The sequence below is a fragment of the Sulfitobacter sp. AS59 genome (assembly GCF_038899995.1).
GTDB lineage: Bacteria > Pseudomonadota > Alphaproteobacteria > Rhodobacterales > Rhodobacteraceae > Sulfitobacter.
The window spans coordinates 1-115020 of sequence record NZ_JBBMQK010000002.1 but is presented as its reverse complement, the minus strand read 5'-3'; the positions used below and the strand labels follow the sequence as shown (position 1 = coordinate 115020).

Below are 115020 nucleotides of genomic sequence, written 5' to 3'. Positions count from 1 at the left end.
CCGGGCAATCCGGTTTCCGCGTCATTGGTGCTGCAACAACCCGTTCGCGCGGTGTGCGCTTTGGCGAAATCTGTGCGATGCAGGAAACCGAACGTGCCGTGCGCACCGCGCTTCAGGCCGCGCAAAAGATGGCGAACATCCGTGTGGATCATGTGATCGCCTGTTTCTCGGGGGCCGAGCCGCGCAGCTATGGCTTGGATGCGCAGATCGATCTGGAGGGGCAGGTCGTGTCCGAGCAGGACGTGGCACAGGTTCTGGCCAGTTGCGATGTCCCCGAATACGGTGAAAACCGCGAAGTGCTGCACGCGCAGCCCGTCAACTTTGCCATTGATAACCGGTCGGGTCTGTCTGACCCGCGCGGGCAGCTAGGCAACGCGCTGTCGGTCGATATGCACATGCTGACCGTTGACGCGGCCGCCGTGCAACATCTGGCGCATTGCATCAAACGTTGTGACCTCGAACTGGCGGGGATCGCGTCCTCGGCCTATGTGTCGGGCATCTCGTCGCTGGTGGAAGACGAACAGGAACTGGGCGCTGCCTGTATCGATCTGGGGGGCGGGTCCACGTCGGTGTCGATCTTTATCCGCAAGCACATGATCTATGCCGATAGCGTTCGGATGGGCGGGGATCACATCACATCGGATATTTCGATGGGGTTGCAGGTGCCGACCAACAACGCGGAGCGGATCAAGACATTCTATGGCGGGGTTCATGCCACGGGGATGGACGACCGCGAGATGATCGATATCGGCGGCGACACGGGCGATTATGAACATGACCGCCGCACCGTGAGCCGCGCCGAACTGATCGGCATTATGCGCCCTCGCGTTGAAGAGATATTGGAGGAAGTACGCGCCCGTTTGGACGCGGCAGGGTTCGATCATCTACCCAGCCAGCAGATCGTTTTGACCGGTGGCGGCAGCCAGATCCCCGGCCTTGACGGGCTGGCAAGCAAGATTTTGGGGCATCAGGTACGCCTTGGCCGTCCGTTGCGTGTGCACGGGCTGCCGCAGGCGGCAACGGGGCCGGGGTTCGCCTCGGCTGTGGGGTTGGCGCTGTTCGCAGCGCACCCCCAAGACGAATGGTGGGATTTTGACATTCCCGCCGACCGCTATCCGGCGCGGTCGCTAAAGCGCGCCGTCAAGTGGTTTAGAGACAACTGGTGATCGCAAGATGCAGTGCATCGGGCAAAATCCGGTAAGAATAGGCAAAAAAACGCCCAGATAGTGTGTCAAAACTGTGTTTTTTGGGTGACGCATGGCGTTAACCTCTATACGTTAGGGGCAAATTGAACGAATTAAATGCCCCGTAAGCGGGCAAACAATACAGGCGGATGGCACAATGACATTGAATCTTTCCATGCCCGGACAGGGTGACCTGAAACCCCGGATCACCGTTTTCGGTGTGGGTGGCGCAGGTGGTAACGCCGTGAACAACATGATCGAGAAGAACCTCGATGGTGTTGATTTCGTAGTTGCGAACACGGACGCGCAAGCGTTGCAACAAGCCAAGGCCGAACATCGCGTTCAGCTGGGCATCAAGGTTACCGAAGGTTTGGGTGCCGGGGCACGGGCGTCTGTTGGGGCCGCCGCTGCCGAAGAAAGCATCGAACAGATCGTTGACCATCTGGCCGGCGCGCACATGTGCTTTATCACGGCTGGTATGGGCGGGGGCACCGGGACAGGTGCCGCACCGATCATCGCACAAGCCGCACGCGAGCTGGGCGTTCTGACCGTTGGTGTTGTGACCAAACCGTTCCAGTTTGAGGGCAACAAACGCATGCGTCAGGCCGAAGAGGGTGTCGAAGCCCTGCAAAAGGTCGTTGATACGCTGATCATCATTCCGAACCAGAACCTGTTCCGTCTGGCGAATGAAAAAACCACATTCACCGAAGCGTTCTCCATGGCGGATGACGTTTTGTACCAAGGTGTTAAAGGCGTGACCGATCTGATGGTTCGCCCCGGTCTGATCAACCTCGACTTTGCTGACGTTCGCGCCGTAATGGACGAAATGGGCAAAGCGATGATGGGCACGGGCGAGGCCGAAGGCGAAGATCGCGCGATCCAAGCCGCCGAGAAAGCCATCGCCAACCCGCTGCTGGACGAAATCAGCCTGCGCGGTGCCAAGGGTGTTCTGATCAACATCACCGGTGGCCACGATCTGACCCTGTTCGAACTGGACGAAGCGGCCAACCGCATTCGCGAAGAAGTCGACCCAGATGCAAACATCATCGTCGGTTCCACACTGGACACCGAACTGGGCGGCATCATGCGCGTCAGCGTTGTTGCAACCGGTATCGATGCGGTTGACGTGAACACGGAAATGCCCGTGCCGCGCCGGTCCATGTCGCAGCCCTTGCAGCAAAAGGTAGCCGCACCTGCAGCCGAGGAAGCCCCTCAGCCCGTTGCGGCGCAAGAAGAGTATGAAGACGAGCAGCCACAGCTTTTTAAAGAGGCCGCGTCGGCTGACATGAACGATCAAGGCAACGATATCTTTGCCGAAGACGCAGGCGAAGCAGATGATCTGCCGCCTCCTGCCTACCGCCCCGAGGTTGCATCCTTTCAGCCGCGCCGCGACGATGTCCGTCACGAGCCGGAGCAAGAAGCGTTTGTGGCACCTCGTGCACCGGCCCCCGGCACACCATCGCCAGAAGCCCTCGCGCGTTTGCGTGCAGCTGCTCAGAAAACACCTCCGGCACCGACCCAGCAGCGTCCACAAGAGCAGCGCCCACAAGCGGCACCCGAGCAGAGCGAAAAGCGTTTCGGGATCAATTCGCTGATCAACCGCATGACAGGCCACAGCGAGCCAGAGGCGCAACAGCGTCCGGCACGCCACCAGCCACAAGTGCAAACACGGGCCTCGTCGGCTGCACCACAGCCACGCGATTCCCACGATGAAGATCAAGAACGCATCGAGATCCCTGCGTTCCTGCGCCGTCAGGCGAACTAAGACCACCAAGACGACCTTGTAACCGATCGGAAAGGCCACCCTTTGGGGTGGTCTTTTCGCGTTTTCAGCTGCGAATCCAAGGAATCAACGGGCCTGCACGGGACCGGATTCCTGTAACGTTTTACGAAAACCTGTGAGGATTTTTGATTAAAACCGATCACAGTTTAATTGGCCGGCGGCGATTGCAGACCCGTATTCAGTCAATAAAATAAGGGCTTGCCGCATTGTGGGCGCAATTGCGCCGAATTGTAACATTCATGTTTCAGACCGTAGCAATGATTGAATTGAGCATCCGGAACCCCGCCGATAGGAGATTGTTCACCTTACACAGACGATTTTTTTGACCACTGGGGTTTCATTGTGCAGACAACAATAAAGACGGCAATCAGCTTTACCGGAAAGGGCCTTCACTCGGGCCTTCCCGCGACTGTGACGATCCGTCCGGCTGGCGCACATCATGGTATCTGGTTTTCCCGGTCCGATCTTGAGGTTGGTGATCGTCTTATTCCCGCACGTTGGGACGCCGTAAACCGGTCCCCCTTGTGTACCAAGCTTGAGAACGCATCGGGTTTGCAGGTGTCGACTGTCGAGCATTTGATGGCGGCGATTGCAGGCTGCGGTATTCACAACGCCCTGATCGAGATTGACGGCCCCGAAGTGCCGATCCTTGACGGGTCGGCGGCCCCGTTTGTGCGCGGCATCATGCAACGTGGTGTGCGTGTGCTGTCTGCACCTGTCATGGCGTTCGAAGTGTTGAAACCGGTCACTGTGACCGACGGCGACGCATCGGCAACGATTGCGCCGAGTGATACACTGCGGATCGACTTTGAGATTGATTTCGTCGACGCGGCGATTGGTCACCAGCAAAAGTCGCTGGTGATGAACAACGGGTCATTCGCGCGCGAACTTTGCGACAGCCGCACGTTCTGCCGTCAGGCCGATGTTGATGCGATGCAGGCCAACGGTCTGGCTCTTGGTGGGAATTCCGGCGAAAACGCTGTCGTGTTTGACGGTGACAAGGTTGTCAGCCCGGGCGGTCTGCGCCATGCGGATGAACCCGTGCGCCACAAGATGCTAGATGCTTTGGGCGACCTCGCGCTGGCAGGGGCCCCGTTGATCGGCCACTATACCGGCGTGCGCGCTGGCCATTCGTTGACCAACACGCTTTTGCGGGCGTTGTTCGCAACCCCCGATGCCGTCCGCCTGGTTGAATGCGATACCGAGATGACGCAGCAATTGCCGGGCCATGGCCTTGTTTGGGATGAAATTCCCGCGGTTGCCTGACCCCGACCTGTTGAAGAGTTGAAACTCCTCTTCAGCTTAGTTAATCCTATCTTTGAAAATCAGGTTGGCGACGGTAAGACTTTGTCTTGTGGGTTTAATCATCGTTTTGTTGCGTGATCTATTGTGGTAGTCACATGCAAAGTCGTATCACAATGCGTGGCTTGAAAAATGAAGCGAGGGTGTAGGGCATGACAATTGCAAAGTCGCGCAAGCGGTTGATTGGTGCGGTGGTTGTGATTGCTGTGTTGGGTGCATGCGGCAACCAAAACACCGGTCGTTTGACGAACAGCTTTTTCAATCCCCAAGAAATTCCGCTGGAAACCTATAGCGCCGAACAGATTTACGAGCGTGGCGAGTTCGAACTGAACCGCAAACGCCCGGCCGAAGCGGCCGAATATTTCTCTGAGATCGAGCGGCTGTACCCCTACTCCGAATGGGCCAAGCGCGCCTTGATCATGCAGGCCTTTGCCTTTCACCAGGATCAGGATTACCCCAACAGCCGGTCCGCCGCGCAGCGGTTCATCGACTTTTTCCCCGATGATGATGATGCGGCCTATGCCAGCTATCTTCTTGCGCTCAGCTATTATGACCAGATCGACGAAGTTGGCCGTGATCAGGGCCTGACCTTTCAGGCGTTGCAAGCATTGCGTCAGGTGATCGAGGTTTATCCTGACAGTGAATATGCACGCGCTGCCGTGTTGAAATTCGATCTGGCGTTTGACCATCTGGCGGGCAAGGAAATGGAAGTCGGGCGCTATTATCTGCGCCGCAATCACTACACCGCTGCCATCAACCGGTTCCGCGTCGTTGTCGAAGATTTCCAGACGACAAGCCACACCGCAGAGGCGCTGCACCGCTTGGTCGAGGCATACCTGTCACTGGGTCTGACGAACGAGGCACAGACGGCAGGCGCGATCTTGGGCCATAACTACCAGTCTACGGAGTGGTACGAGGCCAGCTATAAGCTGCTCACCGGCAAAAGCCTGCAAATGCGGTCGTTCGGGGACAACTGGCTGACCGCTATTTATCGCCAAACGATCAAGGGCGAATGGATCTGACGGACGCAATCCTAGCGTCCCATACGGAAGTGGACCCATGTTACGCGGCCTAGACATCTCGAATATGTTGATCATCGACCGGCTGGAGCTTGCGTTCCAGCCGGGTTTGAATGTTCTGACGGGTGAAACCGGGGCCGGTAAATCGATCTTGCTCGATAGCTTGGGATTTGTATTGGGCTGGCGCGGACGTGCCGATCTGGTGCGCCAAGGGGCAGATCAGGGCGAGGTTACGGCGTGGTTTGACCTGGGTGAAGACCACCCCGCCCATGCTGTGCTAGAGGAGGCAGGCTTGCCCGGCGGCCTCGAACTGATCCTGCGCCGGATCAACGGGTCTGATGGCCGCAAAACCGCATGGGTCAACGATCGTCGCTGTTCTGGTGAAGTATTACGGGCGCTGTCTGAAACATTGGTCGAGCTGCACGGCCAGCATGACGACCGTGGCTTGTTGGACCCCAAAGGCCACCGCGCAATTCTGGACGATTTCGCCAAGACATCTGGCTTGCGCGACAAGGTACGACAGGCTTGGTCTGCCCTTGCTGCCGCGCGCAAGGCAGCGGCCAAGGCCGCACAAGAACGCGACGCCATTGCCGCCGAAGAGGAATTCTTGCGCCATGCCGTGGCTGAGCTGGACAAGCTGAACCCGCAAGAGGGCGAAGAGGCACAGTTGGATGTCCGCCGTCGCTCGATGCAGGGTGCCGAGAAAATCCGCGCCGACGTGGTGAACGCCTACGAGATGCTGGGGCAGGGCGGTGCCGAAACCCAGCTGGGCGATGCGTTGCGTTGGCTGGATGGTGTCGCTGATCGCGCTGATGGCACGCTTGAGGCCCCGATGGCCGCGCTGTCGCGGGCCATGGTCGAACTGGACGAGGCCATGGAAGGTGTCGTCGCTGCGATTGATACGATGTCGTTTAACCCGCTCGAGCTAGAAGAAACCGAAGAGCGCCTGTTCGCCATCCGCGGCTTGGCCCGCAAGCACGATGTCCAACCAGACGATCTCGCGGGCTTTGCCGATACATTGCGTGGCAAACTGAATGCGCTGGATGCGGGTGAAGCCGCACAGGCCGAGCTGGAAAAGGCCGTGCGCGATGCCCAAAGCGCCTATGACGCGGCGGCTGATGCGTTGTCAGCGGCCCGGTCCAAGGCGGCTGGCAAGCTCGACAAGGCTGTCGGCGCAGAGCTGGCACCGCTTAAGATGGAACGTGCCGTGTTCCAGACCCAGATTACCCCCGAGGCCGCAGGCCCAGAGGGCCGTGATGCGGTGTCATTCACCGTGGCGACCAACCCCGGTGCCCCCGCCGGCCCCTTGGGCAAGATCGCATCAGGCGGGGAGCTGAGCCGCTTTTTGCTGGCGCTTAAGGTCGTCCTGACCAAGGGCCAAAGCGGGCTAACGATGATCTTTGACGAAATCGACCGGGGCGTTGGCGGCGCGACTGCGGATGCGGTCGGGCGCAGGCTGGCCGCGCTGTCGCAAGGTGGGCAGGTGTTGGTGGTGACCCATTCGCCCCAAGTTGCTGCCCTTGGCGCGCATCACTGGCGGGTGTCCAAGGCCGTTTCAAAGGGTATGACCCTTTCCACCGTCACGCCCTTGTCGGATGGCGAACGGGTGGACGAAGTCGCGCGTATGCTGTCCGGCGATACGATTACAGAAGCGGCACGCGCCGCCGCACGGGTGCTCTTGGGCGATCAATTCGCAGCCTAAAACGCCAAGACAGGATGCAGGGGTTTTCCTAACGGCATCTGTGTCTTAGACAGGGTATAGCCTTTATCAAAAGTAGCCATGCCCGTGAACCCGCGCCCCTATCTGACCCAGCAATATGACGTCGCATGTATCAAGGCGCGATCTGGCTGGGACGTGTTGCGCGAAAAGGGCCCCGGCAAGATCACATTCTGGTTTATCGCCTTGGTCGTGGGCATCGCGGCAGGGTTTGCAGCGCTGTTTTTCCGCAAGGGAATCAACCTGATACAGGCGTTTCTTTACGGAACCGAAGACGTCGAACACCTGCACAGCTTTATTGGCAGTCTTGATTGGTATTGGGTCGTTCTGATCCCGACCATCGGGGGGCTAACCGTCGGGGTGATCTTGCACATTTTTACCCGCGATGCCCGTGTGCGCAGTGTCGGCGACGTCATCTTGGGGGCCGCCATGCACGACGGCAGGGTGGAAACCCGCGCCGGTCTTGCCTCGGCCCTCGCGTCGCTGATCACGCTCAGCACGGGCGGGTCCTCGGGGCGCGAGGGGCCTGTTGTTCACCTTGCGGGGGTGATCTCGACCCTGATCAGCCGCCGGATCAATGCCAGCGGCATCACCGGGCGTGATCTGTTGGGCTGCGCTGTGGCGGCGGGCGTGTCGGCCAGCTTTAACGCCCCCATCGCGGGCGCGCTTTTCGCGCTTGAGGTCGTGCTGCGGCATTTCGCGGTGCATGCCTTTGCGCCCATCGTCATCGCCTCGGCTGCGGGGACGGTCATCAACCGGATTGAGTTTGGTGGCCTGACCGAATTTGCGCTGCCCACGGTTGGCGACGTAGCGTTTTACGCGGAATTACCGGCATTTTTGCTGTTGGGTCTGACCTGCGGGATGGTGGCTGTGATCTTGATGCGCAGCATTTTCTGGGCCGAGGATATCGGGAACTTTATCCAAGAAAAATCCAAATTACCGCGCTATCTGCGCCCGGCTGTTGCGGGGGCGCTGCTGGGGTGTATTGCCCTTTGGTATCCGCATATTATCGGGGTCGGGTATGAAACCACGACCCGTGCCCTAGCGGGCAATATGGTGTTGAACGAAGCGCTGGTTTTTGTCGTGCTCAAGATCGCCGCGGTGTCGATCACCTTGGGGGGCCGGATGGGCGGTGGGGTGTTTTCGCCGTCGCTGATGTTGGGCGCGCTGACGGGGCTGGCCTTTGGTTTGATCGCAACCAGTGTCTTTCCCAACGTGTCCGGTGTTACGTCGCTCTATGCCTTGGCCGGCATGGGGGCCGTGGCGGCCGCCGTCTTGGGCGCGCCTATTTCCACCACGCTAATCGTGTTCGAACTAACAGGCGATTGGCAAACCGGTTTGGCGGTGATGATCGCGGTCAGCATGTCCACGGCCTTTGCCTCGCGCATCGTCGACCGCAGTTTTTTCCTGACCCAGATGGAACGGCGCGGGGTGCATCTTGCAGCAGGGCCGCAAGCCTATCTGCTGGCAATGTTCATGGCTGCGCGGATCATGCGCAGCCGTGATGATCCGGGTGCGGCAAATGATGATGTCTGCTGGGAGCTGATCGGCGAGGGCACATATATCGACGGCACCGCCACGCTTGAAGCCGCGATGCCGATCTTTGAACAGTCCGGCAGGCCCTTTATTCCCGTCGTTACGCTGAAGGCTGATTCCCCGCCGGAACTGCTGGGCGCATTGTTCCATGTGGATGCGTTAAAGGCCTATAACCGCGCGCTGGCCGAGACTGCCGCAGAAGAACACTCCTAAGAAGCCGAATTAGGGTAACCCCTTAAACTGTACCCATTTTGGATACAGTGCTTTGCCCTGCATTCTATTATCCGCAGAAGCGCCGCAATGCCGAAATATGGCGAGAATAAGGCTTAACAGATGGTTAATAACCACGTAGCTTTGAGCCAAGGTTTTTCAGTGGAGATATTTTGATGCTTAGCTTGCTTTTATTACCTGCACTCGCCCTTTTTGGCGTGTCAGGCCTCGTTGATACGACTGAGGCAGAAGACGAGGATTTCGATCCTGCCGATCTGGATTTTGAAACGCAGACGGGCACTGGCGGTGGTGACCTTTTGAACGGCACCGGTGGCCTTGACCTTTTGGATGGGCTTGCGGGCGATGATACGCTGAACGGCTATGGCGATGACGACCTGCTGCTTGGCGGCACCGGCAATGACAGCCTTTCGCTGGGGGGCGGGGATAACCTGGCTTACGGCGATGACGGCGACGACACGATCAACGGTGGCCCCGGCGTCGATATTATGGCCGGTGGCAACGGTGCCGATGTCCTGACCGGTTATGGCAATAATGATGGCTTGGCGGGCGGAGAAGGCGACGATCTGCTGCGCGGCAGTGCTGGCAACGATACCCTGCTGGGCAACAACGGTGCCGACACATTGGATGGCGGTTCGGGGGATGATGTTCTGCAAGGCAACTATGGCGACGATAGCATCGGCGGTTTTGGCGGCAACGATTCACTGACAGGTGGCCGGGGCGTTGACAGTCTCGATGGCGGCAGCGGCGACGACACGTTGTTCGGAAATCTTGGGGAGGACACGTTGCTTGGCGGCAAGGGCAATGATGTTCTGCGTGCCGGGCCTGACGACGATCTGGCGAATGGCGGTTCGGGTATCGACGATATCCAAGGCAACGCTGGCGATGATACTGTCTTTGGTGGTCGCGGTGACGACACGCTGTCAGGGGGTATCGGCGCTGACTATGTTGCCGGGAATGACGGCAACGATGCGATTTATGGCAACGATGGAAACGACGGGCTGAACGGCGGCTCTGGCAACGACAGTTTGTGGGGTGGCATTGGCGATGACACCCTCAGCGGCATGAAGGGCGATGATCAACTGGACGGTCAGGGGGGCAATGATTTGCTCAACGGCAATGTCGGGAATGATACGTTGCTGGGTGGCGGGTTGAATGACACGTTGAACGGCGGTGGCGGCAATGACGTGCTGGACGGCGGCACGCAAAACGACCTGCTCAGCGGTGGCGGCGGTAACGACAACATGACGGGTGGCAGCGGTGCAGATACGCTGAACGCCGGGCCGGGCAATGACACGCTTGCTGGCGGCGACGGCCCTGACAAGTTGGCAGGCAACAAAGGGGACGATCTCATTGCCGGCGGATCGGGCAATGACGCGATCTTTGGCGGGCCGGGCAATGACACCATGTTCGGCAACGATGACAACGATTTTATTCTGGGGGGCACCGGCGCTGACAGCATTGATGGCGGTGCTGGAAATGACGTCATCCGCGGCTACGACTTTAACTTTGCCGGTGATGTCACGGGCGCATCCGATACGCTGGCTGATACGATTATGGCGGGTGACGGCAATGACACGGTTAGCGCCAATAACGGCGACATTGTTACCGGCGGCGAAGGCGCAGACGTCATCAACGCCATCGGCTATGATCAGGTGGGCACAGAACCCGTGATCGTGACTGATTTCGATCAGGCCGAGGACGGGTTATACCTGCAAGAAACCCAAAGCTCCCCCGCCAAGTTCGCCCCCGGCGATGGCTCGTTCGAAATCCGCGCCGCGTCAAACGGCACGGATAGTGAGATCGTCGTTGAAGGGAATGTGGTGGTGATCTTGCAAAACACCGATGCCGCCGCCCTAAGCGCCGACACCAGTTGGTTGCTGAACGTCTAAGCGATTAAATCTGCTCGACGGTGACTTCGGGCAGGTTGTAAAAGGCAAGATGCCCTTTGATCTCAGCGACTTGGTCGCTGGGGTCTTCGTATGACCACGCAACATTTTGCAACGTGCGGCTTTTGGTGACGACGGAATAATAGGTCGCATCGCCTTTGTGCGGGCAATGGGTCGTCTTGTCGGTCTTGTCCAGAAAGGCCATCGCGATGTCACTGCGCGGAATATAGATCACCGCATTCATATCGCCTTCACGCAGTTCCAGCGCATTCTTTGTTTCGGCCAGCACGGCACCTCCGGCGCGGACTGTCCATGTGCCATTGGCTTTCAAGATTTTGATATGGTCTGACATTCTCGGACCGGCCTCCCTAAAGTTACAGCATTATGCGGCGCTCAGATCGGCGCAGTTGCAGCATCCAACCATAATTTTGCCTCAGGCGATAGGCGCGGCCCGATCTTTTCCGCGACGTCGCGGTGATAGGCATTCAGCCAGTCGCGCGCGGCACTGTCCAACATATCCGCGATAACCAACCGTGTGTCGATGGGCGCAAAACTGAGGGTTTCCCAATGCAGCATCTTGCGATGCGCGTCGCCGCCGGGCAGATCGGGGGCAGGGCGCACCACCAGCAGGTTTTCCAACCGGATGCCAAAGGCTCCCTCGCGGTAATATCCCGGCTCGTTGCTCAGGATCATACCGGGCATGAGCGGCACTGTGCTGATCTTGCTCAGCCGCTGCGGCCCTTCATGCACGCTTAGATACGCGCCAACGCCGTGGCCCAGACCGTGGTCGAAATCCTGTCCCGCCATCCACAGGGGCAGGCGGCCAATCGCCTCGATATCGCGCCCGGCAAGGCCCTGCGGCCAGCGCAGGCGGCTCATCGCGATCATGCCAGCCAGCACACGGGTGAACGCTTGTTTCGCGTCCAACGGGGCGGCACCGATGGGGATGGTGCGGGTGATGTCGGTGGTGCCGTCCAGATATTGCCCACCGGAATCCAGCACCAGCAGGTGACCGTCCTCAAGCGTGCTATCGGTTTCCTCGGTCACGCGGTAATGCATGATCGCGCCGTTGGGGCCGGTGCCCGCGATGGTCTCAAAGCTGATGTCCTGCAACGCATTGTCGCGGCGGCGGCAGGCCTCTAGCTGCGCGACGACTTGCGTCTCGGTCACGCTGCCGGGCGCTTGGGCATCCAGCCAGGCCAGCAATTCGACCAGCGCCGCGCCATCGCGCAAATGCGCCGCCGCTGATCCTGCTACTTCAGCCTCGTTCTTGCAGGCTTTGGGCAGGGCGCAAGGATCATCACCCCATGATGCACGATCGCCAACCGCATCAGCCACAGCCACAGGCGCGGTGGTTTTGTCCAACCGGATCGGCCCTGCGAGGGTTTCAAGATAGCCAAGCAAGGTATCAGGTTCACACACCGTGACGCTATCGCCTAGATGATCGGTCAGATCGGCAACTTTCTCGGGCGCAACAAACAGATCAACGGCGCCGCTTTCGTGCAAAACAACAAATCCATGGACAACCGGATTACGCGCGATGTCAGCGCCGCGGATGTTCAACAACCAACACAGGCTGTCGGGCAGGGTGATCACAGCCGCCGCTTCACCTTTATTACGCAGCTCTTCAGCCAGACGCGCACATTTGTCGGCGTGGGATTCGCCCGCGAATTCCAGCGGGTGCACTTTGGCGGGGAACATCGGCGGCGCGGGCTGGTCCGTCCAAATTCGGTCCACCAGATTGGAACAGCGTCGCATCTCGATCCCGCTGCCGGTCAGCGCCGCCTCCAATTGCTCAATCTGCCCCACGGCATGCAACCAAGGGTCAAACCCAACGATCCCGCCGTTTGGCAGCTCAGCGCGCAACCATTCGGCCAAGGACACCTCGGGCCAGGCCACGGGGGTATAGACATCCGCCACCTGCGCCTTGACCTGCGTCCGATACCGCCCGTCGATAAACACGCCCGCCACATCCAGCAGCGCGGCACAAAACCCCGCCGATCCGGTGAATCCCGTCAACCAGCTTAGCCGTTCATCATAGGGGGCAACATATTCACCCTGATGCGCATCGGCGCGCGGCACCAGAAAGCCGTCAAGCCCTTCGGCTTTTAATTCAGTCCGCAACGCTGCCAAACGTGATGGCCCCTGTTCAGGCCTCGATGTCACCTCAAACGATTGAAACATGACGCAAGTCCTTCTTCATTTTGCCAAATAAACTCCCCGCGGAGCGTCCCGCCGCCTCAGCTTGCGCGGCGCATGCCCATGACGCGAGCCCGTGCGCGGGGATCGGTATCAAACAGTGCTGCCAGCTGTTCGGTCATGGCTCCGGCCAGTTGATCAACATCCGTAATCGTGACCGCGCGGTCGTAATAGCGGGTCACGTCATGGCCGATCCCGATCGCCAGCAGTTCAACCGCTTTGCGTTTTTCAACCATGGCAATCACATCGCGCAGGTGTTTTTCCAGATAGTTTGCGGGGTTCACCGACAGGGTGCTGTCATCCACGGGCGCGCCATCACTGATCACCATCAAAATCTTGCGCGACTCGTGGCGGGCGATCATCCGGCGGTGCGCCCATTCCAGCGCCTCACCGTCGATGTTTTCCTTGAGCAATCCTTCCTTCATCATCAGACCCAGATTGGGCCGCGTCCGCCGCCATGGGGCGTCGGCGGATTTATAGATGATGTGGCGCAGATCGTTCAGACGGCCGGGCTGCACAGGGCGGCCTTCGTTCAGCCATGCCTCGCGGGCTTGGCCACCTTTCCACGCGCGGGTGGTAAAGCCCAAAATCTCGACCTTGACGTTGCAGCGTTCCAACGTGCGCGCCAGAACATCGGCGCAAATCGCCGCGATGGAAATCGGCCGCCCGCGCATAGAGCCAGAGTTATCCAGCAACAACGTCACGCAGGTATCACGGAATTCGGTGTCTTTTTCCATCTTGAACGATAAAGGCGTTGTCGGGTTCGCCACGATCCGCGCCAGACGGCCTGCGTCCAGTGTGCCTTCCTCCAGATCAAACTCCCACGACCGGTTTTGCTGTGCCTGAAGACGGCGTTGCAGCTTGTTGGCAAGGCGGCTCACGGCACCTTTCAACGGTTCAAGCTGCTGATCCAGATAGGCGCGCAGGCGTTCCAGCTCGGCGGGCTCGGCCAGGTCTTCTGCGCCGATAACCTCGTCATTCTCGGTGTTATAGACCAGATAGTTCGGGTCCGCGTCTGACGCTTGCGGCGGGGCAGGTGGCTCCATCGGGGCGTCGCCATCGGGCATTTCAGCTTCGTCGCCCAGCTCTTGATCGGCCATGTCGTCCATCGACACTTGCGCTTGGGATTCGTCTTGCTGTTGTTCCTGCGACTGCTCGGGCGAGGCTTCGGCCTGCTCGTCGTCGTCCTCATCCTGACCGGTGCTATCTGGGTCTTGCTCTTCTTCGGTGCCTTCTTCTTCGGCGCTGTCTTGGTCGTCGTCCGACTGATCCGGGTCGTCGCCCAGCTGATCGCCATAGCCCAGATCAACGATCATCTTGCGCGCAAACCGTGCGAAGGCGGCTTGATCGTCTAGTGTGTCGTTCAGGGTCTCAAGCGTACCGCCTGCCTGATCCTCGATATAGCCGCGCCACAACTCCATCGCCTCGGAGGCACCGGGGGGCAGATCGCGGCCCGTGGCCAGATGGCGCACAAGGTACCCGGCGGCGGTGGCCAGTGGCACATCGCTGGGCTGTTTGGCCTGATCATAGCCCTTGCGCAGGGCGTCGTATTTAATTTTGGCGTCGATATTGCCTGCGGTGCCGGGCATGTCGCGCGCGCCCACGGCCTCGCAACGGGCGGTTTCCATGGCCTCGTACAGATCGCGGGCCATGTCGCCATTGGGCAGGTATTTCGAATGGGTCTGGCCGTTGTGATAGCGTCGGTTCAACGCCAGCGCGTCAGCGGTGCCACGGGCCAGCAACACCTCGTCACGGGTCATGCGGCGGCTGACCTGCGGCAAACGCATCGCGTCGCCGGACATGCCCGAAGGATCAACGGAATAGGTGACCGTTACGTCCGGATCATGGGACATGACCTTGGTCGCTTCGGCCAGCGCCTTTTTGAAAGCGTCGGCGGGGTTGTCGGAAGGTTTAGACATCTGGTTTCCCCATGGCCTGTTCTAAAGTGATATGCCCTGTTGCCAGTCGCGCTAGAATATCCACGTGAACATCTAACGCATCAATCACGGTATAATCGGTGGCGCGCCCGTCAAAGGCAAGGTTCAGGTCGGTGCCTGCCAAGATAACGGCATCTGCACCGCGATCAGACACCAGCCGTGCGCCTGCGTCCATAAACAACGCGCGTTGTTCATCGGTACAATGGCCCGCGACGGCAAGATCCTGATAGCTTTGCGCCAAATGTTCAATCTCGTCTTCTAGGGTCACTGCTTTGGTCTGGTGCAATTGACCGTAAAGGCCCGTTTTCATCACAACCTTAGTCCCAAGAATACCCACCGTGCCGATGCCGCGCTTTTGGAAATAAGCGTCTAAAGGTGCCACCCCAGAGATCAGAGGTAATGCCGAGAGCGCTTGGGTTTCTTCAAAGCAAAAATGCCCCCCAAGCGAGGTAATCGCCACACAATCCGCACCTGCGGCTGCAAGTTGGTCAATCGCCTTGGCGTAAACCTTGGCTTGGGCGTCCCTATTATCCGCAAGATTGTTACGGATCAGCGTTCGGACGTCGCCATGCGAGATGGTCAGTTGCAACGGGCCGCCCAAGGCTTGGGCCGCCGCAGTGAGCCGCTGGTAATAAACAACTGTTGCTGCAACTCCGATGCCGCCGATCAATCCGATGTGCATGGGGGCTCCTTTTGGGGTCACCCCAAGCTCACGCTGGCCGCTGACTCAGGCAGTTCTTCGTCGAACAGACGCTGATAGAACTCGGCAACCGTCTGGCGCTCAAGCTCGTCGCATTTGTTGAGGAAGGACAGGCGGAAGGCATAGCCGACGTTGCGGAAAATCTCGGCGTTTTGGGCCCATGCGATGACGGTACGTGGCGACATAACAGTGGACAGATCGCCGTTCATGAACGCCGTGCGCGTCAGGTCGGCAACGGTGACCATTTGCTTGATCGTCTTGCGGCCCTTGTCGGTGTTGTAATGTGGGTTCTTGGACAGAACGATCTGGGTTTCGGCCTCGATCGACAGATAGTTCAGCGTGGCGACCAGCGACCAACGGTCCATCTGACCTTGGTTGATCTGCTGGGTGCCGTGGTAGAGGCCCGTGGTATCGCCCAGACCAACGGTGTTGGCGGTGGCGAAAATGCGGAAATAGGGGTGCGGTTCGATGACTTGGTTCTGGTCGAGCAGGGTCAGCTTGCCGTCGACCTCGAGAACGCGCTGGATCACGAACATCACGTCGGCGCGGCCTGCATCATATTCGTCGAACACGATTGCGGTCGGGTTGCGCAGCGCCCAAGGCAGGATGCCTTCTTGGAACGTGGTGACCTGTTTGCCGTCCACCAGTTTGATCGCGTCTTTACCGATCAGGTCGATCCGGCTGATGTGGCTATCAAGGTTGACGCGCACACAGGGCCAGTTCAGCAGGCTTGCTACTTGTTCGATGTGGGTGGATTTACCGGTGCCGTGATAGCCCTGAACCATAACGCGGCGGTTGTGGTTAAAGCCGGCAAGAATGGCCATCGTGGTGTCGGGATCAAACTTATAGGTGCTGTCCAGATCGGGCACGCGGGATGTGCGTTCCTCGAACCCGTGAACGACCATGTCTGTGTCGATGCCAAAGACTTCGCGAACGGAGATCTCTTTGGTGGGTTTCGCGTTAAGATCCAATGAGGTCTCGGCCATGCTGTGTCGTCCTTCATAATCATACGCGCCTGCGGGTCAGGGCGGTTTCGTTAGGCAACATATCTTTCTTAAGCCTGAGGGAAAGGCCCAATTCGCATCTGCGGCAATGACGGCACGCTGCATCTGCGCAGATAAGGGGATTTGGGGGCACATCGTGCAAGCCGCGCGCCGGTGGTTCATGCCAGACCACGGGCGCGCGGGGATAGGTTTATTTGTCTTTAAAGTTGCGGCTGACTTTGATTTGGTCCCAAGCCCAGACGACCTCTTGCAGCTGTTCTTCCTGGCTGCGGTCGCCACCGTTCATGTCAGGGTGCAAGACCTTGATCAGCGCCTTATAGGCTTTGCGCACCTCGGGCTTGGTCCAGTTGTCCTTGGCCTCGAGAATCTCGATGGCGCGGCGTTCTGTCGGGGGCAAACGGCGGCCTGCGGCGGGGCCTTTGCCCGGGTTTTGCGTCGCGTTCTTGCCCAGCACCTGATGGGGGTCTTCGATACCCAAACGGGCCCAGGCGCGTGCCTCGGGATCGCCAAGCGGCTTGGTTGTGCGTTCCCACACTTTATCTTTGGATTGCTGCGCGTTCAGTTCTGCCTCGGTGGTGCCGTCAAAGAAGTTCCACTTGAGGTTATATTCGCGCACGTGCTGCTGGCAGAACCAGAAATAGTCGTCCAGCACATCCGGGGCCTTGGGCGCGCGGTATTTACCGGGCTCTTGGCATCCCTCGTGGGAACACAGCCGCTGTGATGTCTCGGATGCACCGGACATACCCCTGCGGCCACGGGGGTTTTTCTTTTTGGAGGACGACACGGACATGTCGAATCCAAAGGGATCAGGCTTGGGCATGATATGGACCTTTCCGACTCAGGACGATCACTCTAAAGATTGCAGCGCCAGATTGAAGGGGGCTTTGCGAAAAAATGTCAGTAACACAAGAAATTGCCGACCGTTTAGAAGCCGCCTTTGCGCCAACTGAATTGAATGTGGTGGATGATAGCGAAAGCCATCGCGGACATGCGGGCTTTCAAGAGGGGGGCGAAAGTCACTTTAACGTAAAAATCAGGTCCGCAAAATTCAAGGGGTTGAGCCGGATTGCCCGCCACCGCGCCGTGCACGACGCTTTGGGGGCCGAGCTGATCGGCCGCATTCATGCGCTGGCGCTGGATCTCGACGTTTAGCCTATTTTAGGCTGGGGTGCGGTGGGGGATGGCGCAGTGGTTTTCTTTGCGTCGTCCGCTTTCTCACCGTTCCCACCATCGGCGTTGCTGTTTTGCGGGGCGGCTTTGGCTTCAGCTTTATCTTGCACCGGTGCTTCGTCTTGCGGTGCGGGCAGCAGTTCAGGCTGAAATGCGTCTACATCGCTTGCGTGCGGGCGGCGGAACACCAGCACATTGCGCCATTCATTTTTGGTTCCGGTCAGGCCAGCACGTTCCGTGGATGGCAATGTTTCCGCGCGCTGATATTCCCATCCCTCGCTTGAAAGACTGTTCATAAGCTCTTCTAATGCATGGGAAAAGCGGGCTTCTGCCCCTTTGACGTCTTTGCCCTTCAGGCCCTTTTTTGGCGCGGGAACGACTTTGTATTCGTAGCGGGGCATGACCGTCCTTTGGCGTTGTTTGAAGCGTCTTAGCCTATCAATTACTGCCGCACAACGTGTCGTGCAGGTTGAATTTACAACTTATCAGGCTGTGCTGGCGATCGTGTTACTTCTTCAACCCGATTTTACGTCCGGCACGTTCAGGATAGGGCAGGCTGCTGTGGGCTTGCTTCATCGCGCCAAGCTTGGACAGGATCGGTTGCGGCATCGGCGCGACGCGGGGGCCAGATTGATCAACGTGCAGGGTCAATGCCTCGCCCGTGGCGGCAAGCCAGCCGTCTTCGTGCCGAAGCTCGGTAAAGCTGTGGAACCGCTTTTCGTCGTAATCCAGCAGTTGGAAGGTGCAATAGGTCCGGGCACATTCGTGCAATTCGCGCACATAGCAGATGTGGAATTCGGCGACATAGGTGGTGCAGCCCTGTTTTTGATACTCGGGGCCAAAACCGATCTGCCCATAGGCATCATCGACGGCGTTATCCATGAGGACGGAATAATAGGCCATGTTCAGATGGCCGTTAAAATCAATCCATTCAGGTTTCACCACCCGCAGCGATGACCGAAAAGGGGTATCCATGAGAAAGCCTTTCAAAATATGGGGCTATGGGGGCGGAACGCGCCGTTTTCTTTCAAAGAAAACGGGCCGGAATTTTTGAAAAATTCCGCGCGCGCCGTCAGCCCTGCAGCTTTTTCGCTACGATTTGGTTTACCGCTTTCGGATTGGCTTTGCCGCCGGTTGCTTTCATGGTCTGACCTACAAACCATCCGGCAAGTTTGGGGTTCTCGCGGGCCTTGGCAACCTGATCGGGGTTGGCGGCAATAATCTCGTCCACTGCGGCCTCGATGGCTGCGGTGTCTGTGACCTGCTTCATGCCACGCTCTTCGACGATCACGGCAGGGTCACCGCCTTCGGTATACACGATCTCGAACAGGTCCTTGGCGATCTTGCCGTTAATGGCGTCAGACGCGATCAGGTCGACCACAGCGCCCAGCTGCGCCGGGGTGACGGGGCTGTCGTTGATCGTCTTTTCATCCTTTTTCAGGCGGCCGAACAATTCGTTGATCACCCAGTTCGCGGCCATCTTGCCGTCGCGGCCTTTGGCCGTTTCCTCAAAATAACGCGCGCTATCCAGATCAGCCGTCAAAACCGATGCGTCATAATCACTGAGGCCAAAGTCGTTGATAAAGCGCGCTTTCTTGGCATCTGGTAGTTCTGGCAAGTTCGCACCAATGTCATCGACCCACGCCTGTTCAATGACCAAGGGCAACAGATCAGGATCAGGGAAATAGCGGTAATCATGCGCTTCTTCCTTGGACCGCATGGAGCGGGTTTCCATCTTGTCGGGGTCAAACAGCCGTGTTTCTTGCATGACTTCACCGCCACCTTCAACGATGGCGATTTGGCGCTTGGCTTCGACTTCGATTGCTTGCTGGATGAACCGCATGGAGTTCATGTTCTTGATCTCGCAACGGGTGCCCAGATGGCTGAAATCTTGGGTCGCTTGGTATTTTTCGTATTGGCCGGGCAGGCAGATCGACACGTTCACGTCGGCACGCATGGCGCCAGATTGCATGTCGCCGTTGCATGTCCCCAGATAGCGCAGGATCTGGCGCAGTTTGGTCAGATAGGCGGCGGCCTCTTCCGGGCCACGGATGTCGGGCTTGCTGACGATCTCCATCAGGGCGACGCCCGTGCGGTTCAGGTCGACGAATGACATGTTCGGGTCCATGTCGTGGATGGATTTACCGGCGTCTTGTTCAAGGTGAATACGTTCAACCCGGACCAGACGTGCCGTGTTGTCACCCATTTCAACCAACACTTCACCTTCGCCCACGATGGGGTGGTAAAGCTGGGAAATCTGATAGCCTTGCGGCAAGTCGGGGTAGAAATAGTTTTTGCGGTCGAACGCGCTTTCCAAGTTGATCTGTGCCTTTAGGCCCAGCCCCGTGCGCACGGCTTGTTCGACGCAGAATTCGTTGAGTGTCGGCAGCATGCCCGGCATCGCCGCATCGACGAACGACACGTTGCTGTTCGGCTCGGCCCCGAATTTGGTAGAGGCAGCCGAGAACAGCTTGGCGTTTGACAACACCTGAGCGTGGACTTCCATCCCGATCACCAGCTCCCAGTCATGTTTGGCACCGGCAATTGTGCGGACTTTGGGGGTGTCATAGGTCAGGTCAAGCATCAGGGCACCTTTGGCATCTTGGGTAACATCGCTTGGTCATAAGACAGGGGGCGGGGTGCTGCAAGAGGGGGCTTGGCCATGGCCCGTCAATCACAGCGGATCGGACGGGCCGGGGCAGGTTGGGCGCGGCGATTGGTTGTTATGCGACTTAGACCCCTGCAAGCCCTATACGGCGTTTGCTTGCGGCCCGTTTTCAGTGAACACAATACGCTTGCCCGCGGCGATTTCGGATTTGAACAGACCTGCCATAATGCGCATGGCATCATCGCGACCGGCCGCTGCAAATTTACGAGGGGAGCTGATGCGCAGGTTGTTGTCGAACCCATGCGCCGCATGGGCCCAGACCATCGGGTGCAATTCTGTCAGATGTTCGCGCACGATCCATTCGGTGCAGTCTGCAATCTGGGCCCGCACGCTGTCAGCCTTGTCGTTTCCGGTAAAGCCCTGACCAATGGTATTGGCGCAATAGGCGGCAAGAAGGTTGGCGGTATAGGCATCCGAATTGCGGCTTAGGATGTCGCGCAACCCTTCGATGAAAAACGGCAGGTCAAGGTTTGCGCAGGCTTCGTCATCGCAGGAAATGGCGTCAAACTGGACCCAAGTATAACCGCCGGCCCCCCAAATATGTTCGGTGCGTGCCGCGGTGCGCCGCGCCTCAAGCTCTAGCTGGGCATAGCTGCCAAACCAACGTGGCAACAGATGATTGCCCATGGCGCGCATCGGGCCGGGGTTCAGCGGGTTGAGGTTGATTAGATGCTCGTATTTGTCGGCCACTTGTTCCTTGCGGTTGGCGGGGCCGTTGACTTGGGCGCAATGGGTGGCGGCAAGCAGGGGGCTGTTGGCATGGCGCGCCAGAAACGGTTCGATAATATCGTCGGCGCGGGCAAGATGCGCCTCAAAAGCGTCGCGGTTGCGCTTGGGTACATCCTTGTCCCAGCCGTTGCCACGCCACGCCCAGCCGATATCGATATGGGCCTGGGCGACGATGCAGGCGACGATATAATCATCTGGATATTCTTCGAGCACATGTTCAAAAGCTTCGATGCCGGTCAGCACTTCCTTGGCGACGCGGCGGTCGCTTTCGCGGATTGCATGTTCTGCGGCCAGAACCACATCGGCGCGCGCGCCAAAGGCGATCAGATCTGCGACCGGCATTGACCCCGTGGTCAAGGTGCCAGCAAGGTCGTATTTACGGATGGCTTCACTCAGCGCGGGCCAGTTTTCCTGACGTACCAGACGTTGCCCGGTTTGTTGAAAGCCATCGCGCGCGCTTTCCTCCGCGGTGGGGTTGGGACAGTCGATTTTCAGCATATCCTTGAACGCGTCATGGTTGACTGTGCTGGGGGACTGACGGGCGCTGCGGGGCCGCCTTGGTGCGGGCGTTGCTTTTTCAGCAAAACCCGACTCCGAAAAGCCCGCCGCGGAAGGCATAGCGGCACTGTCTGCAGTGTCTTGCGACGTAAACGACGTGTTCTTGCGTTTAAAGAAGTTCTTGATCTGCAGCATTTATTGTCCAATTTCCCGTTCGCCAAGCTTTGTTGGTCGCTTTGTATTGGAACAATCTGGTCTGAGATTCGGGCGCAAACATGGCTTTGCCAAGGTTCATCTGAGATTTATTTACATCTAGAACGTGTGATTTTGACTTATTTCGGGCAAGGTTTGAAACGGCCGAAAACGCAGAAAAACACATGGCTGGAGTGGCCGGACGGATGAAACGCAGGCCTTTGCTATGGGTGCAGCTGCGGGATGCCTTCGGCGAGGATATTTAGGAGCCAGAGAAGCGAGGGGTCATTGCCTGAGGCTGAAGTGATGGCGTTCGGTTTTAATGTCGCGGGCGTTCAGCGCGTGCTCAAAGGCCTTGTGCGGTGGTGTTGCCTCGAACGGGATACGGAGTTTCCGGCCCGAGTTGAGGATCACCGTCGCACGGACTGAAAAATCGAGCCGGGTATCAAGGCGGATATGGTTGATTTCTGACAGGCTGATCTGTGCGGTGCGGCGACCGCTATACCAGTCGAGGCTTGTTTCGCTAAGGCTGAGGCCTGCCGCGGGATTAACGATCACATCATAGAAGGCGGGTAGGGAGCAGGCCCCGATAATACCGATGATCAACAGTGCCGCGTCAAGCATCACCCAAGCGTAGAGCAGCGCGGCCCAGATAATCACAAGAACGGCGACCGCAGGGGCGCTGCGCCCCTGCCGTTGGTATGTATAGCTCTCGGCCACTAGGTGCTGCCGCCAGATGCACGTGTTCTATGGCGGGCAGTGTACATCTGTTACGCGCCCCGTATACGGGTCAGCATTTCAGTGGTGTCGCGCGAAAGATCTGGTTGCGCGAGAATACGGTCGAGTTCGGTTTTGATCATGGCTTGGCGGTCCGCGTCATAGCGTTTCCATGTCTGGAAGGCAGAACACATGCGCGCCGTGGTTTGCGGGTTCACCGGATCAAGCTTGATCAGCCAATCGGCCAGCAAGCGATATCCTGCGCCCGACGCATGGTGGAACCCAGCGTGATGCGCGGCAAAGGCACCCAGTACCGACCGGAAGCGGTTGGGGTTCTTCCAGTTGAAATCGGCATGTTTGGTCAGGGTCTCCACAACCTCGTGCGCATCTTCGGGGTCGGCTTCCATGACTTGCAGGCCGAACCATTTATCCATCACCAGACGGTCTTTTCGCCATTGCGCTTCAAACACTTGCAGGGCGGTGCTGCCTTTGCCCGCGCGGATAAGATTGGCCAAGGCGTTAAGCTGCTGGGTCATGTTATCGGCGGCGTCATATTGCTTTTGCGCCATGGCACCGTCGTCGGTGCGGGTCAGCAGGGACAGGGCCGCATTGGCAAGCGACCGTTTGCCAGATTGTGCGGCGTTTGGTTCGTAAGCATCCGTCACTGTGTGGCGCATATAGAGGGTCGGCACCAGATTGGCATAGGATTTCGCCATTGCGTCGCGGGTTGCCTCGACCGCCCCATAGATGATGTCGGGGTCGGGGGTATGGCCGTCTTCGGCCAAGGCGCGCGCCAGATCGGATTGCGAGGGCAGGCCCAGCATCAGCGCGCGGTAGGCGGGATCAAGATGTTCGTCACTGATGACGGCACGGATACCTTTCAGCCAATCCTTGTTGGGTTTCTTGCCCTCAAGGATCATCGCGATCAGCGACTTGCGGGCCAAGATGCGGCCCTGTTCCCAGCGGTTAAACGGATCGGTGTCATAGGCCAGCAGATGCGCACGGTCGGCATCGCTTAGGTCTTGGGTCAGGACAACGGGTGCGGAAAAGCCGCGCAGCACGGATGTGATGGGGCGGGTGCCGAGGTTGTCAAAGACAAAGCTTTGTTCGGCTTGGGTCATTTCCAGCACCACAGTCGGTTCCACCTCGTCGCCGTCTTGGTCGATCAACCCAACGGCGATGGGCAACACGTGCGGCTGCGGGTCTGGCGTGGCAGCACTAGGCGGGGTGTGTTGTTTAAAGTTCAACGTCAGTTTGCCGTGATCCCAGTCTTCGGACACCGAAAGACGCGGGGTGCCAGCTTGGGAATACCAGCGTTTGAACTGCGTGAGGTCGCGGCCTGTGGTGTCTTCGAACACTTTCAGCCAATCCTCGATCGTGCAGGCCTGACCGTCGTGGCGGTCAAAGTAGAGATCAAGCGCGTCTGAATAGGCCTGATCGCCGACCAACGTTTTCAGCATGCTAATGACTTCGGCCCCTTTTTCATAGACCGTGGCGGTGTAGAAGTTGTTGATTTCCTGAAAGCTTGCCGGGCGCACGGGGTGGGCCAGCGGGCCTTGGTCTTCGGAAAACTGGCGGGCGCGCAGATCGATCACATCACCGATGCGTTTCACGGGGGCCGAGCGCATGTCGGACGTGAACTGGCTGTCGCGGAAAACGGTCAGCCCTTCTTTGAGGCACAGTTGGAACCAGTCACGGCAGGTGATGCGGTTGCCGGTCCAGTTGTGGAAATACTCATGGGCGATGATCGCCTCGATCCGTTCGAAATTCATATCGGTCGAGGTTTCAGGCGAGGCCAGCACGGCAGAGGAGTTGAAGACGTTCAGCCCCTTGTTTTCCATCGCACCCATGTTGAAATCATCCACGGCGACGATGTTGAACAGATCAAGGTCGTATTCACGGCCATAGACCTCTTCGTCCCATTTCATCGAATCCTTCAACGCTTGCATGCCAAAGGCGCATTTGTCTTCGTCACCGGGGCGGACATAGAGGTTAAGTGCTACATCGCGGCCGGATTTGGTGGTGAAACTGCCCGGATGCGCCACCAGATCGCCGGCAACAAGGGCGAACAGATACGCGGGCTTGGGCCATGGGTCGTGCCACTGGGCGCTGTGGGTGTCTGTGCTGACCGGGTTGCCATTGGACAGCAGTACCGGATGCGGGCCGTTAACGGTGACGGTGAACACGGCCATCACATCGGGGCGGTCGGGATAATAGGTGATCTTGCGAAACCCTTCCGCCTCGCATTGCGTGCAATACATGCCGTTCGACATATAAAGCCCCTCAAGCGCGGTGTTGCCGGTCGGGTCGATCTCGACCTCGGCTTCCCATAGAAACGGCCCATCAGGTACGTCGCAGGTCAGACCCTCTGCGGTGAATTTGGGGGTGACAGGCTTGCCATCGATTTTTGCGCTGATCAGTTTCAGATTTTCCCCGTTCAGCAAGAAGCTGCGGTCTGTGGCATCGGGGTTGGGGCGAAAGGCGATGGCGCTTTTGACCCGGGTGATGTGCGGGTCAAGGTCAAATTGCAGCGAGACACTGTCGATAACAAAGCCGTAAGGCGTGTAATCGGCTAGGTATATCGTCTGAGGGGCGTCATCGCGCATGCTTTTTCCTTTGTGTCGGAACTTAGTGTTCGGGTGGGACGTTAATCCTGCAGCCACCCACCCGCAAGGCGGGAATGTGAAGCATTAACCGGAGAATGATCATGTCAGCACCCGACACAAATATCGACAAGCAAGAAAAGCAACATAAGCCAGCCTTGCTGGGGATCAGAGGGGCCATGATATTTGGCGTCCTGATGGTGCTGTTGCTGCTGTTCTTTGTTGTGGACAACGGGCGCGAGGATATGGCGACCGAGGATACAGCGGTTGAACAAGACGCAAGTGCCGCGAGCGTGGATGCAACCGCCTATCCGGTGGGGACGACCGCGACCGACAGCAACTAAAACGCCTTAGTTTTAGGTGCCAATTTGAGGGCAGGTTCTGGGGACAGCGCCTGCCCTTTTCTATGCCTGATCCGAACTGTTTTAGGGATCGCGTCGGCTCGGTGGGCAGGATTGGTAATATAATTTTACCAATACAGCTTGCCCAAGGGGGTGTTACCTCTTAAGAATTTGCAAAAGCGATTGCAGACGAAACCCAAGGAGCATTCAATGACCCAACGCACAGATAAGAACGGCTTGCAGGTCGCGGACGAATTGGTCCGCTTTATCGAGACCCAAGCATTGCCCGGAACGGGTGTGAGTGCCGATACATTTTGGGCGGGTTTTTCTGATCTGGTGCACGGGCTAGGCCCCAAGAACCGCGATCTGCTGCAGGTACGAGAAGATATGCAGGCCAAGATCGACGCGTGGCACAAAGAACGGGCAGGGCAGGATCACGACGCTGAAAGCTATACCGCGTTTCTGCGTGACATCGGGTATCTGGTGCCGGAGGGGCCCGCGTTCTCAATCGATACCACTGGCGTTGATCCTGAAATCGCGTCGGTACCCGGCCCGCAGTTGGTGGTGCCGATCACCAATGCCCGCTTTGCCCTGAATGCCGCGAATGCTCGCTGGGGCAGCTTGTATGATGCGTTTTACGGTACCGATGCCTTGGGCGATCTGCCTCAGGGCAAAGGCTATGACGCGGCGCGCGGCGCACGGGTTGTGGCCAAGGCCAAGGCGTTTCTGGACGAGGCAGCGCCGCTGGCGTCGGGCTCTTGGGTGGATGTTTCAGGGATCACGGTTTCGGACGGTGCTTTGGCCTTGTCTGGTGCAGGCACCCTTGAAGACGCGGCGCAATTTGCGGGCTACCGTGGTGCGGCGGATGCGCCGACAGCGATTTTGTTGAAACACAACGGGCTTCATATCGAGGTCCAGATCGACGCGGATCACGCGATTGGCAATACTGACCCTGCCCATGTGTCGGACGTGCTGATGGAATCCGCGCTGTCCACGATCATGGATTGTGAAGACAGCGTTGCCGCCGTGGATGCCGAGGACAAGGTCGTTGCCTATGGCAATTGGCTGGGCCTGATGAAGGGCGATCTGTCAGAGACCTTTGAAAAGGGTGGCCAACAGGTCACCCGCGCCATGAACGCCGACCGCGAATACACCGCGCCGGATGGTTCGACGCTGACCCTCAAAGGGCGGTCGCTGATGTTGATCCGCAATGTGGGCCATCTGATGACCAACCCCGCCGTGCTGGACCGTGATGGTCTGGAAGTGGGCGAGGGGCTGATGGATGCGATGATCACCACATTGATTGCGATGCATGATCTGCAAAAGACCGGCGGAATGCGCAATTCGGTCGCGGGATCGGTCTATGTGGTCAAACCCAAGATGCACGGCCCTGCCGAGGTCGCCTTTGCCGACGAGATTTTCACCCATGTGGAAAACACGCTGGGTCTGCCCGCCAACACCGTCAAGCTGGGCATCATGGATGAGGAACGCCGCACCTCGGCCAACTTGGCCGAATGTATCCGCGCCGCGAAATCGCGGGTGGCGTTTATCAACACCGGTTTCCTGGACCGGACCGGCGATGAAATCCACACCTCGATGGAGGCAGGTCCAATGGTGCCCAAAGGTGAGATGAAGAACGCAGAATGGATCGCCGCCTATGAGGACCGCAATGTTGATATCGGGCTGGCCTGCGGCTTGCAGGGCCGGGCGCAGATCGGCAAGGGCATGTGGGCCATGCCCGACATGATGGCAGCCATGATGGAGGCCAAGATCGGCCACCCCAAAGCCGGTGCAAACTGTGCTTGGGTGCCATCGCCCACCGCCGCGACCTTGCACGCGATGCATTACCATCAGGTCGACGTGCTGGCGCGCCAAGAAGAGATCAAAGCGGGCAGTCCTCGTGCGACGCTGGACTCGCTACTGCACATTCCGGTTTTGACGGGGCGCAACCTGTCAGATGCCGAGATCAACCAAGAGATTGAAAACAACGCCCAAGGTATCCTTGGCTATGTGGTGCGCTGGGTCGATCAGGGGGTTGGCTGTTCCAAAGTGCCCGACATCCATGATGTGGGTCTGATGGAAGACCGCGCGACCTGCCGGATTTCCGCACAGGCGCTTGCGAACTGGCTGCATCACGGGGTGATTTCCGAAGATCAGGTGATGGCAGGGCTGAAAAAGATGGCGGCCGTTGTGGACGGGCAAAATGCGGGTGATCCGCTGTACCGCCCTATGGCACCCGGGTTTGACGGGATTGCGTTTAAAGCGGCCTGTGATCTGGTGATGAAGGGACGTGTGCAGCCGTCGGGCTATACCGAGCCTGTGCTGCACGCGCGGCGGCTTGAATTGAAGGCCGCACAAGGTTGACGGGACGGGAGCGAGGGGCCAGCCCCTCGCGCTCCCCGGAGTTTAATTGGCAAAATGAAAAGGGTTTAGGATGATGGTTTCCTTGGAGCAGGCGCGGATTATCATCGCGCAGACGTTTAAAAAGGGCCGCGAGATGGGATTCAAACCCTTGTCGGTCGTTGTTTTGGACGCCGGAGGCCATGTGCAGGCGTTCGAGCGCGAGGACGGGGCCGCGCCGGGGCGCTTTGCGATTGCCCATGGCAAGGCTTACGGCGCGGTGATGTTGGGCATGGCGGGGCGTGCGCAGATGGCGCGGGCCGAGGCGCAGGCCTATTTCATGTCAGCGGTGAATGGTGTTTTCGGTGGCGCGGTTGTTCCGGTGCCGGGCGGGATTTTGTTGCGCGATGAAAGCGGTGTCGTGATTGGCGCGGTTGGTATCACGGGCGACACATCAGATAATGATGTCGAGGCCGGATTGGCCGGAATTGACGCCGCGGGGTTGATGGGGGAAGCCTAAAAATAGGGCTTTAAGGGGTGTTGAGGTCGTTCAAAGGACGCGCTAAGCTTTACGCTATTCGCTAGTTTGAGGCTGTAGCTGTATATGTCACGTCCTGTCGTCGGTATCATTGGCAATACAAGCCTTTTGAACGATCAGTACCCAATCCATGCCGCTGGCACGATGAACACTGTCGCGGTGGCGCAGGTGTCGGGCTGTATGCCCTTGATTATCCCCAGTGATCCCGCGTTGGTGTCCGTGGATGAATTGTTGGAAACCTGCGACGGATTTCTGTTCACCGGCGGTCGCCCGAATGTCCATCCTGAGGAATACGGAGAGGCCGAGACCGAGGCGCATGGCACCTTTGACCGGGCGCGCGATGCGATTGCATTGGGCCTGATCCGCAGATGTGTGGACCGGGGGCAGCCGTTTTTCGGCGTGTGCCGCGGTTTTCAAGAGGTGAATGTCGCGATGGGCGGGTCGTTATACCCCGAGATTCGTGATTTGCCGGGGCGCATGAACCACAGGATGCCCCCTGATGGCACGATCGAAGAGAAATTCGAGCTGCGCCATGATGTGACCTTTACCCATGGCGGTATTTTCCACGATGTTTTGGGCGCGACTAAGGTGCGGACCAACACATTGCATGGGCAGGGGATCAAGGAACCGGGCGCACGGATCGTTATCGACGGTTTCGCTGATGATGGGACGCCTGAGGCGATTTATGTCAGGGGGGCTGCCGGCTTTACCCTTGCTGTGCAGTGGCATCCTGAATGGGACGCCGCCAATGATCCGGTTTCGCGCCCATTGTTCGAGCGCTTTGGCGCGGCGGCGCAGGCGTGGGCCGAGGGCAGACGGCAGGGATTGTTGCAGTCAGCCTAAGGCTTGGCGCATGCGCTGGCCAAAACTGAAATCAAATGTATGACGGGGCGCGGGGGCGGCCGATGTGCGCCGTGAGCGCCAGACAAACCCGGGCGGGTTTCGATGGGGCCGCTGTAGCGGCGGGAACGCTGCGCCACGGCTGCCCGATTTGGCGGATTTGCGGCGGCTTTTGAAGCAAAGCGTCATCTTGCGCACGCCCCGTTTAAATAACAGGGTGCACGCAGGAGACAGGCGGGGAGCGCGGAGTAATTAACCATGTCCAAAACGTAGCAGGATAATGGTTAACGAATCCTGAATCCCTTTTACATATGACCGCCGGTGATCTGGATGCATTGACCGTTGATGCTTTGCGATCCGGGACCGGTCAGCCATGCCGCAGCGGCGGACACTTCGGACACATCGATCAAACGCTTGTGCGGGTTTGAGTTCACCATGATCGCGCGAGCTTTTTCCTCGGAAATTCCAGCGCGTTCCGAGATTGAGGCCGTGTTGCGGGTGATGATCGGTGTGTCCACATATCCGGGGCAAATCGCGTTGAATGTATAGGGTTGGCCCATGTAATCCTCGGCCAGCGACCGTACCAGCCCGATCATGCCGTGCTTGGACGCAGAATAGGCGGCCGCCCCGGGCAACCCGCGCAAGCCTGCCATCGAGGATATTGCGATCACGCGGCCCCAACCGGTTTCGCGCATGGATTTCAACGATTCGCGGATGGTTAGGAACGCGCCGTCCAGATTGGTCGACATCATATTGCGCCAGAATTCCATATCGGTCTTATGCACGGCTTTGCCTTCGGCGATGCCTGCGTTGGGAATACAAATCTGGATCGGGCCATGGGCTGCAACGGCGGCTGAGATCTTGGCGACCACGTCTTCTTCGTTGCGCACGTCCATTGCCATGCCGGTCATGTTCGGGCCTGCGACCGCGTCCAGTACCTCTTGGCGGCGGCCGGTGATGGTGACATGCGCGCCCTTGGCGGCAAGGTCTTGGGCAATCGCCAGACCGATGCCTGTGCCGCCGCCTGTGATAAATGCGTGTTTTCCGTTTAGGTTCATGGTGTCCTCCCTTTGAATTTCGACCATGCTGGCGGCAGGGTGGGGCAGGCGCAAGCCATGGCGCTTTGTCACGCAACGTCGCGGGCCCAGAAAACGGGCTTTTAGCGCTAGCGGGGCGCAGAATGGGCCTTCTATCCGGGGCCACATCTTGTACTATTGGAACCCAAGCGGTACTGCTCAGCGTAATAATGTTGCGCCACGGTGGACGCAACACGGCAACACGGGGGATTCTGGATTGAAGATCGGGACGCCAAAGGAAGTATTTGAAGGGGAACGCCGCGTTGCGATGACCCCTGAGTCAGCGCTTCAGCTGCAAAAACTGGGTCATGAGTGCATGATCGAAACGGGTGCTGGTCTGGCATCAGGTTTCGACGATGCGGCCTATACCGCAGCAGGTGTAAAGGTCGTCAAAACGGCAACGGCACTTTGGAAAGCTGCCGATGTGGTTGCCAAGGTGCGCGTACCCGATGACGCAGAGATGAAGAAACTGCGCAGCGGTCAAACGCTGATCTCGTTCTTTAGCCCTGTCGCGGACGAAGCCAAGATGCAGGCGGCGGCCGAAAAAGGGGCCACCGTTGTCGCGATGGAAATGATCCCCCGGATCAGCCGCGCGCAAAAGATGGATGCATTGTCGTCCATGGCCAACATCGCGGGCTACCGTGCGGTGATCGAGGCGGGCAATAACTTTGGTCGCTTCTTTACCGGTCAGATCACGGCGGCGGGCAAAGTGCCCCCAGCCAAGGTTCTGGTGGTTGGTGCCGGTGTTGCCGGTCTTGCCGCGATTGGGACTGCGACCAGCTTGGGCGCGATCACCTATGCGTTTGATGTGCGGCCCGAAGTGGCCGAGCAGGTCGAATCCATGGGGGCCGAATTCGTCTACCTTGATTTCGAAGAAGAACAGCAAGACGGGTCCGCCTCTGGCGGCTATGCGTCTGTGTCTTCGCCGGAGTTCCGCGAGGCACAGTTGGCCAAGTTCCGCGAATTGGCGCCAGAAGTTGACATCGTGATCACCACCGCGTTGATCCCCAACCGCGAAGCGCCAGAGCTGTGGACCGAAGACATGGTCGCCGCGATGAAGCCGGGTTCGGTGATTGTCGATCTGGCGGCGGAGAAGGGCGGCAACTGTAAGCTGACCAAGATGGACGAAAAGTTTGTCACGGATAACGGCGTGACCATCATCGGGTACACCGATTTCCCAAGCCGGATGGGGACGCAGGCGTCCACGCTGTATGCGACCAACATCCGTCACCTGTTGACCGATCTGACGCCGGAAAAAGACGGCGTGATCAATCACAACATGGAAGACGACGTGATCCGTGGTGCGACCATTGCCCACGCAAGCGAAGTGACCTTCCCGCCGCCACCACCGAAAGTGGCAGCGATTGCGGCTGCCCCGAAAAAGGCACCGGTAAAGGAACTGACACCGGAAGAAAAGCGCGCGGCTGAAACCGCAGCGTTTAAAAAGCAGACCAAATCGCAGGTCACGTTGCTGGCCATTGGCGGCGCGTTGCTGCTGGCGGTTGGTCTGGTGGCCCCGGCCAGCTTTATGCAGCACTTTATCGTGTTTGTTCTGTCGGTGTTTATCGGTTTCCAAGTTATCTGGGGCGTGGCGCACAGCTTGCACACACCTTTGATGGCGGTGACGAATGCGATCTCGTCGATCATCATTCTGGGCGCGCTGATGCAAATCGGATCCGGGTCTTTCTTGGTGATTATTTTGGCGGCTTTGTCGGTCTTCATGTGTGGGATCAACATATTCGGCGGCTTCCTCGTGACACGGCGCATGCTCGCCATGTTCCAGAAATCTTAAGGGGGCAGGGATCATGGATTTTGGTTTCACAACAGCGGCTTATGTTGTCGCAGCAATCCTGTTTATCTTGTCGCTTGGCGGGCTAAGCGGGCAGGAAAGCGCAAAGCGCGCGGTGTGGTACGGTATTGTAGGTATGGCTTTGGCCGTGGCTGCAACGCTGATCGGGCCGGGCTCTGGCTATTGGCTTTTGTCGATCATCCTGATCGCAGGGGGCGGTGCCATCGGGTATCAACTGGCCACCAAGGTGCAGATGACACAAATGCCCGAACTGGTTGCCGCGATGCACAGCCTTGTGGGTCTGGCAGCGGTTTTCGTCGGTCTGATAGCACATTTCGAAATTGGCCGCGTCGGTGGTTTTATCGCGGATGGTGGTGACGTCAAAGAACTGGGTACTTTCGCGGCGTTGATCGCCAAGAAGTCCGGGGTCGAGCTTAGCATTCTGCGGGTCGAACTGTTCTTGGGCGTATTCATCGGTGCGGTGACCTTCACCGGTTCTGTCATTGCCTATGGCAAGCTGGCGGGCCGCGTGTCTTCCACTGCGGAAAAGCTGCCCGGTGGTCACATGCTCAACATCGCGGCGGCGGCTGTCGCTGTGCTGACGTTGATCTGGTACTTTAACACAGGTGGCTTCCTGCCGCTGTTCCTGATGACGCTGGCCGCCTTGTTCATTGGCTACCATCTGATCATGGGCATCGGCGGTGCGGACATGCCGGTGGTTGTGTCCATGCTGAACAGCTACTCCGGCTGGGCCGCGGCGGCGATCGGCTTTAGCCTTGGCAATGATCTGTTGATCGTTGTGGGCGCGCTGGTGGGTTCGTCGGGTGCGATCCTGTCTTACATTATGTGTAAGGCGATGAACCGGTCTTTTGTCAGCGTGATCTTGGGCGGCTTTGGTGGCCCAGCAGGCGAGCAGATGGCCGTTGAAGGTGAACAGGTCGCGATCGAGGCTGACGGCGTTGCCACGATGCTGAACGAAGCGGACAGCGTCATCATCATCCCCGGTTACGGGATGGCGGTTGCCCAAGCACAGCAAGCGGTCAGCGAGCTGGTCAAAAAGCTGCGCGCCCAAGGCAAGAACGTGCGTTTCGCCATTCACCCCGTTGCGGGGCGTTTGCCGGGTCACATGAATGTGCTGCTGGCCGAGGCCAAAGTGCCCTATGACATCGTGATGGAGATGGACGAGATCAATGACGACTTCCCCAACACGGATGTTGCCATCGTGATCGGGTCCAACGACATCGTGAACCCTGCGGCACAAGACGATCCAAACAGCCCCATCGCCGGTATGCCGGTTCTGGAATGCTGGAAGGCCAAGAACGTGATCGTGTCCAAGCGCGGACAGGGCACGGGCTACTCCGGTATCGAAAATCCGCTGTTCTTCAAGGACAACACGCGGATGCTCTATGGTGATGCCAAGGCCAGCTTGGACAAGCTGCTGCCGATGATCGACTGATGCTTTAGGCAGGGTTGCGACCCTGCTGATACCGATCTGAAACGCCCCGTCAGAAATGACGGGGCGTTTCGCGTTTGACCGCTGCGCCTCCTTCGGTGGGACGCAGTTCTTCGCGCTTCGTGAATGACACGCGCAGAAATTGACGAAGCCAACGGGCCGTTCGCGCAACATGGCTGGAAATGACAGGGCAAGCTGTCAGGTGTTCTTAACATCAACCAGTCGTGAAAGGACTTTCGACATGACCCGCCTGATTACTGATGCCCCGCTGTGGGTTTGGCCCCTTTTTGTGTTGCTCTTGCTTGTCGGATTACGGGCGCGGCGTGACCGGGAGGTTCCGGTCTTTATGATCTATGCCTTACCCCTGTTGAGCATTCTTTCCCTCCGCTCGATCTATGTGACGGGGGCAAACGGCTGGGTATGGGGTATATTCATTGCGGCATCCGTTTTGGGGGCCATGGCGGGCCATAGGATGCAAGAAGGGTGGGTGCTGGCGCGCACAGGCCGCACGGTCCACCTTGCAGGAGAGAGCGTGACCCTGCTGGTGATCATGACGCTTTATTGGTCGAACTTCGCAGGGGGCGTTTTGCGTGATCTCGCGCCCGAAGTATACGCCAATGCGGGGTTCCACGCGGCGCTTTCAGTGGTGCTGGGGCTGTTCTCGGGCAGCTTTCTGGGGCGTGCTCTGCGGGTTTGGCGCATGCCCTAGGCGCGCCAGCTTTCGGTAAACCTTGGCGCTGCAAATCAACCACTGCCCGCCCCTCGTATCTGTCCATAGGACTGGCGAGGGGCAGGTTTTCGCGGTCACTTTGCCGGTAAGCTTACGGGCGGCGGCGTAAGTGGATGGTGGAAAAGCCATGCGAAGGACCGCTTGGTATTCCATCGTACACCGTAAGGCGCTGGAACCATTCAATGTTTTTCTGTCTTTTGCCGCTGATTGTTGTATCTTGGCCCCAATTACCGTTTTGACGGACAAGGACATGGAATGGCTGCGATCAAGGATCATCCCCTGCGCTATGCGCTCAACAGCGAATTACACGCACGCCCGTTCCCGTCGCTCAGCGCGCCGCAAGTCGCGGCCTATATCGCGCTGCGGCCCCCCGGTGATGCAGCGACCCGCGACCGGTCCGTTGATCTTGAGCATCTCACGGCGCTGCTGAAACACTACGGCGCGCCGCTGCCTGCGGAACACGCCACCCATTACTATGGCCCGATGGGGAAATATGCGCTGAAGTGGGAACAGCACACCGAATTTGTCACCTACACCGTGTTCTCCGACCAGATCGGGGATCGCCCCTTTGACCCCGTTGAATTCGATGTCTTTCCCGCTGAATGGCGCAGGGGCCTGAATGCTGAACGTATCACCTCGATCCTGCTGCGGTTGGTGGATCGGCCTGAAACCGACGATCAGGTCGCCGACGCCCTGCGCGACTGGTTCGTCCCGGAAAGCCTTGCTGTCGCCAATGTGCTGGACGATGCCGCCGTCGTCGCCAGCGATTTCCGCATCGATTCAGCCGGTCACATGCGCATGGCTGTCTTTGCCGCGCCCGAAACCGGGGAACGGCGTCTGGGTCGCATTGTCCAGCGGATGTGCGAGATTGAAACCTATAAATCCATGTCGATGCTCGGCTTTGCCAAGGTGCGTGATTTTGGTGGCCAGTTGAATGATCTGGATACGCAGTTGAACAACCTGATGGCGGGGATGCGGGCGTCGGATGCGATGGCCGAAGACACCTTGCACAAACTACTGGACATCTCGGTGCAGCTTGAAACCCTGTCTGCTGAAACCTCCTACCGTCTTGGCGCGACCGAGGCCTATCAGGCCATCGTCAACCAACGCATTTCTGCCCTGCGCGAGACGCGATTCATTTCGCGGCAAGGGTTTGATGAGTTTATGATGCGCCGCTACGAGCCCGCAATGCGCACGGTCAAATCATCCGAGACGCGGCTGCAATCCATGGCGGCCCGGGCCATCCGCGCGTCAGAACTGCTGCGTACACGGGTTGATGTGGAGCGATCTGCCCAGAACCAAGAGATATTGGCGAGCATGGACAAACGGTCTGACCTGCAACTGCGCTTGCAGCACACGGTCGAGGGGCTATCTGTGGTCGCGATCAGCTATTACGCCGTGTCGCTGGCCAGCTATATGCTCTATCCGCTGGCCGAACCCTTTGGCATCAGCAAGGGCATTTTAACGGCCCTCGCTGTGCCAGTTGTGGTCGTGTTGGTGTGGGGAATGTTGCGACGCTTGCGCCGCAAAATCCAATAGACGGTTAGCCGTGGGCCACACGGCCAGCAGGAGCCGAACGCAGGACGGCGTTCATGGCCAAGACGCCAACGCCGATCATCACGATCGCAAGAATGGCGGCCAGCGATAGCGTAGGGACACCAGACAGGCCCGCGCCCAAGGTACAGCCACCCGCAAGCACACCGCCGACGCCCATCAGCGCGGCACCCGCCATATAGCGGCCGGTCTGGGCGGGGCTTTCAAAGCTCTGCCAGCCGAACCCGCCAAAGCTCAGGCTTGCGATCAGCGCCCCAATCAAAACGCCCCCCACAAGGCCGACACCAAAACCGGCCGGTATCGCGCTGCTTGCAACGACCCAAAACAGGCCCTCGGCAGCGGGAGATGTGAAAGACAGGCTTTCCATCGCAATAGGGTCGAATTCGTCGAACAGGATAAACCCGGTCCCGACCCACGCCAGTGGCGCAAGCAGACCGATGATGGCGGCCATGATCAAAGTGCCAACACCATTGCCCGACCGCAGCGCATAGATCAGCGCAGGCACGGCAATCACAGCGGTCCACAGCCACGCACCACCGGGCAGGGCGGCAAGGCTGATGTTCTCCCCCATGTCGACGGTCATACGGCCCAAGGCAACGCGCATAGGGGCCAACACGCCTTTCAGCGTGGCATGGGCAACAATGGCAAAGACAACGACGACCAGCGCGGCACGCAGGTTACCTGAACCGGCCAGAATGGTCAGACGGGACACACAGCCACGGGTTAACACCATGCCCGCGCCAAAAATCAAACCACCAATTACAATGGCGGCAATCGGCAGCTCTGCGATCATAAAGCGATGCTCGGCGAAACTGATCCAACCCATCGAGACAGCTGTCTGCGTTCCAACAACGGCAAAGGCGAGGGCGGTCAACCAGACGCCCGCCGCTGAAACGCGGTCGTCGCCAATCAGGGAGCGGCGGAAGCAGAACTTGGTGATCTGGCCAAAGATGCCAAATAGCACACCGATGATGATGGCAAGCAGAACAGATGCCTGCTGTGGCGTGGTATTTTCAAAACCGAATGACTCAAACATCGCCTGTTCCTCTTGGAAATAGAATAATTTCCCAATTGGCGCGAAAAAACTTTAATATCAAGCAATTCATATATGTAATATCGCAGTGCAATCGGAATATTGTTCTACAAGTGACGCGATAAGTGGTCGTAATTCCCGAGCTGCAAGCAACTTGGACACCTACATTCCAGCAAACCGGCACCTCAGCCTGATACCATCCTTATTCACCAAAGGAAAAAGGGAGGACCAACATCCCCCCTTCACCCTTTCTTAAATACTCAAATCCACCATCAGCCCAGCAGACCCACGCGTGCCTCGGCTCACCGCCCCCGCAAACGCGGATCCAACGCGTCGCGCAAACCGTCGCCGAGATAGTTCACACTCAGCACCGTCAGCGAAATCGCGATGCCCGGCAACAAGACCCGCTCGGGGAATTCCTGCATCCGGCTGACCGCATCCGACAATAGCTTACCCCACGTGGGGAAGTCCGACGGGAAGCCCACACCCAGAAAGCTTAGCGCGCTTTCGGTGATGATCGCGGTGGCAAGACCCAAGGTCGCGGAGACCATGATGGGCGAGATGACGTTGGGCAGCAGGTGCCGGCGGATGATCTTGCCCGACCGTGTCCCGATGGATCGGGCGGCCAGAATGAATTCACGCTCTTTCAGTGCCAGAATATCGCCGCGTACGATCCGTGCGGTTTGCATCCACGACGTCAGGCCGATGATGCCCACGATCAGAATGAACATGCCACCTTCGGGGCCGAAACGGGAATTCAACGGCTGGCGGAACAGTGTCACGGCCAGCAATGTCAGCGGCAGGATCGGCAAGGACAGCACCAGATCGGTAAAACGCATCAGCCAGAAATCAAGCTTTTTGAAATAGCCCGAGATGACGCCAATTGCTGAACCGATGACCAGTGCCAGCGCCATCGCCAACCAGCCCACGGCCATCGACACCTGACCGCCTGCAATCATTTGCGCCATGATATCGCGGCCCAATTGGTCAGTGCCAAAGGGATGCGCCCAGCCGGCCTTGGCCTCGCTATCAAACAGCAGCTGATAGATGGGCCGCCAGTTCTTGTTGCGGATGTCCAGCGCCTTGGGGTCCACGTCCCACAGGAAGGGGCCGAAAATCACGGCCAGCGTAATGAACAGCAAAAAGCCGCCACCGAACACAGCGCCTTTGTGTTTGCGGAACTGCTGCCAGACGTCGATCCACTGGCTGCGCGGTGGTTTGGACGGTTCTTTGTCAACCAGCGCACCAAAGGTTTCGATGTCAGCCTCAACGGGGCTTGCGGGAATGGCTTGCTCAGTCATAGCGGATCCTTGGGTCAAGCAGGCCGTATAGAACATCGGCAATCAGGTTAAACAGAACGATGAGGATGGCGAAGATAAAGGTTAGGGTCATCACCATCGGCAGGTCATTGGCGAACAGGGCGGTCAGCAGCAGCTGGCCGATGCCGTTCACCTTGAACACGTTTTCGGTGATGATCGCGCCGCCGAAAATCGCGGGCATGCCAAGGGCAATCACGGTCACAACGGGGATCATCGAATTGCGCAGCACATGTACCAGCACGACCGAGGATTCTTTGAGCCCCTTTGCCCGCGCTGTACGCACGTAATCTTGGTTCAGGTTATCCAGCATGGCCCCGCGCATATAGCGGCTGATCTGGGCCGTGGTTTGCAGTGCCAGCACCATGACGGGCATGATCATCTGCATGAACTGCACCTTAAAGCTGGCCCAATCGGTAACCACATGGGTCGTGTCATAGATCGATGGCAACCAGCCCAGCGTCACCGAGAACACAACAATCAGCAGCGGGCCGGTAAAGAAGGGCGGGATCGAAAAGCCGACCATGGTGATGAATGTACCTGCCTGATCAAACAGCGAATAATGCCGGTAGGCGGAATAGATGCCGATCGGAATGGCGATCAGAATACCCACGATATAGCTTAGGCCCACAACCCACAGGGTCTGCGGCATCCGCTGGATTACGATATCCATGATCGGGCTGCGGGTCTGCCAGCTGATCGTGCGCTGCACAGGGCGCACGGCACCGCTGTCAGGGTCAATAAAGGTCGAGAAATTCGTATCCGGCAACCAGCCAAGCAGGAACGTTTCGCGCGTCGCCCAGTCAAGGAACACCTGCGGTTCAACCCAGAAGAACTGGATCAGCCACTTGTAGTATTGCACGTAGATCGGCTGACCAAGGCCAAGCGCCTCGCGCATCTTTTGTTTGACTTCGGGGGGCACGGTCAGCGGCACCTGCGCCATAGGGTCGCCAGGGGCCAGTTGGAGCAGCAGGAAGATAACCATACTGATGAACAAAAGCGTCGGGATCGACAATAGCAGTCGTCGAATGGTGAAAGTCAGCATGCGCGGCGCCTTTGCAGGTCAGTCTGTTGTAGATGTAGTCTTGGTTTTTTGGTCGGCACGAGAGAGGGGAGCGTAATACACGCTCCCCTCCAGAAGGAAAGTATTAATCCTTCATGCGGTACCAATCTGCGGCATTCCAAAGCTCGGAATCCCAAGTATTAAGCACAACGCCGCCCAAAGTGGTGGAGGCAGCGGATACACGGCCACGGTCAACCAGTGGAACGATTGTCATGGTTTCTTTGGTGATGATGTCGTTCAGGCGCTTGGCGATTTCGCCACGCTTGGACAATTCACCTGTGCGGGACAACTCGTCCAGCAGTGCATCATACTCTTCGTTACAGAAGCGGTTGATGTTCTCACCCTGCCATTGGCTGGATGGTTTTGGTTCGCCGCCACAACGGTAGGCCGACAGATATGACTGTGGGTCTGTGCCGTCAAAGTTGTTGGCGTACATTTCAACGTCCGCATAGAACTTTTGGAACGTGTCAGGCGAACCTGGGTCACCGCCAAAGAAGACCGACGCGTCAAGGTTGCGCAGTTCGACTTCGACACCGATTTGGTTCCACCAGTCTTTGATCAAAGCTTGGAAATCCTGACGGACAGCATTGGTCGAGGTTTGGTACAGAACCGACAGCTTAACGCCGTCTTTTTCACGGACACCGTCGCCATCGCTATCGGTGTAGCCTGCTTCGTCCAGCAGGGCCTTGGCACCTTCTAGGTCTTGCGTCAGGCATTCGGTGTTGTCGGATGCATAAAGCGCAGGAGCAGGAACAAGGTTACAGGTCGGACGACCCGCTTGGCCATAACCAACTTCAACCAGAAGTGGGCGGTCGATTGCCATGGAAAGCGCCTTGCGGACTTTGAAATCCGACAAGAACGGATGCGGGTGCATCACAGTCGAACGCTCGCCTTCGGGCAGGTCTGCCGACGGGTTGGTCATGTTCATCTCAAGACGCTCAACCAAGGTGCCGAATGCAGAGATAGGTACACCTTTGCCGCCTTCGGCCATTTTCGCCAGCACGTCAGGTGCCAGTTGCATGTTCCAAGCGTAATCGTATTCACCGGTTTCCATAACCGCACGACCCGCCGCTGTTGCGTCGCCGCCACCTTTGAAGGTCAGGGATGCAAATGCAGGTTTGTTAGGATCACGGTAGTTCGGGTTCGCAACCATCTGGATAACGTCGTTTGGACGGAAATCCGTAACCATGAACGGGCCAGTGCCGATCGGGTTAAAGTTGGCGTCGGTACATTCAGGTGCTTTTGCGCCCAAGCATTCTGCGAATTGTGCCGCTTGAATGATCGGGGATTGCGCACCCATGAATGGGCCGTATGGGTTTGGTTTGGCGTCGGTGAAGTTCACGGTCAGCGACAGTTCGTCGATGATGTCGATGCTTTCCACGCCGTCAAATTTGGATGCCTGTGCGCAGCCGCCTTCGGGGTGCATACAGTATTCAGCAGTGAACTTGACGTCCGCTGTTGTCACAGGTGTGCCATCGGACCACAGCAGGCCCTCTTGCAGCTTCCATGTGATGGATTTCAGGTCTGCCGAAACACCACCGTTTTCAACGGTCGGGATTTCAGTCGCCAGATATGGAACCAACGCGCCGTTTTCGTCGTACCGGCCCAAAGGTTCAATCACGAGGCTCGCGGCCTCGAGGTCCTTGGTACCGCCCGACAGATATGGCGTCATGATCGAAGGCGCTTGCCAATAGATGATCTTGACCTCGCCGTCGCGTCCGCGCTCGCCTTCGTGGGCGGCTGCGAATGCAGCGGGGGCAAGAGCCGTAAAGGCAACTGCACCCATCAAAAGGGTTTTCAACTTCATAACTTACTCCTTGTTGGGCACCGGTGATATCTTTGTTGGTGCCAGTCTTTTTGTTCGTCGGATGCCATTTTTTGACATGGCCGCGACTTTCTTATGATCGCGAAGGAAAGGTCAAGGGGACGAAACACAACTGTTCAATTAAATGTTCGTTACGGTTCGTCACATTGCGTTTCCTGTCGCGGGTGCCGCTATCGAAGCAGAATTTGCGCAAAATGCAAGCACTGAGAAAGCGCAAGCACGTGCGGGTCCTGTCCCGTTTGACACTGGGGGAAGAATGGTCTTAGCGTCTGCAGAACAATTACATCACCAGCGCTGGATACCCGAATGCTTGACGACAGCACATCTACACCAATTGCACAAATACAAGGGCTTAGGGTCGAATTTCAAACCCAAGACGGCCCTGTTTTGGGGGTCGAGAATGTCAGTTTTGACATCAATTCGGGTGAAACCGTTTGTGTGGTCGGCGAATCTGGTTCCGGAAAATCGGTATCGTCGCTGTCTTTGATGCGTTTGGTCGAATTTGGCGGCGGAAAAATTGCTGGTGGGCGCCTATTATTTGAGCGCAAGGACAAGCCGGCCGTCGACCTTGCGCAGACCGATCAGGACCTGATGCGTGAAATTCGCGGCAATGAAATCGGGATGATCTTTCAAGAGCCGATGACGGCGCTGAATCCCGTCTTTACCGTGGGCCGTCAACTGACCGAAGGCTTGCGTTTGCACAAGGGCATGACAAAGGCCGAGGCCGAAGCCCGCGCATTGGAACTGCTGACCCAGGTGCGCATTCCCCAGCCCGACCAGCGGCTTAAGCAATATCCCCATGAATTGTCCGGCGGCATGCGTCAGCGTGTCGTGATTGCGATGGCCTTGGCCTGTTCGCCGCGTTTGCTGATCGCTGATGAACCCACGACCGCGCTGGACGTGACCATTCAGGCCGAGATTTTGGCGCTGATCGACCGGCTGAAACGGGAGACTGGCACCGCCGTGATGTTCATCACCCACGACATGGCCGTTGTGGCGCAAATGGCCGACCGCGTGGTCGTGATGTTCCGCGGCAACAAGGTCGAAGAGGGCACCGTCGAGGAAATATTCGAGAACCCGCAGCACCCCTATACCAAGGCGTTGTTGGCCGCGGTTCCAAAGCTGGGTGAAATGACCGGCAAAGCCTATCCGGAGCCGATGAAGCTGTTGGGCAGCAAGGATAAAGAGATCAAGCCGATCAAAGGCACGACCGAAACCTTGCTGACCGTAAAAAACCTGACCACGCGCTTTCCGGTCAAGGGCGGATTTTTCCGCCGTACCATCGCCAATGTCCACGCTGTCGAAGACCTGTCATTCACCATCAACAAAGGCCAGACGCTAAGCCTTGTTGGCGAATCCGGTTGCGGTAAGTCCACTGCCGGCCGGTCGATCCTGCGTCTCGTTGAACCGCTCTCGGGCGAGATTGATATCGGCGGCAAGGATATCATGGCGCTCAATGCCCATGACCTGCGCGAAGCGCGGCTAGATATGCAGATGATCTTTCAAGATCCGTTTGCCTCGCTCAACCCGCAAATGCAGCTGTCCGATCAGGTCGCTGAACCGATCCACAACTACGGCACACTTAAAGGTGCAGACCTGACCAAACGGATCGAAATGCTGTTTGACCGGGTCGAATTGCCCCGCAGCTTTATGCGCCGTTTCCCCCATGAATTGTCTGGCGGCCAACGCCAGCGCGTGGCCATTGCCCGTGCTTTGGCCCTGAACCCCAAGCTGATTATCGCGGACGAGGCCGTATCCGCGCTGGATGTGTCTGTGCAGGCACAGGTCGTGAACCTGATGCTTGAACTGCAACAAGAACTGGAGCTGTCGTTCCTCTTTATCAGTCATGACATGGCCGTGGTGGAACGGGTCAGCCATCAGGTCGGTGTCATGTATTTGGGCCGCATTGTCGAGTTGGGGTCGCGTCAGCAGGTGTTTGAGAACCCGCAGCACCCCTATACCCAAGCGTTGATGAAGGCCGTGCCCATCGCCGACCCACGCAAGCGCAAAAAGGAAAGCGAGCTGAACTTCAAGCCGATCCCGTCGCCGATCCATCCGGTCAGCTACACGCCCGAACCCTCCGTCTACAAAACCGTATCCCCCGGCCATCAGGTGCTTTTGACTGATAGCGGATACTAAAGGATCGCCCCATGGCTGAACGTATGACCCCCTTTGCGCTGATGGAAAAGCTGATCAGCTTTCCTACGGTGTCCCGCGATACCAATATCCCGCTGATCGATTGGGTGGCCGATTATCTGGCCAGCCACGGCATCGAAAGCCACCGCTATATCGACCCCGATCAACCCAAACACGCGCTGTTTGCCCATGTCGGCCCTTGGGTCGAAGGGGCGGTGGTCTTGTCGGGCCACACCGACGTGGTGCCGGTCGATGGCCAGCCGTGGGACACAGACCCGTTTACCGTCGTTGAACGCGATGGCCGCTACTACGGGCGCGGTACTTGCGACATGAAAGGCTTTGACGCTCAGGCCATCTGGGCACTGGTCGAGGCTAAATACGCCGATATCAAACGCCCGCTCCAGATCGCGCTCAGCTTTGACGAAGAAATCGGCTGCACCGGCGCGCCCCCGATGATCCAAGCCATGCAACCCGTGCTGCCCAAGGGCGGCCTGGTGATCGTGGGCGAGCCGTCGATGATGCAGGCGGTCACAGGTCACAAGGGCGGCAGCGGCTTCAACACCCATGTGGTCGGGTTCGAGGTGCATTCATCGCTGATGCACACCGGCGTGAATGCGATCATGGCCGGGGCCAAGCTGATCGAATGGGCCAATGAAATGAACACCGAAAACTTCGCGCGCAAACCGTCCGAGCTTGCTGCGATGTTTGATCCGCCCTTTACCACTTGCCACGTAGGCCAGATTTCCGGCGGCACTGCCCATAATATCACGGCCAAGGATTGCTACTTTGCGATGGATTTCCGCGTCGTCCCGGGCGAGGATAAAGACGCGTGGGGCACCGCCTATCTGAAAAAGGTGCGTCAGGTCGAAAAGCAGATGCAAGAAGTCGTGCCCGAAACCTATATCGAAGTCACGCCGCGCTTTGACGTTCCCGCATTGCAGCCCGAAAAAGACGGGCTTGCCGAAACCTTCGTGCGCCAGATTACCGGTGACAATGCCAGTCACAAGGTCAGCTACGGCACGGAGGCCGGCCAATTCCAAGAAGCATGCTACAGCGCTGTGATTTGCGGTCCGGGCGACATCGCGCAGGCCCATCAACCAAATGAATATATCGAAGTCTCACAATTCGAGGCGGGGCATAAATTCATGCGAGACTTAATCGAACGTTTGAAATGACACAAAACGCCCCTCCCAAACCTTCCATTCCAAAAGGAAATAAACCCCGGGGGAGGGGCCGCAGCGCGGCACCGGGGGCTGGCCCCCAACCCGGCTCCCAAATTGGCCCCGTCACATATAGAACGCGCGCATGATGCACTTCCCCATCAATACTACGACCCCGATCACTTATCCCGGCCCGCACAGCACCCAAGCCGATTTTGTCGTTATCGGTGGCGGCGTGATTGGTGTCTGCACCGCCCTGTTTTTAGCGCGGGACGGCGGCAAAGTCATCCTGCTGGAAAAGGGCCGTATCGCGGGCGAACAATCCAGCCGCAACTGGGGCTGGATCAGGCAACAGGGCCGTGACCCGGACGAGATGCCAATTATGGCCGAGGCACAGCACCTCTGGCGCGAATTGGCAGGGCAAACCAACCTCGACATCGGTCTGCGCCAAGGTGGGATAACCTATTTTGCGGACAAACCCAGCCATGTCGCCGATTACGAAGAATGGCTGCCCCATGCGCGGGCCAATAACGTAGACAGCAAAATCCTGTCCTCTGCTCAGGTCAAGACCATGTTCCCCGGCATGTCGAAACCCGCGTTGGCCGCCCTGGTCACGCCGTCGGATATGCGTGCAGAACCATGGGTCGCCGTGCCCGCCTTGGCTGCCATTGCGGCGCGTGACGGGGTCGAGATCGTTGAAAACTGCGCCGTGCGCGCGCTCGATATCGCTGGCGGTCGTGTTGCTGGCGTGATCACAGAAACTGGCCGGATCAGCGCCCCACAGGTGGTGCTGGCTGGGGGCGCGTGGTCCTCAATGTTTTTGCGCAATCATGGGGTCAGCATCCCGCAGCTGTCGGTGCGTGAAAACGTGGCAGCCACTGAACCTTTGCCCGAAATTTATGCAGGTGCCGCCGCCACACGAAAAGTTGCGTTCAGACGGCGCGAGGATGGCGGCTATACGCTGGCCCCGCCCGGCGCGCCGGATCTGTTTATTGGCCCAGATGCCTTTCGCAGTTTCCCCCATTACCTGACCCAGCTTCGCGCTAATCCGTTTGGCCAAGTGTTGTACCCTTACGGACCCAAAGGTTTCCCAGACGCATGGGGTACCAAACGCCGTTGGCGCGGCGATGAAACCACCCCGTTCGAGGCCATGCGCATCCTGAACCCGGCCCCCAATATGCGCAAAATCAACCGTCTTTTGCGTAATTTCTCAGCACTCTTCCCCGATCTGCCGCCAGTTCGGCTCAAGGCTGCTTGGGCGGGTATGATTGATACAATGCCCGATATCGTGCCAGTCGTGGATCATGTGGCTAGTTTGCCCGGGTTAACCGTTGGCACGGGCATGTCAGGCCATGGGTTTGGCATCGGTCCGGGCATGGGGCGCGTCTTGGCTGCACTGGCCATGGGGCGCGATGTGGGGCATGATCTCACACGGTTCCGCCTGTCGCGCTTTAGCGATGGCAGCCCAATAGTTTTGGGCCCAAACGTTTAATTTTAGTACCGGAGTAACCATGCCGATCAAGAACCGCTTTGCCGAAACCCATGCCGATATCACCGCATGGCGCCGCCACCTGCACACGATCCCAGAGCTGCAGTTCGACCTGCCCAAGACCGCGGCCTTCGTGGCTGATAAACTGCGCAGCTTTGGCATCACCGACATCACCACAGGCATCGCGCAAACCGGTATCGTTGCGGTGATCGAAGGGAAAACAAACACGTCTGGCCGCACCATCGGGTTGCGCGCCGACATGGATGCGCTGCCTATATCCGAGGCAACGGGCCTTGAATACGCATCGACCCATCCGGGCAAGATGCATGCCTGTGGCCATGACGGCCACACGGCGATCCTGCTGGGCGCGGCGCAATATCTGGCTGAAACCCGCAATTTCGATGGCCGCGCGGTGCTGATCTTTCAACCCGCCGAAGAAGGCGGCGGTGGCGGCAATATCATGGTCCAAGAAGGCCTGATGGACCGCTGGTCGATTGACGAGGTATATGGCTTGCACAATATGCCCGACTATCCGGTCGGCGAATTTGCGATCCGCAGCGGTGCCTTGCTGGCCTCGGCGGATGAATTTGACATCACCGTCACAGGGCAGGGCGGTCACGCCGCCGCCCCGCACGAGGCGATTGATACCAACCTTGCCGCTGCTCATATCGTGGTGGCCCTGCAATCCATCGCCAGCCGCAATGTTGACCCGATGAAACAGGTGGTGGTGTCGGTGTGCACCCTGCGGTCCGACACCGACAGCCATAACGTTTTGCCGCAAACCGTACGGTTGCGCGGCACGGTGCGCACGCTGGATGCGGGCATTCGTGATCTGGCCCAAGAACGCCTAGAGGCGATTGTAACCCACACCGCCGCCGCCTATCAATGCAGCGCCGACATCACCTATGAACGCGGCTATCCCGTGACCGTCAATGCCGAAGATAACACCCATTTCGCCGCGGAAGCTGCCGAAAAAGTGACCCCTGGCGTGGACCGTGACACCCCGCCGATCATGGCGGGCGAGGATTTTTCCTATATGCTGAACCAGCGGCCGGGGGCCTATATCATGCTGGGCAATGGCGATGGTCCGACGGTCCATCACCCGATGTATAACTTTAACGACGATGCCATCCCCGCCGGTTGCAGCTGGTTTGCCGAGATGGTTGAAACACGATTGCCCAGCGTGGGCTGAACAGCCCCCGCATCACAGATAAAACCTCCCAAAAAGGACCTACAATGCCTGTTAAAAACCGCTTTGCGGAACTTCACGATGATATCACTGCGTGGCGACGTGATTTACACGAACATCCTGAGATTTTGTTTGAAACCCACCGCACATCCGCCACCGTCGCCGAAAAACTGCGTGCCTTTGGCTGTGATGAGGTCGTCGAGGGTATTGGCCGCACGGGCGTGGTTGGCGTGATCAAGGGCAATGTAACCAAGTCGGGCAAGGTGATTGGCCTGCGCGCCGATATGGACGCGCTGCCCATTCATGAACAAACCGGCGTTGAATATGCGTCGAAAACGCCGAACGCGATGCATGCCTGTGGCCATGATGGTCACACTGCGATGTTGCTGGGGGCCGCGCAATATCTGGCCGAAACCCGTAATTTTGACGGCACCGTCGTGGTGATTTTCCAACCTGCCGAAGAAGGCGGCGGCGGTGGGCGCGAGATGTGCAAAGACGGCATGATGGACCGTTGGGGCATCCAAGAAGTTTATGGCATGCACAACTGGCCGGGCATGCCAGCGGGCAGCTTCGCCATCCGTCCCGGCCCGTTTTTTGCCGCAACCGATCTGCTTGAGATCGAAGTCGAAGGTTTGGGCGGTCACGCTGCCAAGCCGCACGAGACCATTGATACCATGGTGGTTACCGCGCAAATGATCACCGCGCTGCAAACCATCGTCAGCCGTAATGCTGATCCGATTGGCAATATCGTGGTGTCGATCACCTCGATTGAATCGTCGTCCAAGGCGTTCAACGTGATCCCGCAGCGGGTTAATCTGCTGGGCACTGTCCGGACGTTGTCGAACGATCTGCGCGATCTGGCGGAAAAGCGTGTAAGCGAGATTTGCGAAGGCATCGCTGCGACATTCGGGGCGACGGCCAAGGTGAACTATATCCGCAACTATCCGGTGATGGTGAACCATGACGAACAAACCGAATTCGCCGCCGATGTGGCGCGCGGTATTTCCGGCCAATGTGACGAGGCCCCATTGGTGATGGGCGGCGAAGACTTTGCCTTTATGCTCGAAGAGCGTCCCGGCGCCTATATTCTGGTCGGCAATGGCGACACGGCGATGGTGCACCATCCGATGTATAACTTTAACGATGACGTTATTCCGGTCGGATGCAGCTGGTGGGCAGGTCTTGCTGAACAGCGGATGCCAATGAGCTAAATCAATCTTTGGGCGCGGGGGTTATCCTTGCGCCCAAATCATCTGATAGACCGCGTCGATCCCGTCAGCCTCGGCCTTGGCGCTGAAGTTTTCGATCACATGCGCGCGGGCAATATCGCCCATCGCGTCAACCTTGCCATCAAGAATAGTACGTGCGGCAGTTGCAGCGGCTTTCGGGGTGTCGACGATCATACCTGCGCGGCCTTCGTCACTAAAGCTGCGGTAATACCCTGCGTCATAGCCAATGAAGGGCACACCAGTCGCCATCGCCTCAAGCGGGACCATGCCATAACCCTCATATTGCGGTAGTTGTACGACCAGCGATAGGCCCCGCATCAGCGCGGGCAGGTCTTGGGCAGGGATTTCGCCGGGGAACAGGATGCGGTCGGTCAGACCAGCGGCATTCACCTGATCCTTGAGGGTTGCAAGAAACGCGCGATGTTCGCGGGTCGCTTTGCCTAAAACCAATGCAACCGCGCCGGGGTGGTCTGGCAGCAGATCAATCATCGCTTTAACAAAATGATCGGTGCCTTTTTCCGGGCGGATGCGGCCAATGGTGGCGATGCCAGTGGTGCCGCCGTACCCCAAGGTTTGCCACGCCTCTGCGCGATCTGGGGCAGGGTGAAACAGCGCGGTATCCACGCCGTGCGGCACCACGGCGCGGACATGGGGCACGAAATCAGCGGCTTTCTCAGTGGTCGCGATCACAGCATCCATGCGGCTGATCAACCAGCGGGGATAGGCAGAATGCCGGCGCTGCGCTGCCGAGGTGAAAACGATTTTGATCGGCAGGCGCAGAACGTCCCGCGCCCAAAGGGCGGCGCGCATCTCCGTGTTGCGCCGCACATGCCAAATTGCGCCGCCGGTGGATGCGGCGCGGGCTTGTTTCACGGTGATCGGATCAGGGCACCCGGGCAAGGGGCGGCCCACAAGCGCCAGATCATAACGATCCATCTGCGCGCGGATGACATTGGCTGCCGTTGCCGAAACGCCGGTGAAGTTCTTGTTAAAGTTGGTGACGAACAGCTTTCTTTTCATCCCGCGTCCAGCCCCAGAACAGACACAAGCCGCGCGGCGATCCCATCAAGCTGATCATCTTGCGCCGCGACAAAGCGTTTGGCGGCACCGGTCATCTTGGCTAAATCTTCAGGAGTCGACAGCAGCTTGGAAAGCGTTGCGGTCAGATCATCGCCATCTTCAACGAATTGCGCCGCCCCTTCGGTCTCAAGCTGGGCATAGGTTTCCGCAAAGGCCGAAACATGTGTGCCTGACAGAACCGCGGCACCTGCTTGGGCGACCTCGAACGGGTTATGCCCGCCGATGGGCAGCAGCGAGCCGCCCAAAAATACAATATCCGACATCGCATACCACAGGCCCAATTCGCCCAGCGTATCGGCTAAATAGACCTGCTCGCCGGGTGCGTCGCCGCGGCTGCGCCGGTTGCAGGTCAGGCCCGCCGCCGTCACCAACGCCTCTACAGCGTCGCCGCGTTCGGGGTGGCGCGGGGCAAGGATCAGACACAGGTCGGGGATTTCCTCTAACAACGCTTTATGCGCCTGCAAAACGGCGTCTTCTTCGCCGTCGTGTGTCGAGGACGCAACCCAGACCGGGCGATTCCCCAGTGCTGCGCGGGCGTCAAACAGCGCGTCTTCGTCCACGGGCAGGGGGCCCGCCATTGATTTCAGATTGATGCCCCGCGCAACACGGTCTGATGGGGCGTGCATGCTGACCATTTTATGGGCCATCGCATCGTTCTGGGTCAGGATCAGGTCGAAGACACCAAACAGATAGCGTGCCATCTTCGGATGCTTGCGCCATGTCTCGACCGATTTGTCGGACAGGCGCGCGTTGACCAGCGCCATTTTCGCGCCCGTCCCATGGGTCCGGCGCAGCATCTGTGGCCACAGTTCGCTTTCGACAAAGATCGCCGCATCAGGCTGCCAGTGACGCAAAAAACGCTTCAGCGGCCCGGGGGCATCAAGCGGGGCGAACTGGTGCTGGGTGCGCGGCGGCATGCGTTGGGCGACCAGCGTGGCAGAGGTGGCAGTGCCTGAGGTGATCAGAAACTGCGCGCGAGGCAAGATCAGCCCCATGCGTGTGATCAGCGCGAGCACCGACAGGCTTTCGCCCACGGATGCGGCGTGCAGCCAGATCAGCGGGCCTGATCCCTGACGGTCTTGGGTGGCATGGCCCAGCTTTTCATGGGCGCGGCGCACCGGCACGCCTTGCGCGCGCAGCTTGGCGGTTTGTGACCGCGCAAAGAACGGGACCAACCCCATGCTGGCGACGACCCATGCACGATAGAGAAAGGGGACGGACATGAGCCTGTCAGCCGCCTGTGTGGCTCATGTGGCGGGGCATTTGCCCGTCGAGCTTTTGGCGGGAATAATCGAAATCGTGGCCCTTGGGTTTCAGATTGATCGCCGCGCGAATGGCGTCTTTAAGCGGCGCGTCATCCTCAGGGTTATTGCGCAAGGGCGCGCGCAGATCGGCCACGTCTTCTTGACCCAGACACATGTATATCTCTCCGGTGCAGGTAATACGCACGCGGTTGCAGCTTTCGCAGAAATTATGGCTAAGCGGGGTGATGAAACCGATTTTCTGGCCCGTTTCCTCAAGCCGCACATAGCGGGCGGGGCCACCAGTGTTTTCCAGCAAATCTGTTACCGTATAGTTGTCTTCATAGGCGCTGCGCACATCTTTGAGCGACCAATACTGGCCCAGACGATCCTCGTTGCCCAAGTCGCCCATGGGCATGACTTCGATCCAGGTCAGGTCAATGCCGCGATCCGCACACCATGCGGTCATGCTGGGCAGTTCGGATTCGTTAAACCCTTTGAGCGCCACGGCGTTGATTTTGACGCGCAAACCCGCGGCCTGCGCCGCGTCAATGCCACGCAACACTTGGGGAAGACGACCCCATCGGGTGATGTCGGCGAATTTCTGATCATCCAGTGTATCAAGCGACACATTCACGCGCCGCACGCCCGCGGCATAGAGATCGGTCGCAAAGCGCTCCAGCTGACTGCCATTGGTGGTCAGGGTCAATTCCTTGAGCGTACCGGCGTCCAGATGACGGGTCATGCTGTCAAAGAAGGTCATGATGCCCTTGCGGACCAAAGGCTCACCGCCCGTGATACGTAGTTTTTGAACGCCGAGGTCAATGAAATTGGTGCACAGCCGGTCCAGTTCCTCAAGCGTGAGGAGTTCTTTCTTAGGCAGGAAATTCATATTCTCTGACATGCAATAGACGCAGCGAAAATCGCAGCGGTCCGTCACAGAGACACGCAGATAGGTGATCGCGCGGGCAAATGGGTCAATTAAAGGTGCATTCATACCCAATAGGTAAACATCGGCTCATCGCGGGGCAAGGGACAATAAGGTGATTGAAGCAGCACCAGTGGGCGGCTATCCAGCACCCTATGAAACATTGTCTTATTCTTTGTACGATTTGCCTGGGGCTTTCTGCCTGTGGAGCGACGACAGAACGGCTGGGTCTTGGATGGCCCCAGTCGGATAATACGGCTGCTTTGCCGGAGCCTTCGGAGGTGGATCAAGCAACGTATGATCCCGTAACATCCGCGCCGCGCCCCCCCGCAGCGGCCCGCACAGCCGAGACATTGGACACCACAACCGCCGAACAACGCGCCGCGGCTGTGGCTCCTGCGGCGGCTGGGGCGCGTGTGTTGGGAACAACCGTTGCGTCGCTGGGCAGTGCGACGGAGCCGGGGCTGTGGATCAAGACCCCCTTGGTTCAAAGCGAAATGCAGGGCCGGGTGACGAACCCCGCAACGGGTAAATCATCCACCGTGATGCTGATCCCGATCGAAGGGCCTGCCACGGCAGGAAGTCGCATGTCCCTTGCCGCATTGCGTTTGATTGGGGCGTCTTTGACGGATTTGACCAGCGTCGAGATCTCTACGTCAAATTAAGTGCGGCCGGAGCATGATTTCCGCGAGGGGCGGGGGGCCAGCCCCCCGGACCCCCCGGGATATTTATGAGCCAGAGAATGCGGGTTAGGCGTCGGGCGTGGTTTCAGTGTTTTCTGGTACAGCGGGCAGATAGCGCGAGGCTTCCTTGACCGCGTAGGGTTTCATGTGGTGGCTGTTTTCATCAATGAAGAGTTGTGCGCGGGCGGGGTCATGGCGGCTGAGGTCGCGCACCCACCAGGCGATGGCCTTTTGCATGATGCCGTTTTTGACGGGGAGATACCCTGCGGCCCAGCCCAAAATGTGGTCGCGCGCGGCCAGTTCCTCGGGCTTTGGATTGTTTTGCTTGGTCCAGGGCAGGGTCGCCACAAGGGCGGCGCGTTTGGTCCAGAGGTGATCCGACGTTGTCCAGTTCTCGACGGTGTCGAGACGGGAGGGATCGGCGATCAGACGTTTTTGGATCGCCATGCAAACGTGATCGGCTATGGCCCAGCTGTCAAAATCGGGCACCCAGCTTTGCAGCATTTTCCATGCGGCTTCGTCGTCGGGACGCAGCCGTGCTTGGGTCAGCAGTTTCGCGGCGGCGACGCGGGCCTCGAATATATCGGTTTGCCAAAGCGCATCGGCAAGGTTGATGCGATCCGCCAGCTCCAGCTCTGCCCGCCATGTTTTGGTCAGCTCGTTAATGTCCGGGTTGGTCACGCCCAGATAGGGGCGGTCAATCTTGTGATAGGCGTGCATCTGTTCAATGCGCGCCGGATCGGCAAGTGCGCTGAGTTGCGCCAGATAGGGCTCATGCATCGGGTGTGTCCTGAGTGATATATGTGGGCAAGCCGTCAATCGTGGTGTGATTGCGTTCGCCCCAATAGGTTTCAATCGCGCTTGCGCCTTTGTCGTCGGCCCATTTCTTGAGAACGTCGCGGTCGCCTGCGTGGTCGTAAAACGGCACGGCATAGCCGCAGCTTGTCTGAAGCATATCGACGTTCATGTCATAGATCTGCCGGGTGCCAAGGGCCGCTGGAAACAGATCTTGCAGGGATGCAAAATCAGCGTCGCGGGGGTGCAGGGCCCGTGCGGTGCCATAGGCGCGCATGATCATCGGGCGGGTCTCGAACCCGCACCACATCAATGTCATGCGGTTGACACGCGACAGATGTCCGGCGGTTTCATTTCCCGATCCCGTCATATTGCGCCAAATGATACGGTTCGGCCCCACCACGCGCAGGCTGTCCATCCCCTTGGGCGAGATGTTGACCCGCCCATCCCCGGCCGCCGTTCCGCAAAAGAACATGTGCTGCGCCTTGATGAAGTCGCGTTGATCATCGCTGATGTGGTCGAACTGCTTGGCCATTATTCGACTGTCACGGATTTTGCCAGGTTGCGTGGTTGGTCAACATCCGTGCCTTTGGCGATTGCCGTGTGATAGGCCAGCAATTGCGCGGGGATGGCATAAAGGATCGGTGCCAGCGCATCGGCGACGGGGGGCATTTCAATCTGCGCCCATGTGCCTTCGGCGGCCTCATCCAGCCCCTTGCGGTCAGAGATCAGAATGACCTTACCCTTGCGCGCCATGACCTCTTGCATGTTGCTGACGGTCTTGTCGAACAGGGTGTCCTTTGGGGCCATGACGACCACCGGGACGTTTTCATCAATAAGCGCGATGGGTCCGTGTTTAAGTTCACCTGATGCATAAGCTTCGGCGTGTATATAGCTAATTTCTTTTAGCTTTAATGCACCTTCTAGGGCGAGTGGGAACATCGCGCCGCGCCCCAAAAACAGCACGTCGCGGGCGGATGAGAGTTTTTGTGCAGCATCGCGGATCGTGTCGTTTTGTTCAAGCGCTGTGTTGATCAGCGAGGGCATCGAGCGCAGCGCGGACATGTGATCTGCCAACTGCTCTTGGGTTATGGTACCACGATCAAATGCCGCTTTTAGGGTCATCAAAAAGAGCACCGTAAGCTGACAGGTAAAGGCCTTGGTCGATGCCACGCCAACCTCGACCCCCGCGTGGATTGGCAAGGCCAGATCGCTTTCGCGTGCAATCGAGGATTCAGTGACATTGACGACCGACGCAATTTTATCTGCCTTGCCCTCACAATAGCGCAGGGCGGCGAGGGTATCGGCGGTTTCACCGGATTGGCTGACGAACATGGCCAGTGTGCGGCCCGGAATGGGGGGTTCGCGGTAGCGGAATTCAGAGGCGAAATCGACCTCGACCGGCAGGCGCGCGATTTGTTCGAACCAGTATTTCGCTGTCAGACAAGCGTAGTAGGCCGTGCCGCAGGCGACCATGGTGATGCGGTCAAACTTTGTGAAATCCAGACCGGGGTCGGGCAGCGAAATGGTGTTATCGGCACTTACATAGTGGCTCAGAGCTTCGCCAATAACGCTTGGCTGCTCCGCGATTTCCTTGGCCATAAAGTGTTTATGCCCAGCCTTGTCGACGCGGGTGCTGTCCAGGCTGATGGTTTTGACGGCGCGGTTTGCACGCGATCCATTTGCATCGAAAATCTCGACCGAGCTGCGCGTGAGGATCACGCGGTCGCCTTCCTCGAGATAAGTGATGCGGTTGGTCATCGGGGATAGGGCAATTGCATCGCTGCCCAAGAACATTTCGTTGTCGCCATGCCCGACAGCCAGCGGCGCACCTTTGCGCGCGCCGATCATCAGGTCTTCTTCGCCATCGAACAGGAACGCCAAGGCAAAGGCCCCTTGCAGGCGGCTTAGCGTCTTGGTTGCCGCGTCAACGGGGCTTAGCCCTTGGGACATGTGGTGTTGGGTCAGCAGGGCGACAGTTTCGGTGTCTGTTTCGGTGACGAATTTGGCACCAAGCTCGGACAGCTCGGCACGCAGTTCGCGGAAGTTTTCAATGATACCGTTGTGCACGACTGCGACCGGGCCAGCCTGATGCGGGTGGGCATTAGTGACAGAGGGCGCGCCGTGTGTGGCCCAGCGGGTGTGGCCAATGCCAGATTTGCCAGCCAGCGGTTCATGCACCAACAAATCCGAAAGGTTTACCAGCTTGCCCACCGCGCGGCGGCGGTCAAGGTGACCGTCATTAATCGTGGCAATACCGGCGCTGTCATAGCCGCGATATTCCAGACGTTTTAACGCTTCAACAAGGATGGGCGCAGCTTCATGCTGACCGAGGACCCCTACAATACCGCACATAATTAGCTGCCTCTCTGCTGTTTTGCCTTTTTGGCTTTTAACATTTCGAACAATTTCCGCGCCATGCCCGGTTTTTCAACCTGCGGCGCGCGTGACAGGGCCAAAGCGTCGGCTTCGACGTCGGATGTAATAACAGACCCGGACCCGGTCATTGCCCCGTCGCCAATATGGACGGGGGCCACCAGCATGGTGTTGGACCCGATAAAGGCATTTGCGCCGATATGGGTGTGGTGCTTCATCACGCCATCATAATTGCAGGTGATTGTCCCCGCGCCGATGTTGGATTTCTTACCAATGGTGGCGTCGCCGATATAGCTCAGGTGGTTGACCTTGGCCCCTTCGTCGATCTGGGCATTCTTAACCTCGACGAAATTACCGATCCGCACGTCTTCGGCCAGTTCGGTGCCGGGGCGCAGGCGGGCGTAGGGGCCGATGATGCCGCCGCGCGACACATGGCAGCCCTCAAGATGGCTGAACGCGCGGATGGTGGCACCGTTTTCGATGGTCACGCCGGGGCCGAATACGACATTAGGTTCGATCACCGTGTCACCGCCAATATACGTATCGCGTGCGAAATAGACGGTTTCAGGGGCCACCAAGGTGACGCCGCTTTCTAGCATGGCGGCGCGGGTGCGCGCCTGAAACGCGGCATCTGCAAAAGCAAGGTCAGCGCGGGAGTTCACGCCCATCGTCTCGGCCTCGGCGCAGGTCACTGCGGTGGCCTTTAGGCCCCGCGCGCGGGCGATGCCGATGATGTCGGTCAGATAGTATTCTTTGGAGGCGTTGTCGTTTTCAACCGCATCAATCAGGTCAAACAACAGCTCGGATTTACAGGCAACAACGCCGCTATTACATAGGGTTATGGCGCGTTCTTGATCTGTGGCATCTTTGAATTCGACAATCCGGTCCAGACTGTCACCTTGCATCACCAAACGGCCATAGCGCGCAGGGTCAGCGGCCTCGAACCCTAAAACAACCACGTCATTTTGCTGCAGCGCATCGCACATCGCCTCGAGCGTTTCGGGCTGAACAAAGGGGGTGTCGCCGTATAGGATAATCGCTGTGCCTTCAAAACCCGCTAGCGCCTCGCGGGCCTGTCCAACGGCATGAGCAGTTCCCAACTGTTCCTCTTGCACAACGACTTGCGCATCTTCGTCAAACGCTTGGGCGGCAGCGCGCACCTGATCGGCCCCGTGTCCGGCAACGACAACCGTGCGGGCCGGCGATAGCGCGGCCCCGGAAGCCATGGCATGTTCCAGCAACGGCGCTTGGGCAACGGGGTGCAGCACCTTTGGTAGATCGGATTGCATCCGCGTGCCTTTACCAGCGGCCAATAGGATGAGTGCGACTTCCATATAAATCTCTTTAATAAATTGACTGAGGGTCTCTTTACCTTGTTGGCGTTTATGCGCAAGGCTAGCGCCGATCAAAGATGATTTCGGCCTGCAACATGACTAAGCGAAGGAGCGCCGATGAAAACGGTTGTATTCGACCTGGACGGCACATTGGCAGACACCAGCGGTGATCTGATTGCAGCGGCCAACGCCTGTTTTCGCGACATGGGGGCGGGCGATCTGCTGGATCCGTTTCAGGATGCGGGCACCGCCTTGAAAGGCGGGCGTGCGATGCTGCGATTGGGGATGGACCGGCTTGAGCACGCAGACGGTGCCGCAATGATAGATCGGTATTATCCATTTCTCATTAAGGCTTATGGTGAAGACATCGACACGCATACGGTGCTGTATCCCGGCGCGATGGACGCGGTCGAAGCATTGAAAACTGCGGGCTACCGCGTGGCGATCTGCACCAACAAACCCGAAGGGTTGGCGCATACATTGTTGACCCGTCTGGGCGTGCGCGATGCATTCGGGGCGATGTTGGGGGCCGATAGCTTGGCGGTGCGCAAACCTGATCCGGAACATCTGTTTGAAACGGCGCGGCGCGCGGGGGGGGACCCTGCGCAATGTTGTTTAGTCGGTGATACGGCCACAGACCGTGATACCGCCGCCGCGGCCGGTGTGCCCAGTATTTTGGTCACCTTTGGCCCCTCGGGCGAGGATATGGCCGCCCTCAAACCCGAAGCATTGCTGCACGATTACGCGCATCTGCCCGCCTTGGTGCCCAGCCTGATCGGGGAAATCTGAGCGCATGGAGGTGTTCAAAGGCAGCTTTACCCAGCAGGAACCCATTCCAGAAGACGCAATCGAGGCAGCCATCGCGGTGATGCGCCATGGTCGGTTGCACCGCTATAACACCGCCGGTGACGAAATCGCAGAAACGGCCCTGCTAGAGCAGGAATTCGCGGCGCTGGTGGGGGCTAAATACTGCGTGGCTGTAGCATCGGGCGGGTATGCGATGGCAACGGCATTGCGCGCGGTGGGCGTGAAGCCGGGCGACCTTGTGCTGTCAAACGCCTTTACGCTGGCCCCTGTGCCGGGCGCGATTGCCGCTGTCGGGGCCGAGCCTGTGTTTGTGGATGTGACCGAGGGGCTGGTCATTGATCTGGCTGATCTGGCCGGCAAGGTGGACCAAGCGGATGTTTTACTGCTGAGCCATATGCGCGGCCATATCTGTGACATGGACGCGTTGATGGCGCTGTGTGATGCGGTGGGTGTGACGGTGATTGAGGACTGCGCCCATACCATGGGGGCCGCGTGGGGCGGTGTCGCGTCGGGGCGTCATGGCACGGTTGGGTGTTATTCCTGCCAGACCTACAAGCACATCAATTCGGGCGAGGGCGGTTTGCTGGTCACCGATGATGCGGACGTGGCGGCGCGTGCGATCATGCTGTCGGGGTCGTATATGCTGTATGAAAAACATCTCGCAGCCCCTCCGCCAGAGGCATTCGCGCAGATCAAATACGAGACGCCGAATATTTCGGGCCGTATGGATAATCTGCGCGCCGCGTTGCTGCGGCCACAACTGCGCGACCTGAATACGCAGGTGGCCCGCTGGAACGAGCGTTATTTTGCGGTCGAGGCCGGATTACGCAACACGCCCGGATTGACTGTGATCGAACGGGCGGCAAAGGAAAGCATCGTGGGATCGTCGATCCAGTTTCTGTTGCAGGGCTGGCTGCCTGAGAAGGTGCAGGAGGTCTTGAACCGTTGCTTGGCCCGCGGGGTCGAGCTGAAATGGTTCGGCGCGGCAGAGCCGTTGGGCTTTACCAGCCGCTATGACAGTTGGAGATATGTGCCCGTCGCGCCCCTGCCCAAAAGCGACGCCGTGCTGGCCGGACTGATCGACATGCGTGTGCCGCTGACCTTTAGCATCGAAGATTGCACGTTGATTGCACGTATCATTCGCGAAGAGGTCAGCACGGTATTCCAGCAGGCGTGAGACGGAAAAAGGGCGCTCGAAAGCGCCCTGATTTCATTGTGTTTGCTGTAACCGCTTAGAACCGGACCGTGCCATGCTGGCCCATATCGGGTTTTTCGTCGGTGATCTGTGCCTTAGCGATCTCGTACAGAAACGACAGGCTGCCCCCGGTGGCCCAAACTTCGGCCTGCGACAGGTCAAAGCGCACCAGCTGCACATCATCGTCTTGACGCCCATCCTCGAACCATGCGCCTGCAACGGCTGACCACAATTCATCCAGCTTGGCAGGGTCGGTCACTGCTTGCACCTTGCCATCGATGCGCGCGTACAGGTGTTCGTCATTGCTTATCACGACATATTCAGCCGACGCGCCCGTTTGTGCGGCTTTGGACAGATCAGTGCCGTTTGCCGTGATGAACCACAACACGTTTGCGTCCTTGTCGACATAATGGGTCATGGGAACAGCGCGTGCGCCGTCGGTGCCCAACATCCCGGTGCGGATGTCTTTGATACGGTCCCAGAATTCTTCCTTCAACGTGTCGGCCATGGTAAATATTCCTTTATATTTGCTTTCCATGTCCAACGATCAAAGCGGCTTGGGGGTTCCCGCCAGCTTTAGATTTGCTTGACTGAATCATCTGGGGGTGTAAAGTAATGAACAACTGTTCAATAAGCTCTGGGAGGGGTCCATGTTCAACGCCAGCATGAAATTTGATTTGGGCGACGATGTGAATGATCTGCGCGATATGGTGCATCGTTGGGCGCAAGAGCGGGTCAAGCCTATGGCCGCCAGCATTGACCAGAAAAACGAGTTCCCGCCCGAGCTTTGGGAAGAGATGGGCAGCCTTGGCCTTCTGGGCATGACCGTGAACGAGGAATTCGGCGGCACCGGCATGGGCTATGTCGCACATACCGTCGCGGTCGAGGAAATCGCGCGGGCGTCGGCCTCCGTCTCCCTATCCTATGGGGCGCATTCTAACCTTTGCGTTAACCAGATCAGCCTGAACGGCACGGCCGAGCAAAAGGCGAAATTCCTGCCCGGTCTGTGTTCCGGTGCCCATGTGGGCGCGCTGGCCATGTCAGAACCGTCTGCGGGCAGCGATGTCGTATCGATGAAGCTGCGCGCTGAAAAGCGTAACGATCATTATCGCCTGTCGGGTAACAAATACTGGATCACCAACGGCCCTGATGCCGATACGCTTGTGGTATATGCCAAGACCGACCCGGATGCGGGGTCCAAGGGGATCACGGCATTCCTGATTGAGAAATCGATGAAGGGGTTCACCACCAGCCCGCATTTTGACAAGCTGGGGATGCGCGGGTCAAACACCGCCGAGCTGATCTTTGACGATGTCGAGGTTCCGTTCGAGAATGTGCTGGGCGAAGAGGGGCGCGGCGTGCGGGTTCTGATGTCGGGCCTTGATTATGAACGCGTCGTTTTGGCGGGTATCGGGTTGGGGATCATGGCGGCGTGCTTGGATGAAATCATGCCCTATATGGCGCAGCGCAAGCAGTTTGGTCAGCCCATCGGGAGCTTTCAACTGATGCAGGGTAAGATGGCGGATATGTACACCGCGATGAATTCCGCCCGCGCCTATGTCTACGAGGTCGCCAAGGCTTGCGACCGTGGTGATGTGACCCGCGCAGATGCTGCGGCCTGCTGTCTTTATGCAAGTGAAGAGGCCATGAAACAGGCGCACCAAGCGGTGCAAGCCATGGGCGGTGCCGGCTATCTGTCCGACAATCCCGTGGGCCGTATTTTCCGCGATGCCAAGCTGATGGAAATCGGCGCAGGGACATCAGAAATCCGGCGCATGCTGGTGGGCCGCGAGATGATGGGATCGATGGGATGATCCGGCTGGCTGCCGTCTTGGCGCTGGTGGCATCACCTGCTGTTGCGCAGGATCTGAAGTATTCGGATGCAAGTACGCAATCCTGTCTGGAAGAGGCCGAAAGCTATGGCGCAAAGATTGATTGCGCCGGTGCATCGGCTGGGCAGTGCATGGAGGACACCCCCGGCGGCCATAGCACCGTTGGAATGGGCGGCTGTCTGGATCGCGAACTGGCGTATTGGGATGGCCTGCTGAACAGCCATTACAAGGCGGCAATGACGCAGGCCAAAAACCTTGATGCCGACCGCCCCGCATCGATGAAAGATGTACCGGGTGCGGCGACCGCCTTGCGCGAGATGCAACGCGCGTGGATACCGTTCCGTGACAAGGCCTGCGGATACGAGGCGTCGCTTTGGGCGGGCGGCACGGGGCAGGGACCTGCGACACTGAGCTGTCTGATGCAGCAAACCGCCAAACAGGCCCTGACGCTTGAGCCTTGGGGCTAGATGGTGGTTGGCTCTTTACCCGGTCTGGATGCGGATGGCGCGTGGGATATTCCTGCGCGGCTGAATATGGCGGCGCAATGTCTGGACCATGATGCGGGGCAAACTGCAATCATCGATCTGACGGGCGGCGCGCGCCGTGATGTGACCTATGGCGAGCTGTCCGAAATGGCCGATGGTTTGGCGCGGTTTCTGCTTCCTCGTGTTCAGGCGGGTGCCCGTGTCGGCGTCTTGCTAAGCCAAAGCCCGTGGTGCGCGGCGGCCCATCTGGCGATCTGGAAAATAGGCGCGATTTCAGTGCCTTTGTTTAAGCTCTTCAAGTATGACGCGCTAAAGTCACGGGTGCTGGATGCGGGCATTAACCTTGTCCTCACCGATCCCGAAGGGCGCGATCTGCTGGGCGATCTGGCCGAGGCCTGGATGGCTGACAGCGTGGGCATTGCGGGTGACCCCATTCCCTATGCCGATACCGAAGCGGATGATCCGGCGGTGCTTATCTATACGTCTGGCACCACCGGCAGCCCCAAGGGCGCGGTGCATGGGCATCGCGTGCTGACCGGTCATTTGCCCGGCGTGTCGCTAAGCCATGATATTTTGGGCAAGGCTGACGATTGCCTTTGGACCCCCGCGGATTGGGCGTGGATCGGCGGTTTGTTTGATGTGTTGATGCCGGGGCTGGCCTTGGGCGTGCCGGTTGTTGCTGCGCGAATGGCCAAGTTCTCGGCCCAAGACTGCGCGCGCATTATCGCCGACGGTGCCGTGCGCAATGTGTTCTTCCCGCCGACAGCGCTGCGTATGCTCAAGGCGGCTGGGGTGGATCTGCCCGGTTTGCGGTCCGTCGCATCGGGTGGCGAACCGCTTGGCGCGGAAATGCTGGCATGGGGGCAGGGTGCCTTCGGCCTCGCGATTAACGAATTTTACGGCCAGACCGAATGCAATATGGTGGCGTCCAGCTGTGGCAGCCTGTTCCCCGCGCGCCCCGGATGTATCGGCAAGCCCGTACCGGGCCATGATGTGGCCGTGATCGACGACGCGGGCATGACGACGTCCGAAGAGGGCGACGTCGCGATCCGCCGTGGATCGGCGGCGATGATGCTGGGCTATTGGCATCGCCCCGATGCCACCGCAGAGAAATTTCGCGGCGACTGGATGGTCACCGGTGATCGCGGCATCTGGGAGGGCGAGTATCTGCGCTTTGTCGGCCGCGAGGATGACGTGATTACCTCAAGCGGGTATCGCGTTGGCCCGGCCGAGATCGAAGATTGTCTGCTGACCCATCCGGGCGTCGCGACCTGCGGCGTTGTGGGCAAACCTGATGCCCTGCGCACCGAAATCGTCAAGGCCTATGTCGTGCGCAAACCGGGCAGCGACGTGACGGGTGACGCCTTGCAAACATGGTGCAAAACCCGTTTGACCAGCTATTCTTACCCGCGCGAGATTACATTTCTGGACGCGCTGCCCATGACCGTGACGGGCAAGGTGATCCGCAAAGACCTCAAAGCGCTTGCCATAGGCGAGCTGACCCCATGACTGCCGCCCCCTTTAGCCACCCAAGGAGACCGACATGAAGTTGACCTCGCAGGCGTTGCCCTCATCCGAAGGCTTCAAAGCCAATGAAGCCGCCCATCTTGAAGCGTTGCAAACCGTGCGCGACGCGTCTGACGCTGCCGCGTTCGGGGGCGGAGAGAAATCCCGCGCCCGCCATGAAAGCCGCGGCAAGATGCTGCCGCGCGAACGGGTGGCGAATTTGCTTGATCCCGGATCGCCTTTCCTTGAGGTCGGCGGGCTGGCGGCGCATGGGCTCTATGGTGGCGCTGCCCCTTGTGCGGGCGTGATCGCGGGTGTGGGTCAGGTGCATGGCATCGATTGCATGATCGTGTGCAATGATGCGACGGTTAAGGGCGGCACGTACTTCCCAATGAGCGTGAAAAAACACCTGCGCGCCCAAGAGATCGCCGAGGAAAACCATCTGCCTTGCATCTATCTGGTCGATAGTGGCGGCGCGAACCTGCCCAACCAAGACGAGGTGTTCCCCGACCGCGATCACTTTGGCCGGATTTTCTATAATCAGGCCCGAATGAGCGGTAAGGGCATCCCCCAGATCGCCGTCGTTATGGGGTCGTGCACGGCGGGCGGTGCCTATGTGCCTGCGATGTCCGACGTGTCGATCATCGTCAAAGAACAGGGCACGATCTTTCTGGCGGGACCGCCGCTGGTCAAGGCCGCGACCGGAGAGGTCGTAACCGCCGAGGATCTGGGCGGCGGCGACGTGCACACCCGGCTCTCCGGTGTGGCTGATTATCTGGCCGAGGATGACGCACATGCCTTGGCCCTTGCCCGCCGTGCCGTTGCGGGGCTGAACCGCGCTAAGCCCGCGAATGTGCAGTGGCAGCCAAGCGAAGAACCCGCTTATGACCCTGCTGAAATGCTGGGTGTTGTGCCTGCCGATCTGCGCACGCCTTACGACATTCGCGAGGTCATCATGCGGCTGGTCGATGGCAGCCGTTTTGATGAATTCAAAGCGCGCTATGGCGAAACGCTGGTCTGTGGCTTTGCCCATGTCAAAGGCTGCCCCGTGGGGATCATCGCCAACAACGGTGTGTTGTTTTCGGAATCTGCCCAAAAAGGCGCGCATTTCGTCGAGCTGTGTTCGCAACGCAAAATCCCGCTGGTGTTCTTGCAAAATATCACCGGTTTCATGGTGGGCCGCAAATACGAGAACGAAGGTATTGCGCGGCACGGGGCCAAGATGGTGACCGCCGTGGCATCGACCAATGTGCCGAAAATCACCATGCTGGTGGGCGGATCATTCGGCGCGGGCAACTATGGCATGGCGGGGCGAGCCTATTCCCCGCGCTTTATGTGGACATGGCCCAATTCGCGGATTTCCGTCATGGGCGGCGCGCAGGCGGCAGGGGTTCTGGCCACGGTCAAGCGCGACGCGATTGAACGCGCTGGCGACAGCTGGAGCGCCGAGGACGAGGCCAAGTTCAAGCAGCCCACCATTGATATGTTCGAGGAACAGTCGCATCCGCTTTATGCTTCGGCACGGCTATGGGATGACGGCGTGATCGACCCGCGCAAAAGCCGCGATGTGCTGTCGCTGTCTCTGCGGGCCAGTCTGAATGCACCGATTGAGGATACACGCTTTGGCGTGTTCCGGATGTGAGGGGATCGCTATGACAAAAACACTGCAAGAGATCGTCGATGCCAACCCGGACGCGGAAACATTCCGCTTTGGCGACAACCCGAAACTCTGCGCGGATATTATCGCGCTGGTGCGGGCTGGTAAAAAGACCGCCACCTGTGAGGCCGCATCCGCCTATGGCGCGGGCGGTGATGCCTACCCCGAGGTCGGTCGCCGCGACATTGCGCTGAACTGGGACGGCACGCCCGCCTTTATGATTGAGACGGTCGAGGTCTCCACCCGGCGTTTCAGCGAAATGGACGCCGAATTTGTCGCCGCACAGGGGGAATTCCGCGATCTGAACGATTGGCGCGCCAGTTACGAGGCGTATTTCCATCGCACCTGCGGGTTCAAACCGGATATGAAACTGATGTGCGAACGCTTCACTTTGATCGAGGATTACGCCTGATGTTTGATACAATTTTGATTGCGAACCGGGGCGAGATTGCCTGCCGTGTGATGGAAACGGCCCAAACGATGGGCGTGCGTTGTGTGGCGGTGTATTCTGACGCCGACCGCGCCGCGAAACATGTCGCAATGGCGGATGCGGCGGTACATATTGGCGGGTCCGCCCCGGCGGAGAGTTATTTGCGCGGGGATGTGATCATTCAGGCGGCGCTAGACACAGGCGCACAGGCGATCCACCCGGGCTATGGCTTTCTGTCAGAGAACCCCGATTTTGTCGACGCGGTCGAGGCAGCAGGGTTGGTGTTTATCGGACCCTCCGCAAAAGCGATCCGTGCAATGGGATTAAAGGACGCCGCTAAGGCCTTGATGGTAAAAGCAGGTGTTCCCGTTGTGCCGGGCTATCACGGGGCGGATCAGGACGATGTGTTACTGGCAGCCGAGGCGGATAAAATCGGCTATCCGGTATTGATCAAGGCCGTCGCGGGCGGCGGCGGCAAGGGCATGCGGCTGGTCGAAGCGGCGGGCGGTTTTCAAGCAGCGCTGGATAGCGCGCGGTCCGAGGCCAAAACCGCCTTTGGCAATGCCGATGTGCTGGTCGAGAAATTCGTGACCAAGCCGCGCCATATCGAAGTGCAGGTGTTTGGCGATGGCACCCATGCGGTGCATCTGTTCGAACGCGATTGTTCGCTGCAACGCCGCCACCAAAAGGTGATCGAGGAAGCCCCAGCCCCCGGCATGACGCCTGAAATGCGCGAGGCCATGGGGCAGGCGGCCGTGACGGCAGCCGAGGCGATCGGCTATGCCGGGGCGGGCACCATCGAATTTATCGTGGACGGGTCCGATGGTCTGCGCCCCGACGGGTTTTTCTTTATGGAGATGAACACGCGGTTGCAGGTCGAACATCCCGTAACCGAGGCGATCACTGGCGTTGATCTGGTCGAATGGCAATTGCGCGTGGCGGCGGGAGAAAGCCTGCCAATGCGTCAGGATGAGTTGCGCATTCAAGGTCACGCCTTCGAGGCGCGGCTGTATGCGGAAGACGTGCCAAAAGGGTTCCTGCCCGCGACGGGGACATTGTCGCATCTGGCATTTGAAAAAGGCTGCCGTGCCGATAGCGGCGTGCGGGCGGGCGATACAATCAGTCCGTTTTATGACCCGATGATTGCCAAGATCATTGTCCATGGACCGACGCGGGAAATTGCCCTGTCCAAGCTGCGATCGGCTTTGAAACATTGCGAAGTTGGCGGCACCGTCACAAACCTTGCATTTCTGGGCGCGCTTGCTGGGCATGACGGCTTTGGTGCGGGCGATGTGGATACCGGGCTGATCGGTCGCGAGATCGACAGCCTGACCGTCGCGCCTGATGTGCAACCGCGTCACGCGGCACTGGCGGGGATGGCGGCGTTGGGTTTGCTGGATCCGGCGGAGGATGCCGGTTTTACCTTGTGGCAACCTTTGCTGCGTCAGGTCGGTTTGACTTGGGGCGGCGAGGATCATCTGTTGAAGGTGCAGGTCATGTCGCCGCGTGAACAGATTTGGCAGGTGGATGGCACTGAGGTGACTGCGCAGCGCGTCGGCGCTGGCTGGCAAGTTGGCGGGCAGACCGCAGCGTCAGTCGCGGTGAATGCAGGGCAGGTCACTGTCTTTGATGGCTACGGGCTGGTGTTTGATGTGATCGACCCGCTGGCGCGCGCCGCTGGTGGCCACGGCGACGGTAATCTGGTCGAGGCACCGATGCCGGGGTTGGTGCGCAGTGTCGATGCCGTTGTCGGGCAATCTGTTGCCAAGGGGGACCGTTTGGCCGTGCTTGAGGCGATGAAGATGGAACACAGCCTGCTGGCCGCGCGCGATGGTGTGGTGGCCGAGGTGCTCGCCGTTGCGGGCGATCAGGTCGAAGCGGGGGCGGCGCTGGTCCGGCTAGAGGCCGAAACCGAGGAAGGCACCGCATGATCACGCTGCATCACGCGGAACAGACCCGTTCCATGCGCACCCTATGGCTGCTGAACGAGCTGGACGTGCCGTTTGAAGTGGTCGTGCACCCGTTCGACAAATCCCTGCGCGATCCTGCCTATCTGGCGATCTCGCCCGCGGGGCGGGTGCCCTCGCTGGAGATTGACGGACAAACCATGTTCGAGACCGGGGCCATTGGCGAATACCTGTGTGAACGGTTCAGCCCCGACGATCTGGGCCGTATGCCCGGATCAGAGGACCGGATGGCGTGGCTAACATGGATGCATTTCGCCGAAACCCTGTCGCAACATTGCGCAGCACTGACCCAGCAACACATCGCCCTGCGCGATGACAGCATGCGCAGCCCGATTGTAATGAAGCTGGAAGCCGCTAGGGTGGTGAAATGTTATGATGCAATTGAGGCGCGGCTGGAGGGGCGCGATCATTTGCTAAGCAGTGGCTTTACGGCGGCGGATATCGGGGTGGGGCAGGCGGTCTATATGGCGCAACATTTCGCCAAGCTGGACGCGCATCCACGGGTGGCGGACTGGTACCAGCGCATTTCAGAGCGCGAGGGGTTCCAGAAATCACTGCCCCAAGGGGCACCTTTGTTTGCGCAGTCGTTCTTTGAACCTTGGCCGATCGTGTGAGGCCAATGGCGTTACTTTGAGTTTATTTGGCAAAATGAAGGGGAGGGACGGAGATGAACAAAGGCGTTTGTGAGATATTCGAGGTGGGGCCACGCGATGGGCTTCAGAACGAAGCGCGCGAAATTCCGGTGGCCGAGAAGATTGCCTTGGTTGATCTGCTAAGTCGGGCGGGATTTTCGCGGATTGAAATCGCCAGCTTTGTCAGCCCCAAATGGGTGCCGCAGATGGCCGGATCGGGCGAGGTGTTGGCCGGTATCAAACGGGCCGAGGGCGTCCGCTATGCGGCGTTGACGCCGAACATGCGCGGCTATGAGGACGCGGTGGCGGCAAAGGCGGACGAGATCGCGATCTTTGCCTCGGCCAGCGAAGGGTTCAGCCAGAAGAATATCAACGCCAGCATTGATGAAGCGTTCGAGCGCTTTGCCCCCATTCTGGAAGAGGCGCGGCATGTGGATATGCCTGTGAGGGGCTATGTGTCTTGCGTGATTGAATGCCCCTATGACGGGGCCATCGCCCCTGCGCAGGTTGCGGCGGTGGCCGACAGGTTGTTCGCCATGGGCTGTTATGAGGTGTCGCTGGGCGATACCATCGGGGCAGGGACGCCAGACACGATTGCAAAGATGTTGCTGGCGGTGCGCGATGTTGTACCGGTCGGGCGGCTTGCAGGGCATTTTCACGACACCAACGGGCGGGCGATTGATAACATCGATGCGTCGCTGTCCATGGGGGTGCGTGTGTTTGATGCGGCCGTGGGCGGGCTTGGCGGCTGTCCCTTTGCACCCGGTGCTGCGGGCAATGTGGCGACCGAAGCGGTGAATGCGCATCTGACGGCATTGGGATATGAAACGGGGCTGGATCAAGCATTGATCGAAGAAGCCGCGGCCATGGCACGGCAGATGAGGAACGGTTGATGTTCGAGACGATCACGATTGAGACGGACCCGCGCGGGGTCTCCACGCTGACCCTTGCGAGGGAGGAAAAGCACAACGCCATGTCGGCGGCCATGATCGCGGAACTGACACAGGCGGCGGCGCAGCTGGGCGCTGACGATGCGGTGCGGGTTGTTGTGTTGACTGGTGCGGGCAAAAGCTTTTGCGCAGGCGGCGATCTGGGGTGGATGCAGGCGCAGCGCGATATGGGTGCCGCCACGCGGTCGGCCGAGGCGGGCAAGCTGGCCACGATGCTGGGCGCGCTGAACGCGCTGCCAAAGCCGTTGATCGGGCGGGTGCAGGGCAATGCCTTTGGCGGCGGGGTTGGCATGGCGTCGGTCTGTGACGTGGCGATTGGTGTCGATACCCTCAAGATGGGGTTCACCGAGACACGGCTGGGCATTATTCCCGCCACCATCGGGCCCTATGTGCTGGCGCGGATGGGCGAAGGGCGCGCGCGGCGTGTGTTCATGTCGGCGCGGCTGTTTGATGCGCAAGAGGCCGTCGATCTGGGGCTGTTGGCGCGGATCGTTCCGGCAAGTGACCTTGATGCTGCTATCGAGGCTGAAGTCGTGCCGTATCTGTCTTGCGCCCCCGGCGCTGTCGCCGCAGCAAAGCAATTGGCCCGCGATCTGGGCCCCCGCATTGATGCCGATGTGGTCGCGCACACGATCGCAGCATTAGCCGCAAGATGGGAGACCGAGGAAGCCGCCGAAGGCATCGGTGCGTTTTTCGACAAGCGCAAGCCAGCTTGGGCCTCGGGTTGATTTAATCTTGCACTAAGTTACGTCGCCCTTGAGCGGGATTATTGAGGGAAATATCATGCGGATTTTGTTTACAGGCGGCAGCGGCAAAGCGGGGCGGCATGTGGTGCCCTATCTGATGGACCAAGGGCATCAGGTGTTGAATGTCGACCTTGAACCACTGGATCATCCCGGCGTCGATAACCGCATTGCAGACATCACCGATGCAGGGCAGATGTTTGACGTGATGCAAAGCTATGCCAATCTGGCCGAGCTGGAACCGGGCAAGGGTATGCCTGCGTTTGATGCCGTCGTACATTTTGCAGCGATCCCGCGCATTTTGATCCGGTCTGACAACGAGACATTCCGCGTCAACACGATGGGCACCTATAATGTCATTGATGCGGCGCTCAAGGCAGGGGTGCGCAAGGTGATCTTTGCCTCCTCCGAGACGGCTTATGGCATCTGTTTCGCGGATGGAGAGATGAAGCCCCAGTATATTCCCATAGATGAGGAACACCTGACCGTTCCCCATGACAGCTATGCCATGTCCAAGGTCTGTAACGAGGCGACGGCGCGCAGTTTTCAGGCGCGGACGGGGGCCGATATCTATGGGCTTCGAATCAACAACGTGATCGAGCCTGATGAATATGCGCGTATTTTTCCCGATTTTATCGACGACCCCGACCAGCGTCGCCGCAATATATTCGCCTATATCGATGCCCGTGATCTGGGGCAGATGGTGGCGCGGTGTTTGGCGACTGATGGCTTGGGCTATGAGGTGTTTAATGTTGCCAATGGCGACCATTCGGTGGACCGCACAACGGATGAGCTGATCCAGCGCTACTATAAGGATGTGCCGAAAACCCGCGAGATGGGCCAAAACGAGACATTTTTCACCAATAAAAAGGCCCGCGACATGCTGGGCTTTGCCCCGGAGCACAGCTGGCGCGACTATGTCGAACCGCCCGGAAAATAACACGCTGCACGTTTATTGATCTGACCTTGATCCCACCATAATCGCGTCTGGAAATGGATGCTTCAAATGTGGCGGGTTCTGTTGACCCGGACGTAGCAGGGGGGTAAACCCCAATCAGTTGGGTTTGCCGCCTGACAGGTAAGGCGCATTGTCGCCCCCCATACGCAAAGGAGCTTCCCCTTGGACGAGATGATGCGGGAATACCTGCCAATCCTTATTTTCTTGGCTGTGGCCATTGGTCTTGGCCTTGTTTTAATGTTGGCAGCCGTGGTGATCGCGGTGCGCAATCCAGACCCTGAAAAAGTGTCGGCGTATGAATGTGGCTTTAACGCATTTGACGATGCGCGGATGAAATTTGATGTGCGGTTCTACCTCGTGTCGATTCTTTTCATCATTTTCGATCTCGAAATTGCATTTCTCTTTCCCTGGGCGGTCGCCTTTCAGGATGTGAGTATGGCAGGTTTCTGGTCGATGATGGTGTTCCTGGCCGTGCTTACCGCCGGCTTTGCATATGAGTGGAAAAAGGGAGCTTTGGAATGGCAGTAGCAGCCGCGGGGGCCAATACGGCCGGGATGGACCGTGACGTGGCCACCCAAAACCTGAACAAGGAATTGCAGGACAAGGGTTTTCTGCTGACCTCGACCGAGGATCTGATTAACTGGGCGCGTACCGGTTCGCTGCACTGGATGACGTTCGGTCTGGCCTGCTGCGCGGTCGAGATGATGCACACCTCTATGCCGCGCTATGACCTTGAACGCTTTGGCACCGCGCCGCGCGCCTCCCCGCGTCAGTCGGATCTGATGATCGTTGCAGGGACCTTGACCAACAAGATGGCACCGGCCCTGCGCAAGGTCTACGACCAGATGCCCGAACCACGCTATGTGATCTCGATGGGGTCCTGCGCCAATGGCGGCGGCTATTACCACTACAGCTATTCTGTGGTGCGCGGCTGTGACCGGATCGTGCCGGTTGACATCTACGTACCCGGCTGCCCCCCAACGGCAGAGGCGCTGTTGTACGGCATCATGCAATTGCAGCGCAAAATGCGCCGCACCGGCACAATTGTTCGCTAAGGGGCTGATATGTCAGAACAACTGAACGAACTTGGCGCGTATATCGAGGCAAAACGCCCCGATTGCATCTTGGGCTGGGAAATCGCCCATGGTGAGTTGAACATGGACGTGACACAGGCAAATCTGCCGGGTCTGGTGGAGTTTATCAAAAGCGATGCAACCTGCCGTCTGACGTCTTTGGTCGACATCACGGCTGTCGATTATCCCGGTCGGGCAAAACGCTTCGACGTTATCTATCACTTCCTGTCGATGTTCCAGAACCACCGCATTCGCCTGCGCGTCGCCGCGCGCGAAGAAGACATGGTGCCGTCGATCGTTGCCATCCACCCGTCGGCCAACTGGTTCGAACGTGAAGTGTTCGACATGTTCGGCATCCTGTTTGCAGGCCACCCCGATTTGCGCCGTTTGCTGACCGACTATGGCTTCCGCGGCCATCCGCTGCGCAAGGATTTCCCGACCACCGGCTATACCGAAGTTCGCTATGACGAGGTTGAAAAGCGCGTGGTTTATGAACCCGTGTCCTTGGTTCAGGAATATCGCCAGTTTGATTTCATGTCCCCATGGGAAGGCGCAGAATACATCCTTCCGGGTGACGAAAAGCCGGAGGCCAAGTAATGGGAGGCCTCTGGTGGTTCATTCTTTCGGCCCTGACGATCATCCCGATGGTGAAGATTTTGCCGTTTTTCGGCATCAATAAATATTGGTCCGTGGCCTGCGTGGTCCCCTTTGGCACGATTGCGTTGCTGTGGTGGGTTGGCCTGAAACTGACCGAGTTGGAGCGTAAATGATGGACGGCACCAAAGGTTTCGAAGATGCCCTGACCGGCGAACAGAAAATCCGCAATTTCAACATCAACTTTGGTCCGCAACACCCTGCGGCCCACGGCGTTTTGCGTCTGGTGCTCGAGCTGGACGGCGAGATTGTCGAACGGTGCGATCCACATATCGGCCTGCTGCACCGTGGCACCGAAAAGCTGATGGAAAGCCGGACCTATCTGCAAAATCTGCCGTATTTCGACCGGCTGGATTATGTGGCCCCGATGAACCAAGAACATGCCTGGTGTCTGGCCATTGAAAAGCTGACCGGCGTTGTTGTGCCACGCCGCGCGTCGCTGATCCGCGTGCTTTATTCCGAGATTGGCCGCATTCTGTCGCACCTGCTGAACGTGACCACGCAGGCGATGGACGTTGGCGCGCTGACCCCGCCGCTGTGGGGCTTTGAAGAACGCGAAGATCTGATGATCTTTTATGAACGGGCCTGTGGTGCGCGTCTGCACGCGGCCTATTTCCGTCCCGGCGGTGTTCACCAAGATCTGCCGCCAGCCTTGCTGGACGATATCGAAACATGGTCGCACAAATTCCTGTCAGGTTTCATGGTCGACATCGACGAATTGCTGACCGAAAACCGCATCTTCAAACAACGCAATGTCGATATCGGTGTTGTCAGTGCCCAAGACATCCAAGACTGGGGTTTCTCGGGCGTGATGGTACGCGGGTCCGGCATGGCATGGGATTTGCGTCGCGCAGAACCCTATGAATGCTATGATGAATTTGAATTCCAAATCCCGACTGGTGTGAATGGCGATTGCTATGACCGCTATCTGGTCCGGATGGAAGAAATGCGCCAATCCACTTACATCATCCAGCAGGCGATCGCGAAATTGCGCGAACCCGAAGGGCAGGGCGATGTGTTGGCACGTGGCAAGATCACACCACCCAGCCGGTCCGCGATGAAGACCGATATGGAAAGCCTGATCCACCACTTCAAACTGTATACCGAAGGGTTCCACGTCCCCGCCGGCGAAGTCTATTGCGCGGTCGAAGCGCCCAAAGGCGAATTCGGCGTGTATCTTGTCGCGGATGGCACCAACAAACCTTACCGCGCAAAACTGCGCGCGCCGGGTTATTTGCACCTGCAAGCGATGGATTATCTGGCCAAAGGCCACCAGCTGGCGGATGTCGCGGCGATCATCGGTACCATGGATATCGTCTTTGGCGAGGTTGACCGTTGATCGGACCTGCCATTTTCATTTTGCCAAATAAACTCCCGCCGGAGGCACCTGCCGTCTCTGCCAGAACGAAAGCCTGATCTGATGCTGCGCCGTCTACACCCTGACCAACCGACAAGCTTTGCCTTTACCCCTGACAATCAGGTATGGGCCGAAGCGCAGATCACCAAATACCCCGAAGGCCGTCAGGCGTCGGCGATCATTCCGCTGCTCTGGCGCGCGCAAGAGCAAGAGGGCTGGCTGAGCCGTCCTGCGATTGAACATGTGTCTGAAATGCTGGGGCTGGCCTATATCCGTGGCCTCGAAGTTGCGACATTCTATTTCATGTTCCAGTTGCAGCCCGTGGGCGAGGTGGCGCATTTCCAGATTTGTGGCACGACGTCCTGTATGATTTGCGGTGCCGAAGACCTGATCAAAGTCTGCAAAGACAAGATCGCAGCGCAACCGCATCAAATCAGCGCAGATGGCAAATTCTCGTGGGAAGAAGTTGAATGTCTGGGTGCGTGTTCAAACGCGCCAATGGCCCAGATCGGCAAAGACTATTACGAAGACCTGACCACCGAAGGCTTCGCTGCGATGATCGACGAGATGGCAGAGGGGAAAGTTCCTGTTCCCGGCCCTCAGAACGGTCGCTACGCGTCCGAGCCCTTGTCGGGTTTGACCAGCCTCACAGACCACGACAGCGGCAAAACCCAATATAACGCAAGCGTTCAGCTAGCTGTTGATATTGGCGATACAATCAAACGGATTGACGGCACCGAGGTGCCATTTACAGCACCATGGCAGGGCAAAGCCGCTGGTAAGACCACCAAAAAAGCGGCAGCACGCGATGATCAGATGCCCCCAAGCGGCCCCGATGGCGCGCAAGGCGGACGCACAGCGGCAGAGAAATCTGCGCCGCGCAATGTTGGCGACAGCTCTGACCAAAAGTCAGAGGCACCGGGCGAAGCCAAGGGCGATAAGGCCATCGCCAAGCCCGCCCAAGGTAGCGTCGCACCCGCGCCCAAGACACCTGCGTCCAAGCCCGGCATTGCCGTATCGGCAGAAAAGAATGCTGATGCGATGGGCACCAAACCTGCAACTCTGGACGCCCCGCGCGGCGGTGCTGCGGATAACCTCAAGCTGATCAGGGGCGTCGGCCCTAAGCTTGAAAAACTGGTGAATGACCTTGGTTTCTTCCACTTTGACCAGGTCGCAAGCTGGACAGCGGATGAGCTGGCTTGGGTCGATCAGCACCTTGCGGGGTTCAAAGGACGCGCGAGCCGCGATGGCTGGATTGACCAAGCTAAAAAGCTGGCCGCAGGCGAGGAAACAGAATTCTCGTCCCGCGCCAAAAAAGATGATATCTATAAAGGATAATTAATCATCTTGAATGGTATGAAGGGACGAACATGACAAGTTTAACGGAAAAAGAAGAGTGTAAACGTGGGTGCACGCGGTGGGGGGCTGGTATTGGCCTTGTTGCCGCTCTTTTGTTTTGGTTGGTTTTCGGCTGGGGCTTCTTCATGTCGTTGATCTTGGGCATCGTCCTGGGTCTTGTCGCATATTTCGTGCTTGTGACTATGTGGTGTAACAAGGTCGTTGATGCACCTGCTCAAGCGGCGGCACCAGCGCCTGCGCCGACGCCCGCACCTGCAGCGCCAGTGTCTGCGGCACCTGCATCCGGGTCTGACGCCACTGCATCTGCCGATGTTGGCGGTGCCGCGTCCGAGGCAACAGCCGGTACATCTGCTGCCGCAGTGACAGAAAAGGCAGCGTTTTCAGGTGTTAAACCTAGCAAACCCTTGAAGGGTCAGGAAGAACTGGCCGCGCGCAAGGGGAGCTATAAATACGAGGCCCCTAAAGCCGAGAAAGCAGCGCCCAAAAAAGCAGCGACCAAAAAAGCACCTGCTAAAAAGGCCGCTGCGCCTAAAAAAGCCGCGCCAGTCGCGTCGGCGGATATTCCTGCCGCAGCCGTTGAAAGCCAGCCTGAGACGTTGACGCAGCCACGGGCAGGTGGGGCGGATGACCTCAAGCTGATCAGCGGCGTTGGACCCAAGCTGGAACAGACCTTGAACGAACTTGGCTTCTATCACTTTGATCAGATTGCCAAGTGGGGACCCGATGAAATTACTTGGGTCGATGCACGGGTACGTTTCAAGGGTCGTATTCAGCGGGACAATTGGATGGCGCAGGCGGCAACCTTGGCCGCTGGCGGGGAAACCGAATTCTCTGCCCGTAAAAAGAAAAGCTAAAGCCTGATATGGTGCCTGACAGATGACCGAAGAAGAAAACATCGCACTTGCCCGCAAGGGTCGGATGGTGGCGTTGGTCATTGCAGTCACCATGTTGCTTTGGATCGCATTGCAATGGGCCGCGCCGTATTTCGGTTTGCCGGGGCGCTATGCATTGTTGTTTGATTTTGCGGCTCTAGCTGCCCTGATCTGGGCGATGGTGAATATCTACCAGATGCGCAAGGCACGATCGGCCAGCCGCAACGGTTAAAAGAAAACGCGGTACGCCGCACAGGAATAGAACAGTAAGCGCAGCACGGCTGCGAGACATAAAGGCAAGCAATATGCTCCAGGATCAAGACCGCATCTTTACCAATATCTATGGTATGCACGACCGGACGCTGAAAGGCGCGCAGGCGCGTGGCCATTGGGATGGCACTGCGAATATCCTGAAGAATGGCCGCGAATGGATCATTGACCAGATGAAGGCGTCTGGCCTGCGTGGTCGTGGTGGTGCGGGCTTCCCGACCGGTCTGAAATGGTCTTTCATGCCCAAGGAAAGCGACGGCCGCCCCAGCTATCTGGTGGTGAATGCGGACGAATCCGAACCCGGCACCTGTAAAGACCGCGAAATTATGCGTCATGATCCGCACACGCTGATCGAAGGGTGTCTGATCGCCAGCTTCGCGATGCAGGCCAACGCGTGCTACATCTATATCCGTGGCGAATATATCCGCGAGCGCGAGGCGCTTCAGGCCGCGATCGACGAAGCCTATGACGCGGGTCTGGTCGGCAAGAACGCCTGCAAATCCGGTTATAATTTCGACATTTACCTGCACCACGGGGCGGGGGCCTATATCTGCGGCGAAGAGACCGCATTGCTGGAAAGCCTTGAAGGTAAAAAAGGCATGCCACGCATGAAACCGCCGTTCCCTGCGGGGGCTGGCCTTTATGGCTGCCCGACCACAGTGAACAACGTGGAATCGATTGCCGTTGTGCCAACCATCCTGCGCCGCGGGCCCGAGTGGTTCTCGAGCTTTGGACGCCCGAACAATGCGGGCACCAAATTGTTTGCGATCTCGGGGCACGTCAACAACCCTTGCGTCGTCGAAGAAGCGATGAGCATCGGTTTTGAAGAGCTGATCGAAAAGCATTGCGGCGGTATTCGCGGCGGCTGGGACAACCTCAAGGCGGTTATTCCGGGTGGCTCGTCCGTTCCGATGATCCCCGGCGCACAGATGCGCGACGCGATCATGGATTTCGATTACCTGCGCGAGCAACGCTCCGGTCTGGGCACGGCAGCGGTGATTGTCATGGATAACTCCACCGACGTGATCAAAGCGATCTGGCGTTTGGCCAAGTTCTACAAGCACGAAAGCTGCGGCCAATGCACGCCCTGCCGCGAAGGGACCGGCTGGATGATGCGCGTGATGGACCGTCTGGTGACTGGTGATGCCGAACCGGCTGAAATCGATATGCTATTGGACGTCACCAAGCAGGTTGAAGGTCACACGATCTGTGCCCTTGGCGATGCGGCGGCCTGGCCAATTCAGGGTCTGATCCGCCACTTCCGCGACGAAATCGAAGACCGTATCAAGCACAAGCGAACCGGCCGCGTCAGCGCCGTCGCAGCGGAGTAAAATCACTATGGAAGCCTTCGCCACCTATAGCCACGCCATCACATCGCTTGCCCTTTGGGCACTGATCGTCAACGTCTTGGGTATGATATCAATCCGGGGCCGAACGCCCGAGGGGCGCTGCGACTGTGGCAAGCCCAAACGGAACTATGACGACCCCGTCTACCGCAGTGAACGCGCATTCATGAACGCCGTTGAAAACAGTGGCCCGTTCATCGCGGCGACGGTTGCGGCTATTTTGATCGGTGCATCGCCGTTCTGGGTGAACCTGCTGGCGTCAATCTTTATCGTGGCACGTATCGGGATGGCGTTTGTCCATATACGCACAACAAATCAACCCGCGCGGTCGGCATGTTTTGCGACAGGGATGTTTTGCATTTTCGGGTTGGTGATTATGACGATCGTGGCGGCATTCTAGGCAGGGGTCGCGGGGTTTTATCCCTAGGCCATCATGTATCGTCCGGGCAAACGTTGGATGATGTGGTGCCCCTCGCAAGATAGGAGACGGTGATGAAAGACATGCATCTGGCAGAACTGAACGTAGGTCGGCTTTTGGCCCCCACGGATGATCCGCGTGTTGCTGAATTCATGGACAACCTTGACCGGATCAACAGTTTGGGCAAACGGATGCCCGGTTTTGTGTGGATGATGGAAGGGTCGGGCGAGCCGGGCACCGGCAACACCGAGGCCAAGATCGGCGACGATCCCCAGCATGTGTCGAACCTGACCGTTTGGGAAAATGTCGAAACCCTTGAACAATTTGTCTGGGGGACGATCCATAAACAGTTCTATGCCCGTCGCGCTGAATGGTTCGAGGTTTTGGGCAAGATGCATTTCGTGATGTGGTGGGTGCCAAAGGGCCACCAACCTACCCTAGAAGAAGCGTTGGCGCGTTTGGATCATCTGCGCGAACACGGCGACAGCGACCATGCTTTTGGCTGGGCGCATCTGAAACAGGCAACCCGTTGGCGCACCGACGGATGCCAGGCCATTGCGGCGGAGTAATATGATGAGATTTTTTGTAATTGCTTTGACAATTGTTGCTGCTGTGGCTGGGTGCTCTTCCCGAGAGGACCGGATCGCGTTTGACGGCATATATTTCAATACCAAGCTAAGCAAAGTTGACGGTCAACGCGATGTATTCACGCTGTTGGTCAAGAACGCATCGCAGTCTATCGATGGTGCCCGAGAGGCGGCCCGCTATGACGCGACATCCTATTGTGTGAACACCTATGGCAGTTCTGACATCGCTTGGGTCGTTGGCCCCGACAGCCCTGCAGATGATCTTGTCCTTGTTGATGATAGTTTGACCTTTTCTGGGTCTTGCCCTTCTTGATGGATTGCGCGACACACCGCATGCAAATGGCTGATTTCGGGATGTTATTGTATAGCAACGGCGTCAGTTCCCATATGCAGAAGGGGCATTCTGCCCCCCTGCATGAGGAGAGTAAAATGCGTAACGTTTTAACTGCTGTATTATCTGTGGCGCTGCTGGCCAGCCCGGCTGCTGCCAAGCCGGCTTTGCGTGATGTACCCGCCGTGGATGACGCGCTGCTGGATTTGGGCCTGGCCGACCAGATTCGCAAAGAGTGCCCTGATATTTCCGCCCGCTTTCTGCGCGCTATCAGCTATTTGAATAATATTCACCAAACAGCGAGAACCTTGGGCTATACAGAAGCCGAAATTGATGCATACCGGAAAAGCCCGGCGGAAAAAGCGCGTATGAAAGCCCGTGGCGCTGCATATTTAGAGGCAAATGGGGTCGATACTTCGGACCCACAAAGCTATTGTACGCTTGGGCGTGCAGAAATCCAAAAATCGAGCCGTATCGGTTCGTTACTGAGAGCGAAATAAGCATATGAGCGATATCCGCAAAATCATCATTGACGGTAAAGAAGTCGAAGTCGAAGGGGCGATGACGCTTATTCAGGCTTGCGAGGAAGTGGGCGTGGAAATTCCGCGTTTCTGCTATCACGAGCGTCTGTCGATTGCGGGTAACTGCCGGATGTGTCTTGTTGAAGTTGTGGGCGGCCCGCCCAAGCCTGCCGCATCTTGTGCGATGCAGGTGCGCGACTTGCGCCCCGGTCCCGAAGGTCAGCCGCCGGTCGTTAAAACCAATTCGCCCATGGTTAAAAAGGCCCGCGAGGGCGTAATGGAATTTTTGCTGATCAACCACCCGCTTGATTGCCCGATCTGCGATCAGGGTGGCGAATGCGATTTGCAAGATCAGGCGATGGCGTACGGCGTTGATTTCAGCCGCTACCGCGAACCCAAACGCGCGACCGAGGACCTTGATCTGGGGCCGTTGGTCGAAACCCACATGACGCGCTGCATTTCCTGCACCCGCTGCGTGCGTTTTACCACCGAAGTTGCCGGTATTCACCAGATGGGCCAGACCGGCCGTGGTGAAGATGCCGAAATTACAGCCTATCTGGGTCAGACGCTTGATTCGAACCTGCAGGGCAACATCATTGATCTATGTCCGGTTGGTGCGCTGGTGTCGAAACCTTACGCCTTTACCGCACGCCCATGGGAATTGTCCAAGACCGAATCCATCGATGTTATGGATGCGCTTGGGTCGAACATCCGCGTCGATACCAAAGGCCGCGAAGTCATGCGCATGTTGCCGCGCAACCATGACGGCGTGAATGAGGAATGGATTTCTGACAAAACGCGCTTTGTCTGGGACGGCCTGCGCCGCCAGCGTTTGGACACACCTTATATCCGCGAGAACGGCAAGCTGCGCAAAGCGGAATGGCCCGAAGCGTTGGCCGCCGCTGCTGCTGCGATGAAGGGTAAAAAAGTTGCTGGCCTGATCGGTGATCTGGTGCCGGTTGAGGCTGCATTCGCGTTGAAGCAGCTGATCGAAGGGCAGGGCGGTGTTGTCGAATGCCGCACTGATGGCGCAAAATTGCCTGCTGGAAACCGGTCCGGCTATGTTGGCACCGCGACCGTCGAAGACATTGATACTGCAAAAGCAATTATGCTGATCGGCACGAACCCCGCTGTTGAAGCTCCGGTGCTGAACGCCCGCATTCGCAAGGCTTGGGCACGCGGCGCAGATATTGGCCATGTCGGCCCTGCCGCTGATCTGACCTATGATCACGCGCATTTGGGCAATGGCCCTGCGGTTCTGAACGATCTACTGACACGCGATCACTCTGACGTCGCTGATAAGCCGTCGCTGGTGATCGTTGGCATGGGCGCATTGGCCCGCGAAGATGGTGCTGCTGTTCTGGCCGCCGCGATGGCATTGGCCGAGGCAACGAAATCCGGCTTTATGGTGCTGCACACCGCCGCGTCCCGTGTGGGCGCAATCGATATCGGCGCTGTGACCGACGGCGGCGTGACCGACGTCGTGGCTGCTGATGTTGTCTATAACCTTGGTGCGGACGAGGGCGATGTGCCTGCTGGTCCTTTCGTGATCTATCAGGGCAGCCATGGTGATCGCGGTGCACATCGCGCCGATATTATCCTTCCGGGTGCCGCCTATACCGAGGAAGCCGGGTTGTTCGTCAACACCGAAGGGCGTCCTCAACTGGCCGCGCGGGCCAGCTTTGCCCCCGGTCAGGCCAAGGAAAACTGGGCCATCCTGCGCGCGCTTAGCGCCGAGATGGGCGCGACTTTGCCGTTTGATTCTTTGGCAGCTTTGCGCAAGGTGCTGGTGGCAGAGGTTCCGCATCTGGGCGACATCGATCAGGTCGCTGCAAACGACTGGGCAGCTTTGCCACAGGCCGAGATGGACAGCGCGGCGTTCCAGCCTGCGATTGCCGATTTCTACCTGTCCAACCCCATCGCGCGGGCCAGCGAGCTGATGGCGGAACTTTCGGCGAATGCCAAAGCCCGCCGCGAAGCGCCCATGGCGGCGGAGTGAGGGTTTTCGGGATGATGATGATCCCTGTTATGATGGCCGGCTGCGAGGCGCAGGCCCCCATGGCAGAGGATTTCATTCCCGATTATCAGGGCGTGGAAACCAAATTGCTGGATGGTGATTTGGTGCAGTTTAACGTGGCCATGACCAAGGCGCGGTCGGCCGAGAATGTGGCGGACTATGCGGAATGCGCTGCGGCGCGGTATACCTTGATCCGGGGCTTTGGATTTGCCCGCCATGTGCGTACAAATGTTGAGATCGTGGGTGGCGTCTGGCACGCAGATGCTGTTTACACCATCTCGCCAAGCCTGCCACGGGGCTTGAAGACAATTGATGCCGAAGTGACCGTGCAAAACTGCATGGAACGCGGCATACCGACGGTGTGAGGACCTATGGCTGACTTCTTTTTTAACACCACGCTTGGCACGATCCTTATGATCATTGGCCAGATTCTCTTGATCGTAGTGCCGTTGCTTCTGGCGCTGGCCTTCTTGATGTATGCAGACCGCAAGATCTGGGCGAGCGTTCAGTTGCGCCGCGGTCCGAACGTGGTTGGCGTGTATGGCTTGCTGCAATCCTTTGCGGATTTCGGCAAATACATCGTCAAAGAGATCGTGGTGCCCGCCGGTGCAGACCGGCCCGTATTTTTCATGGCCCCGATGGTCACTTTGGTCATGGCGCTGGTTGCCTGGGCCGTGATCCCGTTCAATGATGGCTGGGTCTTGTCCGACATCAACGTGGCGATCCTGTTTGTCTTCGCGGTTTCCTCGCTCGAGGTATATGGCGTGATCATGGGCGGTTGGGCCTCGAACTCCAAATACCCGTTCTTGGGCAGCTTGCGTTCTGCCGCGCAGATGATCTCTTACGAGGTGTCCATCGGGTTGATCATCATCGGTGTGATTATCTCCACCGGGTCGATGAACTTTAGCGGGATCGTTGCTGCGCAAGACAGCAATTACGGATTGCTGAGCTGGTATTGGTTGCCACACTTCCCCATGCTGATCTTGTTCTTTATCAGTGCCTTGGCCGAAACAAACCGCCCCCCATTCGATTTGCCCGAAGCGGAATCGGAACTGGTTGCGGGCTATCAGGTTGAATATTCGTCCACGCCATTCCTGCTGTTCATGATCGGCGAACTGGTTGCCGTCGTTCTGATGTGCGCGCTGATCTCGCTGATGTTCTTTGGCGGTTGGTTGTCCCCCATTCCGGGCTTGCCTGATGGCATTTTCTGGATGGTCGCGAAAATGGGTCTGGTGTTCTTCTTCTTCTCCTTGGTCAAGGCGATTACACCACGCTACCGCTATGACCAACTGATGCGTTTGGGCTGGAAGGTCTTCCTGCCGTTCTCGCTGTTCTGGGTGGTTTTCGTGGCCTTTGCGGCAAAATTCGAATGGTTCTGGGGTGTTTACGCACGCTGGACAGTAGGGGGCTGATCCGATGACAGACTACACCCGTCACGCCAAATATTTCCTGTTGCAGGATTTCTATCACGGTCTGAAGCTGGGCATTAAATATATGTTCAAGCCTAAGGCGACGATCAACTACCCCCATGAAAAGGGGCCTTTGTCGCCGCGTTTCCGTGGTGAACACGCACTGCGCCGCTATGCCAACGGCGAGGAACGCTGCATTGCGTGCAAACTTTGCGAGGCCGTGTGCCCTGCGCAAGCGATCACAATCGACGCGGAACCGCGTGAAGACGGCAGCCGCCGCACCACGCGCTATGACATCGACATGACCAAATGCATCTATTGCGGCTTCTGTCAGGAAGCCTGCCCGGTGGATGCGATTGTCGAGGGTCCGAATTTCGAATTCTCGACCGAGACCCGCGAAGAGCTGTATTATGACAAGGCCAAGTTGCTGGAAAACGGCGACCGCTGGGAAGCCGAAATTGCGCGCAACCTTGAGATGGACGCACCTTACAGATGACCCAAACGCCTAACCCTTTTGAAGAAATGATGCGTCAGATGCAGGAAATGGCCAAAGCCTTTCCGGCGATGGATGCCTTTTCGACCAAAGGGTTCGAGGCGATGATGGGCAAGATGCCCAAGGACATGATGGAAACGCTGTTTGGCAACACGATGAACCCTGACGGGTTGGATGCCAAAACGCGGATGTTGCTGACGATTTCGGGCCTGACCATGCAGGGTGCCCAGAACGAAATGGCGCTAAGACAGGCCGTTGTGCACGCGATCGAAGCTGGCGCACATAAGCAGCAAGTGATTGAGACGATTGGACAGATGGCGGTTTTTGCCGGTATCCCCGCCATGACCCGCGCGATGCAAATTGCGCAGGACGTGCTGGATGACAAGGAAGGTGACGCATGAGCGTTTTTGCATTTTATCTTTTTGCGATCAGCGTGATTGCAGGCGGGCTCTTTACCGTGATCAGCCGCAACCCGGTGCATTCGGTGCTGTGGTTGATTTTGGCCTTCCTCAGCGCGGCGGGTCTGTTCGTGATGTTGAACGCCGAATTCGTGGCGATGCTGCTGATCATCGTTTATGTGGGCGCGGTTGCCGTCTTGTTCCTGTTCGTCGTCATGATGCTGGACGTTGATTTCGCGGAACTAAAGGCGGAAATGGCGCGCTATATGCCGCTGGGTTTGCTGATCGGGTTGATCGTGTTGATGCAATTCGTGATGGCCTTTGGCGCATGGGATGCAAACGCCGCTGCCGAAGGGCTGCGTACCCAAGTGGTTAGCGACGAGGTGCAGAACACCGCGGCTTTGGGTTTGATCCTCTATGACGAATATTTCCTGCTGTTCCAGCTGTCCGGCTTGATCCTGCTGGTTGCGATGATCGGGGCGATTGTTCTGACGCTGCGCCATCGCGGCGATGTGAAACGCCAAGACGTGGTCGCGCAAATGATGCGTGATCCGGCCAAGGCGATGAAATTGAATGATGTGAAACCGGGGCAGGGCCTGTAAGGGCTGCCCGAACAAGGATGTGATCCGATGTCGCGAACTACAATTGTTGTGTTGGTTGTCGTGCTGATCGTTGTTTTCGGCGGCTACAACATCATCGGATAACGGCTGGATCAGGGTCAAACCCTGAACGCCAAGAACGAAAGAACGCCCAACACGGGCAAAGAACCGAGGGACGACATGATCGGAATTGAACATTACCTGACAGTGGCGGCGACGCTTTTTGTCATTGGCATTTTCGGGCTATTCCTGAACCGCAAGAACATCATCATCATGTTGATGTCGATCGAGCTTATGCTGCTTGCGGTAAACATTAACTTCGTCGCGTTCTCGCATTTCTTGGGCGATTTGGTGGGGCAGGTCTTTACCCTTTTCGTTCTGACAGTCGCCGCTGCCGAAGCTGCGATTGGTCTGGCCATTCTGGTCTGCTTCAACCGCAACCGTGGGTCTATCGCGGTTGAAGACGTCAACGTGATGAAGGGCTAAGATCATGGAAAGCATCATTCTTTTCGCGCCGCTTGTTGGTGCCTTGATCACAGGTTTCGGTTGGAAGCTGATTGGCGAAAAGCCGGCGCAATGGTTTGCAACGGCCATGCTGTTTCTGGCGGCATTGCTCAGCTGGGTCGTCTTTCTGACCTTTGATGGCGAGACCCAACATATCCAGCTGCTGCGCTGGATCGAAAGCGGCAGCCTGTCGACAGATTGGGCGATCCGCATGGACCGGCTGACGGCGATTATGATGATCGTGATCACCACCGTATCCAGCCTCGTGCATCTGTATTCCTTTGGCTACATGGCCCACGACGAAAACTTTAGCGACGCCGAGCCATATCGCGCGCGTTTCTTCGCATATCTGTCGTTCTTTACCTTTACGATGTTGATGCTGGTGACGGCGGATAACCTTGTTCAGATGTTCTTTGGCTGGGAAGGTGTGGGCGTTGCCTCGTATCTGTTGATCGGATTTTATTACAAAAAACCGTCCGCCAACGCGGCCGCGATCAAGGCGTTTGTGGTCAACCGTGTGGGTGACTTTGGTTTCGCGCTCGGTATCTTTGGCCTGTTCTATCTGACCGACAGCATCAAGTTCGACGATGTTTTCGCCGCCGCACCAGAGCTCGCGAACACCACTCTGCATTTCTTGTGGGCGGATTGGAACGCCGCGAACCTGCTGGCATTCTTGTTGTTTGTCGGTGCCATGGGTAAATCCGCGCAGCTGTTCTTGCACACTTGGTTGCCCGACGCGATGGAAGGGCCGACCCCTGTGTCCGCTCTGATCCACGCCGCGACAATGGTTACTGCGGGTGTTTTCCTTGTCTGCCGTATGTCGCCGCTGATGGAATTTGCGCCCGAAGCGATGATGTTCGTAACCTTTATCGGTGCGACCACAGCGTTCTTTGCCGCGACTGTGGGTCTGGTTCAGACCGACATCAAACGGGTTATCGCATATTCGACCTGTTCGCAGCTGGGCTATATGTTCGTGGCTGCTGGCGTTGGCATGTATTCCGCCGCGATGTTCCACCTGCTGACCCACGCGTTCTTTAAGGCGATGTTGTTCCTTGGGGCGGGGTCCGTCATTCACGCGATGCACCACGAGCAGGACATGAACAACTATGGCGGTCTGCGCAAAAAGATCCCTTATACGTTCTGGGCCATGATGATCGGCACGCTGGCGATTACCGGTGTCGGCATTCCGCTGACGCATATCGGTTTCGCCGGGTTCCTGTCTAAGGATGCGATTATCGAAAGCGCTTGGGCCGGTGGCACGTCCTATGCCTTCTGGATGTTGGTGATTGCTGCGGCGATGACCAGTTTCTACAGCTGGCGTCTGATGTTCATGACCTTCTTTGGCAAACCACGTGGCGACAAACACACCCATGACCACGCGCATGAAAGCCCGATGGTTATGCTGATCCCGTTGGGTGTTCTGAGCCTTGGCGCGATCTTCTCGGGGATGGTGTTTTACAACAGCTTCTTTGGTCATGCCGAAGATATCGGCGAATTTTACGGTATCCCGATGGCCGAAATGGCCGCTGATGGTCACGCCAAGGTTGAGGGTGCCGAGGACAGCCACGCTGATGCAGGTCATGCTGACGCAGGCCACGGCGATGATGCCCATCACGGTGCCAGCTTTGCTGGTGCACCGGGCGAGGGCGCTTTGTTCTTTGGGCCTGAAAACACTGTCTTGGACGATGCCCATGCAGCCCCGACCTGGGTTAAGGTTAGCCCGTTCATTGCGATGTCGTTGGGTCTGCTCATGGCGGTATGGTTCTACATCTGGAACCCAACCTTGCCGGGTCGTTTGGCGGCGAACCAACGTCCCTTGTACCTATTCTTGCTGAACAAATGGTATTTTGACGAACTCTATAACGTGATTTTCGTCAAACCGGCCTCGGCCATTGGTCGTTTCTTTTGGAAGCGCGGCGACGGCAACATCATCGACGGGACGCTCAATGGCATCGCCATGGGCATTATTCCCTTCTTCACGCGGCTCGCGGGGCGTGTGCAATCTGGCTACATCTTTACCTACGCCTTCGCCATGGTGATCGGGATCGCGGTCCTTGTGACTTGGATGACGATGAGCGGGGGGGCAAACTAATGGACCATCACTTGCTTTCCATCATTACCTTTATGCCAAGCTTTGCGGCGCTGATCTTGGCCGTTTTCCTGCGCGGCAACGACGAAGCAGCGGCACGCAATGCGAAATGGCTGGCGTTGATCACGACATCGGTTACCTTCCTGATCTCGCTGTTTATCCTGTTCGATTTTGACCCGTCGAACACCGGGTTTCAGTTTGTGGACGAGGCGACTTGGATCATGGGCCTGAAATACCGCATGGGTGTCGATGGCATTTCGATTCTGTTTGTCATGCTGACCACATTCATGATGCCACTGGTGATTGCCGCCAGCTGGAACGTGACCACGCGGGTCAAGGAATACATGATCGCCTTCCTGCTGCTGGAAACGCTGATGTTGGGCGTGTTCATGGCCTTGGATATGGTTCTGTTCTATCTATTCTTCGAGGCGGGCCTGATCCCGATGTTCCTGATCATTGGTATCTGGGGCGGCGCGAACCGGATTTACGCGAGCTTTAAATTCTTCCTCTATACCTTCCTTGGGTCGGTGTTGATGCTGGTGGCCATGGTCGCGATGTATGCGGATGCGGGTACCACCTGTATCGGCGGTTGCGAGGTCAGCCTGCTGACCCACACCTTTGCCTCCGAGACATTCTCGATTGCCGGCATAACTGTGGTTGGCGGTTTGCAAACCATGCTGTTCCTGGCGTTCTTTGCCAGCTTTGCGGTAAAAATGCCGATGTGGCCTGTGCACACTTGGTTGCCAGACGCGCACGTTCAGGCCCCGACGGCGGGTTCCGTCGTACTGGCGGCGATCCTGTTGAAAATGGGCGGCTACGGTTTCTTGCGGTTCTCGCTGCCGATGTTCCCGGTCGGGTCTGACGTTCTGGCCCCGCTGGTGCTGTGGATGTCAGCAATCGCGATTGTCTATACATCGCTGGTGGCACTGGTTCAGGAAGACATGAAAAAGCTGATCGCCTATTCATCCGTCGCCCACATGGGTTTCGTGACAATGGGGATCTTTGCCTTTAACCAACAAGGCCTTGACGGTGCGATTTTCCAAATGGTCAGCCACGGCTTTATCTCGGCTGCGTTGTTCCTGTGTGTGGGCGTCATTTACGACCGCATGCACACCCGCGAGATTGACGCCTATGGCGGTCTGGTGAACCGGATGCCCGCCTATGCGCTGGTGTTCATGTTCTTCACCATGGCCAACGTTGGCTTGCCGGGGACCTCCGGTTTTGTGGGTGAATTCCTGACGTTGATGGGCATTTTCCAAGTGAACACCTGGGTGGCTGCGGTTGCGACAACCGGGGTGATCTTCTCGGCGGCCTATGCGCTGTGGCTGTATCGCCGGGTCGTCATGGGCGACCTGATCAAGGAAAGCCTGCGCACAATCACCGATATGTCGACCCGCGAGCGTTGGATTTTCGCACCGCTGATCGTCATGACCCTTCTTTTGGGCATCTATCCGGCACTGGTCCTTGATATCATCGGGCCGTCGGTTTCCGCCCTTGTTGCTAGCTATGATACGGCCCTGGAGGCGGCAAATGCCGCTGTCCAGATGGCCTCAGAATAAAGGACCGCGCGATGATTTCCGCTGATCTGAATGTCATCCTGCCCGAAATCGTGCTGTCGCTTTTCGCGATCTTGGCGCTGCTAGGGGCGGTCTATACGTCAAAGGATAAAACCGGCACATTGCTGGTCTGGGCGACGTCCGTGGTGATGATCCTGCTGGCGATCTGGATCGGCATGACCGGCACCGGCGAAACGCGGATCGCGTTCAACGGGCTGTTCATTGAAGACGGATTTGCCCGTTTTGCCAAAGTGACGATCTTGCTGAGCGCCGCTGCGGTGCTGATTATGTCGAACGATTACATGCGCGCACGTGGCTTGCTGCGGTTTGAATACCCGGTGTTGATCGCGCTGAGCGTGGTCGGCATGATGATGATGGTCAGCGCGGGCGATCTGATGTCGCTTTACATGGGCCTCGAGCTGCAATCGCTGGCGCTTTACGTGGTTGCGTCCCTACGTCGTGACAGCATCAAATCCACCGAGGCCGGCCTGAAGTATTTCGTTTTGGGGGCGTTGTCCTCGGGGATGCTGCTGTACGGTATATCGCTGGTTTATGGGTACGCAGGCACCACGCAGTTTGCAGGTGTGATGAGCGTTGCACAGTCGGGCAGCACGTCGCTGGGGCTGCTGTTCGGGATCGTATTCATGATGTCGGGCTTGGCGTTCAAAGTATCTGCCGTGCCGTTTCACATGTGGACACCTGACGTATATGAGGGCGCACCAACCCCCATCACGGCGTTCTTTGCCACTGCCCCGAAAGTGGCGGCGATGGGATTGTTCGCCCGCGTGATGCATGACGCCTTTGGCAATGCCGTCGCGGATTGGAGCCAGATTGTTGCGGTCTTGTCCGTATTGTCGATGTTTCTGGGTGCGATCGCGGCGATTGGTCAAACCAATATCAAACGTCTTATGGCCTATTCTTCGATTGCGCATATGGGTTATGCCCTAATCGGTCTGGCCGCGGGCACGCAATTGGGCGTTAAGGCGATGCTGGTCTATATGGCGATCTATGTGACGATGAACATCGGCACCTTTGCGTTTATTCTGAGCATGGAAAAAGACGGCCAGCCGGTTGCGGATATTTCCGCGCTGAACATGTATTCCAAGCGCGCACCGGGCAAGGCGCTGGCCATGCTCGTATTGCTGTTCTCGTTGGCCGGTGTGCCGCCGATGTTGGGCTTTTTCGCCAAATTCGGTGTGTGGCAAGCGGGCATTGATGCCGGTTTGATCTGGCTCGTCACCGCAAGCGCTGTCGCGTCTGCAATTGGTGCATATTATTACCTGCGCATCGTGTTTCTGATGTATTTCGGTGAAGAAGGCGATGATCGTCTGGACGGTGGCAAAAATGGTCTGTTGACCGGGTTCCTGATTGCCTCCGCTGTGATCATGGTGGTCGGTATCGCCAATATGTTCGGTGTCGAAGAAGCTGCCATTCGGGCGGCGGCGACGCTGGTCAATTGATCTGATGGTGGGGCCCGTGAGCGAGGGAGCCTCCGGCGGGGATATTTATAAGCCAGAGAAGCAGGGGGCGTCGTGGCCGCAAGGCTACGGTCGGCTTGTGTTTGAAACCCTCGATTCCACGTTAAGTGAGGCGGCACGCCGCGCGCCTGACCTGACCGGTCCGGTTTGGATTTTGGCCGAAGAGCAGACGGCGGCGCGTGGCCGGCGAGGGCGGTCTTGGGCCACACCAAAGGGTAACTTTGCGGGCACTTTGATGATGCGCCGGATCGAAGCGCCGGGTATCGCGGCGCTGCGCAGTTTTGTGGCGTCACTGGCATTGCGGCGCGCCTTTGTGCGGGTGACGGGCGATGACGGGGCTTTTACGCTGAAATGGCCAAATGACGTGCTGCTGAATGGTGGCAAAGTGGCCGGAATATTGCTTGAGAATATCGGCGATCATCTGGCGATTGGCATTGGTGTGAACCTTGCCCACGCGCCAAGCGCGGATCAGGTCGAACCTGGGGCAGTGCGCCCTGTATCGGTGATTGGCGAGACCGGGCGAACGGTATCGCCCACCGCTTTTCTTGATGCGCTGGCCGCTGAGTATGCCGTGCTTGAGACACAGTTCCAGACCTTTGGCTTTGCCCCGATCCGCACGGCCTGGCTGGCCCATGCGGCGCGTTTGGGCGATGAAATTCTTGCACGCACCATGCGCGAAGAGACGCGTGGCGTATTTGAAGATGTGGATGAGAACGGCAGTCTGATCTTGCGCACCCCCAAAGGGCGGGTGCCGATCACTGCGGCGGATGTATTTTTCTAAACACAAGGGAGGGTCGTTTTATGCTATTGGCGGTTGATTGCGGCAATACGAATACGGTTTTTTCCATCTGGGATGGGACGCAGTTCATTGGAACGTGGCGCACATCGACAGAATGGCAGCGCACGGCGGACCAGTATTATGTCTGGCTCAGCACCTTGATGAAGTTTCAAAAGGTCGAAGCCGATATCACCGATATGATCATCAGCTCGACCGTGCCGCGCGTCGTGTTCAACCTGCGGGTTCTGGCCGATCGGTATTTTCACACGCGGCCCATCGTGGTGGGCAAGCCTGAATGCAAGCTGCCGGTGGATGTGCGTGTGGATGCGGGCACGGCAGTGGGGCCGGACCGTTTGGTGAATACCGTTGCCGGATATGATCTGTTTGGTGGCGATCTGATTGTGGTTGATTTCGGGACGGCCACCACCTTTGATGTTGTCGACAGTGACGGGGCCTATATTGGCGGCGTCATCGCCCCCGGCGTTAATCTCAGCCTTGAGGCATTGCATAATGCGGCGGCGGCCTTACCTCATGTGGATATCTCCAAACCACAGGCGGTGATCGGCACAAACACTGTGGCCTGCATGCAATCGGGTGTTTTTTGGGGTTATGTCGGCCTCGTTCGTGAGATATGTGCGCGGATAAAGGCGGAGCGTGAGCGCGAAATGCGCGTGATCGCCACCGGCGGGCTGGCCCCGTTGTTTCAACAGGCTGTGGACCTGTTCGATGCCTATCAAGATGATCTGACAATGCACGGTTTGACCGTGATTTATAATTATAACAAGGACACCGCTTAATAATATGAGCAGCGAAAGATTGATCTATCTGCCCCTCGGTGGGGCAGGTGAAATTGGCATGAATGCCTATGTGTATGGATACGGGAAACCCGGCAAGGAACGACTGATTGTTGTCGACCTTGGCGTGGCATTCCCTGACATGGACACCAGCCCGGGCGTGGATTTGATCATCCCCGATATCGCTTGGCTGGAAGAACGCCGCAACCAGATTGAGGCGATTTTTATCACCCACGCGCACGAAGACCACGTGGGCGCGGTTGCGCATACCTATGACCGTTTGCGCGCGCCGATCTATACGCGCAAGTTTACGGCGAACATCGCCAAGCGCAAGATGAGCGAATATAACCACCCCGATGACGCGGTTACGACCGTGGCACCGTGGCCCGCAACGACCACCGTTGGCCCGTTCACCGTTGGTTTTCTGCCGATGTCTCACTCGATCCCTGAATCGTCATCGCTGGTGATTGACGTGGCCGGTGAACGGTTGATTCACTCGGGCGATTTCAAGATCGATATGACCCCGGGCGTGGGCGAAGCCTATGACCCAGAGCTGTGGGCCGATGTGTCCAAAAATGGCGTCAAGGCGTTGATCTGCGACAGTACCAACGTGTTTTCGCAGCACCCCGGCCGGTCGGAAGCGACCGTTGGGCCAGAGATCGAAAAACTGCTTGGCTCAGCCCAAGGTATGGTTGTCGCGACGACATTTGCGTCGAACGTTGCACGCGTGAAAACGCTGGCCGATGCGGGCGAACGGGCAGGGCGGTCTGTCGTTCTGCTGGGCCGCGCGATGAAGCGGATGGTCGAAGCGTCACTTGAAACTGGCGTGATGAAGGACTTTCCTGCGGTGATCAGCCCCGAGGATGCGCGCGGCGTACCACGGGAAAACCTGATGCTGCTGGTGACCGGTTCGCAGGGCGAACGCCGTGCGGCTTCGGCCCAATTGGCACGCGGAAAATACATGGGTCTTGAGATGAAGGAAGGGGACATGTTCCTGTTCTCGTCCAAGACCATTCCCGGCAACGAACGCGGCGTGATCAAAGTGATCAACGCGTTCTCCGAGATGGGCGTTGATATCGTCGACGACAGTTCCGGCCTTTACCACGTGTCGGGCCACGCGAACCGTCCCGATCTTGAGACGCTGCATGATGTGGTTAAGCCGCAGATCCTGATCCCGATGCACGGCGAACACCGTCACCTGCGCGAGCATGTGAAGATCGCCAACGGCAAAGGCATGAAGGGCGTTTTGGCTGTCAACGGCATGATGATCGACCTGTCTGGCAATGAGCCCAAAGTCGCTGAATATGTCGACAGCGGGCGCACCTATCTGGACGGCTCGACGCAGATTGGCGCGATGGACGGGGTCGTGCGCGACCGTATCCGCATGGCGCTGAACGGTCACGTCACCGTTACCGTCATTCTTGACGAGAACGACGAAGCCTTGGGTGACCCGTGGGTCGATGCCATGGGTCTGCCCGAACATGGCCGGTCCAAAGCGTCGCTGGTTGAGGTTCTAGAGGCTGATTTGGGCCAGTTCATGGGCCGCGCGAACGCCAAGACATTGCGCGACGATGACAAGCTGCATGACGGGCTAAAGCGCGTTGTGCGTCAGTCGGCCAATGACGAGATCGGCAAAAAGCCCGAAGTTACGATTGTGGTTAGCCGCCTAAGCTGATCGCCTGAAATTACTGCATTTGCGCCGCGTGGATCGATTGATCTGCGCGGCGTTTTTGTTTCTGGGTGTCTGCTAAACGAACCGGTTAAACGAAAACGGGCGCAAGGTTTCCCTCACGCCCGTTTTTCTTGAATTTTTGCCAGCGTTTAGTCGCGGCGTTCCGCAAAGCTGAGGCCGATAAATTCGGGGGTGTGTTCGCCCAAGCCGACAACTTTGTTATCATTACGATTGTTCTGATTGCGGTTTTCGTTGCGGTTGTTTCCGCGTCCGCCGCGACGGTTTTGCTGTTGCTTGTCGTCTTGCGGTTTTTCTTCCGGCGTCGCTGCCTTGGGCTCTGGCTGCTTTTCGGCCTTTACCTCTGGCGTTGCTGCTGGTGCATCTGCAACGGTGGTTTCTGTCTCAACCTTGGCCGCCTCAGGCTTTTTCCGGCTGCGGCTCCGCGTGCGCTTGGGCTTTTCTGCCTTGGGCGCATCATCTTGTGCTGCATCTTGAACCGCGGGTTTTTCTGTTTTCACAGGCTCTTGCGCGGCGTCATTCGCCGGTTTTGCAGGGGCTTTGTTGCCAAGCGGGTTTTCAAGGCGCGGAATCTCGCGCTGAACCAGACGTTCAACATCGGCAAGGTTCTTTTCGTCCCGTGGAACGCAGATCATGATCGCCTTGCCATCACGCCCCGCGCGACCTGTGCGGCCAATACGGTGCACATAGTCTTCGGCATGGGAGGGCACGTCAAAGTTATAGACGTGGCTGACCGACGGTACATCAAGACCGCGCGCCGCAACATCTGACGCCACAAGGAAGCGCAGATCGCCGTTACGGAACCCTTCAAGGGTTTTGGTGCGTTGGCTTTGATCCAGATCACCGTGGATCGGGGCCGCGTCATAGCCGTGCTTTTTCAACGACTTGGCAACAGTGTCCACGTCCATCTTACGGTTGCAAAAGATGATCGCGTTTGTGCATTTGTCGCCTTCGGCGTCAATCAACGCGCGCAGGACATTGCGCTTTTCAGTCGCTTCGCGGTCCTTGCGGGACGCGGTCAGCATCAAAACACCTTGTTCGATATTCTCGCCTGTGGTGGCCTGACGTGCCACTTCGACACGTGTGGGGTTGGACAGGAAGGTGTTCGTAATACGCTCAATCTCTGGGGCCATGGTGGCCGAGAAGAACAGCGTTTGCCGTGTGAAGGGCGTCATCTGGAAGATGCGTTCGATGTCGGGGATGAACCCCATGTCCAGCATCCGGTCAGCCTCGTCGACGACCATGATTTTGACGTCGGACAAGATCAGCTTGCCGCGTTCAAAATGGTCGATCAAGCGGCCCGGGGTTGCGATCAGAACGTCAACGCCTTTGTCGATCAGCTTGTCCTGCTCACCAAAGGATACGCCACCAATCAGCAGCGCCTTGGTCAGCTTCAAGTGCTTTGTGTAGGTGTCAAAGTTTTCGGCAACCTGTGCGGCCAGTTCCCGCGTAGGGCACAAAACCAAGCTGCGCGGCATGCGTGCACGGGCACGGCCACGGGCAAGCATAGTAATCATGGGCAGGGTAAAGCTGGCAGTTTTGCCGGTACCGGTTTGGGCGATTCCCAAGACGTCTTTGCCTTCAAGCGCGGGTGGGATTGCGCCTGCTTGAATCGGCGTCGGGGTTTCGTACCCGGCCTCTTCAATAGCTTTCAGTACTTTTGGATTTAGATTGAGATCAGTAAATTTTGTCATGTGTGTCCGATGGTAGCGGACATGAATCTCGGCCCGCGGCAGCATTCATGTCGGCCCGCATGGCCCAAGGGGCGGAGGGACTCCGCGACATGTTGTGCACCCATTAACAAAGACTCTGCAGCAGGTCAAATGGGTGCGCTAAACGCCTGTGTAATCTGGGAAATGCTGGCTAAGATGTGACACAAGGTCCAGTTCCACCTCACGTAGAAATCCATGGCCGGCGAGACCTTTGCGCAGGGCAGGGCTGTCGGCACAAACCTCGTCAAAGAATGCCCGTAAACCGGCTTCTCCGGCTTCGCTTTCGATCCGTGTGAAAAGCTCGTGCATGGATAACCCCCCTTTTTCGTGGGGTTTGTTGGGGGCCAGCTCGGGTCGGTAGCTGCCCTTGGTCACGCGGTAGCGGTAGGCGGCGATCCAGTCTTCCCATGATTTCGCATGGGCATGGGCCAGATCAATCCCGTCTTGCGGGTCATGGCAATCCAACATTTTGCCATCCTGAAACACGTTATGGATTCGGACGTGAATTTTCGGAAGGCCCGTGCGCACGAATACCTTGCCCGCCAGATGGCTTAGGAAGCCGCCTTTCACATCCTTGCCATAGGTCGGGTATAGATCGGCGGTGATCCGGGCGCGGTCTGGCCCGCTGGGGATGAACCCCTTGAAGACGGATGCGTTGCCCGACAGTTGCTCCATCGGGCGGATGCGTGTGGCGGGGGGATCGGCGGGGCGTTCGGCCAGTATTTCCGCAATAGGACGGTCGGCGACCAGAAACTCATCCACGTCCATATGGATCAGCCAGTCGACCTCGGCCCGCTTGTTATAGGCGTGGGTGGCGTTGGCGGTCTGGCGTACTTGGTGCATCGCGGGGCGGTCGCGTTTGCGTTGTTTCCAGTATTTATCATCGCAGGTGATCACGCGGATCTTGGGGTTCGCGTTAAGATGTTCAAACGCCTGCGGGTTCGGCGCATCGAGATAGATGTAAATGCGATGCGCGCCTGCTGACAGGTGATGCGCGGCAAACTGCAAAATGTCGCGCGTTGGCGCAAGAATGGTCGAGGCGATGCCCCATGTCACGTCAGTCATGGGATGAGTTTGCGGTGTCCAAGGTCCGCTGGCAAGCCAAAGCTAGACCATCATTTCCTTAGTCGCGGTCAGGCGCACATCGGGGTAATCACGGTCAACGCGGTCAATATCCCATTGCAGACGCGTCAGATAAACGATGTCGCCGTCATGGTCGTGCGCGATGTGCTGTTTGTTGGCTTCGATAAATTTATCAACGGCTTGGCGGTCGCCGTTCACCCAACGGGCCGAGGTGAATTGCGACTGCTCAAACCGTACAGGCAGGCCGTATTCCAGCTCGATCCGGCTGGCGAGCACCTCGAACTGCAATTGCCCGACAACGCCCACAACAAAACCCGACCCGATGGAGGGTTTGAACACCTTGGCCGCACCTTCTTCGGCGAATTGCATCAGCGCCTTTTCCAGATGTTTGGATTTCATCGGGTCGCCTGCGCGTACGCCTTGCAACAATTCGGGCGCAAAAGACGGGATACCAGTCACGCGGATGGCTTCGCCCTCGGTCAGGGTGTCCCCGATGCGCAATTGGCCGTGGTTGGGAATGCCGATGATGTCGCCGGCCCAGGCTTCCTCGGCCAGTTCACGGTCGGCGGCAAGGAACATAACGGGGTTGGTGACAGACATCACTTTTTTCGACCGCACATGGGTCAGTTTCATGCCGCGGGTAAAGTGCCCCGAGGCAAGGCGGACAAAGGCCACGCGGTCGCGGTGCTTGGGGTCCATGTTTGCTTGCACCTTAAAGACAAAACCGGACACATTCTTTTCTTCGGGCAAAATCTCGCGCGGTTCGGCCTTTTGGATTTGGGGTTCGGGGCCATAGGTCGCGATACCGTTCATCAATTCTTTGACGCCAAAGGAGTTGATCGCAGAGCCGAACCAGATCGGGGTGAGCGACCCTTCGGCCATCAATTCGGCATCCAGCGGTGGCATCAATTCGCGCACCATTTCCAGGTCTTCGCGCAGCTTTTCCAACAGATCGGCGGGCACATGTTCGGCCAGTTTTGGGTCATCCAACCCTTCGATGGCGATGCTTTCGGACACTTTGTTGCGGTCGGCGCGGTCCATCAGTTCCAGCCGGTCGCGCAAGATGTCATAGCACCCGATGAAATCGCGGCCCACGCCGATGGGCCAGCTGGCTGGGGTCACGTCAATGGCAAGGTTTTGCTGAATTTCATCGATGATCTCGAACACATCGCGGCTTTCGCGGTCCATCTTGTTACAAAAGGTCAGGATCGGCAGGTCGCGCATGCGGCAGACCTCGAACAGCTTTTGCGTCTGGCTTTCCACGCCCTTCGCGCCGTCAATCACCATCACGGCAGCATCCACCGCCGTCAGCGTGCGATAGGTGTCTTCGGAAAAGTCCGAGTGGCCGGGCGTATCGACGAGGTTGAACCGGAAATTGGTGTCTTTGGTCATGAAATCAAACGACATGGCCGATGCGGAAACAGAAATACCCCGGTCTTTCTCCATCGCCATAAAATCCGACCGCGTGCGGCGTGCTTCGCCCTTGGCACGGACCTGACCGGCCATCTGGATCGCCCCACCGAACAACAGAAATTTTTCCGTCAACGTGGTTTTGCCCGCGTCGGGGTGCGAGATGATCGCGAATGTGCGACGCCGTGCGATTTCGGCGGGCAATGCGGGGCGGTTTGAGGGGGTATCTAACATGGATTGGCATATATCCATGCCCAGAGATACGCGCAAGAGTGCGCACAGCAGCGGTGGCCGCTATTGTCTATGGCGTTCGTCGAAACGGGTGTAGACTGGTCTGGCGCAAGCAATAGGGAGAGTTCGAAATGGAGCTTAAGGAAATTGCCGACGCGCTGGTTGTGGGTTGCCGCACCGGGCGCGAGGTTGAAAATCTGGATAAACTATACGCACCCGACGCGGTTTCGGTCGAAGGGGCGGATCATGGAAATGGCCGCGAGACCAAAGGCTTGGACGGCATCAAGGGCAAACACGCCTGGTGGGACAGCGCGATGGAGGTCACCCGCCAAGAGGTTAGCGACCCGATGCTGCATGGCGATGATCGTTTCGCAGTGATCTTTGACGTGGCGGCGCGCGACAAGGAAAGCGGTCAAAGCATGGAGATGAAAGAAGTCGCGATCTATCATGTCGCAGGCGGCAAGATCGTCCGAGAAGAGTTCTTTGGCTGACGGATCGCGCTTAGCGCATGCTGGCCTTGCGCAGAATTTCCGCCGCGTCGGGGCGGTTCAGCAGGGGTTCGCTGACATCCAACCCGTCATGGCGGCGGTCCGAATGGCCGGGGATCATGTCGCCCATGGCCTCGGTTAACTCTTGCGGCAGGACTGGTTTGGTCCGGCTGTCGATCAGCATGGATTCTGCCGCGATCCCTTCGGCATAGATGATCTGGTGCCCGTCAAACAGCAGTTGGAAATAATCGACAAAACCGCCATCCTGAACACGCACGGTATAGCCGTTTACCAGATGGCGCGCTTTGACCAGCAGCTCGGAACGGCCCGCGCCGATACTGTCTTCGCGTTGATAGATGAACAGGCGGTGATCGGGGCTGACGATCAGGTCATTGGCATTGTTCAGAGTTCCGGCAGCGATAAAGATAGGGGCGAATTCGCCCACAGCGCGCACGGTGCTTTGGCTGATCCAGCGCACCGCTTTGATCCCGTCGTCGCGGGTCAATACACGGTCACCGACCTTTAACTCTTCGATGGGCCGCTGTTCGCCGGACGCCATGGTAATATGGGTGCCACGGGTAAAGGAAACACAAGCAACCTGCGCGAATTTCTTATGCGCGGTCACCGTATCAATGCCCACCAGCCGGTATTCGATCTGCGAGGATAATGCGCTGAACGGCAGGATATAGATTTCGGCGGCGTGATTGCTTTCGTCCACTTCGACCAGAACAATCGCATCCGTTGTTTGCCCATCGGGGGTCATAAAGGTCAGGGCGCAATCCAGATAAAGCTGCGCGCCGGCGGTACCAACCTCGGAATCCGAAGCGATTTTAAATGTTTGGGCGGCGGTTGTCAGCATCGACAGCCGTTGCGGCTTTGACTCGTAGGTCAGCTCGTAGACATCATCAAGCAGCAGTTCAGAGGCAAAGGAGATCGCATCACCCATATTGGCACCATCGGTTGCGACAAGCTGCGTTGCCCGGTAAACCGGAACGCTTTGTGGCGGGGATGGGCGGGTCGGTATCATCGGTGAATTATGCCTTTTTCGTGACGTTAATGTGTCTAGAATCCACTTTGCAATATGATTGTGGCGGCAACGGGTCAAGCCCGTGGTCATTTGCTGGCATTGGTCCCGTTAACGTTTGCTGGCATTGACCTAGTTAACAATGGTACGAGCGATCTGAAATCAGGAGGGACAAAACATGGATCTGGGAATCAAAGGTAAGCGCGCATTGGTATGTGCATCTTCCAAAGGCTTGGGATTGGGCTGCGCCGAAGCCTTGGCCGAAGCAGGTGTTGATCTGGTGATGAACGCACGCGGCAGTGACGCGCTGCAGTCGGCGGCCGAGCGGATCAGGCAGGATTACGGGGTCGAAGTGACAACCGTTGTCGCCGACATCGCCACGGAAGACGGGCAAAAAATGGTGCTGGACGCCGCAGGGCAGATCGACATTCTGGTGAACAACGCCGGCGGACCACCCCCCGGCATGTGGCAAGACTGGGACCGCGATGATTTCATCAAAGCGTTGGATGCCAATATGTTGGCCCCGATTGCGATGATCAAAGCGCTGGTGCCGGCCATGATGGATCGGGGCTGGGGCCGTGTGGTCAACATCACCTCGCAATCCGTGCGCGCGCCAATCGGCGTTCTGGGGCTCAGCAACTCTGCGCGTACCGGTCTGACCGGCTATGTCGCGGGCACCTCGCGTCAGGTGGCGGGCAAGGGTGTGACCATCAACAACCTGCTGCCCGGCATTCACGCCACCGACCGCGCTGATGCGCTGGACGGCGCTGTCGTCAAGCAAAAGGGCATCACGCTGGACGAAGCACGCGTTGAGCGGGCGCAAGGCATTCCTGCAGGCCGCTACGGCACACGCGGTGAATTCGGCGCGGCCTGCGCGTTCCTATGCTCGCAACATGCGGGTTTCATCGTGGGGCAGAACCTGCTGCTGGACGGTGGCGCGACCAACCTGACGATGTAAGCCTTTGGCGGCAGCGGGGCCATCGGGGCGCCGCTGTCGTTCCATCTGCAATTGCTACAGGCGATCACAATCACGACAGCCAAGATGCGACCAGATGGCATGGGGCAGGTGCCTCGGTTAAGTTTTTCCAAAGCATCTGATTAAAGGTATTCCCCCAATGGCCCCCGTTATCCTCATCGCCGTTTTCGGTGCCATCGTCGTGGCCAGCCTGCTGGTCGCACCGCGCCGCGTGTCCATCGACGGATTCTTTGGCGGGGTGACGTCGGCGGGCCGAGCGCCCGGACTTTGGACATTGGTGCTCAGCCAAGTCACCACATGGATTTTTGCCCGTTCGCTGATGAACGCGGCCATTTTGGGATATTACTACGGGATTGCGGGCACCTTGGCCTATGCCGCCTATTACGGGTCGTTTCTGACGGGCGGCTTTATCGTGGGCCGTCTGCGCGAAAACGGGTCAATGTCGGTGCAAGACTGGCTTGGCGCGCGGTTTGGGGCTGCGGGGAACGGTTGTTATAATCTGGTCATCGCGTTGCGTCTGTTGTCCGAAGTCTTCGCCAACCTGCTGGTGGTTGGTTTGATCTTTAACGCCGTTCTCGCGGGCAGTGGCACCACAGCTATTCTGATCGTCGCCCTTATGGGCCTTGTCTATTCCGCTTGGGGTGGCCTGTCTGCGGCGCTGCGCACGGACGTGTTGCAGATGCTGGTGTTTCTGGTCGTTTTTGGCGTGGCTTTTGTCTTTCTGGTCGCCAGCCCCGGTTTCGATCTAGGCGCGGTTGTTTCGGCACCGGGCACAGCGGGCAGCTATAATGGCTGGGTTTTGCTGGCGGTGGCGTTGTTGCAGGTGTTCTCATATCCCGCCCATGACCCTGTGATGATGGACCGTGGCTTTATCGCCGACCGGGCCACGACGCGGCGATCTTTCCTGCATGCGTTCTGGATATCGACGCTCTGCATCATCGGTTTCGGGTTTTTCGGCATTCAGGCCAGCCTGACCGGGGCCGAATACGAGGGCGAATTGATCGGCACATGGGGCAAGATGTTTCCGGCTTGGGTGTTTGGCGCGTTGATGATTTCATTGCTTGTCTCGGCCCTTAGCACCTTGGATTCAGCACTGGCATCGGCCGCACGGCTGGTGGTCGAGGAATTGAAACTGGCCCCGCGCAGCCTGAACGGGGGACGCGCCGTGATGGTGGTCTTTATGGTCGCAGGTGCTGCACTGACCTTGTGGGGGAATGCGACCCTGTTTGATGCGGTGGCCGTGTCCGGCACCGCGTCAATGTTTCTGACGCCTGTACTCATCGTGGGGCTGGTGATGGGCCGCCAAATTGCAAGCTGGTCCTATTTCGCGGCCTTTGGTGCGGCGATGTTGGGGGCCGTGGCCTATTTCGGGCGGGGCTGGGCCATGTTCGCCGCGATCTTGCCCGAGGGGCATAAATACGAACAATTGCTGGTGATCTGTCTGGTCGTTTTGGTCGCAGGCTTTGCGGCGGTGCTTGCGGGCGCGCGGCGGGGCTGATAGCGGTTTTCCGAGCGGATTGATCGGATAAGACAGCAGCCCATGACGGAAATTCAGCCTCGGCTTGAAATCAAAAACCTCAAGCGTAGCTATGGCGGGCGCCCCGTTGTTGACGACGTCAGCCTGAAAATCATGCCCGGGCAAGTGACCTGCCTGCTAGGGCCATCGGGTTGTGGTAAATCAACGACCTTGCGGATGATCGCGGGGGTTGAGATGCAAGACAGCGGCACGATCCATGTAGATGGCAAGCTGATTTGTGACACCATGTTTCGCGTTCCACCAGAGCGGCGCGAAATTGGCCTGATGTTTCAAGACTTTGCCCTGTTTCCGCATCTAAGTGTGGCTGGCAATGTCGGCTTTGGCCTGAAAACCGGCACCAAAGCCGAGCGCCGCGCGCGCATCGAAGAACTGCTGGAGCGGGTTGACCTGCTGCGGTTCATCGACGGCTATCCGCATCAGCTGTCGGGGGGCGAACAGCAACGCGTGGCACTGGCCCGCGCTTTGGCACCGCGCCCCAAGATCATGTTGATGGACGAGCCGTTCTCCGGGCTTGATAACCGTTTGCGCGATGACATCCGCGATGAAACGCTGGGTATCCTTAAGGAAGAGGGGACCGCCGTTTTGCTGGTCACCCACGAGCCTGAAGAAGCGATGCGTATGGCGGATGAAATCGCCCTTATGCGGGACGGCAAGATCGTGCAGCAAGGCGCGCCCTATAACGTATATACGCGCCCGATTGATCGGGCTGCGGTTGCGTTCTTCTCGGATGCGAATGTGTTGCGGGCCGAAGTTTCCGGCGCGCTGGCACACACGCCTTTCGGTCGGTTTCTGGCCCCCGGTGTTCCTGATGGCACCCAAGTCGACATCGTGTTCCGGCCCCAGCACGTTCGAATTGATTTCGACCGCGCTGGCAAAGGGCCACTGCCCACGGCGACGGATGGTACGGCGGCACGGGCAGTCGTCGCGCGGGCGCGGTTTATGGGCAATGAAAGCCTTGTGGAATTCGTGATGGATCATGATGGCAGCACGCTTCGTGCGACCGTGCCGAATGTGTTTTTGCCCCCCGCTGGCGCGGTGATGTGGTTGACCGTCCGGCGGGACCGCTGTTTCGTATTTCCGGCAAGCTGAAAGAGCCCCATGATGCAAACACTGATGGTGGAATTCGGCATGGGATCATCCCTGCGCCGTGCCGATTATACCCAAGCAGCCGAGCGCGCGGTGCGCGATGCGCTGTGGCATAATTCGATCAATCTGGCCGAGCTGTTCGGCTTTGATAAATCCGCGATGAAAATCCGGCTGGATGTGGGGGTGCAGCAACCGGATCAGGTGGATACAGATGTGCTGCGGGCGGTGTTTCCTTACGGCGATGTGACGGTGAATGTGCAGCGCGGGGGATTGGATGTGCCGCGCCCTGACGGCGACGGCAATCCGACGATCATGGCGAATGTGGCGCTGTCTGTGTCCTTTGATATGGAGCGTGCCGATGACTGAACAACGCATTATCATCGAGATGGGCATGGGCAACGATCTGCACGGCATGGATTACACCAAAGCCTGCGCCCGCGCGATTGAAGACGCCTTGCGCCATTCGTCATTGCCGCTGTTTGGGGTGTTGGACCTGGCCCATGACGCAATGCGCGTTCAGGTGACGGTCGCAGTGCAGGACCCCGATCAGGTGGATATCGACGCGCTGGTGGCCAAGCTGCCGCGCGGTCGCGCGCAGGTGCGGGCGGTTTTCGGCGGGCTTAACGTGCCCAGCGGGGACGAGGTGATTGTCGTCGCCCAGGCCAGTGTTGAGGCGTTTTTGCCCAAGCAGGATGGCTGGCGTTTGCGGGACCCGTCGTAAAAGAGATTCTATGCCTTCGGCGAGGATTTTTTTCCATTTGGAATTAGGCGTTCGGAATTAGGCCCTTGGGGTAAACAGCTCTGGCAGTGGGTCGGCATTTTCCATGAGGTCCAGGCGGAGCGCGATATTGTCGTTTTGACCTTCATCCCAGCCTTTTAGAATCCAGCTGCGGGCGTGGTGCTGCAGGGACGCCGGGTGCAAGATCAGGCTGCGCAGGGTCGCGTCGGGGTTGTTGTAAACGATCTTGAGCTTTTGGCGGGCGCGGATGGCGGCGCGCAGGATTGGCAGGTGCCCCATGCCACGCGCGGCATTGGCAAAGGGGTGTTCGATCTGCTGCCAGTCGCTGGTCGGTGGCGTCGCTTCCAGCGGCAGGCTTGCGTCGATCTTGGCCGCGAGCGAGGTGGCAGCGGATTTCAGGGCAGGGTCGGTGGTTTCCAACACAATGGCGAGGGCAAGCTGCAAGGCCTCGATCTCCGGATCGGTCAGGGTCAGCGGCGGTAGGGTCGTCGCGCGGGTAAGCCGGTAGCCCGCGCCTCGTGTTCCTGTGACGGGTACGCCCGAGGATTGCAGTCGCCCGATGTCGCGGTAGAGCGTGCGCAGTGAGACGCCTTGCGCGGCGGCCAGATCCTCGGCGCGGTGCAGGGCGTAATCGCCCAGCGTGGTGAGCAGGGCAAACAGGCGATCAGATCGGTTCATAGGTCTTTGTGGCATAAAAACGCGGGGTGGCCAAGATAACTGACAAAAAACTGTCAGTAGTTTGGGCGCGTTCACTGCATTGGCATGAAACGTGCGCAAATGGCTGTGTTCGGGGGTGTTTCCCACTTCAAGCTGGCAGCGGTCACGCCTAAACAGAATGGGATTTGAACGCATATGGTGCGTTCGCCTGTTTTGGATGTGGAGAAAACTATGTTTAATAATATCGGCCTTCCCGGCCTTCTGTTGATCGCTGTTGTTGTGTTGGTCCTGTTTGGACGCGGCAAGATTTCCAGCCTGATGGGTGAAGTCGGCAAAGGCATCACCAGCTTTAAAAAGGGCATTAATGAGGGCGAAGAAGACATCAAAAACGCCAGCGACGACACCGCCGAGCTGTCTGATGACGCCGCCGCTGTGACCGAGATCAAGACCGACAAGGACAAGGTATAACCTGCCATGTTTGATATGGGGTGGTCGGAGTTATTGGTCGTGGGCGTCGTGGCCTTGATCGTGGTGGGGCCCAAGGACCTGCCTGTCTTGTTTCGCAAGGTCGGGCAGTTTGTGGGCAAGGCCAAAGGCATGGCGCGCGAGTTTAGCAGCGCGATGAATGACGCCGCAGACGACACCGGTATGCGCGAGATTTCATCGGGGTTGAACAAGTCGCTTAAGGCGGCCACCAACCCGCTGGGCACCGCGATGGACGAGGTCAAATCGGCGACCAAATCCCTGACCAACATCGACCCTGAGAGCGAGACCGGCAAGCTGGCCGCCAAGCGGGCAGAAGACGCCAAAAAGATGCAGGCGGTGCGCGACCGTACCATCGCGGAACGCAAGCAACGCGAGGCGAAAGAGGCGTTGGCCGCAGCGGATGCAGAAGTATCGAAGCTGGCCAAGCCTGCAGCCAAGAAAGCCCCCGCCAAGAAAGCGGCGGCGAAACCTGCTGCCGCGAAAAAAGCGCCGGTCAAAAAGCCAGCGGCCCCCAAAGCGGCTGCCCCGAAAAAGCCAGCGGCGAAACCGGCGGCCAAGAAACCTGCGGCTAAAAAGCCGGCGGCAAAAAAGAGTGACACATGAGTGCTTCTGACGATATTGACGACAGCGCTGCCCCGCTGATCGAGCATCTGGCAGAGCTGCGCACGCGGCTGATCCATTCCGTGATCGCGTTTATCATCGGCATGGTGATCTGTTTTACCGTTTGGAACCCGATCTTTAACTTTCTGACGCATCCGCTGTGTTCGGCCATGGCCGAGCGGGGCCAAGAGGACTGCGGGCTGATCCTGATCAAGCTGCAAGAAGGTTTCTTTGTCGCGATTTCGATCTCGCTTTTGGGCGGGTTGGTTTTGGGCTTCCCCTACATCAGCTACCAGCTGTGGCGGTTTGTGGCGCCGGGGCTTTATAAGAATGAAAAGGGCGCGTTTCTGCCGTTCCTGATTTCTAGCCCGTTGATGTTTTTCTTGGGCGCGGCATTTGCGTTTTATGTGGTTACGCCACTGGCGTTCGATTTCTTCCTTGGCTTCCAGCAAGCCGGTACTTTGGTGGGGGATGCGGGGCCTGATGGTCAGGGTATTGCGGCGATTGCCTTTCAAGGCTCTGCGCAGGAATACCTTAGCCTGACGATCAAATTCATCGTTGCTTTTGGCCTGTGTTTCCAACTGCCTGTGTTGCTGACGCTGATGGGCAAGGCCGGGTTGGTCAGCGCCGAAGGGCTGGGCAATGTACGTAAATATGCCGTTGTTGGCATTCTCGTGTTGGCCGCTTTGGTGACGCCACCGGATGTGATTACGCAGGTCATTTTGTTCGTCGTTGTGTACGGGCTTTATGAAATTTCGATCATGCTGGTCCGTCGTGTGGAACGTAAGCGCGAAGAGAAACTGCGCGCCGAAGGCTATTACGACGACGAAGACGAAGATCCCATGATGTCGGAGTTCGACGAGGATGACGACAAGTGATCGATGACCCTTTAGATCGCATTGCAGCGGCGCTTGAGAGGATATCTCCTGCGCCGCTGAAGGCCCCCGACTTTGATGCGGCTGGGGCCTTTGTCTGGCAGACCGGGCCGGATCATCTGGTGCCTGTGCCCAAGGTCAGCAAGATTGATCTGGATTTGCTGGTGGGCGTGGACCGTGCGCGCGATACGTTGCTTGCCAATACGGTGCAATTCGCCGCTGGTTTGCCTGCGAATAATGCCTTGCTGTGGGGCGCGCGGGGCATGGGGAAATCCAGCCTTGTCAAAGCGGTACATGCCCATGTTCAGGCAACCCATGACGCGCTGCGCATTGTCGAATTGCAGCGCGAGGACCTGCCTTCGGTGGGTCGTTTGCTGGCCCATCTGCGCGATGCGCCGTATCAATTTATTCTGTTCTGCGACGATCTGAGCTTTGGCAATGATGATGCGCAGTACAAGTCGCTCAAGGCCGTGTTGGACGGCGGGATTGAGGGGCGACCCGATAATGTGGTGCTTTATGCCACGTCGAACCGCCGCCATCTGATGCCGCGCGATATGATTGAAAACGAACGCGGTTCTGCGATCAACCCAGCCGAAGCGGTCGAGGAAAAGGTTTCTTTGTCTGACCGGTTCGGGCTGTGGTTGGGGTTCCATGCCTGCGACCAGCAGCAATACCTAGAGATGATCCAAGGCTATTGCGATGCGCATGGTGTCGAGATTGACCCGGCCACATTGCATGCCGAGGCCATCGAATGGCAGGCGACGCGCGGATCGCGGTCGGGCAGGGTGGCATGGCAGTATTTCGTCGATCTGGCAGGCCGTCGCGGCGTGATGTTGTAGTCACGCTTTCGCGCACTGGGCTAATCCTGAGGCGCTCGTTTACGCCTCAGTGTCCTAGATCAGTTCAGGTAGGGCGACGGGTCGACGCTGTCAAAGCCGTTGCGCACTTCGAAATGTACGAATGCATCCTCGCCGCCACGTAGCTTGGCAATGGGTGCGCCTTTGGCTACGTTATCGCCCTTGGCCACGCTGACATCCGTGACGTTTGCGTAAACGGTCAGCAGGTTATCGGGGTGGCGGACCACGACGATTGGAACGCCCTCGGCGCTTTTCGTAATGGCGGCGACAGTGCCGCTATCGGCGGCTTTGACTGTTGTGCCGGGCGCGGCCTTGATATTGATCCCCTCGTTTTTGCCCTTTGAATAGGCGCGGATAATGCTGCCTTGGACCGGTGGCATCATGCGGCCTTGCGTTGCTGGCTTGGTGGTTTTGCCAACATCTGCCACGGGCTCTGCCGGTGCAGGCGTCGCTGCGGTGGGTTTGGGCGCTGGTGGTTCGGCGGGCGGCAAGGGTTTTGCAGCGCTTGGTGGCGTGGGCGTTGGTGATCCGGTGCCGGGCAGCGTCGTGACCGCCGGTGTGGCGGTTGCCGTTTGGGTTACAGGGGTTTCACGTTTTGGCGCGGCCTGTTGAGGAACGGGGATCAGCAGGAACTGCCCTTCGCGGATCGAGAAATCTGGCCCCAAGCCATTCCATTCGGCCAATGTTTCGACGGGCACCGCGTAAAGGCGCGCGATGGTATAGGCGGTTTCGCCGCGTTCGACCCGGTGGCGTACAGGCTCGCGGCCCGTCTGCTTAAGAGGGTTCTCGCGGGTCTGTGCGGCTGGCAAGGCGGCCGTCTGTACGGCAGAGGATTCAGGCGCGCGGTTGATCGCACCGCCTGCAAGCGTCTGGATATCAACGGCCTGCGTGGTGATCGGGCCGGTGCCAGATGCACCTGTGGCGGGCGATGGTTCTTCGACGCGGGTTTCAAGGGCGATAATCTCGCCTTTGCGCAGGGGGATGTTGGGATCGATACCGTTAAAACGCGACAGGGCATTCACATCCGTGCCCACCCGGCTGGCCACATCGGCCAGCGTGTCGCCGCGACGGGCCACCACAACTTGATAATTGGGATAAGAGATAACACCGCGATTGTCGGGTTGGGGTCTGACCGCCAGAGCGCCGGTTGCAGCATCAGCGGTGGTGAAACCATCACCGAAACCGCCGCGCAGATCATAATCAAGGGGGCGGTTACACGCGGCCAACAAAAGCGCACTGCTTCCTGCCAGAACCGTCAACCTAAGGGTTCGGGTCGCCATCGAATGGGTCATCTGCTCGTCCTCATGTCTTGCACGACGTGTCGTCTTTGGTCTCCATGTGGTCTGGAGTTACCCTGTCTATACAGCATTTAGCTGTCTTTGCCCATTCCTTCAAGCAAAGGGACAAAGCGCACCTTGCGCAGCTCGTCGTATTCAAGGCCGGTTTCGGTTTTACGCACCCGTATCAGATGCTGGACGGCATCAGACTGGCCGACGGGCACAACCATGATACCACCGATTTTCAACTGTGCGACCAAGGGACCCGGGGGATCCTCGGCGGCGGCGGTGACGATGATACGGTCAAAAGGGGCCTGTTCGGGCAAGCCAAAGCTGCCGTCACCCACGATGGCCGTGATGTTGGTCAGATCAAGCGCCTCAAAGATTTCGCGGGCTTCATGGACCAACCGGCGGTGGCGGTCGATGGTATAGACGCGACGCGCAAGCCTGCTGAGGATCGCGGCCTGATAGCCGGAACCGGTTCCGACCTCTAAAACCTTATCGCGGGGTGATACCTCAAGCGCTTGTGTCATCAGGGCCACAACGGATGGCTGGCTGATGGTCTGACCGCAGGCAATGGGTAGGGGCATATCCTCGTAGGCGCGGGCGGCGAAAAGACCACGGATAAACGGGCCGCGGTCAATCTGCTCCATCGCATTAAGCACGCGCGCATCCGTCACGCCCTTTGAGCGTAATGCATATAGAAACTGCATTTTGCGTTCCGCGACCGAGATGTCCTCTTCGTCGTTCATGTATTGAGGGCTTCCAGAGCGGCAAAGCTGTCATGGGCGGTAAAGTCCGCGCGCATGGGGGTCACAGTGATATAGCCGTTCAGATTCAAGGCCGCGTCGGTATGGGCGGCGGTCGGTATCTGCTGGTCGGCCCCTTGGATCCACAAATAGCGCCGCCCTTGGGGCGAGACATGCGGGGTGGTGGAAAAACTGGTGTCGCTGCGGATGCCTTGAGGGGCGAGGCGGATACCTTGGACGTCAGCGGCAGCGGTGGGCGGGAAATTGACGTTATAAAACAAACGGTAGCCGTCCGTATGCGCAGGCGTGGCGTCGATGATGCGGCGGATCACATCCGCGCCATGCTCTGCCGCGGCCTCGAATGCGTCGTCAAGCACACGGTTGGCGGGGCCGAAATATTGCGACATGGCAACGGCGGGAATACCTTGAAGCGCGGCTTCCATCGCGCCACCGATCGTGCCGGAATACATTGCGTTTTCAGCGGCATTATTGCCCCGGTTGACGCCGGACAACACCAGATCGGGGGGGCTGTCCTTCATTGAATCGTGCAGGGCGGCGAGAACGCAATCGGCGGGGCTGCCCTCGACCGAAAAGGCGTGTTTGCCGATCCGTTCAATCATCATCGGACGGGTGTAGCTGATGCAATGGGCCACGCCGGATTGTTCATAGGCGGGGGCCACTGTCCACACTTCGCCCTGGGGGCCTGCGAGGGTGGTGGCAATGGCATGGAGCGTCTTGAGGCCCGGTGCGTGGATGCCATCATCGTTGGTAATTAGAATGCGCATAATATCCCCTTTGCGCCTTGATAAGCGAGGGATGTGGGCGCGGCAAGGCAGGAGCCTTCGGCGAGGATATTTTTAAGCCAGAGAAGCGGACAGAGCGGCCAAAATGTCAGCTGCTTGGGCGTGTGGGCTGGCCAGATCATCGCGGGATTCACCGGGGTGGAACCGTGCGCGGGTTGCCGTGGGCATCGGGGCCGGTGTCATGATGTGAACCTTGGGCCCGATTTTGGCGGCCTCGGACTGCCATGATCTGGCAAGGGCGATTTGCGCGGCTTTGGTGGCACCGTAGGCCCCGTAAAACTTGGATCCGACAACGGGATCGTCGAAAAATACCGCTTGTCCGGATTGCGTCAGCAAGGGCGATACATAGGTGATCAGGGTCGAGGTGGCCGTGATGTTGCAGGCCACGGATTTGGCCATGTCTTTGGCATCGATATGATCGGTGGGGGCAAGGGGGGCTGCGTGGATCGCGCTGTGCATCCATAGATCAAGACTGCCCCAACGGTCATAAATGCCACGGCACAGGGTCGCCATGGCGTCCGCGTTTGTGATGTCCATGGGGGCCAAGGTGGCACTGCCGCCACGGGCTTGGATGCGGTCATCCAGTTCCTCAAGCGCGCCGGTGGTTTTTGCCACGGCGATGATGTGGTGGGTGTCGCAGAGCGCTTCGGCCAAAGCAGCCCCAAGGCCGCGCGAGGCACCTGTGATTAATGCAGTTTTTTGTGTCATGGGTGGGGATATGCGCGGGGGAATGCGCGGCGTCAAGGGGGCGCTTGGCCCTGCGGTGCGTGGCCGTGCCCCGTTAACCTTTGCGGTGGTAGGTAAAGGTCAGCCGCGCAAGGTGGTCAATCGCTTGGGTGGGCAGGGGCGCGCCGATGGTCACGCGCAATGCACGGTTGGTTTCATAGATAAACTCGGTTGGGTAGATGTCGCGCATTATGGCGCTGATCGTTGTTTTACAATCAACATACAGCGCGAGGGTTTGCGGTGCGCTGTCTTGCCAGTTCAGCCGCAGGGTGCTGCCTTGGCGCGGCCGCCGTGGCCGCCATGCCGGTTGCCCCCATTTGAGGCTCTCGTCGAGGGGGCCCACATCTGCCTCTTGTGCGGCCTTTAGAATAAGCGCGCGCATGTCGTTAAACTGATCGCGAACAGGGGCGGGCCAAGGGGCGATTGTGCTGTCGAAAGGTGTGGTCATGCCATCAGCTTGCACGTGGCGGGGCGGATGATCAAGCGTGGCTTTGGTTCATGGCGTCAGGGGGGCTGCCATCAAGACGCGGGCAGCTGCAAAACCTTGGCTTTTTGGCCGATGCCAACCACGATTGCAGTGTCGCTGATCGCGGCGACCGTGCCACCTGCAATCGGGTCGCCAATTTTAACCCGCTTAATCCGCCCGTTGCGTTCGCGGACCAAGGCACCGGGGTCGGCCAAGCTGCCGAAAATCCCGATCAGAGACACGGCGGGCAGGGCGACCTTTTGCGTCGCGAGCGTTATTACTTTGGCCGGGGTTGGTGTGCCGGTATCATCTGTGGACATGTCAGCCTCTCTTGTTCCCCCTCGATCAGCGGGCGGGATTTCCTAGCCTGTTAACAAAGAGGGTTCGGGGCAGGAAGCCACCCTGCCAGCGGCAAGCAAATACCGGCCTACGGCGTCGGCAAAGCCTTGCCATCAGGGGGAGATGCGAAAAAGCGCAGGGGCTTTAGGCCTCTGCGCTTTTGCTGTCTGGTATCGGGCGGATATGCCTATTCGGCGGCGGGCTTCATCTCAAACCCTTGGTCGATTTGATCTGCCGGACGGACCGGATAGTCACCGGTAAAGCACGCGTCGCAATATTGCGGGCATTTGGCGTTGCGGCCTTTGGCTTCGCCCACGGCGCGGTACAGGCCATCGATTGAAATGAACTTCAGGCTATCCACTTGCAAATGATCGCGCATTTCTTCTTCGGACATGGTCGCGGCGAGCAGTTTTTCGCGCTGCGGCGTGTCGACGCCGTAAAAGCACGGCCATGCGGTGGGGGGCGAGGCGATGCGGAAGTGAACCTCCTTGGCACCGGCATCAAGGATCATTTCCTTGATCTTGCGGCTGGTCGTGCCGCGCACCACCGAATCGTCAACGAGGATCACGCGCTTGCCCTTGATCAGCGCGCGGTTCACGTTCAGCTTGAGCCGCACACCCATGTTGCGGATCTGTTCGGTGGGTTCGATAAATGTCCGGCCCATATATTGGTTGCGGATGATCCCCATGGCATAGGGAATGCCCGATTGCAGGCTGAACCCGATGGCCGCAGGGGTGCCGCTGTCGGGCACGGGGCAGACCAGATCGGCATCGACCGGGCTTTCCTTGGCCAGCTCGCGGCCAATCGCCTCGCGGGTTTCATAGACCGACCGACCACCCAAAATGCTGTCGGGGCGGCTGAAATACACATGTTCAAAGATGCAGAACCGTGGCTCCAACCGGCGGAAGGGGAAGTGGCTTTCCACGCCTTTGTCGGTGATCACGACCATCTCGCCGGGTTCAATCTCGCGGACGAAATCGGCACCGATGATATCAAGGGCGCAAGTTTCGGAGCTAAGCGCCCAGCCGTCACCGACCTTGCCCAACACCAGCGGGCGCACACCCAAAGGATCGCGCACGCCGATCAGCTTGGTGCGGGTCATGGCGACAACGGAAAACGCGCCTTCGACCCGGCGCAGGGCGTCTTCCATGCGTTCGGGGATATTGCGTTGCAAGGAGCGGGCCATCAAATGGATGATGCATTCACTGTCCGAGGACGACTGGAAAATCGAGCCGCGTTCAATCAGTTCGCGGCGCAGGGCGTTGGCATTGGTGATGTTGCCGTTATGGGCAATTGCCGCACCGCCCATGGCGAATTCGCCAAAAAACGGCTGCACATCGCGGATCGCTGTCGGGCCCTTGTTGCCGGAGGTGGAATACCGCACATGCCCGATGGCCAATTCGCCGGGCAGGGTTTCCATGATCTTTTGCGAGGTAAAGTTATCGCGCACATAACCAAAGCGGCGCGCAGATTGGAAACCGTCTGTCGGATCATAGCTGACGATGCCGCCGGCCTCTTGTCCGCGATGTTGTAGCGCGTGCAGGCCAAGGGCCACAAAGTTCGATGCGTCGGCGACACCGACAACGCCGAAAACCCCGCATTCCTCTTTCAGTTTATCGCCGTCATCGGCGTCTCGTAGATACGAGGTGTCAAAAGGATGTGCGGGAGGCATGATCTTGGACAACGGGGCAGCTCCGATTCCGGGAAGAAGACACGCACTATGTAGGCGCTTGAACCGAGCTTGTCACCCCGCTGTCACATTAAGAGATGCCTAAAAGGGTGGCACAGTCGTGATAACGGGCAGGTCGCAACTTTTGCGTGTGGGAAGGGTGGGGGATGAGTACGGGGCCGTGCCCGAATTGGGGCGGGATTGCGGGAGGCGGTGCTTCTCCGGTGGTATATGCATTGGTCCGTCGCAATTGGCGCGAAATGATTGTTTATGGAGAATGTAGCGAATGGCGGGTTCGAGCCCAGACCTACCGCGTGAGGGGCGAAGCTATTCGCAGTCGCAGCATCGTATGCTTTGCAAGAGACGGCCCTAAGCCGACATCCAGAGACAAGTCGAGATGCTGCGATTGCAGCCCGCATTGCCGACATTCGCTGCAATCGCAAAATTAGGTGGTGGGCGAATTCACACAATGCGGACAAAGGGTAAATTCGCTGCGGATGCGCGAGAGTCCGCTTCAGACGCTCAATCCCTATATGAGCGATGCCGTATTGACCGACCTTGGTTAGAGGATTACACGCAGTTCTATGGAAAGCACAAAAATCATCTCGAACTTTTGGTGGCTGGTCTCCTTATAAGGCGACTGGACAGTATTCTATTCCGAGGTCGCCGTTTGGGCGGCCTTTTTTGTTTCCATGCGTCCTGCGGCACCTCTTCTCAACGAGGGCATGCTCATGACCAAACCAATCATTCTGACCGGGGACCGCACCACGGGGCCGCTCCACATTGGCCACTACGCGGGTTCGCTTGCCAACCGCTTGGCGTATCAGGACAGCCATGAGCAATTCCTGCTTCTGGCGGACACTCAGGCACTCACCGACAACGCTCACGATCCTGAAAAGGTACGGCGCAGCGTAATCGAGGTGGCTCTTGATTACCTTGCCGTCGGCATTGACCCGGCGCGCACGACAATCTGCCTGCAATCGCATCTGCCGGCGCTTGCGGAACTGTCGATGCTTTACCTCAACTTCGTCACCGTGTCCCGCTTGGAACGCAATCCCACGATTAAAGATGAAATCCGGACGCGTGGATTTGGCCGTGATATACCTGCGGGCTTTCTATGCTACCCGGCGGCACAAGCTGCTGATATCACTGCATTCAAAGCAACCGTGGTCCCGGTAGGCGACGACCAAGCGCCACTCATAGAACAGACCAATGAGATAGTGCGTCGGATCAATTCCACCGCTAACCGAAAGGTGCTTCCCGAGGCCGTCGCTGTTATCCCAAAGGCCGGACGGCTTCCCGGCATCGACGGCAAAGCTAAGATGTCTAAATCAGGTGGCAACGCTATTCCACTTTCTGCATCGCCAGATGAAATCAGCGCCGCCGTCAAAGCGATGTTTACCGATCCGAACCATTTGCGTGTCGCAGACCCCGGACAGGTCGAAGGCAATGTTGTCTTCGCGTATCTGCACGCGTTTGATGAAGACAAGATCGCTGTTGAAGAGCTGACGGCAAAGTACGAGCGAGGCGGGCTTGGCGACGGAGTGGTCAAAAAACGACTGGACGGCATACTGCAAGAGCTGCTTGCTCCTATTCGGACGCGAAGAGCGCAACTGTCGAAAGACCCCGCCTATGTCTTAGACGTAATTAGAAGAGGTACGGAGATTGCACGAGACCGAACAAACGCTACCAAACGCGAAGTTGTCGAACACCTTGGGTTGTTCAGGCTTTGACCTGTAAACTTTGGCGTTGGAGCTGCCGTTCGTAAATCTTGCAGCATCGGTCATTCCGGGCTCGAAGCGGTTATTAGACGCGATCCGCACCAAGGTCGGCTTTGGGCCGAATTGGTTAGTCAATTGAATGAGCATTCAGTTCAATCAGGCAACGTCACGACAATCGGCCCGCGATCAGTCGCAACGACCGTGTGCTCATATTGAACGACAGGCGCGACAGGTTCGCTATAGAGTGTCCATTCATCATCGCGTTCCGCTGCCCAAAGGCCGCCTGTGGATAGGAACGGTTCGACCGTGAGCACCAGCCCTTTGTTCATGCGACGTTTTTCGCGCCGCGTAGGCCAAGTAGCGATTTCAGACGGGTATTCGTGTAACGATCGTCCGACACCATGACTGGCTAGATTCTGGATAAGTGTATAGCCGCGGTCCGACGCAAATCTGCCTACTGCCTTACCAATGCCTGCAAGCGGCCTGTTGCTGCCAACTTGCCTGATTCCGATCTCCATCGCGCGTTTCCCGTCCTTGCAAAGGCGATCCAGCGATGGTTTGACCGTGCCTACACGGAAGGTCGCGCCGGTGTCGGCAAAGAAGCCATTCTTTGACGCCGAGACATCAATGTTTACCAAGTCCCCGGCAAGGATAACTCGCTCGCTTGGGATGCCATGTGCGATCTCCTCATTCACACTGATGCAGGTCGCACCCGGAAAATCATAAACCTGTTCAGGCGCGGACACCGCCCCCTCAAGATCCAAGAGCGCGCGGCCGATGTCGTCAAGCTCTCGCGTCTTCATGCCCGGTTCCATCGCTCTGGCCATCCCATGCATAGTGTTTGCAACGATCCGGCCAATTTCTTTAAGGCCATTGAGCTCATCTTCGTGGGTGATTGTCATAGGATGTCCTCAGGCTGTGTTCATTTTGGTTGGCACCGTAACGGTTCGTGACCGACTTGTCCCACGCGTTCCGAAGACCGATTTGAAAGTCGTGCTATAGTATGCGAATGACCGGATTGGCGTCGCCGCAATGCAGCATCAGACTGAGACAGCAAGGGCTGCTAATGGGATGTACCGGCTGCTTCACCCAGCAGGTTAGACTGAGCTTAGTTTCACCTGCATATAGGAGAAGTAGCATG

General features: G+C 58.2%; 109 protein-coding genes (1 of these 109 only partly in view). 71 read left to right on the top strand and 38 right to left on the bottom strand.

The window, feature by feature from the left end:
* The 7 genes from ftsA to WNY39_RS04820 form a co-directional block, all read left to right on the top strand.
* Positions 1-1166: the 3' portion of a cell division protein FtsA gene (gene ftsA, locus WNY39_RS04850; protein ID WP_341234487.1), read on the top strand. 139 nt of this gene lie to the left of the window's left edge; only the last 1166 of its 1305 coding nucleotides appear in the window; its start codon lies beyond the left edge, outside the window; the stop codon is at positions 1164-1166.
* Positions 1167-1341: 175 nt separating this feature from the next.
* Positions 1342-2949: a cell division protein FtsZ gene (ftsZ, locus tag WNY39_RS04845; protein ID WP_342844532.1), complete on the top strand. Its 1608-nt coding sequence runs from the start codon at positions 1342-1344 to the stop codon at positions 2947-2949.
* A 360-nt stretch (positions 2950-3309) separates the two neighbouring features.
* Positions 3310-4233 carry a UDP-3-O-acyl-N-acetylglucosamine deacetylase gene (lpxC, locus tag WNY39_RS04840; RefSeq protein ID WP_342844530.1) on the top strand — a complete coding sequence of 308 codons (924 nt, stop codon included), beginning with the start codon at positions 3310-3312 and terminating at the stop codon, positions 4231-4233.
* Between the two features lie 188 nt (positions 4234-4421).
* Positions 4422-5291 carry an outer membrane protein assembly factor BamD gene (locus tag WNY39_RS04835; protein WP_342844529.1) on the top strand — a complete coding sequence of 290 codons (870 nt, stop codon included), beginning with the start codon at positions 4422-4424 and terminating at the stop codon, positions 5289-5291.
* Between the two features lie 37 nt (positions 5292-5328).
* Positions 5329-6990, top strand: coding sequence for a DNA repair protein RecN (recN, locus tag WNY39_RS04830; protein ID WP_342844528.1), 1662 nt, complete (start codon positions 5329-5331; stop codon positions 6988-6990).
* Between the two features lie 78 nt (positions 6991-7068).
* Positions 7069-8754, top strand: a complete 1686-nt coding sequence (locus WNY39_RS04825) for a chloride channel protein (protein ID WP_342844527.1) — start codon at positions 7069-7071, stop codon at positions 8752-8754.
* A gap of 173 nt (positions 8755-8927) precedes the next feature.
* Complete coding sequence (locus WNY39_RS04820) at positions 8928-10661, top strand: calcium-binding protein (protein ID WP_342844526.1); 1734 nt, start codon at positions 8928-8930, stop codon at positions 10659-10661.
* A gap of 4 nt (positions 10662-10665) precedes the next feature.
* On the opposite strand, the gene WNY39_RS04815 is transcribed toward WNY39_RS04820, so the two are convergent.
* The 6 genes from WNY39_RS04815 to WNY39_RS04790 all read right to left on the bottom strand — a co-directional run bounded on the left by WNY39_RS04815 (position 10666) and on the right by WNY39_RS04790 (position 17318).
* The gene (locus WNY39_RS04815; protein ID WP_341234316.1) at positions 10666-11010 is read right to left on the bottom strand and encodes a DUF427 domain-containing protein; all 345 of its coding nucleotides are present in this window, start codon (positions 11008-11010) and stop codon (positions 10666-10668) included.
* A 41-nt stretch (positions 11011-11051) separates the two neighbouring features.
* The gene (locus tag WNY39_RS04810) at positions 11052-12842 is read right to left on the bottom strand and encodes an aminopeptidase P family protein (RefSeq protein WP_342844525.1); all 1791 of its coding nucleotides are present in this window, start codon (positions 12840-12842) and stop codon (positions 11052-11054) included.
* 56 nt (positions 12843-12898) lie between these two features.
* Positions 12899-14776, bottom strand: coding sequence for a cobaltochelatase subunit CobT (cobT, locus tag WNY39_RS04805; RefSeq protein ID WP_342844523.1), 1878 nt, complete (start codon positions 14774-14776; stop codon positions 12899-12901).
* On the bottom strand, positions 14769-15476 hold the full coding sequence (locus WNY39_RS04800; RefSeq protein WP_342844521.1) for an aspartate/glutamate racemase family protein: 708 nt from the start codon (positions 15474-15476) through the stop codon (positions 14769-14771). The genes cobT and WNY39_RS04800 overlap by 8 nt, the downstream gene beginning before the upstream one ends.
* 17 nt (positions 15477-15493) lie before the next feature.
* Positions 15494-16480 (bottom strand): cobaltochelatase subunit CobS, encoded by a 987-nt coding sequence (gene cobS / locus WNY39_RS04795; RefSeq protein ID WP_341234320.1) that lies wholly within the window; start codon positions 16478-16480, stop codon positions 15494-15496.
* A gap of 208 nt (positions 16481-16688) precedes the next feature.
* A complete protein-coding gene (locus tag WNY39_RS04790) occupies positions 16689-17318 on the bottom strand; it encodes a J domain-containing protein (RefSeq protein ID WP_341234321.1) in 630 nt (209 codons plus the stop codon).
* 74 nt (positions 17319-17392) lie between these two features.
* Between WNY39_RS04790 and WNY39_RS04785 the strand changes: the two genes are divergently transcribed.
* Positions 17393-17650, top strand: coding sequence for a BolA family protein (locus WNY39_RS04785; protein ID WP_341234322.1), 258 nt, complete (start codon positions 17393-17395; stop codon positions 17648-17650).
* Here WNY39_RS04785 and WNY39_RS04780 read toward each other — a convergent pair.
* From WNY39_RS04780 to pepN, 6 genes are all read right to left on the bottom strand, one after another.
* Positions 17647-18069 (bottom strand): DUF4177 domain-containing protein, encoded by a 423-nt coding sequence (locus WNY39_RS04780; RefSeq protein WP_342844519.1) that lies wholly within the window; start codon positions 18067-18069, stop codon positions 17647-17649. The two genes, WNY39_RS04785 and WNY39_RS04780, sit on opposite strands and share 4 nt — an antisense overlap.
* A 106-nt stretch (positions 18070-18175) precedes the next feature.
* Entirely contained in the window at positions 18176-18643 is a 468-nt protein-coding gene (locus WNY39_RS04775; RefSeq protein ID WP_342844518.1) for a thioesterase family protein, read from the bottom strand.
* Between the two features lie 97 nt (positions 18644-18740).
* Entirely contained in the window at positions 18741-20252 is a 1512-nt protein-coding gene (gatB, locus tag WNY39_RS04770) for an Asp-tRNA(Asn)/Glu-tRNA(Gln) amidotransferase subunit GatB (RefSeq protein ID WP_342844516.1), read from the bottom strand.
* Positions 20253-20417: 165 nt separating this feature from the next.
* A complete protein-coding gene (locus WNY39_RS04765; RefSeq protein WP_342844515.1) occupies positions 20418-21758 on the bottom strand; it encodes a hypothetical protein in 1341 nt (446 codons plus the stop codon).
* Positions 21759-22040: 282 nt separating this feature from the next.
* The gene (locus WNY39_RS04760) at positions 22041-22475 is read right to left on the bottom strand and encodes a hypothetical protein (RefSeq protein WP_342844513.1); all 435 of its coding nucleotides are present in this window, start codon (positions 22473-22475) and stop codon (positions 22041-22043) included.
* Between the two features lie 50 nt (positions 22476-22525).
* Entirely contained in the window at positions 22526-25078 is a 2553-nt protein-coding gene (pepN, locus tag WNY39_RS04755) for an aminopeptidase N (RefSeq protein WP_342844511.1), read from the bottom strand.
* A gap of 101 nt (positions 25079-25179) precedes the next feature.
* Between pepN and WNY39_RS04750 the strand changes: the two genes are divergently transcribed.
* The 4 genes from WNY39_RS04750 (at position 25180) to WNY39_RS04735 (ending at position 29137) form a co-directional block, all read left to right on the top strand.
* Entirely contained in the window at positions 25180-25419 is a 240-nt protein-coding gene (locus tag WNY39_RS04750; RefSeq protein ID WP_342844509.1) for a hypothetical protein, read from the top strand.
* 207 nt (positions 25420-25626) lie between these two features.
* The gene (locus tag WNY39_RS04745; RefSeq protein ID WP_342844507.1) at positions 25627-27780 is read left to right on the top strand and encodes a malate synthase G; all 2154 of its coding nucleotides are present in this window, start codon (positions 25627-25629) and stop codon (positions 27778-27780) included.
* A gap of 70 nt (positions 27781-27850) precedes the next feature.
* Entirely contained in the window at positions 27851-28276 is a 426-nt protein-coding gene (locus tag WNY39_RS04740; protein WP_342844505.1) for a heme-binding protein, read from the top strand.
* Positions 28277-28360: 84 nt separating this feature from the next.
* Positions 28361-29137 (top strand): gamma-glutamyl-gamma-aminobutyrate hydrolase family protein, encoded by a 777-nt coding sequence (locus tag WNY39_RS04735; RefSeq protein WP_341234332.1) that lies wholly within the window; start codon positions 28361-28363, stop codon positions 29135-29137.
* 302 nt (positions 29138-29439) lie between these two features.
* On the opposite strand, the gene WNY39_RS04730 is transcribed toward WNY39_RS04735, so the two are convergent.
* Positions 29440-30192, bottom strand: a complete 753-nt coding sequence (locus WNY39_RS04730) for an SDR family oxidoreductase (protein ID WP_342844504.1) — start codon at positions 30190-30192, stop codon at positions 29440-29442.
* A gap of 235 nt (positions 30193-30427) precedes the next feature.
* On the opposite strand from WNY39_RS04730, the gene WNY39_RS04725 reads away from it, so the two are divergent.
* The 4 genes from WNY39_RS04725 (at position 30428) to WNY39_RS04710 (ending at position 35721) form a co-directional block, all read left to right on the top strand.
* Positions 30428-32002 carry a Re/Si-specific NAD(P)(+) transhydrogenase subunit alpha gene (locus WNY39_RS04725; RefSeq protein WP_342844503.1) on the top strand — a complete coding sequence of 525 codons (1575 nt, stop codon included), beginning with the start codon at positions 30428-30430 and terminating at the stop codon, positions 32000-32002.
* A 13-nt stretch (positions 32003-32015) separates the two neighbouring features.
* A complete protein-coding gene (locus WNY39_RS04720) occupies positions 32016-33455 on the top strand; it encodes an NAD(P)(+) transhydrogenase (Re/Si-specific) subunit beta (protein ID WP_342844502.1) in 1440 nt (479 codons plus the stop codon).
* Between the two features lie 238 nt (positions 33456-33693).
* Complete coding sequence (locus tag WNY39_RS04715; RefSeq protein WP_342844501.1) at positions 33694-34161, top strand: hypothetical protein; 468 nt, start codon at positions 33694-33696, stop codon at positions 34159-34161.
* A 276-nt stretch (positions 34162-34437) separates the two neighbouring features.
* Complete coding sequence (locus WNY39_RS04710) at positions 34438-35721, top strand: DUF3422 domain-containing protein (RefSeq protein ID WP_342844500.1); 1284 nt, start codon at positions 34438-34440, stop codon at positions 35719-35721.
* Positions 35722-35725: 4 nt separating this feature from the next.
* Here the strand turns inward: WNY39_RS04710 and WNY39_RS04705 are convergent, their stop codons facing one another.
* The 4 genes from WNY39_RS04705 to WNY39_RS04690 form a co-directional block, all read right to left on the bottom strand.
* Positions 35726-36772 carry a YeeE/YedE family protein gene (locus WNY39_RS04705; RefSeq protein WP_342844499.1) on the bottom strand — a complete coding sequence of 349 codons (1047 nt, stop codon included), beginning with the start codon at positions 36770-36772 and terminating at the stop codon, positions 35726-35728.
* 299 nt (positions 36773-37071) lie between these two features.
* Positions 37072-38070 carry an ABC transporter permease gene (locus WNY39_RS04700; RefSeq protein WP_342844498.1) on the bottom strand — a complete coding sequence of 333 codons (999 nt, stop codon included), beginning with the start codon at positions 38068-38070 and terminating at the stop codon, positions 37072-37074.
* The gene (locus WNY39_RS04695) at positions 38063-39130 is read right to left on the bottom strand and encodes an ABC transporter permease (protein WP_342844496.1); all 1068 of its coding nucleotides are present in this window, start codon (positions 39128-39130) and stop codon (positions 38063-38065) included. The genes WNY39_RS04700 and WNY39_RS04695 overlap by 8 nt, the downstream gene beginning before the upstream one ends.
* A gap of 103 nt (positions 39131-39233) precedes the next feature.
* The gene (locus WNY39_RS04690) at positions 39234-40955 is read right to left on the bottom strand and encodes a peptide ABC transporter substrate-binding protein (RefSeq protein WP_342844495.1); all 1722 of its coding nucleotides are present in this window, start codon (positions 40953-40955) and stop codon (positions 39234-39236) included.
* Between the two features lie 324 nt (positions 40956-41279).
* On the opposite strand from WNY39_RS04690, the gene WNY39_RS04685 reads away from it, so the two are divergent.
* The 5 genes from WNY39_RS04685 (at position 41280) to WNY39_RS04665 (ending at position 48158) form a co-directional block, all read left to right on the top strand.
* Entirely contained in the window at positions 41280-43112 is a 1833-nt protein-coding gene (locus WNY39_RS04685) for an ABC transporter ATP-binding protein (RefSeq protein ID WP_342844494.1), read from the top strand.
* Positions 43113-43123: 11 nt separating this feature from the next.
* Positions 43124-44284, top strand: a complete 1161-nt coding sequence (gene argE, locus WNY39_RS04680; protein ID WP_342844492.1) for an acetylornithine deacetylase — start codon at positions 43124-43126, stop codon at positions 44282-44284.
* A 130-nt stretch (positions 44285-44414) separates the two neighbouring features.
* Positions 44415-45761: an FAD-binding oxidoreductase gene (locus WNY39_RS04675; RefSeq protein WP_342844490.1), complete on the top strand. Its 1347-nt coding sequence runs from the start codon at positions 44415-44417 to the stop codon at positions 45759-45761.
* 19 nt (positions 45762-45780) lie between these two features.
* Positions 45781-46950, top strand: coding sequence for a M20 aminoacylase family protein (locus WNY39_RS04670; RefSeq protein WP_342844489.1), 1170 nt, complete (start codon positions 45781-45783; stop codon positions 46948-46950).
* Between the two features lie 44 nt (positions 46951-46994).
* Entirely contained in the window at positions 46995-48158 is a 1164-nt protein-coding gene (locus tag WNY39_RS04665) for a M20 aminoacylase family protein (protein WP_342844488.1), read from the top strand.
* Between the two features lie 21 nt (positions 48159-48179).
* On the opposite strand, the gene WNY39_RS04660 is transcribed toward WNY39_RS04665, so the two are convergent.
* Genes WNY39_RS04660 through moaA form a run of 3 tightly spaced genes read right to left on the bottom strand, consistent with a single transcriptional unit; the run spans position 48180 to position 51494 of the window.
* The gene (locus tag WNY39_RS04660; RefSeq protein ID WP_342844487.1) at positions 48180-49196 is read right to left on the bottom strand and encodes a glycosyltransferase family 4 protein; all 1017 of its coding nucleotides are present in this window, start codon (positions 49194-49196) and stop codon (positions 48180-48182) included.
* Positions 49193-50479 (bottom strand): 3-deoxy-D-manno-octulosonic acid transferase, encoded by a 1287-nt coding sequence (locus WNY39_RS04655; RefSeq protein WP_342844486.1) that lies wholly within the window; start codon positions 50477-50479, stop codon positions 49193-49195. Before WNY39_RS04655 ends, WNY39_RS04660 begins: the two co-directional genes overlap by 4 nt.
* A 7-nt stretch (positions 50480-50486) precedes the next feature.
* Positions 50487-51494 (bottom strand): GTP 3',8-cyclase MoaA, encoded by a 1008-nt coding sequence (gene moaA / locus WNY39_RS04650; RefSeq protein ID WP_342844485.1) that lies wholly within the window; start codon positions 51492-51494, stop codon positions 50487-50489.
* A gap of 212 nt (positions 51495-51706) precedes the next feature.
* Between moaA and WNY39_RS04645 the strand changes: the two genes are divergently transcribed.
* A complete protein-coding gene (locus WNY39_RS04645) occupies positions 51707-52090 on the top strand; it encodes a hypothetical protein (RefSeq protein WP_342844483.1) in 384 nt (127 codons plus the stop codon).
* An 84-nt stretch (positions 52091-52174) separates the two neighbouring features.
* On the opposite strand, the gene WNY39_RS04640 is transcribed toward WNY39_RS04645, so the two are convergent.
* Genes WNY39_RS04640 through glmU form a run of 4 tightly spaced genes read right to left on the bottom strand, consistent with a single transcriptional unit; the run spans position 52175 to position 56613 of the window.
* Positions 52175-52888, bottom strand: coding sequence for a DNA alkylation repair protein (locus WNY39_RS04640; RefSeq protein ID WP_342844482.1), 714 nt, complete (start codon positions 52886-52888; stop codon positions 52175-52177).
* The gene (locus WNY39_RS04635; protein WP_342844481.1) at positions 52881-53438 is read right to left on the bottom strand and encodes a pyridoxamine 5'-phosphate oxidase family protein; all 558 of its coding nucleotides are present in this window, start codon (positions 53436-53438) and stop codon (positions 52881-52883) included. Before WNY39_RS04635 ends, WNY39_RS04640 begins: the two co-directional genes overlap by 8 nt.
* Positions 53438-55258, bottom strand: a complete 1821-nt coding sequence (glmS, locus tag WNY39_RS04630; protein ID WP_342844479.1) for a glutamine--fructose-6-phosphate transaminase (isomerizing) — start codon at positions 55256-55258, stop codon at positions 53438-53440. The genes WNY39_RS04635 and glmS overlap by 1 nt, the downstream gene beginning before the upstream one ends.
* Before the next feature lie 2 nt (positions 55259-55260).
* A complete protein-coding gene (gene glmU / locus WNY39_RS04625; RefSeq protein ID WP_342844477.1) occupies positions 55261-56613 on the bottom strand; it encodes a bifunctional UDP-N-acetylglucosamine diphosphorylase/glucosamine-1-phosphate N-acetyltransferase GlmU in 1353 nt (450 codons plus the stop codon).
* A 117-nt stretch (positions 56614-56730) separates the two neighbouring features.
* On the opposite strand from glmU, the gene WNY39_RS04620 reads away from it, so the two are divergent.
* Complete coding sequence (locus WNY39_RS04620; RefSeq protein WP_341234355.1) at positions 56731-57402, top strand: HAD-IA family hydrolase; 672 nt, start codon at positions 56731-56733, stop codon at positions 57400-57402.
* Between the two features lie 4 nt (positions 57403-57406).
* Positions 57407-58597 carry an aminotransferase class I/II-fold pyridoxal phosphate-dependent enzyme gene (locus WNY39_RS04615; protein WP_342844476.1) on the top strand — a complete coding sequence of 397 codons (1191 nt, stop codon included), beginning with the start codon at positions 57407-57409 and terminating at the stop codon, positions 58595-58597.
* A 55-nt stretch (positions 58598-58652) separates the two neighbouring features.
* On the opposite strand, the gene WNY39_RS04610 is transcribed toward WNY39_RS04615, so the two are convergent.
* Entirely contained in the window at positions 58653-59123 is a 471-nt protein-coding gene (locus WNY39_RS04610; RefSeq protein WP_342844474.1) for a pyridoxamine 5'-phosphate oxidase family protein, read from the bottom strand.
* A 142-nt stretch (positions 59124-59265) separates the two neighbouring features.
* Between WNY39_RS04610 and WNY39_RS04605 the strand changes: the two genes are divergently transcribed.
* The 36 genes from WNY39_RS04605 to WNY39_RS04430 all read left to right on the top strand — a co-directional run bounded on the left by WNY39_RS04605 (position 59266) and on the right by WNY39_RS04430 (position 92353).
* Positions 59266-60429 (top strand): isovaleryl-CoA dehydrogenase, encoded by a 1164-nt coding sequence (locus tag WNY39_RS04605; RefSeq protein ID WP_342844473.1) that lies wholly within the window; start codon positions 59266-59268, stop codon positions 60427-60429.
* Entirely contained in the window at positions 60426-60914 is a 489-nt protein-coding gene (locus WNY39_RS04600) for a lysozyme inhibitor LprI family protein (RefSeq protein WP_342844472.1), read from the top strand. The genes WNY39_RS04605 and WNY39_RS04600 overlap by 4 nt, the downstream gene beginning before the upstream one ends.
* Entirely contained in the window at positions 60915-62441 is a 1527-nt protein-coding gene (locus WNY39_RS04595) for an AMP-binding protein (protein ID WP_342844471.1), read from the top strand. It abuts the gene before it with no gap.
* A 34-nt stretch (positions 62442-62475) separates the two neighbouring features.
* Positions 62476-64080 carry a carboxyl transferase domain-containing protein gene (locus WNY39_RS04590; RefSeq protein WP_342844468.1) on the top strand — a complete coding sequence of 535 codons (1605 nt, stop codon included), beginning with the start codon at positions 62476-62478 and terminating at the stop codon, positions 64078-64080.
* Between the two features lie 10 nt (positions 64081-64090).
* Positions 64091-64507 carry an ASCH domain-containing protein gene (locus tag WNY39_RS04585; RefSeq protein ID WP_093915950.1) on the top strand — a complete coding sequence of 139 codons (417 nt, stop codon included), beginning with the start codon at positions 64091-64093 and terminating at the stop codon, positions 64505-64507.
* Positions 64507-66456, top strand: a complete 1950-nt coding sequence (locus WNY39_RS04580; RefSeq protein ID WP_342844466.1) for an acetyl/propionyl/methylcrotonyl-CoA carboxylase subunit alpha — start codon at positions 64507-64509, stop codon at positions 66454-66456. Before WNY39_RS04585 ends, WNY39_RS04580 begins: the two co-directional genes overlap by 1 nt.
* A complete protein-coding gene (locus WNY39_RS04575; RefSeq protein WP_342844464.1) occupies positions 66453-67106 on the top strand; it encodes a glutathione S-transferase family protein in 654 nt (217 codons plus the stop codon). Before WNY39_RS04580 ends, WNY39_RS04575 begins: the two co-directional genes overlap by 4 nt.
* A 53-nt stretch (positions 67107-67159) precedes the next feature.
* Positions 67160-68017, top strand: a complete 858-nt coding sequence (locus tag WNY39_RS04570) for a hydroxymethylglutaryl-CoA lyase (protein ID WP_342844462.1) — start codon at positions 67160-67162, stop codon at positions 68015-68017.
* Positions 68017-68802 carry a crotonase/enoyl-CoA hydratase family protein gene (locus WNY39_RS04565; protein ID WP_342844460.1) on the top strand — a complete coding sequence of 262 codons (786 nt, stop codon included), beginning with the start codon at positions 68017-68019 and terminating at the stop codon, positions 68800-68802. Before WNY39_RS04570 ends, WNY39_RS04565 begins: the two co-directional genes overlap by 1 nt.
* Before the next feature lie 55 nt (positions 68803-68857).
* Positions 68858-69757 (top strand): NAD(P)-dependent oxidoreductase, encoded by a 900-nt coding sequence (locus tag WNY39_RS04560; protein ID WP_342844458.1) that lies wholly within the window; start codon positions 68858-68860, stop codon positions 69755-69757.
* A 180-nt stretch (positions 69758-69937) separates the two neighbouring features.
* Positions 69938-70303, top strand: a complete 366-nt coding sequence (locus WNY39_RS04555; protein WP_093915956.1) for an NADH-quinone oxidoreductase subunit A — start codon at positions 69938-69940, stop codon at positions 70301-70303.
* Positions 70294-70830, top strand: a complete 537-nt coding sequence (locus WNY39_RS04550; RefSeq protein ID WP_341234368.1) for an NADH-quinone oxidoreductase subunit B family protein — start codon at positions 70294-70296, stop codon at positions 70828-70830. The genes WNY39_RS04555 and WNY39_RS04550 overlap by 10 nt, the downstream gene beginning before the upstream one ends.
* Before the next feature lie 9 nt (positions 70831-70839).
* Complete coding sequence (locus tag WNY39_RS04545; RefSeq protein ID WP_341234369.1) at positions 70840-71445, top strand: NADH-quinone oxidoreductase subunit C; 606 nt, start codon at positions 70840-70842, stop codon at positions 71443-71445.
* On the top strand, positions 71445-71618 hold the full coding sequence (locus WNY39_RS04540) for a hypothetical protein (protein ID WP_175498533.1): 174 nt from the start codon (positions 71445-71447) through the stop codon (positions 71616-71618). Before WNY39_RS04545 ends, WNY39_RS04540 begins: the two co-directional genes overlap by 1 nt.
* Positions 71618-72841, top strand: coding sequence for an NADH-quinone oxidoreductase subunit D (locus WNY39_RS04535; protein ID WP_341234488.1), 1224 nt, complete (start codon positions 71618-71620; stop codon positions 72839-72841). Before WNY39_RS04540 ends, WNY39_RS04535 begins: the two co-directional genes overlap by 1 nt.
* Positions 72842-72922: 81 nt before the next feature.
* Positions 72923-74197: an NADH-quinone oxidoreductase subunit E gene (locus WNY39_RS04530; RefSeq protein ID WP_342844454.1), complete on the top strand. Its 1275-nt coding sequence runs from the start codon at positions 72923-72925 to the stop codon at positions 74195-74197.
* A 32-nt stretch (positions 74198-74229) separates the two neighbouring features.
* Positions 74230-75072 (top strand): endonuclease, encoded by an 843-nt coding sequence (locus WNY39_RS04525; protein WP_342844453.1) that lies wholly within the window; start codon positions 74230-74232, stop codon positions 75070-75072.
* Positions 75073-75094: 22 nt separating this feature from the next.
* Complete coding sequence (locus WNY39_RS04520; RefSeq protein ID WP_342844451.1) at positions 75095-75322, top strand: DUF5337 domain-containing protein; 228 nt, start codon at positions 75095-75097, stop codon at positions 75320-75322.
* A 73-nt stretch (positions 75323-75395) separates the two neighbouring features.
* Positions 75396-76691, top strand: coding sequence for an NADH-quinone oxidoreductase subunit NuoF (gene nuoF / locus WNY39_RS04515; protein WP_342844449.1), 1296 nt, complete (start codon positions 75396-75398; stop codon positions 76689-76691).
* A gap of 7 nt (positions 76692-76698) precedes the next feature.
* A complete protein-coding gene (locus WNY39_RS04510; protein WP_342844447.1) occupies positions 76699-77106 on the top strand; it encodes an MAPEG family protein in 408 nt (135 codons plus the stop codon).
* 92 nt (positions 77107-77198) lie between these two features.
* Complete coding sequence (locus WNY39_RS04505) at positions 77199-77693, top strand: DUF3291 domain-containing protein (RefSeq protein WP_342844445.1); 495 nt, start codon at positions 77199-77201, stop codon at positions 77691-77693.
* 4 nt (positions 77694-77697) lie between these two features.
* Entirely contained in the window at positions 77698-78024 is a 327-nt protein-coding gene (locus tag WNY39_RS04500) for a hypothetical protein (RefSeq protein ID WP_342844444.1), read from the top strand.
* A gap of 116 nt (positions 78025-78140) precedes the next feature.
* Positions 78141-78542 (top strand): DUF5333 domain-containing protein, encoded by a 402-nt coding sequence (locus tag WNY39_RS04495; RefSeq protein ID WP_342844441.1) that lies wholly within the window; start codon positions 78141-78143, stop codon positions 78540-78542.
* Between the two features lie 4 nt (positions 78543-78546).
* The gene (gene nuoG / locus WNY39_RS04490; RefSeq protein ID WP_342844439.1) at positions 78547-80562 is read left to right on the top strand and encodes an NADH-quinone oxidoreductase subunit NuoG; all 2016 of its coding nucleotides are present in this window, start codon (positions 78547-78549) and stop codon (positions 80560-80562) included.
* Positions 80563-80576: 14 nt separating this feature from the next.
* A complete protein-coding gene (locus WNY39_RS04485) occupies positions 80577-80945 on the top strand; it encodes a hypothetical protein (protein ID WP_341234489.1) in 369 nt (122 codons plus the stop codon).
* Positions 80946-80951: 6 nt separating this feature from the next.
* On the top strand, positions 80952-81992 hold the full coding sequence (nuoH, locus tag WNY39_RS04480) for an NADH-quinone oxidoreductase subunit NuoH (protein WP_342844437.1): 1041 nt from the start codon (positions 80952-80954) through the stop codon (positions 81990-81992).
* Positions 81993-81996: 4 nt separating this feature from the next.
* Positions 81997-82485 carry an NADH-quinone oxidoreductase subunit NuoI gene (nuoI, locus tag WNY39_RS04475; protein WP_093915968.1) on the top strand — a complete coding sequence of 163 codons (489 nt, stop codon included), beginning with the start codon at positions 81997-81999 and terminating at the stop codon, positions 82483-82485.
* On the top strand, positions 82482-82883 hold the full coding sequence (locus WNY39_RS04470; RefSeq protein ID WP_341234380.1) for a carboxymuconolactone decarboxylase family protein: 402 nt from the start codon (positions 82482-82484) through the stop codon (positions 82881-82883). Before nuoI ends, WNY39_RS04470 begins: the two co-directional genes overlap by 4 nt.
* Positions 82880-83482, top strand: coding sequence for an NADH-quinone oxidoreductase subunit J (locus WNY39_RS04465; protein WP_341234381.1), 603 nt, complete (start codon positions 82880-82882; stop codon positions 83480-83482). Before WNY39_RS04470 ends, WNY39_RS04465 begins: the two co-directional genes overlap by 4 nt.
* A 177-nt stretch (positions 83483-83659) precedes the next feature.
* Positions 83660-83965 (top strand): NADH-quinone oxidoreductase subunit NuoK, encoded by a 306-nt coding sequence (nuoK, locus tag WNY39_RS04460; protein WP_093916121.1) that lies wholly within the window; start codon positions 83660-83662, stop codon positions 83963-83965.
* A gap of 4 nt (positions 83966-83969) precedes the next feature.
* Positions 83970-86075: an NADH-quinone oxidoreductase subunit L gene (nuoL, locus tag WNY39_RS04455; protein WP_342844433.1), complete on the top strand. Its 2106-nt coding sequence runs from the start codon at positions 83970-83972 to the stop codon at positions 86073-86075.
* The gene (locus WNY39_RS04450) at positions 86075-87631 is read left to right on the top strand and encodes an NADH-quinone oxidoreductase subunit M (RefSeq protein ID WP_341234383.1); all 1557 of its coding nucleotides are present in this window, start codon (positions 86075-86077) and stop codon (positions 87629-87631) included. Before nuoL ends, WNY39_RS04450 begins: the two co-directional genes overlap by 1 nt.
* Positions 87632-87642: 11 nt before the next feature.
* Positions 87643-89088 (top strand): NADH-quinone oxidoreductase subunit NuoN, encoded by a 1446-nt coding sequence (nuoN, locus tag WNY39_RS04445; RefSeq protein ID WP_342844430.1) that lies wholly within the window; start codon positions 87643-87645, stop codon positions 89086-89088.
* A gap of 16 nt (positions 89089-89104) precedes the next feature.
* Positions 89105-89887 (top strand): biotin--[acetyl-CoA-carboxylase] ligase, encoded by a 783-nt coding sequence (locus WNY39_RS04440; RefSeq protein ID WP_342844428.1) that lies wholly within the window; start codon positions 89105-89107, stop codon positions 89885-89887.
* A gap of 20 nt (positions 89888-89907) precedes the next feature.
* Positions 89908-90681 carry a type III pantothenate kinase gene (locus tag WNY39_RS04435; RefSeq protein ID WP_341234386.1) on the top strand — a complete coding sequence of 258 codons (774 nt, stop codon included), beginning with the start codon at positions 89908-89910 and terminating at the stop codon, positions 90679-90681.
* Between the two features lie 4 nt (positions 90682-90685).
* Positions 90686-92353 carry a ribonuclease J gene (locus WNY39_RS04430; RefSeq protein ID WP_341234387.1) on the top strand — a complete coding sequence of 556 codons (1668 nt, stop codon included), beginning with the start codon at positions 90686-90688 and terminating at the stop codon, positions 92351-92353.
* Between the two features lie 146 nt (positions 92354-92499).
* On the opposite strand, the gene WNY39_RS04425 is transcribed toward WNY39_RS04430, so the two are convergent.
* The 3 genes from WNY39_RS04425 to WNY39_RS04415 all read right to left on the bottom strand — a co-directional run bounded on the left by WNY39_RS04425 (position 92500) and on the right by WNY39_RS04415 (position 96807).
* Positions 92500-94062 (bottom strand): DEAD/DEAH box helicase, encoded by a 1563-nt coding sequence (locus WNY39_RS04425; protein ID WP_342844425.1) that lies wholly within the window; start codon positions 94060-94062, stop codon positions 92500-92502.
* Positions 94063-94200: 138 nt separating this feature from the next.
* The gene (locus WNY39_RS04420) at positions 94201-95145 is read right to left on the bottom strand and encodes a glycosyltransferase family 2 protein (protein WP_342844423.1); all 945 of its coding nucleotides are present in this window, start codon (positions 95143-95145) and stop codon (positions 94201-94203) included.
* A 42-nt stretch (positions 95146-95187) separates the two neighbouring features.
* Entirely contained in the window at positions 95188-96807 is a 1620-nt protein-coding gene (locus WNY39_RS04415; RefSeq protein ID WP_341234390.1) for a peptide chain release factor 3, read from the bottom strand.
* A gap of 128 nt (positions 96808-96935) precedes the next feature.
* Here WNY39_RS04415 and WNY39_RS04410 point away from each other — a divergent pair, with 128 nt between their 5' ends.
* Positions 96936-97295: a nuclear transport factor 2 family protein gene (locus WNY39_RS04410; protein ID WP_342844421.1), complete on the top strand. Its 360-nt coding sequence runs from the start codon at positions 96936-96938 to the stop codon at positions 97293-97295.
* Positions 97296-97305: 10 nt separating this feature from the next.
* On the opposite strand, the gene WNY39_RS04405 is transcribed toward WNY39_RS04410, so the two are convergent.
* Positions 97306-98319 (bottom strand): Hint domain-containing protein, encoded by a 1014-nt coding sequence (locus WNY39_RS04405; protein WP_341234392.1) that lies wholly within the window; start codon positions 98317-98319, stop codon positions 97306-97308.
* A gap of 175 nt (positions 98320-98494) precedes the next feature.
* Here WNY39_RS04405 and WNY39_RS04400 point away from each other — a divergent pair, with 175 nt between their 5' ends.
* The 5 genes from WNY39_RS04400 to WNY39_RS04380 all read left to right on the top strand — a co-directional run bounded on the left by WNY39_RS04400 (position 98495) and on the right by WNY39_RS04380 (position 102636).
* Complete coding sequence (locus WNY39_RS04400; RefSeq protein WP_342844418.1) at positions 98495-99274, top strand: SDR family oxidoreductase; 780 nt, start codon at positions 98495-98497, stop codon at positions 99272-99274.
* A 157-nt stretch (positions 99275-99431) separates the two neighbouring features.
* Positions 99432-100790 carry a sodium:proline symporter gene (locus tag WNY39_RS04395; protein WP_342844416.1) on the top strand — a complete coding sequence of 453 codons (1359 nt, stop codon included), beginning with the start codon at positions 99432-99434 and terminating at the stop codon, positions 100788-100790.
* Positions 100791-100832: 42 nt separating this feature from the next.
* The gene (locus WNY39_RS04390) at positions 100833-101918 is read left to right on the top strand and encodes an ABC transporter ATP-binding protein (protein WP_342844414.1); all 1086 of its coding nucleotides are present in this window, start codon (positions 100833-100835) and stop codon (positions 101916-101918) included.
* Between the two features lie 12 nt (positions 101919-101930).
* Entirely contained in the window at positions 101931-102281 is a 351-nt protein-coding gene (locus WNY39_RS04385; RefSeq protein WP_342844950.1) for a Lin0512 family protein, read from the top strand.
* The gene (locus WNY39_RS04380; RefSeq protein WP_342844412.1) at positions 102274-102636 is read left to right on the top strand and encodes a Lin0512 family protein; all 363 of its coding nucleotides are present in this window, start codon (positions 102274-102276) and stop codon (positions 102634-102636) included. Before WNY39_RS04385 ends, WNY39_RS04380 begins: the two co-directional genes overlap by 8 nt.
* Positions 102637-102693: 57 nt before the next feature.
* On the opposite strand, the gene WNY39_RS04375 is transcribed toward WNY39_RS04380, so the two are convergent.
* On the bottom strand, positions 102694-103332 hold the full coding sequence (locus tag WNY39_RS04375) for a WYL domain-containing protein (RefSeq protein WP_342844410.1): 639 nt from the start codon (positions 103330-103332) through the stop codon (positions 102694-102696).
* Between the two features lie 210 nt (positions 103333-103542).
* On the opposite strand from WNY39_RS04375, the gene tatA reads away from it, so the two are divergent.
* Genes tatA through WNY39_RS04355 form a run of 4 tightly spaced genes read left to right on the top strand, consistent with a single transcriptional unit; the run spans position 103543 to position 106111 of the window.
* Positions 103543-103779, top strand: coding sequence for a twin-arginine translocase TatA/TatE family subunit (tatA, locus tag WNY39_RS04370; RefSeq protein ID WP_341234398.1), 237 nt, complete (start codon positions 103543-103545; stop codon positions 103777-103779).
* 6 nt (positions 103780-103785) lie between these two features.
* Positions 103786-104400, top strand: a complete 615-nt coding sequence (gene tatB, locus WNY39_RS04365) for a Sec-independent protein translocase protein TatB (RefSeq protein WP_342844407.1) — start codon at positions 103786-103788, stop codon at positions 104398-104400.
* On the top strand, positions 104397-105275 hold the full coding sequence (tatC, locus tag WNY39_RS04360) for a twin-arginine translocase subunit TatC (protein WP_341234400.1): 879 nt from the start codon (positions 104397-104399) through the stop codon (positions 105273-105275). The genes tatB and tatC overlap by 4 nt, the downstream gene beginning before the upstream one ends.
* On the top strand, positions 105272-106111 hold the full coding sequence (locus WNY39_RS04355; RefSeq protein ID WP_342844404.1) for an ATP-binding protein: 840 nt from the start codon (positions 105272-105274) through the stop codon (positions 106109-106111). The genes tatC and WNY39_RS04355 overlap by 4 nt, the downstream gene beginning before the upstream one ends.
* A gap of 59 nt (positions 106112-106170) precedes the next feature.
* Here WNY39_RS04355 and WNY39_RS04350 read toward each other — a convergent pair whose 3' ends face one another.
* The 7 genes from WNY39_RS04350 to purF form a co-directional block, all read right to left on the bottom strand.
* Positions 106171-107421 (bottom strand): LysM peptidoglycan-binding domain-containing M23 family metallopeptidase, encoded by a 1251-nt coding sequence (locus WNY39_RS04350; protein WP_342844402.1) that lies wholly within the window; start codon positions 107419-107421, stop codon positions 106171-106173.
* 77 nt (positions 107422-107498) lie between these two features.
* Positions 107499-108158 carry a protein-L-isoaspartate(D-aspartate) O-methyltransferase gene (locus WNY39_RS04345; RefSeq protein ID WP_342844400.1) on the bottom strand — a complete coding sequence of 220 codons (660 nt, stop codon included), beginning with the start codon at positions 108156-108158 and terminating at the stop codon, positions 107499-107501.
* Positions 108155-108940, bottom strand: coding sequence for a 5'/3'-nucleotidase SurE (gene surE / locus WNY39_RS04340; RefSeq protein ID WP_342844398.1), 786 nt, complete (start codon positions 108938-108940; stop codon positions 108155-108157). Before surE ends, WNY39_RS04345 begins: the two co-directional genes overlap by 4 nt.
* 72 nt (positions 108941-109012) lie before the next feature.
* Positions 109013-109666 carry an SDR family NAD(P)-dependent oxidoreductase gene (locus tag WNY39_RS04335; RefSeq protein ID WP_342844396.1) on the bottom strand — a complete coding sequence of 218 codons (654 nt, stop codon included), beginning with the start codon at positions 109664-109666 and terminating at the stop codon, positions 109013-109015.
* Between the two features lie 73 nt (positions 109667-109739).
* Positions 109740-110132 carry a hypothetical protein gene (locus tag WNY39_RS04330; RefSeq protein WP_342844394.1) on the bottom strand — a complete coding sequence of 131 codons (393 nt, stop codon included), beginning with the start codon at positions 110130-110132 and terminating at the stop codon, positions 109740-109742.
* A 71-nt stretch (positions 110133-110203) separates the two neighbouring features.
* Positions 110204-110470, bottom strand: a complete 267-nt coding sequence (locus WNY39_RS04325) for a pilus assembly protein PilZ (protein ID WP_342844392.1) — start codon at positions 110468-110470, stop codon at positions 110204-110206.
* A 206-nt stretch (positions 110471-110676) separates the two neighbouring features.
* Positions 110677-112161: an amidophosphoribosyltransferase gene (gene purF / locus WNY39_RS04320; protein ID WP_342844949.1), complete on the bottom strand. Its 1485-nt coding sequence runs from the start codon at positions 112159-112161 to the stop codon at positions 110677-110679.
* 728 nt (positions 112162-112889) lie between these two features.
* On the opposite strand from purF, the gene trpS reads away from it, so the two are divergent.
* The gene (gene trpS, locus WNY39_RS04315; protein ID WP_342844390.1) at positions 112890-113891 is read left to right on the top strand and encodes a tryptophan--tRNA ligase; all 1002 of its coding nucleotides are present in this window, start codon (positions 112890-112892) and stop codon (positions 113889-113891) included.
* Positions 113892-114031: 140 nt separating this feature from the next.
* Here the strand turns inward: trpS and map are convergent, their stop codons facing one another.
* Positions 114032-114781, bottom strand: a complete 750-nt coding sequence (gene map, locus WNY39_RS04310) for a type I methionyl aminopeptidase (RefSeq protein ID WP_342844389.1) — start codon at positions 114779-114781, stop codon at positions 114032-114034.
* Positions 114782-115020: the final 239 nt, after the last annotated feature.

Bases quoted from the DNA above. Each gene is read 5' to 3' on its own strand.
- ftsZ (WP_342844532.1), top strand. From the start codon at position 1,342: ATGACATTGAATCTTTCCATGCCCGGACAGGGTGACCTGAAACCCCGG.
- WNY39_RS04835 (WP_342844529.1), top strand. From the start codon at position 4,422: ATGACAATTGCAAAGTCGCGCAAGCGGTTGATTGGTGCGGTGGTTGTG.
- recN (WP_342844528.1), top strand. From the start codon at position 5,329: ATGTTACGCGGCCTAGACATCTCGAATATGTTGATCATCGACCGGCTG.
- WNY39_RS04825 (WP_342844527.1), top strand. From the start codon at position 7,069: ATGCCCGTGAACCCGCGCCCCTATCTGACCCAGCAATATGACGTCGCA.
- WNY39_RS04820 (WP_342844526.1), top strand. From the start codon at position 8,928: ATGCTTAGCTTGCTTTTATTACCTGCACTCGCCCTTTTTGGCGTGTCA.
- WNY39_RS04815 (WP_341234316.1), bottom strand. From the start codon at position 11,010: ATGTCAGACCATATCAAAATCTTGAAAGCCAATGGCACATGGACAGTC.
- WNY39_RS04810 (WP_342844525.1), bottom strand. From the start codon at position 12,842: ATGTTTCAATCGTTTGAGGTGACATCGAGGCCTGAACAGGGGCCATCA.
- cobT (WP_342844523.1), bottom strand. From the start codon at position 14,776: ATGTCTAAACCTTCCGACAACCCCGCCGACGCTTTCAAAAAGGCGCTG.
- WNY39_RS04800 (WP_342844521.1), bottom strand. From the start codon at position 15,476: ATGCACATCGGATTGATCGGCGGCATCGGAGTTGCAGCAACAGTTGTT.
- cobS (WP_341234320.1), bottom strand. From the start codon at position 16,480: ATGGCCGAGACCTCATTGGATCTTAACGCGAAACCCACCAAAGAGATC.
- WNY39_RS04790 (WP_341234321.1), bottom strand. From the start codon at position 17,318: ATGCCCAAGCCTGATCCCTTTGGATTCGACATGTCCGTGTCGTCCTCC.
- WNY39_RS04785 (WP_341234322.1), top strand. From the start codon at position 17,393: ATGTCAGTAACACAAGAAATTGCCGACCGTTTAGAAGCCGCCTTTGCG.
- WNY39_RS04780 (WP_342844519.1), bottom strand. From the start codon at position 18,069: ATGCCCCGCTACGAATACAAAGTCGTTCCCGCGCCAAAAAAGGGCCTG.
- WNY39_RS04775 (WP_342844518.1), bottom strand. From the start codon at position 18,643: ATGGATACCCCTTTTCGGTCATCGCTGCGGGTGGTGAAACCTGAATGG.
- gatB (WP_342844516.1), bottom strand. From the start codon at position 20,252: ATGCTTGACCTGACCTATGACACCCCCAAAGTCCGCACAATTGCCGGT.
- WNY39_RS04765 (WP_342844515.1), bottom strand. From the start codon at position 21,758: ATGCTGCAGATCAAGAACTTCTTTAAACGCAAGAACACGTCGTTTACG.
- pepN (WP_342844511.1), bottom strand. From the start codon at position 25,078: ATGCGCGATGACGCCCCTCAGACGATATACCTAGCCGATTACACGCCT.
- WNY39_RS04750 (WP_342844509.1), top strand. From the start codon at position 25,180: ATGTCAGCACCCGACACAAATATCGACAAGCAAGAAAAGCAACATAAG.
- WNY39_RS04745 (WP_342844507.1), top strand. From the start codon at position 25,627: ATGACCCAACGCACAGATAAGAACGGCTTGCAGGTCGCGGACGAATTG.
- WNY39_RS04740 (WP_342844505.1), top strand. From the start codon at position 27,851: ATGATGGTTTCCTTGGAGCAGGCGCGGATTATCATCGCGCAGACGTTT.
- WNY39_RS04735 (WP_341234332.1), top strand. From the start codon at position 28,361: ATGTCACGTCCTGTCGTCGGTATCATTGGCAATACAAGCCTTTTGAAC.
- WNY39_RS04730 (WP_342844504.1), bottom strand. From the start codon at position 30,192: ATGAACCTAAACGGAAAACACGCATTTATCACAGGCGGCGGCACAGGC.
- WNY39_RS04720 (WP_342844502.1), top strand. From the start codon at position 32,016: ATGGATTTTGGTTTCACAACAGCGGCTTATGTTGTCGCAGCAATCCTG.
- WNY39_RS04715 (WP_342844501.1), top strand. From the start codon at position 33,694: ATGACCCGCCTGATTACTGATGCCCCGCTGTGGGTTTGGCCCCTTTTT.
- WNY39_RS04710 (WP_342844500.1), top strand. From the start codon at position 34,438: ATGGCTGCGATCAAGGATCATCCCCTGCGCTATGCGCTCAACAGCGAA.
- WNY39_RS04705 (WP_342844499.1), bottom strand. From the start codon at position 36,772: ATGTTTGAGTCATTCGGTTTTGAAAATACCACGCCACAGCAGGCATCT.
- WNY39_RS04700 (WP_342844498.1), bottom strand. From the start codon at position 38,070: ATGACTGAGCAAGCCATTCCCGCAAGCCCCGTTGAGGCTGACATCGAA.
- WNY39_RS04695 (WP_342844496.1), bottom strand. From the start codon at position 39,130: ATGCTGACTTTCACCATTCGACGACTGCTATTGTCGATCCCGACGCTT.
- WNY39_RS04690 (WP_342844495.1), bottom strand. From the start codon at position 40,955: ATGAAGTTGAAAACCCTTTTGATGGGTGCAGTTGCCTTTACGGCTCTT.
- WNY39_RS04685 (WP_342844494.1), top strand. From the start codon at position 41,280: ATGCTTGACGACAGCACATCTACACCAATTGCACAAATACAAGGGCTT.
- argE (WP_342844492.1), top strand. From the start codon at position 43,124: ATGGCTGAACGTATGACCCCCTTTGCGCTGATGGAAAAGCTGATCAGC.
- WNY39_RS04675 (WP_342844490.1), top strand. From the start codon at position 44,415: ATGATGCACTTCCCCATCAATACTACGACCCCGATCACTTATCCCGGC.
- WNY39_RS04670 (WP_342844489.1), top strand. From the start codon at position 45,781: ATGCCGATCAAGAACCGCTTTGCCGAAACCCATGCCGATATCACCGCA.
- WNY39_RS04665 (WP_342844488.1), top strand. From the start codon at position 46,995: ATGCCTGTTAAAAACCGCTTTGCGGAACTTCACGATGATATCACTGCG.
- WNY39_RS04660 (WP_342844487.1), bottom strand. From the start codon at position 49,196: ATGAAAAGAAAGCTGTTCGTCACCAACTTTAACAAGAACTTCACCGGC.
- WNY39_RS04655 (WP_342844486.1), bottom strand. From the start codon at position 50,479: ATGTCCGTCCCCTTTCTCTATCGTGCATGGGTCGTCGCCAGCATGGGG.
- moaA (WP_342844485.1), bottom strand. From the start codon at position 51,494: ATGAATGCACCTTTAATTGACCCATTTGCCCGCGCGATCACCTATCTG.
- WNY39_RS04640 (WP_342844482.1), bottom strand. From the start codon at position 52,888: ATGCATGAGCCCTATCTGGCGCAACTCAGCGCACTTGCCGATCCGGCG.
- WNY39_RS04635 (WP_342844481.1), bottom strand. From the start codon at position 53,438: ATGGCCAAGCAGTTCGACCACATCAGCGATGATCAACGCGACTTCATC.
- glmS (WP_342844479.1), bottom strand. From the start codon at position 55,258: ATGTGCGGTATTGTAGGGGTCCTCGGTCAGCATGAAGCTGCGCCCATC.
- glmU (WP_342844477.1), bottom strand. From the start codon at position 56,613: ATGGAAGTCGCACTCATCCTATTGGCCGCTGGTAAAGGCACGCGGATG.
- WNY39_RS04620 (WP_341234355.1), top strand. From the start codon at position 56,731: ATGAAAACGGTTGTATTCGACCTGGACGGCACATTGGCAGACACCAGC.
- WNY39_RS04615 (WP_342844476.1), top strand. From the start codon at position 57,407: ATGGAGGTGTTCAAAGGCAGCTTTACCCAGCAGGAACCCATTCCAGAA.
- WNY39_RS04610 (WP_342844474.1), bottom strand. From the start codon at position 59,123: ATGGCCGACACGTTGAAGGAAGAATTCTGGGACCGTATCAAAGACATC.
- WNY39_RS04605 (WP_342844473.1), top strand. From the start codon at position 59,266: ATGTTCAACGCCAGCATGAAATTTGATTTGGGCGACGATGTGAATGAT.
- WNY39_RS04600 (WP_342844472.1), top strand. From the start codon at position 60,426: ATGATCCGGCTGGCTGCCGTCTTGGCGCTGGTGGCATCACCTGCTGTT.
- WNY39_RS04595 (WP_342844471.1), top strand. From the start codon at position 60,915: ATGGTGGTTGGCTCTTTACCCGGTCTGGATGCGGATGGCGCGTGGGAT.
- WNY39_RS04590 (WP_342844468.1), top strand. From the start codon at position 62,476: ATGAAGTTGACCTCGCAGGCGTTGCCCTCATCCGAAGGCTTCAAAGCC.
- WNY39_RS04585 (WP_093915950.1), top strand. From the start codon at position 64,091: ATGACAAAAACACTGCAAGAGATCGTCGATGCCAACCCGGACGCGGAA.
- WNY39_RS04580 (WP_342844466.1), top strand. From the start codon at position 64,507: ATGTTTGATACAATTTTGATTGCGAACCGGGGCGAGATTGCCTGCCGT.
- WNY39_RS04575 (WP_342844464.1), top strand. From the start codon at position 66,453: ATGATCACGCTGCATCACGCGGAACAGACCCGTTCCATGCGCACCCTA.
- WNY39_RS04570 (WP_342844462.1), top strand. From the start codon at position 67,160: ATGAACAAAGGCGTTTGTGAGATATTCGAGGTGGGGCCACGCGATGGG.
- WNY39_RS04565 (WP_342844460.1), top strand. From the start codon at position 68,017: ATGTTCGAGACGATCACGATTGAGACGGACCCGCGCGGGGTCTCCACG.
- WNY39_RS04560 (WP_342844458.1), top strand. From the start codon at position 68,858: ATGCGGATTTTGTTTACAGGCGGCAGCGGCAAAGCGGGGCGGCATGTG.
- WNY39_RS04550 (WP_341234368.1), top strand. From the start codon at position 70,294: ATGGCAGTAGCAGCCGCGGGGGCCAATACGGCCGGGATGGACCGTGAC.
- WNY39_RS04545 (WP_341234369.1), top strand. From the start codon at position 70,840: ATGTCAGAACAACTGAACGAACTTGGCGCGTATATCGAGGCAAAACGC.
- WNY39_RS04540 (WP_175498533.1), top strand. From the start codon at position 71,445: ATGGGAGGCCTCTGGTGGTTCATTCTTTCGGCCCTGACGATCATCCCG.
- WNY39_RS04535 (WP_341234488.1), top strand. From the start codon at position 71,618: ATGGACGGCACCAAAGGTTTCGAAGATGCCCTGACCGGCGAACAGAAA.
- WNY39_RS04530 (WP_342844454.1), top strand. From the start codon at position 72,923: ATGCTGCGCCGTCTACACCCTGACCAACCGACAAGCTTTGCCTTTACC.
- WNY39_RS04525 (WP_342844453.1), top strand. From the start codon at position 74,230: ATGACAAGTTTAACGGAAAAAGAAGAGTGTAAACGTGGGTGCACGCGG.
- WNY39_RS04520 (WP_342844451.1), top strand. From the start codon at position 75,095: ATGACCGAAGAAGAAAACATCGCACTTGCCCGCAAGGGTCGGATGGTG.
- nuoF (WP_342844449.1), top strand. From the start codon at position 75,396: ATGCTCCAGGATCAAGACCGCATCTTTACCAATATCTATGGTATGCAC.
- WNY39_RS04510 (WP_342844447.1), top strand. From the start codon at position 76,699: ATGGAAGCCTTCGCCACCTATAGCCACGCCATCACATCGCTTGCCCTT.
- WNY39_RS04505 (WP_342844445.1), top strand. From the start codon at position 77,199: ATGAAAGACATGCATCTGGCAGAACTGAACGTAGGTCGGCTTTTGGCC.
- WNY39_RS04500 (WP_342844444.1), top strand. From the start codon at position 77,698: ATGAGATTTTTTGTAATTGCTTTGACAATTGTTGCTGCTGTGGCTGGG.
- WNY39_RS04495 (WP_342844441.1), top strand. From the start codon at position 78,141: ATGCGTAACGTTTTAACTGCTGTATTATCTGTGGCGCTGCTGGCCAGC.
- nuoG (WP_342844439.1), top strand. From the start codon at position 78,547: ATGAGCGATATCCGCAAAATCATCATTGACGGTAAAGAAGTCGAAGTC.
- WNY39_RS04485 (WP_341234489.1), top strand. From the start codon at position 80,577: ATGATGATCCCTGTTATGATGGCCGGCTGCGAGGCGCAGGCCCCCATG.
- nuoH (WP_342844437.1), top strand. From the start codon at position 80,952: ATGGCTGACTTCTTTTTTAACACCACGCTTGGCACGATCCTTATGATC.
- nuoI (WP_093915968.1), top strand. From the start codon at position 81,997: ATGACAGACTACACCCGTCACGCCAAATATTTCCTGTTGCAGGATTTC.
- WNY39_RS04470 (WP_341234380.1), top strand. From the start codon at position 82,482: ATGACCCAAACGCCTAACCCTTTTGAAGAAATGATGCGTCAGATGCAG.
- WNY39_RS04465 (WP_341234381.1), top strand. From the start codon at position 82,880: ATGAGCGTTTTTGCATTTTATCTTTTTGCGATCAGCGTGATTGCAGGC.
- nuoK (WP_093916121.1), top strand. From the start codon at position 83,660: ATGATCGGAATTGAACATTACCTGACAGTGGCGGCGACGCTTTTTGTC.
- nuoL (WP_342844433.1), top strand. From the start codon at position 83,970: ATGGAAAGCATCATTCTTTTCGCGCCGCTTGTTGGTGCCTTGATCACA.
- WNY39_RS04450 (WP_341234383.1), top strand. From the start codon at position 86,075: ATGGACCATCACTTGCTTTCCATCATTACCTTTATGCCAAGCTTTGCG.
- nuoN (WP_342844430.1), top strand. From the start codon at position 87,643: ATGATTTCCGCTGATCTGAATGTCATCCTGCCCGAAATCGTGCTGTCG.
- WNY39_RS04435 (WP_341234386.1), top strand. From the start codon at position 89,908: ATGCTATTGGCGGTTGATTGCGGCAATACGAATACGGTTTTTTCCATC.
- WNY39_RS04430 (WP_341234387.1), top strand. From the start codon at position 90,686: ATGAGCAGCGAAAGATTGATCTATCTGCCCCTCGGTGGGGCAGGTGAA.
- WNY39_RS04425 (WP_342844425.1), bottom strand. From the start codon at position 94,062: ATGACAAAATTTACTGATCTCAATCTAAATCCAAAAGTACTGAAAGCT.
- WNY39_RS04420 (WP_342844423.1), bottom strand. From the start codon at position 95,145: ATGACTGACGTGACATGGGGCATCGCCTCGACCATTCTTGCGCCAACG.
- WNY39_RS04415 (WP_341234390.1), bottom strand. From the start codon at position 96,807: ATGTTAGATACCCCCTCAAACCGCCCCGCATTGCCCGCCGAAATCGCA.
- WNY39_RS04410 (WP_342844421.1), top strand. From the start codon at position 96,936: ATGGAGCTTAAGGAAATTGCCGACGCGCTGGTTGTGGGTTGCCGCACC.
- WNY39_RS04405 (WP_341234392.1), bottom strand. From the start codon at position 98,319: ATGATACCGACCCGCCCATCCCCGCCACAAAGCGTTCCGGTTTACCGG.
- WNY39_RS04400 (WP_342844418.1), top strand. From the start codon at position 98,495: ATGGATCTGGGAATCAAAGGTAAGCGCGCATTGGTATGTGCATCTTCC.
- WNY39_RS04395 (WP_342844416.1), top strand. From the start codon at position 99,432: ATGGCCCCCGTTATCCTCATCGCCGTTTTCGGTGCCATCGTCGTGGCC.
- WNY39_RS04390 (WP_342844414.1), top strand. From the start codon at position 100,833: ATGACGGAAATTCAGCCTCGGCTTGAAATCAAAAACCTCAAGCGTAGC.
- WNY39_RS04385 (WP_342844950.1), top strand. From the start codon at position 101,931: ATGCAAACACTGATGGTGGAATTCGGCATGGGATCATCCCTGCGCCGT.
- WNY39_RS04380 (WP_342844412.1), top strand. From the start codon at position 102,274: ATGACTGAACAACGCATTATCATCGAGATGGGCATGGGCAACGATCTG.
- WNY39_RS04375 (WP_342844410.1), bottom strand. From the start codon at position 103,332: ATGAACCGATCTGATCGCCTGTTTGCCCTGCTCACCACGCTGGGCGAT.
- tatA (WP_341234398.1), top strand. From the start codon at position 103,543: ATGTTTAATAATATCGGCCTTCCCGGCCTTCTGTTGATCGCTGTTGTT.
- tatB (WP_342844407.1), top strand. From the start codon at position 103,786: ATGTTTGATATGGGGTGGTCGGAGTTATTGGTCGTGGGCGTCGTGGCC.
- tatC (WP_341234400.1), top strand. From the start codon at position 104,397: ATGAGTGCTTCTGACGATATTGACGACAGCGCTGCCCCGCTGATCGAG.
- WNY39_RS04350 (WP_342844402.1), bottom strand. From the start codon at position 107,421: ATGACCCATTCGATGGCGACCCGAACCCTTAGGTTGACGGTTCTGGCA.
- WNY39_RS04345 (WP_342844400.1), bottom strand. From the start codon at position 108,158: ATGAACGACGAAGAGGACATCTCGGTCGCGGAACGCAAAATGCAGTTT.
- surE (WP_342844398.1), bottom strand. From the start codon at position 108,940: ATGCGCATTCTAATTACCAACGATGATGGCATCCACGCACCGGGCCTC.
- WNY39_RS04335 (WP_342844396.1), bottom strand. From the start codon at position 109,666: ATGACACAAAAAACTGCATTAATCACAGGTGCCTCGCGCGGCCTTGGG.
- WNY39_RS04330 (WP_342844394.1), bottom strand. From the start codon at position 110,132: ATGACCACACCTTTCGACAGCACAATCGCCCCTTGGCCCGCCCCTGTT.
- WNY39_RS04325 (WP_342844392.1), bottom strand. From the start codon at position 110,470: ATGTCCACAGATGATACCGGCACACCAACCCCGGCCAAAGTAATAACG.
- purF (WP_342844949.1), bottom strand. From the start codon at position 112,161: ATGCCTCCCGCACATCCTTTTGACACCTCGTATCTACGAGACGCCGAT.
- trpS (WP_342844390.1), top strand. From the start codon at position 112,890: ATGACCAAACCAATCATTCTGACCGGGGACCGCACCACGGGGCCGCTC.
- map (WP_342844389.1), bottom strand. From the start codon at position 114,781: ATGACAATCACCCACGAAGATGAGCTCAATGGCCTTAAAGAAATTGGC.